Genomic DNA, 115,343 nt, shown 5'->3' with positions numbered 1-115,343 from the left:
ACTTCTGTAGGCCATCGAAAACACGTGTGCGAGTGCTTGATATGGAAAACAACACGATCCGCTTTGCCTGCAACGGCTGCGGCATCTGCTGCAAGGGGCGGCTGATTCCACTGACGTTGGATGAGGCAAGGCAGTGGCTACACCGCGGACATGAGGTGGCGGTCATACTGGAGGCGTTCGATGAGTCAACCTGGCCTTCCGAGCCTAGGCAATTCGCCCACAGCGCCCAACGGGCCGTGGCCGTCACCAGTGGCGATGCCCAGATTCGAGTCGTTGCGGTACTGGCGGGCAATGCGCTGACGCAGTGCCGCAATCTCGGCGACGATGGTCGTTGCGGCATCTATGAAGAGCGGCCGCTGGTCTGTCGAATCTATCCGATGGAAATCAATCCGCTCATTGCCTTGCGTCCTGCCGACAAGGTCTGTCCGCCTGAGGTCTGGGAGACGGGCGAGGTCTTGTTCAGCGACCGCATTGTCGATCCGATCCTGGCCGATCAGATCGAACGCTCCCGCCAGGCGGACAGGGACGATGCCCAGGCCAAGATTGCGCTGTGTGAAGCGATGGGCATGAACGTCGCCGCCTGGAAGGGCAACGCGTTGGCGGTGTACTTGCCTGATCGGGCGCAGTTGACTGAAGCGATCATTCGCTACGATCGCGCCCCCGTGGCACCGACAGGCCTGGATTGGAAAGTGCGGGTCGAAACGCCGGCCCTGGCCCAACGCCTGCTGCAAGTGGGTGTCGCGCTGGATGATCAACGGTCAACCGGCTACATCTTCCAGAATCTTTAGGCACCCAGCCCAACCATCACTTTGTGCCCCCCAAAACTCCTGAATCATATTGTCATTTCTGGCCCGAGGTGACTGATGCGAGCTAGGGATCGTTAAATCGAGTAAGAAATTGCGTCAATCAGGCAAGCGACTCGAACCGCCGACCCAGCATACTGCGTCCATATTGATCAACGACTTACGGTGATGGCGAACAGTGTTCGCATCACCAAGCCGTGGGTCCGATGTTTCCAAGGAGTGAAATGTGCACACCGACTTCAACTGCGACCAGGGCGTCAGCGACATCAGTCGCCTGGCCGGTTCGGTCAGCCAGCTTGTGCCCAGCGAGGGCGACCAGATCACCGCCATTGCCGGCTTGAGCCTGCATCGGCGCAACGCGATCACCGCGCCGACGCACTGCATCTATGGCCTGGGTCTCGGCGTGACCTTGCAGGGCCGCAAGCAAGCCATGCTCGGGGACGAGATACTGACTTACGCGCCGGGCCAGTCGATGGTGACCTGCGTGGATCTGCCGGTCATTTCCCACATCTCCCAAGCCAGCGTCGCCAAGCCGTTCCTGGGCATGATGCTGAGATTCGACAGCACGATGGTGATGCAAGTGGCCGAGCGCATGCAGTTGTCACAACGCATGAGGGACGACGCGTTTCGACCGGTTACCGTACAAGCGCTGGATACCAGGGTGCTGGACGCCCTGCGACGCTTGATAGACCTGCTGGAGGAACCGTCGCTGCTTGAGACAGTCGCTCCGCTGATCAAGGAAGAGATCATCGCGCGCCTGTTGAGCGGTGCCCACGCGCCACAGTTGCTGCATGTGATCGCTGCCGGGTCACCCAGCCAGCACATCGCCAAGACGGTTGCCTGGCTGAAACTGAATTTTCGCCAGGCGTTGCGTATGGACGATCTGGCGGCACAAGCGCACATGAGTCCATCCACGTTTCGCCAGCATTTTCGCACCGTGACCGGAATGAGTCCGTTGCAATACCAGAAGCAGCTGCGGCTACAAGCCGCTCGGCAGTTGATGTTGAGCCAGAATGTCGATGCGAGCAGTGCAGGGGGCTTGGTTGGCTATGAAAGTGCCTCGCAGTTCAGCCGTGAATACAGCCGCCTGTTCGGCGCGCCACCGCAGCGGGATATCAAGCGCATTCGCTTGTGATCGTGAGGCTTGTCTGGCGTTGCGGCCAGACAGCCTCACAGCCTGTCACGCCAATTTGAAAGGTAACTCACGCAACGGTTTACCCGTGAGGCTCGCCACCGCGTTGGCAAAAGCGGGGGCCAGTGCCGGCAGGCCGGGTTCACCCATCCCCGTAGGAGGCTCGGCGCTGGGCACGATGTGGACGGCAAATGTCGGCATGTCGGTAATGCGCGGCACGCTGAAGTCAGCAAAATTGCTTTGTTGCACCACGCCATCTTTCAGCGTGATCGCGCCACCTGGCAGGCACATCGACAATCCCATCAGCGCCGCGCCTTGGACCTGGGCCTCGACACTGCGAGGGTTGACCGCCAGGTTGCAGTGCACACCGGCCGTCACGTTATGCAGCACCGGACGACCGTCCTGCACCGAGGCTTCGACGACGTAGGCCACCACCGAGCTGAACGACTCGTGGACCGCCACGCCCCAGGCATGGCCCGCCGGCAACTGGCGCTTGCCATACTCACTCTTGTCCACGGCCAATTGCAGCGCCTCGCGATGGCGTGGGCTCTGGTCGCCAAACAGCTTCATCCGGTAGGCCACTGGATCCTGCTTGGTCGTGCGGGCGATCTCGTCGATCAGCGTTTCCATCACAAACGCCGTATGGGTGGAGCCCACGCTGCGCCACCACAGCACGGGAACGTTGAGCTTGGGGTGATGAACCGTCAGCCGCATGGGCAGCGGATACGGATCACGCAGGCCTTCCGTGGCGGTCGGGTCGATGCCGTTTTTCACTCGCCCGCCAAACACGGTGCCGGTGATGATCGATTGGCCCACCAGGGCGTGGTCCCAGGCGAGCACCTTGCCGCTGTCGTCAAAACCGATGCGCGCATGGTGCAGGTGCATGGGCCGATAGTAACCGCCCTTGATGTCGTCCTCCCGGCTCCAAAGGGTGCGGATAGGGGCGTTGACCCCGGCGGTGCGCGCGGCCTTGGCGACCTCGCAAGCCAGTACGACGAAATCGTTGGTGGGCACGCCGCGCCGGCCAAAACCACCGCCGGCGGTCTGCACGTTCACCTGGATCTGCTCTGGCTTGAGACCAAGCACCTTGGCGGCCGCGGCACCGTCACCGCCGGGGAACTGCGTACCGACCCACAGTTGAGCGCCATCCCCGGCGAGCTGCACGGTGCAATTGAGGGGCTCCATCGGAGCATGGGCGAGGTAGGGAAACACGAACTCGGCGTCCAGTTGATGCGGCGCGCCAGCAAGTGGCGTCATGTCGGCATCAAAGTGCAGTGGGCCGGGCTGGTTGGCCAGTTCCCGGTATTGAGCCAATTGTTTCTCACTGTCCACTTTTTCTACAGCGCTCGCATCCCACTCCACCTTCAGCGCATCGCGTGCCAGCTTTGCCTGCCAGTAACTGTCGGCGACCACCGCAACACCTTCGGCACCGCCGTCCAGTGGTACGCGCAACACGGCTTTTACCCCTTTCGTGGCACGTGCCGCGCTGTCATCCAGGGAGGCGATTTTGGCGCCGAACACCGGAGGGCGGGCGACAACAGCGGTGAGCTGCCCCGGCAGATGCATGTCGATGCCAAAATCCTGCTGGCCGCTGCTCTTGGCCTTGGCGTCGATGCGTGTCGTGGCCTGGCCGATGATGCGGAAATCCTTGGGATCCTTGAGCGTGATCTGCTCGGGCACCGGCATCGCCATCGCGGCTTCGGCCAGTTCGCCGTAGCTGGCTTTACGGCCTGCCGGGCCGAGGACCGTGCCGGCCTGGGTGCTCAGGCTCGCCACGTCCACGTTCCAGCGCGCGGCGGCGGCACTCAGCAACATGGCGCGGGCACGGGCGCCGAGTTCGCGGTACTGGGTGTAGCTGTTCTTGATCGAGTTGGAACCGCCGGTCAGGTGAATGCCGAAATTCGGGTCCATGTAGGCGGCGTCACTGTTGCCGTTGCGACTGCGTACCAGGCTCCAGTCGGCATCGAGTTCTTCGGCAAGAATCATCGGCAAGCCGGTCTGCACGCCTTGGCCGAACTCCAGGCGGTTGATGGTCACCGTCACTTCGCCGCTGGGCGCGATTTGCACGAATGCCGTGGGTTGCTGGCTCGGTTTGAGTGGCACAGCGGCGCCACTGGTCTCTTGCGCCAGGGCCAGGTGTGGAAACGCCCCCAAGGCCAGCCCGCCGATGCCGACGATCTTGAGAAAACTGCGGCGCGGCAGCGTAGCGGGGCTGTCAGCCTCGTCGCGTTCAAGCAGGAGTTGCAAGGCGCGAGGGCGCTCGTTCGGGAAGATCTCGTTCAACATGGTCTGCTCCGATCAGGCAAGGGCTTTGGCGGCATCAGCCACCGCGGCGCGGATACGGGCGTAGGTGCCACAGCGGCAGATGTTGCCGGCCATGGCCGAGTCGATCTCGGCGGCCGTGGGCTGCTTGCCCTTGGGTTGGGCCTTGAGGAAAGCGGTCGCGCTCATGATCTGGCCGCTCTGGCAGTAGCCACATTGCGCCACATCATGCTTGACCCATGCATCGTGCACGGCGCTACCGACCGGATCGCTGCCGTTGGTTGCCGCTTCGATGGTGGTGATTTTCTTGCCTTCGGCGGCGGCAATGGGCGTCACGCAGGAACGAATGGCCTGGCCATCCAGGTGCACGGTGCAAGCGCCACACAACGCCGCGCCGCAGCCGAACTTGGTGCCGGTCATGCCCAGCGTGTCGCGCAAGGTCCAAAGAATCGGGGTGCTTGGGTCTACGTCGACCGTGTATTCACGGCCATTGATGTTGAGGGCGCTCATAGGGGTACCAGCTCCGGATGGTTTGGCTCTGGTTAACTATAGAAAGCTATGTTTGGGAGCGATTGCACGATCCGGGCGGATGATTGCCTAATCTTGCAAATTGACTGGAGCGCCATGAAAGAGCTACCAATGGCCTTCGGTAGCATTTCTCATGCAACGGCCAGCAAGCCGCTCTTCATCGCGCAATTCTTGATGCTGTTGTACAGGAAGTCGACGATTTCCTGCGCTTCTTCGACGGTTTTGTCGAAGACTGCAATCAACATCTTCTCCACGTCCTCGGCCGCATAGCCCACAGCCTGGAGGAAGATGGCGGCCTGCTTCCACGCAAGTTTGAAGGTGTCTCTGAGGATCTTGCCGATTTGCTCGATCCCTTCAATGCCCTTCAGGATGCCCTGATAGACGTATTCCAACCATTTCTTCGCGTCTTGGAACAATCCGACAAAGAACTGTTTGATCTTCTCCAGCAGGATGCCTGGGAGATTTTCCAGAGGACCGATGTCGACATCCAGGTCGAAGCTGGCGATGTCATGCGTGCTGCTGGCCAAGGTGAAGCTGAACGAGGCGTTGGCAAATATTCCCTGGCCTGTGGTGCCGAAGGCCAGGTCGGCATTGATGGTGTCGTCGATGCTCAGCGTGCCGAGTGGCCCAAGATCGATGGACTCGTTAATGCCGACGCTGGCCGAACCTTGTGCGTTGATTGAATCGATACCGTCGATATCGGCCTGTAGGTTGAAGGTCGAACCACCGAGGGTGGTGTCCTTGAGTTCAAAGTGACAATGGTCAGCTCGAATATCGATATCGATTTGCGGGCCGATACCCAGTAGATAAGCTTCACCGGAGATCATGAATGCGGGCGTTCGATAGGACGGTTGCGGGTTAGTGGCGTCCGAGAAGGTGCACAGCAGCACACTAGGGCCGCTCGAGCCCTGGGCACCCGTGAGCTTGAACAGCTTGTCATTGCCGATGACGATTGGCGCCATTTCGACATTGAAGGCGATGCCTTTTTGCGGCATGACCTCGACCTTGATCTGTTCTCGGATCCACAGAAACTGGATATCGGCAAAAATGTGGAAGCCCTGTGGGAACGTCAATGTGGCGATGCTGACTGGCTGAGGCACGACGTACAGTTGGGCTTCCAGGGACACCGAGATCTGCCCCCCGTTACGCTGCATTTCGTAGTGGTACATCGTGGAAAGATCGAGCAGGTACCAAATCTGGTCCGGTGTGTTCACAATCAACTGGATCTGGCCACTATCGGCGGGCAGGTCAACGCCACCGGCGGCGAACATCTCACGAATTTTAGCCAGGTCGTAATGGTTCAGGGCATCGTGGTAGGTCTGCCAGTCGCTGTCGAAGCTGTGCAATCGACCCACCGCTATCTGGGTGAGTACATCGCGCAGGAAACCGGGCAAGTCCGAGGCAGTAGCACCGGTCAACTCGTCAAAGACCTTGGCCAGGCTGAGGTCGCTGACAGCGCCGGCAACCATTGACTGGCTAGGTTGCACGGTGTCGATGAACACCGCCAAGGCGCTATCGATGTCGGCTATATCCAGTTCGGCGGCAAATCCGATCGAAGGTTCGCCTTCGAAGGAAATGCCAAGCTCGAACGCCAAGCTCTTGAGCTTGAATACCGAGAAGTCGAGGGTGCCGTTATCGTTTTCAACCACCATGTCGCCCGATACGAATGCGCCGTTTTCCACGACTGCCAAGCTGACATCGAAGCGCACCGGTTGCGACTCGAGGGTGGCGCGAGCGGTGGCGGTCAGATAGAACTCAACCTGTTCGGCCTGTATCTGAACGCCCAAGGCCCCGCTGAGCGTTACCGAACGATTGATCACCGTGCTGATATTTGCGAAAAGCCGTGCCTGGGTGCCGGCATCGGTGCCAATGAATATCCCCGCATTCAGGTTAGTGTCTGGCGAAATGGACAGCATCCTGGCCAGGTTTTGCAGGATCCTGTTTTGCTTCAATTGGGTCTGCGCGTAAAAGTAGAAGCCTTCCTGCAGTCCACCTGACCAGGCCGGAATAGTGATCTGTTTTGACTTGATCTGCGGATTTTGAAATAGGTCCAAAGCCGGAAAGGTGAAATCCGACTTCTTCAGCGTGGAAACGATCACCACCTGCTCGCCGGCAATGGGAAAGATATCCAGGAACGCCTGGATGGAAGCAAGTCCTGGCAGCGCCGACAGCTTGCACAGGGACAAGTCCAGGCCCAGAGCAAAGCCCCAGGTGCCTTGTTGGTCCAGGAGTTCGAAGGCCAGCGAGCCGGCGTTGGCAACCTGGGTTCCGAACGAAAGCTTGAATTGATCCTGGTTCTTGGTGATCAATAACGTCGAGTCGGTAAACGTCAAGTCGCCAAGCCCACTGGGCAGTACATCCTTGGCGTTGCATAACCAGCCGATCAGCCCGTTCAACGTGACTTGGGGCAGGGCACCCCGCAACGCTAGCCCCTGAGTGGGATCGTAAGACATGGCCAGCGTCAGGTTGTCGTCGAAGACCAGCCCGCCGGCAAACTGAGCCGAGGTCTTAGCGTTCGCCCCGAGCCCTTTTGACAAGCCGAATTGAATGTCCTCGATGGCCAGGTTGTGCGGGCCCAGTGGAATGACCCACCCTGGGGAGTCGGCCATTTCGGTGTAAAAGTTGTAGCCGGCCTGGGTATCGATGTTGACCGACAGCATGTCGATCGTCAGATCGGCCGGTGGCTGGATCGAAGGCAGGTATCGCGTGACCAGCGCCTGCAGCGGTAGCGTAACCGCGTCCTCCAGTTCGCCGGCAATGAAGAAATCAGGATAGCCGGCGCTAACGTTTACTTGGGCGGCATTACCGATCAGGAACAACGCATTTATCGAAGCACCCGGTGCAGGCTTGATAAAAGGCAGGGTGACATGGAACTCAACGGATATGGATTCGAGCAGAAACTCATCGCCCAGCAGTTTCCATTGAGCGTCCGGGATACCAACGGTCAGGTAGACATAGTCGACGCTAAGGCCGGTGCCCGACCCCGTCAGCGCGATCGCCGCGTCCAGCAACTGCAGCTTGCCGGCATCATGCAGGGCGTCTTGCAGTGGCCCCGGCAGGTAGTCGATTAGCGTCGAGGTGCCTGCCAGGTCCAGCAGGTCCGCCAGATTGCTCAGGGTGAAACCGCTGAATTCTCCGGTGATCACCAGCTTGCGAGTGCCCTTGGGAATCTTCGATGACAGCTCAACGGTCAGGCCGGCACTGGGTATCGTCAGCGCACCACTGATCGCCATGAATGGCTCATAGCTGGGGTTGGCCATCCACCATTTCGCACTCAAAGGACTGTAGACCGAGAAGATCGTCTGGGTAAGCGCAAGCTTTTCGGAAATGGAAACGTCGAGTCCCAGGTCCACGAACAGACTGATGCCCGGCGGCGAGTTTTGCTCTTTCCATGGGAAATTGTTAACGATCTCGCGCAACGGCGACACCTGCACGGACGGTTCGACGATGTTTCCGCCGATCGCGAAACGGTCGTTGACGTCCAGCAGATGTTCCAGCGCCAGCAGTACGCCTCTAAGCTCAACGATGCCGGCGAAACCGAGCCCTGCGTCCAGCGACACTGGCGTCTTGGTGGAGCCCAAGTCGATATCAACGACGGTGGCATCGGTCAGTGCATAGAACCATGCCGAGGTCAGCGTGAGATCGTCCAGCGCCGACGTCTGGGGAGCGGTGACACTGGAACTGAAGTCGAAGCTGACGGGCAGATCCGGGAAACTGTCGGAAAATTTCCAGTTTCGTCCTGTGCCAATCAAAGTGAACATCAACTGGACAGTGACGTCGCCGCTTTGCGGGTCGAGCACAAACGTGGCTGTTACGGGAGCGTTAGCCACTTGGCGAAAAAGCGAGGCGGTGCCGACGCGCTGCACTGTATTGCCGGCGTCGTCGGGACCGATGCTCGCATTGGAAATGGTCAACGGTTGATGGTCGAAAATGCGCCCGTAAAAGTCGGCGAATTTTGCGGTGGTCACCGTACTGGCAACGATGGTTGTCGTCCCGTCCAGCCCAATCTTGAGGTTCTCGCGAAGCGTTTGGATATCCATGGCCATTTCTTCATCAGAGAGCGAAGTTCGCTGGGGTTATTCTTCGAGAGTCATGACGATAGGCATGTGGTCGCTGATGATCTTGGCATTCTTCATTGCCAGTTGCAGCTGCATGCGGGTGACGATCATGAAGGTGAAGCTGTCCATGATTTCCTGGAGGACGACGTTGGGAACGCAGACCTTGAGTTCCCAATTGGAGGTGATGCCACGGATGAATATGTTGTCGTAGGCGCTTGCCAAAAAGGCGTCGTCAACATCGCCTTTCTGGATCATTTTCTGGCGATTGGCGATGTCATTGACGAACGATTTCAACGAGGTAAGGGTAGTTTTTTCGCCGTCGAATATACCGGAGAACTTCAGGCTGGTCAGAGGCGCATAGGTAGCGGCATTGGCTGTGTTGTAGTTGAAGTCGCCAGAGATCAAAAAGGCCGTGTTGCCCGTGTTGATCTCGATCTCTTCGCTGAGATTTGCCAGCAACTGGATGGTCGCATCTTTCTTGTGATACTTGGGTTGGGGGGCATGCCAGAGCAGGCAGTTGAGTTCCTTGGGCTTGCCTGCGGTTCTGGCCTGCATGTTCCAGAACAATGGATTACGGTCAGCGAAAATCACCTTGGTGCTGGTGGCGACGGCCATGTTGCTGACGCTGACGTTTGCATCGTCCCAAAGCAACGCGTACTTGTCGGCGCGCCGGGCGAACGTATGGGCGACTTCAATATTTCGCTGCGACACCTCGTATTTCCACTTGCTGCCTGAGCCTACAAGCTTCTTGCGATCATTGATGGCCTGGACCAGCACTTGCACCGCTTGCTCACCCGTGCCGAGCGTCACTTCCATGACGCCGATGACGTTGGCCTGCATCTCGTCGATCAGCACGGCGATCCAGGCCGCGACGTTGACGTTGCGAAAGACGTCCTTGGCGCATTTCTTCGAGGACAGGCTTTCAATATTCCATGACATGTAATCGGCAATTTCCGGCATGGACGTTCACTCCATGTGAAGGCGATTTCGGTATCCCGGCGGTGTCAATGCTGGTTCCGCCGGGATATCGTTCAGCTGGCGGTGACGCTGGCGGTACCTGTCAGCAGGACCTGATTGCCCACGCCTGTGATGTTCAGGTTCTCAGGCGTCACCTGCAGAGTGAAACCTTCGAAATTGCCGCTCAGATCCGGAATTTGCAGCAGGGTCTGGGCCAACTGGCCTTGGATCGTTTCCTGGATCTGACCTCCTACCACATCGTTGAGGATCGCCAGGGTAATGGAGGAGATCACACCACCGCCCAACGTTGCCATCCACGCCCAGAAATTGGAGGGCGTGATGTTGACCGATGGGCGAGAAACACTGCCGCCGTTTATACGGATGTTACGTTGCGCATCCACCATCACCTGCAGCGTCGCGGTGACTGGGCTGATTGATATATCCCAGTCTGCCGGGCCCAAGCTGTAGCTACCGCTCAAGTTGAGCGTCAGCGTCAGGTTACCGTTGTTGACCGAAGCGCTGTAACTGTTGAGATGCACGACGGCACCGCTGGCCGAATAGGTCTTCTGTACTGTGCTCCACCACAGATTGGCGACGACCTGTTGGATCAGCGGCTCGGTGAGTACCAGGTTGAAGCCGCCATTGGATGGCGGTTGCTTTTGGCTGATCGCCACCGGCGAGAACAATCCGCCGGCCGCATAGGCGTTGCCGCCATCGATCAACAGGGCGTATCCGGCAAAGGTGATACCGTTGACGGGCCCCAGCGGTATGGCGATGGCGGATATCAGGCTGTTCACCCGGCTGGCGATATCACTCTTCAAGGCGTCCAGGATTTCGTTCACAAACGGATCATCGGTGACAAAGTTGATATCGGTCACTGATAGACGCACCACACCGTTGCCATCTACTGTGGCCCGTGCACTGGCATTGGCACCGACTGTGCTGCTGGTGGGGTCCCCGCCGGCCACGGTCACGGACAGCTCCACCGGCATGCTGACCATGAAAGTTTGACCGCTACCGCTGGCGGCCAAACTGAATGTCGGTGGTGCAGATACGCTCCAGGTCAAACTCGCGTTCGCGTCGGGGATGTTTGCGGTGTCGCTCAGCTTGGGCGCGATGGTGGGAAAAATGGATTCACTGGCGTTGTTCAATAACGATTGCGAAAGGCCCGCGATGAAATCGGTGGACATGGTCGAAACTCCTTTTTCAATCAGATAGTGGCCAAGGCCTTGCGGGCTTCCGTGGTGGCGACCTGCGACAGGCTGGCGAGCAGATTGGGGTTGGAGAGCTGGCCGTTGAGCGCGGCGATGAGCTTCGTCTGGTTGGCGTCCTCATTGAGCAGTTGGTTGATGGTGGCTTTAAAGACGGTCGCCAGATCGATATCGATCGTTATGTTGCCATTGCCGACGACCGGATTGACCGACAACGCGCTGAAGTTGACGACTGCGGTATCGAGCTGTCCATCCACCGCCTCGGTAGCACTGAAGACCCCGGTCAGGTCATCGACGTGGTTGATGGTCAGGCTGAAAGTACCCGGTGGCATGTCGACGTGGTTCAGGTTGACGTGCAATTCGCCATTGGCCTGGATCTGGTTGGGTACGGCGGGGGGGCGTTGGTACCCATCCTGTGTATTGGGCTGTTTGCCATGGAAGGTCACGGTGCTGCCGTCGACGACGATCTCGGGGTCGGTTCCATTGTCGAGCTTCACCTGGCTGTTGCTCAGTCCGAGGATATGCAGTTTCTTGATAACGATGTCGATCGGAATCTTTTCGATCGTGAATGAGCCCAGGTCCACTTCGGCGATGGTCAGTGGGTCCAGGGCGCTACCGTCTGGGTTGTAGAGAATCGAGGACAGGTAGAAGTCGGAGGTGGGCGTCAATAGCATGTTTTCCAGCAATTGGACGAGTTGACTGTCGGACATGATGTTCTCCTAACTGTTGAGTTGGTTGAGGATGGCTTTACGCGCGATCTGGCTGAACTCTTCCGATAGCTGCGGCGCCTGGGCGCTGAGCGCATTGTTCAGCGCTTTGGCGATCTGTGACTGGACTTCGGGTTTCTGGAACAAGCGGCCGATGATCTGCTCCAGTGAGACATCGTGAGGCGTCAGCGTCACCGACACATCTATCTGGGCACTGTCCAGGCTTGCGCTGATATCGCTGATCGTGAGCGTCAAGGCATTCACATCGGCGCCTGATGGGGTGATCGTCAGCGAGCTTTGCAGGTTGACCACAGTCGCGGTCAGGGTGCCCTGCAGTAGGACTGGCTTGAGGCCCTGCTGGGTCAGCGAGAACCCGGCGTTCACGGTGAGCGGCGGTGCCGGTGGAACGGGCAGGCTGACCGTCGGGCCCGGGCGGTCGAGCTGCCGTACCGGCCCCTCTGCCAGAGCGCCGAAATTGAGCGTGGCGGCAATCCGCGGAGTGCTGAGCTTAACCGCCGACAGCGGTGCCTGAGCGTTGGAACCGCCCGAAAGCGTCAGTTTGGTCAACTGGATGTTGGTGTACTTCAGCCCCCCATACGTCTGATCGGGTATGTCGATCTGAGGATTGGAATAAGGCTCCAGCACCGGATCCGACGAGCACGCGAGTTGCCACGGGAGATACCAGTTACTGTTCGCTTCGTTCAGCGCCACGCGTGTGCGATCGAACAGGAACAGGTCCACGGGCGAGGCCGCGTCCTGGCCACTGTCGTCATTGGGCAGGCCTTGGGCAGGGAGGGGGCCGAACACACTGGACATGAGGTTCTCGGCCTGTGTGCCGAGCATGTCGTTGACGCTTTGCAGGTTGGAGGGCAAATTCAACATGCTGCTTAACGCGCCGACCATGGCTGCCTGGCCTTGGGAAGCGCTGAGCGCCTGCCTGATCAACTCAATCAGCTCATCTTTGCCCGTCAGGTCGCCATCCAGCGTGAGTTGCGTGAAGTTCAGCGTGATGGAACCGCCCTTGACGTTGGTGATTTTCAGGTCGCTCACCCCGATGGCCAGGGAACGGGTTGCGGCGCTGCCTTCGATGGTCACGCTGACCTGCGCGTTCAACATGCATTCACTGAACGCGACAGTGAACGCACCGGTGCCGATGATGTCAGTGGTCGAGGTGTCGGGAGCGTCCCCGATCAGGAGCGACTGGTCGATGCGATAGTTGCCAGACATCGTCAGCGGCGGCAAATGTGTCTGCCCCGAGGGGCCGTTATAGTAATTGAACAGCAATGGCAGGGTGATGGAGTAGCCTTGGCCCGTGAGTGTGGAGGACGACGGATTAACGAAGATGTTTTGCAAACCGTCCACCAGGACTGCAGACAGACTCAGGTACGGATACGGTTTTTGGGGATCGGGCACGGCGTCTTCGTCGTTCATCAGTGACCATACGTTGGCGAACCGCTGGGCGATATAGTTGCCATTGTCGCCGGTCAGATAGCCCAGATCCTGCTCGTCGGCATGCACCGGCAGCACCGGATTTCCATCCCCCCCTTGCATCTCCGCCAGTTGCTTGGGCAGCCATAGCTTTGCATTGTCCGGGTCGTTGAGGCACGGTTGCAGCGTGTCGAGAAAAAAACTCATCAAGGTGCTCATGGGTGCTCCGTCAGGTGCAGGGTCAGCCGTTCAATGGGCGGTCAACGACGTGTAGTGCCAGTTCCTCCAGTGCGTCGCGATAGCGGCCTGGAGGAAATGGCTCGAGATAGAACAGCGCCTGCAAGGCTTCGCGCCGGGCAGCCGCGTAGGCCTTGTCGATACAGCCACAATCACGCAAGTCGTCCAATGCATCGCCCAAACGATGCCCCGTCAATGGCGTGCCTTCGCGCAGCGATTGGCTGATTGCATGTGTCGGGCCGAGCGTCTCCATCGCATAGATCAGCGGCAGCGACAGTCGACCCAGTAACAGGTCGATACCTGACTGCTTGCCCGCCGAACTTTCGTACTCCACCACATCGAGCACGTCGTCCATGATCTGGAACGCACGACCCAAGGCGCGCCCGAAGAAGCCACCGCGGCGGGCATCACGGCTACGCCCACCGGCCAGATCGATACCCCCCTGGCAGGCCAACCGAAACAAGACTGCGGTCTTGCGGTCGATGGTCTGGTAATAGCGCGCCAGGCGTGCATCGTGATCCTCGGGCAAGGTCCGGTCCAATTCGTCCAACTCGCCTCGGCAGATATCGAACGCGGTATCCAACACCAACCGCACCAAGGTCATGTCGCGCTCGGTATCCACGGCGGTGGCGAACCCGCGAAGCGCCTGTACGAATTGCAGATCGCCGATCAGCAGCGCGGTCTTGCTGCCGCGAGCCGCCGACACCGATGGCAGTCCGCGTCGCAGCTGAGCCTCATCGACGATGTCGTCGTGGATCAAGGTGGCCACATGCAGCATCTCCAGCGATGCCGCGCCTTTGTAGACCTTGTCGGGCAGAGGCCCATTCTGCGCGATGAGCCGCGCCGACAGGAGCATGACCAAGGGGCGTATCTTTTTACCGCCGGCAAACATCTGCCGTTCCACGTCGGTGAGGTAGGGCGCCTGCGGTTCCAACGCCAGCTCCACTTCCTGCCGGAAACGCACGAGGTCTTCGGCCAGCAGTTCTTCACTGATGCGCGCGTACACTGATGCCGACGATGCTGTCGGCTGTTGCGCGATGACTACAGCAATGGAGTCGCTTGCCGACATCATGCCTCCTGGCTGGCGAGCATTCGCAGTACGCGAGTCAGTTGGCTGGCAATGCGGTCTTCGAGGATGCCTCGGATGAAGTTGGCGCTGCCCAGGCGCGAGCGACCGACCTCACCGGCCTGGCCCTGCCACTGCGCGCTGTCAAGGTCTAGAGCCGGCACGCTCAAATTGCTGCGTTGCAGTTTGAGCGTCAGCGCGCCATCGGGCTGCTCGCTGAGGGCGAAGACGAAGCGGCTTTGCGCGAGCGAACTGGAGAAGGGTCCGCTATGCAGGGGCAAGCGGCGCTTGGGGTCGTGCAGACGCAATGATTCGGCATAGATGGACTGCACACGCGCCTGAGTCTCGGCGTCCATGATGAAACCGTGCTGGGCGCATAGATCCAGGTCGGTATCGTCATGGCTATTTTCGAGGATCCGTGACAACGCGCTTTCCAGGCCCTGGGTCTGCAACAGGAAGTTTGCCTGATTCGCAGGCGAGGCTTTATCGACAGCGCTATAGACAGCCTGGGCGGTCATAGGCACCACATTCTGCTGGGTGTTTTGGGTGGCGTTGGCAACTTGCGTCTGAAAAGTCAGCGCGGCCGTCGCGGCCTCGGGGTAGGGGTGATAACAGGCGCCGTAGAGATTGAGTTGTTGCGCTAACGCGTTCTCATTGTAGGACTGCGACGTCGTACCAAAGGACTTGTCCGTGATCGCTGGATTGACCGGCATGCCCGGTGTATCCAACGCCTGGGACGTATAGTCGGACATCTGCTCGGTGGCGCCATCGCCTATCCAGAGCTTGCGCAAACGTGCATTGGTAGTGAAGACAGCGTTGTAGGCGTCGTTGTGTTGGTTGAACATATCCAGCAGGGAGCGGCCGTTTGCAGTCTGATTCAACTGGGTACGCTGATCGTTGGCTTGCTGCAGCTGGTCATACTGTTTCTCGGTGATAGTCGGTGGATCGGTATCATCAACAGTACTCGCACCCACGGCAAAGCTTGCCAGCGGCGCCATCAATCCACCGGTATCCAATTGCACCTTCGCACTTTCCAGGCCGAACAAGTCATAGGTTCCGCTTAGTTGCATCGGCGCGAGATTCACCACGATCCGACTGGCGTCACGGTCGGGAACGATGGACAGCAACTTCACCGGCGACACCGAGATGTCGTTCAATGCCAGCAGTAATTCGCCACCGTTGGAATTGCTGGGAATGTCCACGTGGCTGGCCAACGGATAGGGGCCACAAGCCGATACCGAAAATTGTTGGGGCAGGGTAGCGGCCAAGGAAGCTGTGCCGGAGGCAGCCGTCAATTTCGGCAGGAAGTCGTCGATAGTAGGCATGCGATGCGCTCTCGTAGGCAGATCAGACGCTGGTAGAGGGGAGATTGGTGATCGCCAGCGTCGCGACGATTTTCAACATCGGGCTATCGCCGATGTTGACGCTACCCAAGGTCAGAGCGCTGGGGGCGATGCGGATACCATTGGTATCGTAGTTGGGCACTGAGCCGATGGACTCGACTTTGCCTTGCAACGCGTCCTTGGGTTTGTCCTTGACCTCTGCGGCGATGAGGGTCGCAATGGGATAGGCAACCGCGGACAGAATCTTCTGGACCAGGTTTCCTGTCGGCGTCAATTTAAACGTCAGCGACGGTACCGACGTTATCGTCGCGCTGATAGCGACGCCATCGACTGCCACGGTCAGATCGATTTCGGCGGGCGAAGGACTGATGGAAACATCGTAATCAAACATGCTCGACATGGGCGTTGCTCCGGCAAGGAATTTGAGGGTTACAGCAGGGCCGCACCGAGGGCACAACCTGCCGCCGCCAGGGCCATGCCTGCCGCAGTGAGGGTGGCCTGCGCGTTGAGCGAAGCGCTCAACTGGGCATTGATGGTCAAGGGGGCCACCTGCTTGACTGTGGCCGAGAGCGAGGAGATCGAGCCGTTGTAGCTCCAATCGGCCAGTTTCTTGAAGTCGCCGCTGTCGGAGAACGGATACCCCTGGTAAGGCTTCAAGAAAACAGCCATTGCCGTGTTGATCAGCGTATTGCTGGCGATCACGAATACCGGATCGGTGGGCCAGGTTACTCCGTCGATATCCAGCGCATTGGTGTTGGTGGTCAGCGTCGTCGCACCGAGCAAATAGCTTGCAGTGAGTTGCAGCTGTACAGGGTTGAGTGTCACCCCGTTCCAATCGAGGTTGGGCAGGTGCACGAGGGCCAGCATCTGATTAGCAGAGGTGAATATCTGCGGCAACAGCATCAGGTTGAATATGGCTATGTCCCACGCGGAGAATTTGCTCTCGTCCAATGACACTGCCACCAAGTCGAGTGCCAGTGTTCCCGGCGTAAAGGTGAGCGTGGCGTAGACCACTACGCTCGGGGCGGTACCGCCTACCGCGGGCGCAGTACCCAGCGTGTAGCTGGCCGTCAGCATCGGCAAGGTGAGTTGGACCATTGGCAAACTGGGCAAAGGGATGCTCTGGGAACCATTGGTTTCGCCGTTCGGCGCAAGCGCGGCATTCCAGATAGCCGGGGAGGGAGGACCGAAAGCAAGGCTAGGCGCAGCACCGACATCCCAAGTCAGCGTCACTGCTCCGAGGTCTGGCAGGGTTTTGGGCAGGCTGCCCTTGAATGGGTCATTAGTGCTGGGGGCGTTCTGGTAATACTCGCCCAACAAGGTGTTGAGCTCCGTCACGCTGATGCCTGCGGCAGCGTCGAAATTGGTCATCCCTGTACCTTCCTGATGTCTGTGAGAATCCATCTCACACTCGAATGTAGCAGGTTTTTAAAAGTCCACCTTTTTTCTTAAAATTTGTTTAAGAGGCGTCGGTTCGGCCAGATATAAGAAATGCCAGCGCTTATCGATACCTCTGGCACCCGCCCATTTCGCAAGAAACCGTAGCGGGACACTCCGGCTTCTTGCGCGACGATTCACCTCCCGGTCTACATAAGCATATTGCGCGAATGCCGTGCGCTCGCCGGCCTGGATGAACGTCTGGATAGTGCGGTCGGTGTGCAGGCGGGCACCGATGGGGCGGTTGCTACTTGCGAATCAGGGCTATGACGTATTCGCACACTTGCGCTGTGGCGTTTTCGAACGTGCAGGCTTCTTCAGGCAGCCCCAATTGCAAGCAGTCGCCTTGCTCCAGGATGTAGGTGGTGGTGCCCTTGGTAAACGTCAGCGTGCCTTGCGTGGCCCACACCTGCTGATGAAGAAACGCATAGGCCGTGGCCGGGTAGCTGATACGCACGCCCGGAGGCAGTTGCACACTGATGAGCTCCAGTGGCCAGCCCTCCCGCGGGGAGACTTGCTGGCGCGCGTAGCCAGTTTCCGGGTCTACCCAACGCGGTTGCTCCGCCGCCCTTGACAGAAGTCCCGAGCGTCCCTCGGCTCGATGCAACAGGGTGGAGAGGGGCAAGCCGAAAGCTCCCGACAACCGGCCCAGGATCGTCGACGTCGGGCTGACCTGTGCGTTTTCAATTTTGCTGATCATTGCCTTCGATACGCCGGATAGCTGGGCGAGCTCGCCGATGGACCATTCCCGGGCGGCTCGCTCGGCTTTGATGGTGAATGCGATGTCAATGGGTTGATTGTTCACTATAGAAGACTTCCAAATCGGGGTGATTTAATTTGAGCTTAGCGCCCGACATGCATCTTGCTGGTGCAAAAAAAAGATAATGCTCTATTTTTGTGCGATAAAATATTACAAACCCATAATCAATTGATTCTAAATGGAGTTAATATCACGATTTTCATGTTTAAAAATAAATCTATTGTTCGGAACGCCTTCGATTAAAAGTATCAATTTGTTTGCGTGAATTGCTTGTTTACTATCTGAAACGCGCAGCGACATTCCGTCGCGGCCATCCAAGCTACCTTATCGTATTTGGGGGGATCTATGCCGGCTCAGCAAATGGAACAAGGCTGTCTCACGGGTGAGCAAATCATTCATTCGATTAAAGGAATGATCACGGCTTCGGGGATCAACACCAATGCGTTCTATAAAACCTTTCGACAGGCACCGCTGCCCAAGGCAACGCTGAAGAAAGTGTTCCAGCAGTACTTTTATTACATTCGTACGTTCCCCCAGATCCTGGCGGGTACCTCGCACCGCACCGACAGCGAAGTGATTCGGATGAAGCTGGCGCGCACGGTCGTGTCCGAGCTGGGCGATGGGGTAGGCGAGGCACACTTCATCATGTTCGAGCGTGTACTTGCCGGCGTTGGCATCACGTTGGATGACTGGAAGAAGGTTGAATATATTCCCGAAGCCAGTGAGTTGGTCGATGGCCTGCGTCGAATTTTCCTCGAGGGTTCGACAGAGCATGCCATTGGTGCTCATTACGTTATCGAAGAGTTCGGCTTTCCGATGATCGCCAACCTGTACGAAGGCTTCCGCCTCTACAGCGGGTGGAAACACGAAGACTTCACCTATTTCTATCTGCACATGCTGGTAGAAACCGATCATGTGCAATGGATCAGTGACGCGGTCATGGAGGCGGCCCGGGACACTGACAACGGCAACAATATTCTGGAGGGCGCTGCCGATGTACTGAACTTGTTGACCCGTTTCTGGCAAGGACTCAACCGAATAGCCACTCACGCCTGACCAATCAATACAAGGGGGCGGGAAGTCATGGATGATTTGACATTGATTGGTCGAGTGGCGCCCTTCAGGGAGGCCAGTGCACATGCAGCATCCTCAGGAGCGTTGAACCTTTCGCAAGGGCTTCCTGAACCCCTGTTTGACAATGCCATGAATGCGGCGTTGGCCCGCCAGGTCAGGGCGGGCTGGCAGTACGCCGACCCACGCGGCGAAATGATTTTGCGCGAAAGCATTGCGGCCCACAGTGCCGGCTATGCGCCCGACAGCGAAGTGCTGGTGACCAGTGGCTGTACCGAGGCCTTGTACTTGGCCCTGTACGCAGCGTCCACACAGTACGGCAGCCGGGTCGCGTTCTTTGAGCCTTTTTATCCCTATTACCCAGGAATGGCCACGTTGCTGGGATTGGAGTTTGTTGCAGTGCCGTTGTCGGTAGGGGAGTCGATCGGCCCCGATTGGGCACTGCTCGAACAGCAGTTGCGCGCGGGTGTTCGCATACTGCTGCTCAATACGCCCCATAACCCGACAGGGTGGTGCATGTCCGCTGATGATTGGCAGCACCTGGTGGCGCTGGCAAAAAACCATGATTTCATGGTGATTATCGACGAAGCCTATCGTCACTATCAGTACGACGCTGACACACCGGCGCGCTACCCCAGCCAGCAGATTCCCATGATGGTGGCAGGCAGCGCTTCAAAGTTGTTGTCCATGACGGGCGTGCGAATCGGCTGGTTATGCGCGCAGGCAACCTTCATGGAGCGAGCCTATGCCCACCACCTCTACCTGAGCTATTGCCAACCCACCCCCATACAGGCGGCCGTTGCTGTTTTGCTCGATGAGTTGACCGTCGGGCGACTGGATAGCTTGCGTGAGCACTACAAGCACAAACGCGATCGCCTGGCAGGTGCGCTGAGGGCTGCCAGGCTGGATGTCCGGTTACCGGCGGGCGGCCATTACATCATGGCCGACTATTCACGGCGGGCGCCTTTATTGTCCCCCGTTGAATTCAGTCAACACCTGGCCGCTCGTTGCGGTGTCATGCCATTGCCCGCGACGCCTTTCTACCAGGGGCCATGCCCCACCTATGTCCGGTTTTCTTTCTCGGTAGCCAAACCCATTGTTGATCAAGCCTGTGTCCGCCTGGAGGGTTTTTGAAATGGAGCAGCATGTGTTCGACGTCATTGTCGTAGGTGGCGGTCCCGCAGGGCTTGGCGAGTGTATCCGGCTGATTGATCTGGGCCTGAAAGTCGCTGTCATCAGCGATGTATTCGGGGGGTGCATGGGCATGATGGGCGATCATCCATTGCAGTCCTACTGCAATGAACTGGAGATCGAAGGCGCGCCCTATCCCTTGCAAAGGTTCATGCGCAAGTTGTGCGTCAGCCCCACCGGTGAGGAATACGCAGCCTACATCCGTAGTAACTTCGAAGCCTTGCAATTGACCAAGATCCAGCAACGGGTGGTCACCGTCAGCAAGGTCCAGGGGCTGTTCGAGGTGAGCCTGGCCCCGGGTTCCCAGCATCGTTCCTTGCGTGCACAGCAGATTATCCTGGCAACCGGGATTCGCCCGAAGGCGCCGCCCTTCGAAATGCCCAGTGCCCATTGGTTCAATTGCTTTGACGTCTATCAAATGGTTGCGCGGGGCCAGGCCCATCGTTTCCTGCAGCAAGATGTGGTCATCTTCGGCAGTGGTAACAGTGCGTTCCAGATCGCACTGCTCCTGGCGCCGTTCGCCCGCAATGTGTCGATCCTGATCAAATCCTATCTGGGGCTATATCCCCAAGAGACCGATGATCGCTTTGCCCTCAGGTCCCTGAGCCAGCGCACGCTGGAAATGATTGCCAAGACTTCGTCCAGTTCCTTTCAAGGGCCGCTCAACAGCGCCAGCAGCACGGGCCGGGCCAATATCTGGCTACATGCCTACAACAGCATTCGCCAGGATGGCGACAAGGTCGTCATGGACCTTCCGGCGTCACTCAACGGCCATCCGCTGCTCCAGGCTTCCTGTCGCAAGGCTCAAGAGGCGGGCCGATTGGTCGTCGCCCAGGCATTAGACGGGCATGAGTTGCATTTGGATGTGTCGGCGAAGGAGCAATGCCTTGTTTCGGCCATCGGCGTCACCGCACAACTGCCCGCCACCGACTGGCCGCAACTGCTCAACCAGCAAACCGGCTTTACCTGTCACCAGGATGGGAAAAGCCCTGTCGCAGGCCTGTATTTCGCGGGTGCTGCCTCAGGTTATGCGTCGATCAACACGATGGTGCCGGCAGCTGCAGAAATGAGTGCCGCCATATCGCTGCGAGAAGGACTGCGGTCATGGGCGTGAGGATGTTCCAGCCGCTACGCCTGGACATTGGCGACGTGCTCGGGCAGTCGGCAGCGGCGCTCAAGCAGGCCATCGCCCAGGCCAAGGTACTGGTCATCGCCAACCAGGACGTCAGCGTCGCCCCTTATGTGCAGTTGATGCGCAGGCTGGGCTCGCCTGTCCATCATGTGTTGGCCAAGTACTGCCTCGAGGATTATCGGGAAGTGCTGACTGTGACCAATCTGCATCGGGACGGCCAGGCCTTGGGCGTGCATGAAGGAGGAGGGTATTGGCACACCGACATGTCGTACAAATCGGCGAACACGGTGTTCACGTCACTGCTGTCGGTACGTGTACCCGACCAACACGGCGAGACCCAATTCATCGATTGTGCCGCAGGCCTGCAGCAGGTTCGCCAGTGGCTGGAAAGCCCAGGTTGCCCGCCGTACCTGAAAGGTCTCGACCTGGAAAACCTGCGGGTTCACCACCGTTTCGGCAATCGCGACGCGCTGCGCAATGCCGACGCCGCGGTGCAACAGCTCAATTCCCAGGAGGCTGGCGCACTGGAAAACACCGTGGTCCACCCCCTGGTGTACAAACACCCGCTCGCTTGCACGGCGTCACTGTATGCACCGGCTGCAACGGCCATGCAAATAGAAGGGTTAACGCCTGCACTGTCCCATCGCATTCTCGACAGCCTGGTCGACTTCCTTGTCCAGCACGCACCGCGCTATCGGCATGCCTACCGCCCAGGCGACATCGTCATCTGGGACAACCTCTCAACGCTGCATAAAGGTCCGCCAATACCCAAAAGTGAAGGGGGCGCCGATGTGCGCCTTCTCTATCGCATGAACGTCGACTTCCAGTGAGGCACTACTATGATCCAGACCATCGTTTTCCTGACGCCCCATTACCTTAACTTTGCCTCCGAGAAGGCGTTGCAGACGCTGGGTCGAGATTGCCGGACAGTGCTGATCGCCTATCATGCCGACGTCCTGCCGCCCGCGCTCGAGCGTAATGTCTCACAGGTTGTGCGCGTCGATGCCGACCTGCAGCGCAACATCCGTCCGCTGCTGGACCATGACCAATGTCGCAGCATCATCAGCGATGAGCTGCGAGCCGTGCAGGGCAATACTTCGTCATTGCGTATTTTCTGCCAGGAAGAGTGCCACGTTGAGCTGGCGGCTCAGTTGCGCGAGGAGTTCGGATTAGAGGGTGATACACAGGCGATCGTGGCGAACTTTCGCGACAAAGTGCTGATGAAACACGCGGTCAGCCAGAAGGGGATACGCATTCCCGAGTTTGTGCCACTGGATCACGTACGGCTATCGGCTGAGCCGCAGGCTTACTACGCCGAGCTGACGGCGCGATTGGGTTTGCCCCTGGTGCTGAAGCCGGTGAATGCGGCGGGCAGTTTCGAGGTGTCGATCATTCGCAACGAGGCCGAATTCATCAAGGCCCGCGAACAAGTGCTGGCCTCACCGTATCATTTTGATTACGAGGTGGACGAGTTCATTGACGGCGACATGTTCCAATGCGACTCGTTTGTGGTCGACGGTCAAATCCGCTACTGCGGTGTGCTGGAACTGGGTTGCACCAACTTTGACTTTGTCCAGGGCAAGCCCTTGAGCGTGATTCCCGTGGCCGACCCCACGCTCAAGGCGACCCTGGAGGCATTCAATCGGGACGTGATTGCGGCCCTGAACTTTCGCAACGGTTCGACGCACCACGAGGTCTTCGTGGACCGCAAGCGCGGTTATCCGGTGTTCCTGGAAATTGCCGCGCGCGTACCTGGCGGCATCGGGGTGCCGTACCACGAGAAAAACAGCGACATCAACCTGATCGACGCCAATCTCTACCTCACAGCCGGCGTCGCAGCTCTCGATGACATCAAGCCCAACGAGAAGAACAACGTGGTGTCCGCCTTGTTGCCCTTGCGCAAAGGCCGGATCAGCCAGCTCAACGAGCCCCCCATTTCCAGTATCTACAACATCGACTGGCGGGTCGCCCCCGGAATGGTGGTGGACTCCCGGTCCCTGGCCGATACCGCGGGCATCCTGACTTTGTATAACGCAGACCCAAAGGTACTTCGCGCCGACTTCGAGGCTTTGCAGCACTACGTACCGACCCAGGTGGAAGTGCTGGAGCCGGGAACCGCTTGATCGATCAGGTAGGGCGCCAAGCACAGGTTTTTCTCAAGGAGCAGGCATGAAGACAGGAATACTCGGTGCCGTCAGCATGGCGGTCTACTGCATCTCGACGGCGCTCTCGGCCGTCTGGGTCATGGTGGCGTTCACCCGTATCAGTGGGGCGGCGTTGACATTCATTACCTTCCTGATGGCCTGGGCGGTATTTTTCCTGGTGCATACCTTGCGGGGTCATGACCCGTTTCGCCTGCTGCGCGAGGAGTGGCGAGGCGTGCTGCTGCTCAATGTGCTGACGTTGTTCAGTTGGTGGTTGATGTTCATGGCATTGCAGCGCATCGAGGCGTCGGTGGAGTCGGCCATCTATCAGGGCTGGATGCCGCTGGTGGTGGTGGTCTGTGAAATGCTGGTGGCGCGCTCCTCGGTCAGTCGTTCCCGCTGGCTGGGCGCGCTGCTGATCCTGCTGTCGCTGATGGCGTTGGTCCTTATGCGTCTCGCGCTTGGGGTCACGGCCCAGGTAAGCCTGGTCAACTTGCATGAGGGCATCGCCCTGGCGAGTGTTGCCGGGATCACTGGCGGGATCTATGTGTTCTGCTCGGCTCGACTGAACCGCGACAGCAAGTACAGCGCCATGGATATCCTGTGCGTCAGGTTCTTCCTGCTATTGATCGTCACAGGGTGGGTCGGCCGGGAAAATCTGCACCAACTGCTCACGCTGGATACCGCCATGCTCGGCCAGTTGATCAAGCTGGCGTTTGTCAGCGTGCTGATTCCGGTGTTTACCCTGCAATTTGCCATTCAGCACCTGGGAGGTGGGCGGGTGTCCATTCTCACGCCTTGCGTGCCGGTCATTGCCTTGGCCGCCGAGTTCGTGCTCTCCACCTGGCATAGTCCTTGGGTTCCCGTCCTGGTTACGGTGGTGTGCGTGGCGGTGTTGTTGTCCAACGTCTGGTTTTCGCGAGACAGGCGCGTTGTTCATTCAGGGCCTATGCCTGTTGCCCTTCAAAAATAGACTTCTGTTTGCTGGAGCATCCCATGACTCTTTCCTTGGCCTTTGCGCAGGGGGCGGCAGACGCTTGCTCGAATGACGACCGCAGCGTACTGGCACGCACATTGGAAATCGCACGAACCTTGATCGGTTTCCCTTCGGTCAGCGACCGCTCCAATCTGGACCTTATCGAATGGGTGAGCGGGTACCTGCACGGTTTCGGGGTACAGGCCCAGATTCTACCGGACGCCTCCGGGCGCAAGGCGAACCTGTTTGCCAGCCTTGGACCGCCACGCCCCGGGGGCATCATCCTGTCCGGACATACTGACGTGGTGCCGGTAGCGGGCCAGGCTTGGGCGCAGGATCCGTTCAGCGCTTATCTGGATCAGGATCGGCTCTACGGTCGTGGCAGTTCGGACATGAAGGGGTTCATCGCCGTGGTGCTGGCGATGGTTCCCGAGCTGATGGCCTCTGCACGACAAAGCTTTCACCTGGCCTTGTCCTATGACGAAGAAGTGGGTGCGATGGGGGCGAAACATCTGGCCCCGTTCATCACCCAGGCGCAGCTGGAGCCCGCCGGTTGCATTGTCGGCGAGCCGACTTCAATGGCGTTGGTGATCGGCCACAAGGGGCGTCACGAAATCAATTGCTGTGTCCATGGCAAGGTGGCGCACTCCTCGTTGCCGAACGAGGGGGTCAACGCTATCGACTATGCCGCGCGGGTACAGATGCAGCTTCAGCACGTGGCCAGGCGGCTTTCACAGGGGCCGTTGGACAGCGGGTTTGATGTCCCGTACACCACTGTCCAGGTCTGCCGGGTCAATGGCGGTGTCGCTGGTAATGTCATTCCCGGTCAATGCAGCTTTGACTTCGAGATTCGCTACCTGCCCGGATGTGATGCCGAGCAACTGCTGGTACAGATCAAGGACGACGCCAAGCAGGCCATGCACAGTGAGACGGATGATCGCGCTTGGGCGGCGTCCGTCGAGTTTTCCCACACGCTGCATACTCCGGGGTTGGATGAGAAGGGCAACCAGGCATTCGCGCAGTGGGTCCGCGAGGCTAGCTCAATGGCCCATGGCCGACAGCGAGTGGCGTACAGCACCGAGGCCGGACTGTTTCAGGCCGCAGGGATCCCCACGATCGTCTGCGGCCCAGGGAGCATCAAGCAAGCGCACAAAGTGAACGAGTATGTGGACTTGGCCCAGCTCAAGGCCTGTGAACAGTTCCTGCGCCGCCTGGCACGTTGTGAGCCATTGCCGCCAATTCCCGCAGGGGCTGCGCAATGAGCGCCACAGCCGTGGATAGCCAGGGGCGCGAACGCAGGAAACTGGTGCTGGCGGTGAGCGTGGGCGCCGCACTGGAATGGTTCGACTTCACCCTGTTTGCGATCTTCTCCTTGCAGATTGCCGCAGCGTTCTTTCCGGCTTCCGACCCACTGATGTCGTTGCTCGCGTCCTACCTGGCGCTCGCCGTCGGCTTCGTGGCCCGACCGTTGGGCGCGCTGCTGATGGGGCGCTATGCCGATCGCCAGGGGCGCAAGGCCGCGCTGACGCTGTCCATCATGCTGATGGGCGCCGGGACCCTGATCATCGCCGTATGCCCGACCTACCAAACCATCGGTTGGTGGGCACCGCTGAGCGTTGTCGTCGCGCGCATATTGCAGGGGGTTGCAGCAGGAGGAGAGATCGGTGGCGCGCTGGCCTATCTTGTCGAGACAGCACCGGCGGACCGTCGCGCGCTATTTGCGTCCAGCCAACAAGTGGCGCAAGCCGGATCATTCCTGCTATGCGGTTTAAGTGCGAGTCTGTTGTCGAGCGCGCTGACGCCCGCCCAGTTGGATGAATGGGGTTGGCGCGTGCCCTATGTCTTCGGACTGCTGGTCGTGGTCGCAGGCTTGAAAATTCGCCGCAGTCTCGAGGAAAGCGAGCCGCTGCGCCGCTTTCTCGATAATCAAGATAAGCACGCGATGGCCGGGAAGGGGCCTAGCCTTCGCCCCTATCTGCCCAACCTCGTGATGGGGGTGTTGATCGTCGTGCTCTGGACGGTCGCGACACAATTGATCAATTTCATCCCGACCTATGCATCGATGGTGCTTGAGCTTCCGCGCAACAAGGCCTACCTGGGGTTGGTGCTGGTCGGCCTCATCACGCTGTTGTGTCCGTTAACGGCACTGCTGTCGGACCGTTTCGGGCGCTACACCGTGATGCTCATCGGTGCCGTGGGGGTCGCGCTCTGTGCCTACCCAGGGTTCGTATGGCTGAACAACAGTCCCAGTCTCCAGACACTGATCATCTTCCAATGCGCGCTGGCAGTGTTGATGGTGCTTTACACCGGGCCGGCTGCGGCGGCCTTGGCAGAGCTGTTTCCGGTGCAGGTCAGGGCCTTGGGTGTCTCGCTGGCCTACGCCTTATCGGTGACCCTCTTCGGCAGTGCCACGCCTGCGCTGATTACCCTGATCTACCGCCAGAGCGGAGATGCCCTGGCGGCGGCCCACTGGTTGTTTGCGGCGGCCTGCCTGAGTGCGATACCGCTGGCCTGGGTAAGCCTGTCGAAATACCGGGCAAGCGCCACCCCGGCGCTGACGGCAGAGCATGAGACTTGAGTGACGTTGATTCACCCTGTTCATTGAACGCGCTTCGCAAACCCGTACTGCCTGGCAGACCCCACCACCGCCAACGTCAGCAGCAGGAGAACGACCAGGACCGGCGCAAACGCCACCACCCCCAGATGATCGAGCAGAATGCCGCCGACGATCCCGCCGCCGGCAATGGCGAGGTTCCAGGCCGTGACCAGCATTGACTGGGCGAGATCCGCCGCGTCTCCGGCAGTCTTGGCGATGGCCGTCTGGAACAGCGTCCCAGCCCCTCCGAAAGCGATTCCCCAGGCGGCCACGGCGATATACACCGCCGCAGGCCTGTCGCTCATTGCCCCGAGCATCATGGCCGAAAGGGCGAACAGCACCGTACCTGCGAGCGTCAACGCCCGCAGATGGCGATCGATCAGCACGCCGACGACCCAGATCCCCAGCAACGATGCGACGCCAAAGACCAACAGGACCAGATCCGTTCGCTCGCCCAGGCCCGCTGCCGTCAAAAACGGAGCGATATAGGTAAAGAGAATGTTGTGCGCCAGGACAAAAGCCAGTACCACGAACAACACCGAACGAACACCCGGCAGGGTGAAGACCTGGCCCAGGGCAAGACGTTTGCTGGAGGCCTGCCCGGGAAAGTCAGGCACCTTGAGTCGTACCCAGACCATCAAGGCCACGGCGAACAGGCTCATGAGGGCGAAGCTCATTCGCCAGCCGACCAGATTGCCGAGCAGCGTGCCAGCCGGGACGCCCAGGGATAACGCCAAGGGCGCGCCCACCATGGCGATTGCAATCGCTCGACCTTTCTGGCTTTCGGGCACCATGCGGGCGGCATAACCGGCCAACAAGGCCCACAGCAGCCCGGCCGATACGCCCCCCAGCAAGCGCGCGACAATGGTCAAGCCATAATGGGTAGAAAACGTCGTGACGGTATTGGCAACGGCGAAACCGGCGATGGCCATCAGCAACAGCGATCTGCGTCGCATGCCTTGGGTCGCGGCGGTCAATGGAATGGCCGCCAGCAAGGAACCGAGCGCGTAGACCGTGACCAACTGGCCGGCGAGGGCTTCGGAGATCGCCAGCCCTTCGCTGATCTGTGAAAGAAGACCAGCGGGCAAGGCTTCGGTGAGGATGGTCACGAATGCCGCCAGCGCGAGGGCAAACAGTGATCCGATGGGGAGCGGCGCGGTGTCCGGGACAACCTCGGCATCGGCGTCGATATGGGTATTGGCAATCGTCATGTGTCACCTGCCTGGAACGCTTCTGACCCGCCGGATAGCGGCGTCAATCGCAGATTGATAAGTGCCGACTACGGTAAGTGCCCCTCCTTGGAGAGACAAGAATGCTAGAGTGCGCAACACATCGGAAAAAATGTCCGCAATTGGAGCCTGGCGTGGAATCACTGAGCGGGATTGATTTTTTTGTTCGCGCGGCCGAAACCCGCAGTTTTTCAGAGGCGGGCAGGGCGCTGGGCATTTCGTCTTCGGCAGTGGGCAAAAGCGTCGCCCGGCTCGAGGCACGGCTGGGTGTGCGGCTGTTTCATCGCAGCACGCGCAGTATCACGCTGACGGCGGAAGGGACGCTTTTCCTCGAGCGTTGCCGGCGTATTCTCTGCGAAGTCGAAGCGGCCGAACTGGAACTGTCGCAAACCCGCCAAGCGCCACGGGGCAAACTGCGCGTGAGTTTGCCGCTGGTTGCAGATTTGGTCATGCCGACGCTGATGGCCTTCATGCGCCGCTACCCCAGTATCGAACTGGACCTGGATTTCTCCGACAGGCTGGTGGACATCATCGAGGAAGGTTTCGATGTCGTCGTTCGGACTGGAGAACCGAACGACTCCCGGCTGATGTCCCGTCCGTTGGGCACGTTCAAGCTCGTCGTGGTCGGTTCGCCCCGGTACCTCGCCGAACACGGCACGCCGCAGGTGCCGGCGGATCTGCTGCGCCATGCCTGCCTGCTCTACAAGTTTCCCAGTACTGGCAGGATGCAGGTCTGGCCGATAAACGGGGAGGGGCAGCCGGATCTCAACCTGCCGGCCACCCTGGTCTGCAACACCACCGAGGCGTTGCTGTACGTCGTGCGCGATGCATTGGGGATTGCCTGCGTGCCGGACTTCACCGTGCGCGATGCCATCGCCGCCGGTGAACTGGTCACCGTCCTCGACGACTTCAATCGGCATCAAAGCACCTTCCGCATGCTCTGGCCTTCAAGCAAGCACCTGGCGCCGAAACTGCGGGTGTTCATTGATTTCATGAGCAGTGAGTTGTTCAAGTGACCGGACCACCGCAATCGCGAGCAAGCTCGCTCCCTCATCCATGGGAAAGGTGCTGGCCACGGATTCAGATCAAGGGGCCTTGTTCTCCACCAGGCAGTTTCCGCCATCCACCACGATAACTTCCCCCGTGATGTAGCTCGCCTCTGAAGACGCCAAGAAAGCCACCAGTGCCGCCACTTCTTCGGGACGTCCCGCCCGGCCCATCGGCGTGTAACCGGCCGCTTTGGCTTCCTCTGTCGTGGTCGACCCTGTAGTGATCCAGCCGGGAGCGACACTGTTCACCGTGATCCCTTGCTGGGCGACTTCCAGCGCCAGGCTCATGCTCATTCCAACCATCGCGGCCTTCGCGGCGCTGTAGGCCGCTTCACCGGGGTTACTGCAGCGGGTGCCGGTCGTGGAACTGATGTTGACGATGCGCCCATAACGACGCGCCCGCATGCCGGGCAGAACTGCCCGTGTAAGAAGAAAGGCCGTGGTCAGGTTTCGCGCCAACGTCAGGTTCCAGGTGTGCAGATCCATGCTTGCCACGTCGGAAAAAAACTCCGGGCTGCCTTGCATCGCCATGCCCGCGTTGTTGACCAGAATATCGATCTGCCCCCAGACGGACTCCGCCCATGCCATAAACTCACGTACCTGGTTTTCATCGGTAAGATCGAGGGCCCGTCCTTCGACTTCGAACCCTTCGGCGCGCAGTTCTGCGACTCGATCGTTGATGCGTGCACTGCTGGCGGTGACGATCAGTCTGGCGCCTGCAGTACCCAGTCTGCGCGCGATCGCCATGCCGATTCCGATCTCACTTCCAACCCCACTGATGAGTGCCACAGGGTTCTGTCCAGTTGCGTTTGGCATGGCGTCTCCAGAGGTTTAGCGATTGCTTGGTGGTCCGAGTCCTATATATAACCTGATCAATCCTTGAATGCCGCCGTCACTCCAACAAACTTTGCCACCTACCTCCGCCCCTTATAGCGCCTTACCCGAATCACGCAAATTGCGGAAGCCAAAGCGCGATCTGCGGAAACAGGATCAACAGCGCGATCAACACAAGTAATACGAAACAGAAGGGCAAGGCGCCGTAGATCACATCCAGGAACTTGCCTTTGTTGCGAATACTTTGCACCACGAACAGATTCATCCCGAATGGCGGGGTAATTTGTCCCATTTCGCACAGGATGATGAGTATCACGCCGAACCACAGCGGATCGAAACCCAAGGCGACAATGACCGGCACCACCAGCGGTGCGGTGGTGATCAACATGGCCAGCGTGTCCATGAAGCAGCCGAGGATGATATAGAACACGATGATGGCCAGTAGCGTACCCATCGGCGACATGTCGAGACCCGTCACGAAACTGACCAGGGTTGCTGTCAACCCGATGGATGACAGCACGAAGTTGAGGAAGAACGCCGACAGGGTGATGAAAATGATCATCCCGGTCGTGCGCATGGTGGACTCGAAGGCCTGCCCCAGGTTTTGCCAGGTGAAGGCGCGCCGCCACAGGCCCAGGGCGAACGCGGCGATGACCCCCAGGGCCGCCGACTCACTGGCGGTCGCGAAACCGCTGTAGATGGCACCGACCACCAGGGCGAAGATGGCCAGCGGCGGCAGCAGGTCTGGGATGCTGTCCAGTCGTTCGGCCCAGGTCGAGTGCTCCTTTTTGCCGCCCAAATCGGGACGGATAAGGCAAGCGAACACGATGATCGCCACGAACATGAAGCTGAGCAGGATGCCCGGGATCGTAGCTGCCAAGTACAGCTTGGGCACCGAAAGATTGGCGATCAGCGCGAAGAGAATCATGTTGATCGAGGGCGGAATCAAAATGCCGAGTGTACCGCCGGCGGCGATCGAGCCAAGGAACAGCGGGGCAGGGTAGCCTTTTCGTTCCTGCTCCGGCAGGGCTAGGGTCGAGATGGTGGCGGCGGTCGCCACGCTGGAGCCGCTGGTTGCCGAGAACAGCGCCGAGGCGCCTATGTTCGAATTCATCAAGCCACCGGGCAACCACGAAAGCCACTTGGCAACGGCACCGTACATGCGCCCGGCGACGCCTGAACACACCAGTAACTCGCCCATGAGTATGTAGAGCGGAATAGCGACCAGCAAGAATTCGGCGCTGGTGCTCCAGGCAATTTCGCCTATGGCGTTGCTGAGCGGCAGTGTCGAGAACAACTCTGACAGCGAAAGGCCCAGCAGGCCGACGCTGACCGCCGCAGCCACGCTCAAGCCAAGTAGGGCCAGTAGGGTGAATAGGGTAAAGGCGAGCATTTAGTGCGCTCCATTCGACGGAATCGTTGTGTGCCCTGGCGCGGGACGATGGGTTTCTTCTTGAATGTCCTCCTCGACGGAATTGATGCCGATCAGCGCAGTAATCGAGGCCCATCGTTGCTGACGCAGCTGGATAACGCTGGCGCAGCCCAGCACAACGATGGTCAGGGCAAAGAACAGGTAACCGGCGAACCAGGCAGCTTGAGGCACCCACTGCTGGATTTGCAGCGGTGTGGTGGAAGTCGAGCGGTACTGGATGGAATCCCACAGCACGTCCCACGCGTGGAACAGCACGGTGCCGACGAAAAGTGCCATACAGCTCAACGCCAGCAGATCCAGGGAGGTCCTGAATTTGAGGGGCAGGCGCGAATAGACAATGTCCACCCGGATATGGGAGCGTTTTAACAATGCGATGGGAAAGGCCCAGGTGCTGACAATGGCCAGGACATAGCCGGCTATTTCATCGGCACCGCCCATGGACAGGCCGATGGTCTTGCGCAGGATCAGGTCAATGCCGATCATCAGTGCGGTGCCCATCAGGGCAATACCGCCCAGCCAGGCGCTCAGCCTGGCAATGCTGTTCACGAGCCGGATAGCAGAAGATTCAGTGCGTTTCATGGATGGGGTTCTCCGCAAACGTGGGGGCGTTCAGAACGCGCGACAAGCTTTGTCGCGCATGCTCCACAGGTGTTCAACGCATGGGCGCGGGTCAGGGGTTGTGCAGGCTCACGCCAAGGGACGCGCCTGCCGTGGCATTCCAACGCTCGACACACGGCGCACCACAACGCTTGCCCCAGTCGTTGGCAATCTTGAGAACGGCGCTCTGCAGAACCTGCTTCTCGGCATTTGTCGGTGTGCTGACCTGCATATGAGCCGGGTGGTGAATCTGGCAATCAGGTGCACCGATGTTGCAGGCCAATGCAGAGTGATTTTCTTTGGCGGTTTCTTCCCACAACCGGTCTTCCAAGACTTGGGATTGTGCCTGGAGCAGGCGTTGTACAGGCTCGGGCAACGCCTGCCAGCGTTTCAGGCCAATGGCATAGAAACCAACCGACCAGTCCACTGGCAGGTTGTAGAGGTGGTTGGCCACGTCATACCACCTGGCCGCGTTGCCTGAGCCGATGCCTGTCACCGCACAGTCAATGACGCCGGTCTGCATGGCCGTCACCACCTCGGCGAACGGCAAGGTCATGGGCGATCCGCCGAGTGCTTTGATCAACTCGGACATATTGCGCCCGCGTACGCGAATCTTGCGTCCCTTGAGGTCTGCGATGGAATTGACGGGGTCGCGACAGAAGAACACCTGCGCCGTATAGGGCACCGTCGCCAACAGCTTGACCCCATGTCGTTCGGCCATGCGTTCTGCCAACACTGGTTTGAACGCCGTCGAAACCCGATGAGAGGTTTCAATATCAGCGGCCATGCCGGGCAGGTCGATCCCTTCGAAAAAGGCGTCGTCGCCGGCCACGAAAGCAAAGACGCCCATGCCGATTTCAACCGCGCCAGAGCGGATCAAACGCACCATCTCAGCGCCTTTGAGGCCACTTTCCGATAACCCTCTGAGGCGCGCCGTGACGGCGCCACCGGAACTGTCGGGCAGCGTTTTGTTCCAGAACGGCTTCTCCACCGCACGGAAGGTGTAATTGTGGCTGCCACCGCCAATCACATTGAAGTGGGTGGTCGCCTGGGTGTCCGCCAAGGCTGCTGGCCCGATCAGGCCGTAGAGCATGGCGAAGATCAGAAGGGAAGTCTGGTACGGTTTCATGGTAGTCCTGTTGTTTTTTTGAGGGAGCTACATGGCAGAAACGAAATGGCAACGTGCGTCTGTGTTTTCTTGTTCAGGATCGGCCCAGCGTGGCGGCGTCGATGATGGATCTGGAACCGGTGACATCCGGGAATTTCTCGCCGTTTGCCAGTCTCGCCAAGGTGATTTTTTCGTTCTCCTGAAACGCGATTGCGCGCCGGGCCAGTGGGAACACCTGGCCGGGGGTGATGACGACGATGCCGTTCTCGTCGGCTACCACCGCATCACCGGGATGGACCACGACACCGCCACATTGGACCGGGGTACAAAACTCACCTTCTTCACCCTTGACCCGAGTGGTAATGGCACTGGCGCCCCAAGACCATATGGGAACCCCATGCTGGCGTAACTCGCTCAGGTCGGTGACGAATCCGTCAATGACGATGCCGGCGATTCCGGCCTGTTTGGCTGCATACGCCATGGCGCCGCCCATGGCTGCCGTGACCCGCTCACCGCAACGATCCACGATCAGGAAGTCACCTGGCCTGGCGCAACCCATCGCGTAATGCAAAATGCCCCCATCGGCTCCAGGCATTCTCACTGTGACGGCGGTTCCAACCGCTCTAATGTCTTGGAAATGGGCTTTTATACGGGCACTTAGAATACCTTTAGTGACGAAGTGGCCGATGGTTGCCGGCTCGGCCGCGAGAAGAATCGAAAGTTCTTCCGCGGCGATCTGTTGCGGTAGTTCTTTAATAATATACATGCTGGTATTTACTTGTTTTTGATGAATGTCTGATACAGTCAGTGCAGCCTAACAAGCATGAATCCAATGCGATAATAAAAAACAACGAGTCAACGCCAGGACGATTTTTATCATGAGAATTACCCTGATGCAGATCGAGGCCTTCTATTGGACTGCTCGATTAGGCGGCGTCCATGCTGCCTCGCGACATCTTCATTTAACACAACCGGCCATTTCCTCTCGAATTCGCGAGATGGAGTCGTTGCTGAGCGTGAAACTTTTTGACCGCAGCAAGCAACGCATGATCATCACCCCCGATGGCCTGATCGCCCTGCAGCATGCCGAGATGGTGCTTAACAACAGCGTCAAGCTCGAGCAGTTCGCGGCCAAGCAAAAGAACAATCGCAGATTGCGCGTCGGCGCTGACGAGTGTTCGGCAATGGTTGGGCTGACCGCGGTCATCGCCGAGATCAAGGCGCATTTTCCAGAAATCACCCTTGAAATCACTATTGATGTGGGGGCGGTGCTTAACCGAAAGCTGAACGATCACGAGCTTGACCTGGCGCTTCTGACCAATCCGATGACACGAGACGATGTCACTGACATCTTTTTGGGCTGGATGACCTTCCAGTGGGTCGCCGCCGCCCAGTTGGAAATTGAAGGCGGGGCATTCCTACCCGAACATGCTGGCGCCTATCCCATCGTGACGCATTCCGCGCCCTCGACTTTGTACTCGGTCGTTGAGCGCTGGCTGAAAGAAGGGGGGAATGTGTCCGAGGCTTTTCACTCCAGTAATTCTCTGGCGTTCATCGCGAAGATGATCTCTGCCGGACATGCTATTGGTATTCTTCCTGTTCCGTTAATTCGAGATATGTTGGCAGTGGACATGTTGAAAGTATTGCCCTGTCATCCGCCCATCGCGCCGGCCAGGTTCTGCTTGTCTTATTTAACGGAGAGGCCCGATGTTCAACTCGATGAATTGGTCGCGCTGACGCGGGCGACGCTGTTGCGTCAGAACTTTCTGGTCAACTAGTCGTTTGCGCATGCAGTTCAAGGCCGAAGCAAGTTTATTGATTCGGCCTTGAACTATGGGGAGGCTTATAAGTTGCGTGGTTTCAGGCGCCAGCGTATTGGGTCCCCCGGAGCGTTTTTTGGATCGCGGCGATGTGTTGTCCCGCCTGATTCAGCCATGAAAGATCACTGCCCATCAGTAACATGTCACAGCCCATATCCAACAGGCGCCTGGCTGTTTCCGTGTCTGCTGGAAAGCAAGGCACCATGACTTGGACCGAGCGCCTGTGGCATTTCTCGATCAGTAACGCCAGGCGCGCCTGGACTTCAGGGTTGCCGAGGCGATAGTCGACCGACAATTGACGGGACAACGAGTAATCCGCCGGGCCGAAATGCACCGCATCGATGCCTTCGACATCGAGGATTTCATCGATGTTGTCGAAGAACTCGTAGCTCTCGGCCATGGGTACGATCACGCTACGGGCGTTTTCCTCTTGCGTGTAGCGGGCCCAGTCAAATCCCGGGCCGGCGTAATTCGCCGAGCGAACCGAGCTGTCACCGCCGCGCCGGCCGAACGGTGGGAATTTGCTGCAGCGGATGATTTCCCGCATCTGGCCAGCGTTGTGGACCTGGGGAACGATGACCCCTGCAGCGCCCATTTCCAGGGCTTTACGGATGTCCCATTCGAGGGTGCCACGAACGCGAACCAGGCTGTGGATAGCAGCGTGGTTGGCCGCCAGAATCAGTTTTTCCATGTCTTTATCGACGCCCAGAGCGGTGTGCTCGGCATCGATGAAGACAAAGTCCAGCCCCCAGTTGCCAGCCACTTCGATGGGCATGCAGGCCGTACTGTAGATGTTCATCCCGAACGTTGGGCCGTCCGCCATTCGATCTTTCAGCGAGGTGATCTTCTTGTGCATTGCAATTACCTGAGAATACGTTTTCTGTGGCGGTCGTGTCAGAGGCGATAGGTTTCTGGCAGACGGTCGCGGAAGGGGTGTATCTCGAACACACCAGGGTCGCGGATCAATGACTTGTTGCGCGCTTTGTCCAGGTCGATGTCGACGCTGAAGATGCCGTCCTCTTGTCCGGCGCGGATCAAGGTCTGCCCCGACGGTTCGATGATGTGACTCATGCCGATGAACTGCATGCCGCCGTCCATGTCGTTACGGTTCGAAGCGACGAAATAGACGATGTTCTCGGCGGCGCGCACGTTGCTGAAAATGTCCGGCAGCAAGCGCGCCTGCTCGGGCCAGGCCGCGGGCAGGACAACAATGTCGGCCCCTTCCAACGCCAGGGTGCGTACGACTTCCGGGAAGCGGATTTCGTAGCAGATCGCCAGGCCGATACGGCCGATTTCAGTATCGAATACCGGCGGTGTCCATTCGGCTGGGCGATCAGTGAAGCGATCACCAATCATGAAGGGCAGATGGCGTTTGCGATGCAGGCCGATGATCCCTTTGGGTCCCACCAGTGCGGCGGTATTGAAGATCGACTCGGCGTATTGCTCATAGAAGCCGACGACAATGTGGATGCCGGTTTCAGCGGCAACCGCCAGCAAAGGCTTAAGGGCATCGATGCTGATGGCGCCTTTTTCCAGGTCTTCGCGGCTGTCGAACGAGCCTCCGGTCAGCAGGCATTCGGCAAAGGCGATCAGGCGCGAGCCTTCTTTTGCGGCTTGCCGTGACAGCTCAGCGACGTTGTCGATGGTTTGAGCCGGATTGCCCACAACAGGGTGGATCTGTGCGACCGAAATCTTCATGGTTTGGTTTCCTTGTGATGGATGCTGGGCGTGCGCTGAGTGGGGTGCTCAGCGCAACTGTGGGCGGCGCCGTTATTGCGGGTGGTAATCCACGGCCGTGTAGACTTTCTTAACCAGTTCGGGGTTGATCTGCGCGGCGTATTTATCGAGCACCGGGCGGATTTTTTGCTGGATGCGCGCGATCTCTTCGGGAGCCAGTTCGTTGACTTGCATGCCGGCGCTGCGCAATTCGGAAATCGTCCTGCTGTCGGCCTGGCGGGAAATCTCCCGTTGCTCAAGGCGCACTTCCATGGCGACCTCCGTCAGCAGCGCCTTCTCATCGGCATTCAAGCTGTCCCAGAAGGGCTTGCCGATCAGGACGATCTGCGGGTTGTAGTTGTGATGGGTCAGGCTGAGGTATTTCTGCACTTCATTGAACCTTGAGGCGAGGATCAGGGCCGCCGGGTTTTCCTGACCGTCCACGGTGTGGGTTTCGAGCGCGGTGTGCACTTCGGTGAAGGGCAAAGGCGTGGGGTTCGCCCCGAGCGCCGTCCACACATCCAGGAACAATGGCGATTGTTGCGCACGAATCTTCATGCCGGCGATGTCTTCCATCTTCTGCACCGGCCGCACGTTATTGGTCAGGTTACGCACGCCCAGCTCCCAGAACGCCAGGCCCACCAGGTTCTTCGCGGGCAACTGGTCGATCAGCATCTTGCCGACTTCGCCATCGAGCATGGCGTCGACCTTGGCGGTATCGGTGTAGATAAAGGGGAAATCGAGAATGCCGAAGTCGGTCACATGATTGAGCATCAGGCCGGCGTTCCAGGTCATCATTTCCACCACGCCGCCCTGTAACGAGGACAGCACTTGTACGTCGCCGCCCAGCACGCCATTGGGGAAGGTCCGCACTTTAATCTTGCCGCCGCTGCGTTCATTGACCTTCTTGGCAAACAGCTCCATGCCAATGGCCGGCGGCGTTCCCTTCGGGCTGGTTGCGGCAAACTTGATCGTGCGAGCGTTGTACTCGGCGGCGAAGCTCAAGCTGCTGGCCAGCAGCAGGGCGGCCAGGACGGTTAGATGCTTGATCATGTTTTTTCCTTTTTCTTGTCGGTTGTTTTAGTGGGCGAACCATTGCGCTGGAACAGTGACCAGGTCAGGGAACATCACCAGGAGGAAAAGGACGATAATTTCGGCGATCAGGAACGGGACGGTGCCCTTGAGCAGCGCTTCGTAGCGCATGTTGCCGATGCCACAGACGACGTTGAGCACCGTGCCCACGGGCGGGGTAATCAGGCCGATGGAGCAATTGATCATGAACAGCACGCCGAAGTAGATCGGGTCGATGTTCGCGGCGGTTACGACAGGGACAAGGATCGGCGCCAGCAGCAAAATCGTCGGTGTCAGGTCCATGACCATGGAAATCAACAGAATCAGCAGCATGAGCACCACGATCAACAGCTTCGGGTTGTCCATGACCGGTTGAATGAGGTCGATGATCTGCCCCGGGATGTCCGCGATGGTGATCATCCAGGCCGGGATCGAGGCGGCGGCGACCAGGAACATGACGGCCGCGGTTGTTTTTCCTGCACGCAGTAGCAATTCGCTGAGTGACTTCAGGCTCAGTTCCCGGTAGATCAGCGAGGACACCAGCAGCGCATAGACACTCGCCACCGCACCCGCCTCGGTAGGCGTCACGATGCCGAAGCGCAGACCGACTACGATGATCACCGGCAACAGCAGCGCCCAGGTGCTGTCGGCCAGGGCCTTGATGCGTTCCTTGCCAGACGCCTTGGGGCTCAGTTCGATGTCGTTGTCGCGACGAGACACTAGCCACCAGGTGATGACCAGCGCAGTGGCGATCATCAGCCCCGGGGCGATACCCGCCAGGAACAATTTGGTGATCGACAAGCCGGAGGCGACCCCCAGGACCACGAAACCAATGCTGGGTGGAATAATCGAGCCAAGTACCGAGACCGAGGCAATCAGGCCGCCGGATCGATTGCGGTTATAGCCTGCGATGACCATCATCGGCAGCAGCAGTGCGGTCAGTGACGCCGCATCGGCCAGTGCCGAGCCCGACAGGCTGGAGAGCAGTACCCCGGCGAAGATGGTAACGTAGCCAAGGCCGCCGCGCAGATGGCCGACCAGGGAAATGGCCAGGTTGATAATGCGCTTGGACAGGCCGCCGCTGTTCATCACCTCGCCAGCGATGATAAACAGAGGAATGGCCAGCAATGGGAAGCTGCCCGCTGAGTTGATAATGTTCTGCGCGATGATCTGTCCATCGAACAACCCGAGCAGCCACATCAGGGCAACGCCGCAGAGGATCAGTGCATAGGCGATTGGCGCGCCTATGAATAAGGCGGCCATCAGCACGCCAACAAAAACGCCCAGGGCCATTATTCGAGCACCCCGTGTGCGGCTGAAGACAAGGGCACGCCAGCCGGTGTGGCCAGATGCTTCACCAATTGAGCGCAGAGCAGCAGGGTGCTCAAGATGCAAAAGACCAACCCGGCGCCATAAAACAAGCCCATGGATACTCCGGTGGAAGGGGCACCCACATCCAAGTTGATCAAGGTCTGCTTCCAACTGCCCTGGAGAAACAGCGACGTGGCGAACAGCATCAACAGATAGGTCAACGTCAACAGGTGTTTGGCTATCTTGGGCGAGACACGGCTGGTCAGGATATCGACGCCGATATGACCCTTTTCATGAAGCATGAGTTGGGAGCCGGCGAAGACCAGCCAGACGAATGCCAACCTGGAAATTTCTTCAGTGAAAAACAAGCCGGAATTAAAACCGTAGCGCAACACGACATTGGCGAAAATCAGCGCCGTGATAGAAACCAGGCACGCAATGATCAATACCTTAAGCGCTAGAAAATAGAGTTTCAGGATGTCGTTCATGGCACTTGCACCAGGTTGAGGGTATGGAGGCTGCGCAACGGCGGTGTTGCAAGGAGAACCGCGCCGCTGAGCCGATTGGAGCGAGCTGCAAGAAGATGCGAACGAAGCATGAGTAAGGTCACCTTTTTATTATTTGTTATAAGTCGTCGTACGACATGAGTGAGTCTTTCCTTTCATCGAAGTTGTGTCAATGCCAATGACAATGTTGGATAAGTCAATGTTCTTATTAGTTAGATAAGGAATATTAATCAGCTTGGAAGAGGGGGCGAAAGTTGTGACTACTTGTTTTAAGTGTTGTTTTATTTGTTGTTGTATGATGACGTATGACGTCAACAGCTTTTCCAATGACAATCAAAAACAGGTGATAAACAATGACTCCATCTGAGCTTAAATCCGTGCTTTCCTCGGGGCTGCTTTCGTTCCCGCTGACTGATTTCGACAGCCGCGGCGAATTCAATGCCGCCGGGTATGCGCGACGCTTGGAATGGTTGGCGCCGTATGGCACGAGCGCGCTGTTTGCCGCAGGGGGAACCGGGGAGTTCTTTTCCCTGGCGGCCGATGAATACAGCGCAGTCATCAAGACCGCAGTCGATACTTGCGCCAGCAGTATGCCGATCCTGGCGGGGGTGGGCGGTTCCACGCGTCAGGCGATTCAATATGCCCAAGAGGCCGAGCGATTGGGGGCCAAAGGGTTGTTGTTGCTCCCTCATTATTTGACCGAGGCGAGCCAGGAAGGTGTGGCCACCCATGTCGAGGCCGTGTGCAAATCGGTCAAGATCGGCGTGGTGGTTTACAACCGCAATGTGTGCCGCCTGACCGCTGCGCTTCTGGAACGGTTAGCCGAGCGCTGCCCGAATCTGATCGGCTACAAGGACGGCTTGGGCGATGTTGAATTGATGGTGTCGATCCGTCGTCGCCTGGGCGATCGACTCTCGTATCTGGGCGGTCTGCCTACGGCTGAAGTCTACGCCGCGGCCTACAAGGCGCTGGGGGTTGCGGTGTACTCGTCGGCGGTATTCAACTTCGTCCCTAAGCTGGCGATGGATTTCTATCACGCGATTTCCAGGGAAGATCACGTGGCCGTTGGCAAAATGATCGACGACTTCTTCTTGCCCTATCTGGACATACGTAACCGCAAGGCGGGCTATGCAGTCAGTATCGTCAAGGCTGGTGCGAGAATTGTCGGCCATGACGCAGGCCCTGTACGTACGCCGCTCACCGACCTGTCTTCGGAAGAATATAAGCTGCTCGCTGCGCTGATCGAAAAACAGGGCGCGCAATAACCCCACCATGATTCAAAACCACTGAAGACACAGTGGTCGGCGAGACACCCTGCAAGAGCAAAGCTCTCGCGGGGTGTTTTGATTTCTGAGAGGGGCGTCGGATTGCGTGATATATCGCCTGCTTATCGCCCGAACAACAACCGCTTTTGCCGCCAGACCGGCGCGCTCGTGGGGAAAAGCACTTCGGTTGGTCGATAGCGGGCGAGACCGCAGGCGGCGGCGATGCGCTGGCGTTGCTGGCCGTGGACAAGGGCTTGCTGAAAGCTGTGTTCACTATGGGCCAATCCCAACATATAACGAGTACCCTCCTGGAAGTGTCCGCTATTGGCTTGCCACCATCTTTCGATTGCCTGTGAATCGGGCCAGGGCAGGTTTTCATCGGGGTCCATGGCGACATTGGGATCTTCAGGGTTGTCGTTCGGGCCCGCATCGAAATTCGGCAGGGCCTGCAATTCCAGATCAAGCAACGCCAGGTCCGCGCCGGTGATCATGCTGAAGGCCTCGCCGGCGACGCGGGCATAGGGCAGGTCGCTCATCTGCTGGATCAACCAGGGCACGCAGACCGGATCGCCCAGCAGTCCGAGGGCCTGGAGGCCGATGCGCCGATCCCGGGGATCCTGTACCCATTGCCGTATCCAGGCGATGCTGGGTTCGCGCTCTTGCCAGGCCAGCAGTACGCAGAGCGCGCGGTACTGGAACTCGCCCGGTTGCTCGGCGAATGAGCGCAGAGCCTCCAAGGCTTGCTGGTCGCCCATTTGGCTGGTGGCCCAGTTGGCCCAGAAGCGCGTAGCGGCGTCTTCATGCTGGCGGTGGGCACGAATCGCCGGCAGCAGGTCACGCCGGCGCAGCTCGCCAGCCGTGCGGGCGGCACGTGCCAGCACGCTGGGGTCGGCGTGGGACAGTTCGGTCAGCAGGATAGGGCCGGGATTCTGGCGATGCATGCCGCAGGCCGCCAGGCCGAGGCGGTGAAACAAAGGCTCGGGGGAGGCGAGCATGCGCTCGATCCAGGGCGATATCCGCTCCCAGTCGAGCCACCCCAGGGCCATCAGGTAACCTCGTTCAGTTTCCGTGGCACTTCTCAAGTGCTCGCTGAGCCGCGACAGCACCTTCGCATTGGCCGTCTCGAAGGCCAGCAGCACACAGGCGAACATCTCTCCGACGCTGTGCGGGCCCAACTGGGTCAGCAGAATCTCCAGGCTTGTTGAGCCGGCAATACGCAGGCCATCGAGATGAGCGTCGATGCGTTCGTCCAGTTTGCCGAGGTCATCAAGGTCATAGTGGGGCGCGCGCACGGCATGATCGTGCAGGAGGATGAGGAAGCAAGCTTCTTCGGCATGTTGCTCGATCATTGATGAGATGGGGACCATGACGTCTCTGTCTTGTTACGGCACCAGGTTTCCAAAGAAGTAACGTTTACCGACTTCGAAGTGCAGGGGATAGGCCATGTATCGGTCCAGGATAGCGGCCGCATTCAGCGGTTGAAACTCGCCGTTTTTTCCGTAGAAGCTGGAACAGTCGACGCCGGAATACACTTCGAATTTACGCCTCCAGATGAGAAAGTTGCTCCAATCGATCCATTCGTCAGTGCCTGAAGGAACCAGGGACTTTCTCATGACCCAGACTTGTTTGTTCATGTCGACGGGCATCCCCCCGGAAATTGAGCAGCGATCGCTGCCATAAGCGTCCTGCAGTTGGCTAAGTCGTGAATCGACAGCCGCTTTGTAGTCGACTTCGTTCAGGCCACTGTCAAAGAACTCGGGCTCGTTTTCTATGGGGTCAAGAAGATTGGTTAAATTGGCTTCCACGGCGGCACGGTCGGCCCGACGCGCAAACATGCGCCATGCCTCAACCATGAAAGGTATCAGCCACAGCACACCAGACCACTGGGCTGCCAGGCACGCCTCGATGCGAAGGTAAGTGGGGCCTTCGAGTATGAGTTCGGCCAGGAAATCCAGGTCAGTGTCGAGCCCTGCATCAGCGGTCAGACCGAGGCAGGCCGATACCAGCGTTGGATCGCAATCGGGGTCCACTATCCATTTGCGCAGTTGGGATACATGGCTGTAATTTCCACGCTTGGCATGCTCCAGAATCGCAGCAAGTGCAATCCACGGGTCATGGCTCATCCATCCGTCAGGTGACAATACTTCTGCCGGAGCGCTACCGCTGTAGTGATATCCGCGTCCTTTCCAATAGAAGCTGTCTTGAAGGAAAGCGGGTCTTTGGGTGTGCTTGTAAATAGAGGCTTTCATCATTCGGGCCTTGGAAAACTATTGATGCGTGTCTCTTGAAGTGCGCTCAGCTCTCCTTCGAGCTTCTCACACTTCTTGCCAGTAGGGGCGAGATTCCCTTGCCCGGACGGACAACCTCCGGCCGCCTTGGGGACTCTATGCGCCACCGGCTCTCCTTGGCCCACTTCTTTCCAACGCATATAGCCTGGCCGGTTAATCGCCCAATCATTTTCAATGTTGGCTTTCTCTCGTTTGCTCGTTACGTAGTACTTATTACAGCCGCTCGGTTGCTTTCCGGCGGGTGGCAACAGGTGCCTGCACTTGGGATTGGCCCGGACTTTGGCGAGGACGGCTGCATTCTTGGGATTTTCTGCGGTGCCGTAGAACTGGTCTTCCGTCATGTACTCCCCGTTCGCTTGAGCCTTGGAGTGCGCCGCGCCGCCGCAACATTCACATTTGTGTTTGCCCGGTACCTTGGCGTCTTGTTGCACCGGACTGTATTTGGCGGTGTTGACCATGGGCACGGCCGCATTCGCTGCGGGGCTGGCATGATTCGATGTGGTGAGATCGGTATGTCGGTCTACGTTCTGGCCTTCGAAAAGAACATCCATTGACCATGAAACAAAATAGGTCTTGCCGGTGATGACGTGAGTGATGACACCGGCACCCTGGCTTCTTGTGGCGGCTTCATCGCCCAGCGGGGAGGTTTTATAGAAGGAGCGATTTTTTAACATGATCTCCTTGTTTTCGATCTTGACGGTCTTGCTGCCTTTCTTCATGTCCTTGGAAAACGAGGTGTCCGGATAGGGCACCGGGATGGGTCCCCCCGGAGGTGGCGGTGGTGTCAGGCAGACATCCGGGAACGCCGCGATGACCTTGCCGCCACCCGCTTTGCAGGCAATCTCATCGCCGTTTGCGTAAACGTCGCAGCTCATAGGTCCCCCTCTGGCTGGCTAAGGTCGCGCACGACAGCCGCCGCGCGTGCACCGGCCAGGGCACTGCTCAGACAGATCGCGGTGGTTCCTGGTGCATAGCCTTTGCGAAAGGCCTGGTCGGCGAGTATCAATTGGACGATTCCAGCAATGGCCCCGGTGTCACCCATGGCCTCTGCCCAATGCCACAGTGGCTGATCCTCTTTTCGCACTGTCCGAAAAAGCCGGGCCTCCATCAGCGGAAGTTCCTTGAACCCGTATTGCTCTCCCGTGACATCGGACAGGCGCAGATCAATTTCATGCAGACCCAGCTTGGCCTGTGCGAGTGCCGTACGAGCAGCGTCGGTCAGCCCGCCTGCTCGCAGGGGTTTGCTCGACAAAAGAGGCGCCTCTTCTTGCCCAAAGCCCAGGCCTGAGATTTTCAAACAGGTGCCAGGCTGCCGATAGGCCTGAATCAGGATGGCCGCAGCCCCTTCACCAGGAAACAAGCCGTCATTGTGAGTGGCCGTTTTCAGCCGGCGATGCTCGTCCAGCCACTGCAGCGTCAAGGCGCTGAGCAGTGAGTCAACACCCGCCACCACACAGGCGGGGACCCGTGTTTCCTGCATTAATCGACTGGCTTCATGAAGGGCATGCATGCCGGCAACATGGCCGGAGGGGATGACCCTGGAATGCGTTGGATGGAACCGTATGCCCAACTTGGAAGATACGTCCTGTATGACGGCCTGGGCTATTTCCCTGATATTGATTCCGGGGCGCTCCGGTTCAGCCAGGCACAGGAGAAATGGCACTTCTGTCCAATCCAGCTTCGGCGCACCCTGTATCAACTCGACCAGTGCATGCTGCATGAGCTCGGACATGCGCGCTGCTGCCGGCAAAGCCAGGTCAAGGCTGGGCACCGCCGCGCCGATGATCGGTTCGCACGCGTTGTCAAAAAACGGCAGTTCCTGGAGTGCTGACAGCCCGGCGCGCTTGGCAGCACAGGCGCTGGCGACGCATAAGCCCACGGGACACGCCATGCCCATGCTGGTAATGAAGAGGGCGTGCCCCTGCATGGAGGTCATGTTTCCTCTTCCGCGGGAGGATAGGCTTCCTTTGTCCACGCGATGAGTTGAGCCAATGACTTGAAGTGTTGTTTCGCGCGCATGCGTTCTTCGTTGGCCTTGGCCTGCTCGAACTGAGTGGCGGTTTGCCCGACGATGACCTTGGCCACCTCCCTGATGTTGCGCCCGAGGGGTGAAGAAGCTCGCCATGTCAGCGTCAGGCGATTCGCGTCTGGTTCAAGAATGATGGTGTCGACCACGGCGGCGGCTTCCCGTGTGCTGTCGTCGTGGAAAACGACAAGCATCGCGAGTTTCAGATTTGCCGGAAGCCTGAATGCCGAGCGGCCTTTATCACTCAGGTTAAGCAGCGCGACTTCTTCGCCCCCACGGGGAAAATCGATTTGCTGGTCCTCGGGTGCGCATTGGAAGTAGCGCACGTCAAAATCTTCGGGAAGAAATGGAAATTGATGATCAAGCCACGCCTGATCATAAGTGCCGGCCCATTGGATACGCTGCCGCCATGCCCGACCAATCGGGCCAAATGCCATTGGCTTGTAATGTTCGTGGGGAGCGGTGACCGGCCTGTCCAGTTCTTCGGTATTTGGGAGCGGCAAGCCATTGGTCTGGGCACTGCTCGCTGCGGGGTAAAATCCGGCTCCAACCGGGTTCCATGGGTACCATTTGTGTTTGGCCGGGTCTGCATGCGTGCGATCCACGCCGCCGAAAGCCTGCGCGTAGGTAATCGGCATTGTGGTGAATGGAACAGGTCTGCTTATTGAGTGGGAGAGGGCGCTATCCTCATAGTTTCGTGCCCCAATCACTTTGAATGCCTTGACGAGAGCCCCCACTTTCAGCGCTACGTTCACCTCTGTTGCCGGCTCACCGTTGGGGGCGTGGCAGTGGCCATTAAGCAGAACATCGCAGCGGGGCTTGTGCAGCGCAAAATCGTTTTCGTATAACGCGGCTGATTCGCAGGGCTCCCCTGGGAATACATCGGCCATGATCAGCGGAACCTGTTGTTCAAGCAGGCGCGGCGGATGTCCAGGGTGATCTGGAATGCCGTAGGTCCCTTTCGCCACCACGACCAGCCATTCACGGCCCGTTTTATCGGTTGAAGTCGTATAGCCGCCGACCAGGCGGGTCTTGTTTACCAATTCCATGGCGTCACTGCCTCAGTTGATCTGTACCGAGCCGCCCTTGATGCGGTTCACACCAGACGATCGGCTCGAGAGGTAGGCCCCTCGGATCAACACCTTGCCTTCGCGCGTGAGGGTAATGCTCGCCTTGCCGCAGCGCAGGACGATTTCCCGTTCTGCGGTGAATTCCAAGCGCTCGCCGTCCAGCTGGGCGACGGCAGGCGCGGCGGTTTGCGGCAGGCGCTGGATGCGGCCGATCACCAGCGGTCGGGCCACGTCGCCGGCCTCGAACATCAGCGCGACCTGGGCGCCGATGTCCTCGCGAGTGAGCGGTGTGGTCGTGCGCGCAGCGAGGCCTGTATCAGCGGGGCAACCGGGGAAGGCCACCACTGGGGCGTCCGCCTTGGGCACATCCAGAAGCACGCCAATCACGACGCCCTCCACGCGCGCTGGCGTGGAGGAGGAGGCGGGGAGGTGGTATTCAACGGTCATAGCGCCTACTCCATGGCTAGTTCTGCAGAATCTTCTGGCCTTTGACGACCACGTTTTTGCTGGCCTTGATCTTGATGGCACCGGAGCCGTCGATGGTGATGTTCTTGCCGCTGATCATGATCGTGCCGTCCTTCTTCATGGTGATGCTGGCGTCGCCCGTCGTCAGGCTGATGGAGTCGCCGGCGGTCAGGGAGAAGTGCTTGCCAACGTCCAGGCTGTCGTTCTGCTTGATGTTGGTGGTGCGGTTCTGGGCGACGTCGCGGGATTCGTTCTGGCCAATCTGGGTGCTCTGGTTGCCGCTGATCTCGATGCCTTCGTTGCCCTGGACCGTTTCGTTACGGTTGCCGCTGATGCCGATGGTCTCGTTACCGCCCACGTCCTCGGTGCGGTTGCTGGCGATGCTGATTTTTTCGTTGGCGCCGACTTTTTCGGTGCGGTCCGCACCGATGGTGATGGTCTCGTTACTGCCCACGTTCTCGGTGCGATTGGCGCCAATGGTGATTTTCTCGTCGCTGCCCACCTTCTCGGTACGGTTCACGCCAATGGAAATGGTTTCGTTATTGCCGACCTTTTCCGTGCGATCCACACCGATGGTGATGGTTTCGTTGTTATCGACGGTTTCGGTGCGGTCGTGTTTGACGTGCACGGTTTCGTCGTTGTCGATGGTCTTGCGGCGGTCATGGCCAACCCAGTGGGTCTCGTCGTTCTCGACCTCGATGTCCTGGTTTTTCTCGGCGTGGATAAACAGCTGCTCGGCGCCTTTCTTGTCCTCCATGCGGATTTCATTGAAGTTGGCCGGTGAGCCGCCCTTGCTTGAACGGCTTTTCACCCCGCTCTGGGTGGCATTGGCCGGCAACCCGTAGGGCACGGTCTGTTCGGCGTTGTAGACGCGGCCGGTGATGATCGGCCGATCCGGATCGCCCTCGAGGAAACTGACGATCACTTCCTGGCCGATCCGCGGGAGCTGCACGGATCCCCAGTTCTTGCCGGCCCAGGCCTGGGAAACACGAATCCAGCAGGAGCTGTTTTCATTGGACTGGTCATGGCGATCCCAATGGAAATGCACTTTGACCCGGCCATATTGGTCGGTCCAGATTTCCTCGCCACTGGGCCCCACCACCACGGCGGTCTGCGGTCCACGGACGATGGGAATCGGCGTGAGGGGCAGAGTTCGGAAGGCCTGGTTGGCATCCATGCAGTCCAGTTCGCTGACGAACTGTTCGGCGACGTCCGACTGTCCGCTTTCATAGGCGTCCTGACGAATCTGATAACGGGCGGCCACCACGAGATACTCGCGGTTCTGGTCTGCACGGTCATATCCCGTCAGCGTGAACACATGACCGCAACCGATGCCGCGGGCGCGTCCGCGCAACTGCACACGCTCGAACTGACTGTGGATGGCTTCGATGCGAGTACGCGCATAATGATCGCCATCGTTGCTCTGGACGTATTCACCGGGGTAGTCGTAGAGCGGGTAGTCGGCGTTGGTGTGGGTGCGCGGCACACTGGAGCGCACCTCGAGGCTGGCGCGTGGGCGCAGGAAGTCATAGTCGTTCAGCGCCAGCGAGCCGGGTTGGACTTCCCGTGCCAGTTGCCAGTCGTAGAAATGATCGCGCTCGCGCATTTGCCGATCGGGCGGATAGAAGGGCACCGATTCATAGTCTGCCGCCGTGGAGTGAGCGCCATAGGCGTCGGCCAGTACCAGGACATGCCGTGACTTGTCATGGCGAAAGTAATAATAGATGCCTTCCTGCTCCATCAACCGGCTGACGAAGTCGAAGCTGGTTTCGCGGTACTGCACGCAATATTCCCATTCGCGGTAGCTACCGCTTAGGCTGTCCTCGAAATCGGAGAAGCCGAGGTCGCGGAACACCTGCTTGATGATGTCCGGCACCGTCTTGTTCTGGAAAATCCGGCAGTCGGAGGTGCGCGTGAGCAGCCAGAACCACGGGCGCAAGCTGACGCGGTAACCGGCGAACTGACCGTGGCCGGTCAATTGCCGGCAACTGCAGACAATGCCGTGGAAATAGCGCTTGCCGCCGTCATACAGCTCCAGGGTCAGGCCCATCGGCTTGCCCAGCAATTGGTCGAACGTGATTGTCCGGTCTTCGGAGGTCAGGTCCAATTCGTAGTGAAACAATCGCCCCAGCTCTTCGCTGCCCTCCATGCTTTGCAGCAACAAGACATCGCCGCCGAGGGGGCTGTCGACCTGCACCAAACGGTTGTTTTGGGTGATTGCCATGAACGGCTTCCTTTGGCTCGTGTTCGGGCGTCAGTCGGCCGTGGTAAAGAAGGTGGCGTCGCACGCATAGTCGTCGCCATAGGGGATGCCAGGGGAATTCGAGTCCAACACTTGCTGCACATCCACCACAGGGGGATCTCCTTATCGGTATTGCGGTCTTCAATCGAACTGAACGTACGAGCAGATCCTCATCCTGCGGATTGACGTGTGTCTGGAGCCCGTTAGATAACGTTCCGAGCATCGCCCGGAATGGGACGGATACCTGACGTCAAGATAGGTGACGGAAGGTCGTCTACGTAGTTTCGTTAGCTATAACTGTCATTCCAAAATCGAATAACACTATGAGAGTGACGGACTCGGCCTTTGCAACCTTTCTGACAAGAATGTCAGGAAGCGGTCAGCCTGCGGACACCTTCGCAGCCTAGACTGGGGAAAATGTACATCCAGGCGATCTTGCAGGGGGCTTGAAGCATCAGCACCCAGCCAAACATCGGGATCGGCTATTGGGTCTCCTAATTTGTGGCACCGTTTTAAGAGAGGCGTTACCCGATGCGTTTGCTCATTGTCGAGGACGAAGAAAAAACCTCCTCCTACGTCCATCGTGGCTTGACCGAGCTTGGCTACATTGTCGACGTTGCCACGAATGGTATCGATGGCCTGCATTACGCACTGGAATGGGACTACGACGTGGTGATCCTGGATGTGATGTTGCCGGGCAAAGACGGCTACGACGTATTGCAAGGCCTGCGCCTGCACAAGAAAACCCCGGTCATCATGTTGTCGGCCAGGGGGACGGTGGATGATCGCATTCGCGGGCTGCGCGAAGGCGCCGATGATTACCTGGGCAAACCTTTTTCATTTGCCGAACTCGTCGCACGTGTCCAGGCCTTGATCCGTCGTCACGCAGGTGACTCGGCCGACCTGACGCATTTGCGCATCGACGACCTGGAGGTCGACCTGCAAGCGCGCAAGGTGACCCGGGGCGGGCTGCGGCTGGACCTGACGGCCAAGGAGTTCTGTCTGTTGAGCCTGTTGGCGCGGCATCAAGGCGAGATCCTTTCCAAGTTGATGATTGCCGAGCAGGTCTGGGACATGAATTTCGACAGTGACGCCAACGTGGTCGAGGTTGCGATCAAGCGCGTCCGCGCCAAGGTAGATGCCCCGTATCCGCGCAAGCTGCTGCATACCGTCCGCGGCATGGGGTATGTACTGGAAAGCCGAGAGGCAGATGGCAGGCAAACGGGTACGCCTTGATGAAACGATCGATCGCCAAGCGGCTCGCCCTGATGTTCGCCCTCGCTGTCCTGCTGATCATGTCGATCAGTGCGACGCTGTTGCGCTGTTCCTTGAAGCAATCGCTCGATGAGCAGATGCAAAACGAGCTGGTGCTGCGCCATTCCGTGCTCGACCCGGTGCTAGCCAAATACGATTCGCCAGCATTCTGGGTCGGTTTGCGCCAGAAGCTCGACGGCCTGACGCCCGCGGATGAACGAGTGCGCTATTGGATCCTGGTAGACAACCCGGCCTTCAGTTACGGCGGGGCGATGCCGGATGGCCAGGATTGGTCGAAGCGCTCCGATGGGCTTTTTACCCTGGATCTACCTGACCGAGAGCGCCCCATGATGGTGCTGCTCAAGACCATTCCCGCCATGGGCAACCGTCCGGAACTGCGTTTTATCGTGGGGCTGGACTCGACGCCGTTCAGGAAGACCCTGGACCACTTCACCAAGATATTGATCCTGACCTCGGCGTTGGGCATCGGGCTGGTTGCGCTGCTCGGTTACTGGATCGCGCGTTTTGGCCTGGGACCGGTGAGGCGCTTGAGCCGTCAAGCCAACAGCCTGCCGCCGGGGGATTCGAAGCAGCGACTGGACACCGAAGCGCTACCTGGCGAATTGCAGGAACTGGCGGTGTCATTCAACGGCGCCTTGGCGCGCCAGGAAGCGGCCTGGTGCCAGCTCGAAGGGTTCAATGCCAATGTGGCCCATGAGCTGCGAACGCCCCTGACCAACCTGATCGGACAGACCCAGGTGGCATTGGCCCACGGGCGTGAGGTGAGCGAGCTTCAGGACTTGTTGCAGTCGAACCTCGAAGAGCTGGAGCGGATGGGCACCATCGTCAATGACATGCTGTTCCTGGCCGGGGCCGAGAGCGGGCAACGAGCAACCGAGCTCAGTGACGTCTCGCTTTATGAAGAGGCGGCGAAGACGGTGGAGTATCTGGAGCCGGTCTTGCATGACAAACAGCTGAGCGTGGTGATCCAAGGCGACATGCGCGTGTGCATCGACCGACGCCTCTTTCACCGCTCCCTGGCCAATTTGATACAGAACGCGGCGCGCTACGCGGTGCCGACAAGCACCATCACGGTGACGCTGGCCAGCCACGGCATGCAGGTCGAGGTGAGCGTTTCCAATGCCGGAGAGCCCATCGACAATTCGCACCTGGAGCGTCTGTTCGAGCGTTTCTATCGCGCCGACACCGCCAGGGCGCGAAGCGATGCGCACCATGGGCTGGGCCTTTCCATCGTGCGTGCGGTGGCGTCCATGCACGGTGGACGCGTGTTTGCCCACAGCGAAAACGGGCTCAACACCTTCGGATTTTCCTTGATGAACCAGACCGTGCGTTAGTCGTCGTCCCTGGGAGTAAAGTCCGTCCGCGTTTGACATCTTCCCGTCAGCCAGCAGTCACCTTGACGTCAGTCGCCCCCGCCTAAAGTGCCACGACCATCCCAACGAGGACAGTGTCGTGGAGCCCACTATGAACATTCGAAACCTGTCGATTGCCGGCCTGCTGGCAGTCATCTCCTTGAGCGGCTCGCCGCTGCTCGCCAAAGAGCAAGCGCAGTTCCCGGCCTACGAATATGGCATGCCGCTGGACATCGCCAGGGTCATTCATATCGAGGAGGCGACATCGCCGGTATGCGAGGTCGTGCAAGCCAAAATGACCTACTTGAACACCCAAGGGGTAAAGAAACACATCAGCTTTCTGCAGTTGGCTGAGGCGTGCTCGAAACAGTGACCGTCCGGCGATGCCGGTTCATTTCTTCAGACAGGGACCATCACCATGTGGAATAGAACACCCCCCGCCATTGGCCGCACGAGCACCATGAATCGGCTTGCGAGAATGGCGAGAACCCTCGCCGCGGGCGTCGCGCTGCTCAGTACGGTGAGTATCGAAGCTTCCGATCGCATTACACCGAAACCAGACTGGTCGACCAGCGACATACCGTCCCAGAAAGGCCGGATTGTCCTGATCACCGGTGGCACCAGCGGGATGGGCTACGAGGATGCGCTGGCCTTGGCGCGTGCCGGCGCCGAGGTCATCATCGCCGCGCGCAACCCGGAGCGTGGCGCACAGGCCATTGCGCGTATCCGCGAGTCCGTGCCCGACGCCAAGGTGCAGTTCGAGAACGTGGACCTGGCTGATCTTTCATCGGTGCGCGGCCTGGCCCAGCGGCTCAATCAGCGACTGCCGCGCCTCGACGTGTTGATCAACAATGCCGCCGTCATGGCGCCTCCCGAGCGAGGTACGTCTGCTGATGGCTTTGAACTCCAACTGGCCACCAATTACCTGGGGCACTTCGCGCTGACCGGCCTGCTGGTGCCGCTCTTGCGTCAAAGCGAGGATGCCCGTGTGGTGAGCCTGTCAAGCATTGCCGCGGCGCGCGGCGCGATGAATCTCGATGATCTGCAGAGCGAGCAGAAGTACGACCCCTACGCGGCTTACGCACAATCGAAACTGGCCATCCTGCATTGGGCCTTTGCCTTGCAGCGGCGCAGTGACGCCGAAAACTGGGGAATTCGCAGCATGGCGGCGCATCCCGGCGTTGCGGTCACCGAGTTGGTCGCGCGGGGTCCAGGCCTGGACAGCGAGTTCGGTCGGCGCTGGGCAAAGGACCGCGATGCGTACCACTCGGCAGCACAAGGGGCGTTGCCCACGTTATATGCCGCCACGGCTGCCCAAGCCGTAGGCGGGGCTTATTACGGCCCGACCGGTGACGATGAACGACGCGGTCCGTTGGGCTTCGCCAAGACGCCGCCCGCCGCCAACACGCAGGCGGATGCCGAGCGACTCTGGGCTGTCTCCGAGCGCCTGACCGGCGTGACCTATCGCTGATGCAACCCTGGGCGCGGGCGTCCGTCCCGCGCTTGACCTTTGCCTTTGCCGTCTCCCCGGAGTCCCTATGAGCACGCCTTCCTATTTGCACCGGCTGAGTCTCGCCCTGAACGCCCGCGACGGCGAGTTACGTCCAGCGTTGTGCGGATTCCTGCTGTTCCTTTGCCTCTTCACCGGTTACTTCATGCTGCGCCCGATCCGTGAGTCGATGGGTATCGCGGCAGGGGTGGAGAATCTGCAATGGCTGTTTACCTCGACCTTCCTGGTCATGCTGGCTGCCGTGCCGTTGTTCGCCTGGCTCAGTTCCCGAGTGCCGCGCCTGCGCCTGATCGACTGGGTGTACGGCTTCTTCGGTTTCAACCTGCTGATGTTCGTCGAGTTGTTCCAGTTCCAGCCAGACAGTGTCTGGCTGGCCCGGGTCTTTTACGTCTGGATCTCGGTTTATAACTTGTTCGTCGTGTCAGTGGCCTGGAGCCTGATGGCAGATGTATTCGACAGCGAGCAGGCCAAGCGTCTGTTCGCCTTCATCGCCGCGGGCGCCAGCGTCGGCGGTTTGTTGGGGCCGGCCCTGAGCGCGCTGCTCATCGACCCCCTCGGCGCCTCGGGATTGATGTTTCTGGCGGCCTTGTTGCTCGGTGCCACGCTGGTGTTGAAACGGGCGTTGATGGGGTGGCGCGAAACGGGCGGGGCTGGTCGTCCCGGTGCCGCGCCGACGCAAAGCCCCCAACAGCCATTGCACGGTAATCCGTTCAGCGGGTTGACGACGGTGCTCAGGTCACCTTACTTGCTGGGGATCGCCGGCTTCGTGGTGCTATTGGCGACGGTCAGCACCTTTCTCTATTTCGAGCAGGCGCGCCTGGTGGCCGAGCATTATCCGGATCGCCAGGCGCAGGTACGCATCTTCGGCACCATCGACATCATCGTGCAGGCGGGCGCGTTACTGTCCCAGCTGTTCATCACCGGCCGCATAGCGCCGAAGTTGGGGGTGCGTGCTTTGTTGGCCGTCGTGCCGCTGCTCATGTGCATCGGCTTCCTCGGCCTGGCGTTGGCGCCGGGGTTCGCTCTGCTGGCGGCGGTGATGATCGTGCGACGAATCGGTGAGTACGCGTTCGTTCGGCCGGGTAGGGAAATGCTGTTCGCGTCGCTGGATGCCGAGAGTAAATACAAGGCCAAGAACTTCATCGACACCGTGGTTTATCGCGCGGGTGACGCCATGAGCGGCTGGGCCAAGAGTCTGCTCGACCTGCTAGGGCAGGGGGCCGGTCTGGCCGCGATAATCGGCGCCTGTTGTGCACTGCTGTGGGGTTACCTGGGCTGGCAACTGGGGCGGAGGGCGGATAATGCCACGTTGCGGGAGTTACGTTTGGCGACCATCTCGGCCAGGGCATGAACACCGTACCGACCAGCATGAAACCCACTCTATTGTCTGCCGCGTCGTTGCGGCGAGGAAAGGTGAAGCGGATGAGTCTGAAAAACACGGTACTGGCGATCGTAGCGGTTGTTGCTTTCTCGGCGCTCTCCACAGCGTTTGCGGGCAAGGAAAACGCCTTGGTCGGGACATGGCGTATGGTCAGTGCAACCGTTGAGAGCCAGGGCAGTAGATCGGATGCTTATGGCCCCGATCCCCATGGTTGGCTCGTCTTCACGCCAGAGCTGACGTTTGTCGAAGTACTCACGGATCCACGCGTGCCGGCGTTTCGATCCAACGTTCGTGGCGAAGGCACGGATGAGGAAAACCGGGCAGCAATGGCGGGGAGCATCGGCTTTTTCGGGCGATATACCGTCGACCGGAACGGTGAGTTCACAGGCAACACTGTCGAAGGGTCTACGTTCCCGAACTGGGTGGGCGCTGTGCGCACCCGGGACGACCTGCAGTTGAAGGTCGATGGCAATCGGATGGTAGAAGATTTTCGCCGCCCGGATGGGGCGAAGGTTCACATTGTCTGGGAGCGTGTAAGGTAATTTCGAAGCGTCGCGTGCAATCAGATGATGGCCTTTTGCTTTTAAGCGTATCCCGCTAGAATTCGTTCCCCTCTCTGTGAGCGGTATTAGTCAAATTACGCAAGGAAGTCGATATGCAATTTGCAAAAGCCATAGGCCTCGCCTTGGCCTTGAGCCTGAGTGGCTGCGCCAGTTTCACCAAAGATGAAGTGGCCCCGGTGAATCTGCCTTCAATGGCCAGCTACTCGAACAAACCGAACGTCTATGTCGATTTCGATTTCTATCAGGGCGATCCCGACAATGCCAAGGCCACCGAGGTGCCGCAGGCTCGCGACATGCTCAAGCCCGATCTGAAGCGAACCTTCGATGAATCAGGGCTTTTTGGGCGCGTGGTCTTTGACGAATTCCAGAAGCAACCAGGCGATTACAGTCTCCGATTGAAGGTCTATAACCATGCGCCAGGCGGTGGGCAAATGGTCCTGGCGTTCCTCAGTGGCTTTACGTTCACGATCATTCCTGCGTTGGCAACCGACCAGTACACCATGAGTCTGGAAACCCTGGACGAGCAGGGCCAGCCGTTGGGCAAGGCCAGCAATCATGATGCGATCAACACCTGGATGGGCATCTGGTTCCTGCCCCTGGCAGGTAATACGCCCAAGGCTGCCATCACTGACACCTTCAACCGCCAGGTCAACGCGCTGTTGAAGAACTGGGTCGACAACAACCGCATAAAATACTCCGCTGTTGACACCCGCATTCCACGGGGCTGACACCGATAGAAAAAGAGCCGCAATCGCGGCTCTTTTTTTGATTTACTTCAACGCTTGAGTGAACTGCGGGTCGCTGTACAGGCTCTTGAGCAGGTCTTGCACCATAGGATTGTAGTTGTTCGCGGCCGCCGGGATGGCGATCGGGCCGAAGAAACTGCTGTCCCAATCACGCTGCACATCTTTAGTGGTTTCGTACAAAACCTGATCACCTTTACGCAGTGTGAAGCGCGCAGCCACTTCGCCATGGCCGCTGCTCATGCCTGCGGTGAGCTGGCTCTTGACCAATTGAACCTGTAGCTGCCGGTCAGCGCGAGGGTCCAACAGACCCGCCTGGCGGAGCTCATCATTGATCGCGGCCTGGATGTGCAGTGGAACGCTGCCCTCGGGCGACGAAATCGGGTTCAGGCGCACCATCAGCGACCCTTGACCTGAATCCGCATTCACCTGCGTTTCGCGCAAGGGCTGCATGGGTGCATTTTGCTTGAGCTGCTGAACGTTCTGAAAATTGGGTTCATAGCGGGTCATGGTCACACCACAGCCTTGTAGCACCAGCGCGCAGAACGGTAGAGCCAAGTAGAGCTTCTTCACAGCAAATCCTTATGTGCTTTTTTAGAAGGCGTGATTATCGACTGATAGCCCTAAGCCATCAAGGATCAGTTGAGGTTTACGGCGCACCCAAACATCAGCAATCTCTTCCAGATGTATCTAGAGATGGAGAGCCGCAGCAACGTCTCTTGGCACCTGACCCACGCGATTTGCAGAAAACTGGCGTACTTGGTGGTTGAACCAGACTCGCGGCTGATCCAGGTGATTTTGGCATTGGTGTTTTCCCTGTCCATCCTGGCTGCACGAGCAATCGCAGTGAATACGCCAAAATCCCGGATGAGTGGTAAGGCTGAATCGGCCCCCGAGCCTATGGCCGCGGGTATATCAGTTGCGTCTGAGGAAGTTGCTCTTTTTCAGATGCCTCAAAGTGCTTTCTAGTAAGCAGATCCAGATCGTGCGAGCGCCTGCAGCACTTCGATTGCTTTCTGGGCATCATCTTTGCCCACAAAAATGTGGTCGTGGTAGTAAGCCGCGATGACATTACAGCTGATGCCAGCATTTCCCAGTTCCATCGGCCATATCTTCCAGACCAAGCATTGCGAACCATGGGGCAGTCTCTGACGGATTGATCGATTCAGGCATGCTTGATCTTCCTTGATGAGTCTTACGGAATTCCGAGTAGTGTGCGGCTCTCCGCTCGACGCGAAAAAGCGCAGCGCACTGGCGCGAGGATATCAGCCGTAGGGTCAGGACGCCGAAGATGACTTGGTTTTAGACAGCCGTGCTCGAAGATCTGCACCCTGAGCACTCCAAGGCATAGCCTCCAACCTATATCACTCAGTGCGTTCATACCCATAGGTGTCCGAAAAAGCGTCTATCGTACTGCACAAATAGTCACTCACCAGAGACTTGAAGAATTTAGACTCCTCTTTGTAAGACAGGGCGACCCTGACGAGATGGGAGCTGGACACAGTGGTGCTCGCATTAGGATGTATAACTTTGATTCTTGGTTTGGCGAGTGACTCGGTTGTGCTTGCGCGGAAAGTATTGTATTTGCTCAATTGTTGTTCTAACTGCTGTAACTGGAATCCATAAAATTTAGAATGTCTATCTATTAGTGCTTGGATCTGATTGAGACTTCCACCTTCCTGTCTTAAAGCGTTGATCTCTATGTCGTTATTCAGGACTGTGAACATCAGGGTGCTAATACGGCCAAAGATTGCCGTCACAGGCATGTTGTGTCCTGGATTGTTTATGCTTGCGGGGTACTCATTGCTGTCGTCTCTGACTTTCCAGTAGAACGAACCGGCACCATAGGCATCTTTAGCCCAAGGGAATTTTTTCTGTAGCTTACGCATCACCCCAGGATAAACCGTACTCCAAACGCCACTTACCGCCGGGCCGCGATCTTCAGTAAACAGCGATGTGACATTGATCGTTTCGCATCGTCCCAGATTGACCATTTCGTCTATACGACGACGGAATTCCGGTTTGAGAGACTGGCCTTGCTTATCGACGATCAACAAAAAGAAGCATTTATCCAAGCCTTCACGTTCAAAGGCATCAAATATTTCGCAGATTGCCCGACCTGATACCACCGTGTCGACAAAGATGAATTTCTCACTCGGTGCGTTTCTTGGATTCACGTAGGACGGCCAATAGCCTTTTACTAACTGTTCAACAATGCACCTATATGTCTGAAGATAAGGGCTTGTATTATTCCGTCTAACAATTGCAGCTAGCACTTTTGTCCAGAAGAGCCTGATAGCAGATGAGGTCTGGCACGTCGTATCCGGATCTGCAGAAAACGGTAGAGTCAGTTCCCGATGTATAGGCGACGAAAGCTGTTCACTTTTCGCGGCCCACCGGGCATCAAAATCCTTATGGCTCCGGATCTCTAGCTCCCAGAGTGTCTGGGCTAGATCTAGGATTGGATACGCCCCCCTGCTAGGAACCACAATCGAGTCATACCCATCCAAAAAAAGCACCCGATAATGGGAATTGATTTCCCGTGCCGCCTCTGCGTAGCTCTTAAGGTTTTGGTGTGAAAACACGGTTTGCCAAGCTGACGCCATATCCCTGCCTATTCTGAGACCTAATCCATATTCGGCAAATATAGCGATTTGCTATCAGATTTTACAACTAATAAAGCAGCCCGATTCCAGAGCCAGTGACATCGCAGCAGCGAAAATCAGCAGTGAAACGCGTCATCAGGAATTCGGGACGCCGAGGCTGTTAAGCGAAGCAGAAGGCAATACGGAGCACGGCGTTATACTCTAGTCGTGCTCTGATCCCGGGAGGTCGGAGAGGCGGTAGCTATCAAGATTTTCTGTGTGTCACCGATATAGATGGCTTAGAACTCGCTTGCGCGAAAACCTGTGGCTTGGCCACTCAGAGTCCGGTCTATAAGGAACATTATCCCGTGCTTGATCTTATCTATATCGTCGAAGAGCCGTTCGCATCCTCCCCCAGCGAGGGAGCTGGTACAGACTACACGCCAAACTTTACTATCCCAGATCAAGACAAATCAGTATTTGCTACAAAACCAGCGTATGCAGGAGCGGCAATAACTGCGGCCGGTGTCGCAACATCGTTTCTCATCCCGTTCCTTCCACTTTCCTTAATCGCTGGCGCTGCCGCAGCGGCTGCCGGTGTTGCCACTGGTGCCGGTATACCAGGCGCAGGTGCATCGTTTGCCCCCAAAGATCGCAGCACTACACCAGAAGAATCCGCCTCGGCCGTATCACAAGTAACAGAAGAAACCCGGGTGGTCGCGGCCTACGTACAACACCACTCCCTGTCTCGGCGCCAAGCAAAAGATGCAGGCTATCGCTTCCAGCCCGGGCACCCAGTCGTTGGCAAGGCGTACCGCAGGCATCCGCTGTCTGACTATTCGACCCCGGATAACGGAAACCTCTACATCCCCAGCGATAGTTACGACGCAATCCTACTGGAGGAGCGCGAATCGGAATTGATCAAGCTATTGGTGCATTTAGGGGCGACTAAAATTAGCATCACCAAGAAAGCATCAGATAAAACCCGCAACACCGTCACTGCAGACGCATCAGTGCAAGTGGGCCCAGCCGGTGGTGGCGATATCAGTTATACGAGTAAATCTGAGCGCGACACAGATACGCTGGACACTCGTGAGTTTTCTCTATCCGGCCGGCCGTGGAATGCAAATAGCAAAGTTGATCGTGAGGATTTTTTCTGGCTCTCTTATGAACCTTCCTGGAAAGCGGTCGTGTTCGCCCGCGAAGTGGGTGGCTGCCTGACCGCGTCTCTTGAGATTAAAGAGAATACTTCATTCTCAACAGACAAAAATTTCGAGCTATCAGTTAAGGCGAAGCTAGTTGAGGCTGGTACGCAGGCTGGTCTTTCAAGCCTGAGTGGCGAAGAAAAAACATACTTCGTGAGAGCAGAGTTCACACCGGTCAACCGTAGCGCCTAACCGAAAATCAGCGCAAAGTGTCACTAAATAACTTCGTAAAGGAGCAGCCTCTATAGGCTTGCTCTTTATTTTCACCAACCCTCGTCCGTCCACCCCACTATTGCGATTAGTCTGTAATAGAACGGTGAACACACCTACCGACCTCCCAAATTAAGGGCGATGGTGTCCGCCTATTTTTAAGCGGACGCGATAGTCCTTAAATGCGCCAACGAAGATCTTACACCAAGTCGTTTACAGCCCAAGTTGTCCAGGAATGCCTGCAACCCAGCGCCTACATCTCCAGCGTTGCCATCTGTCATGGCATCAATGCCAACGTTATCCGCAAGTGGCTGCTACTTTTCCGAGATCAACCACCCGCAACGCTGCCGGCGTTCGTTCCGGTAAAGGTCGCTCCGAAAAGGGAGGCCGAGTCATTGGTGATCATCGTGCTGCCATTTGACGAGCAAACCATCACGGTGAAATGGCCGTCTTCCGATCCCGAAGGATGTGTCCGTTTTGTCCGTGGACTTGCTTCGTGATCCGCATCGACGCAATTTGGCTGGGCACCGAACCGATGGATATGCGCGCCGGCACCGAGGAAGCCCTCGCGCGTGTCGTGTCTGTCTTCGGTGCGGCGCAGCCACACTGCGCTTACCTCTTTGCCAATCGCCGAGGCAACCGCATGAAAGTGTTGGTGCACGACGGCTTGGGCGTTTGGCTGGCGGCACGCCGTCTACATCAAGGAAAATTCTCCTGGCCGAGTAATCGGCATGGCGATCAGATGGAGTTAAGTCCCGAGCAGTTACAGGCACTGGTGGTCGGTCTTCCCTGGCAACGGCTTGGGTCTGACGGAGCCATCCGTAACCATTAAGAGACATGGATGACATACATCGATCAGCAGATCGGGCAGAGTCATCGCCATGATTCCTACTACTCCTCTCGATCAGCTCGACACCGAACAACTGCGCAGCCTCGCTGCGCAGTTGCTCAAACGCGTTGAGCATCTAGATACGCAGCTGGCGAGCCTCGGCAAAGAGGTTCTGCCTCAGAAGCCCCGCAACCAGCAACTCATTCACGAAAACAAACCGTTTATGTTTGTATTTAGCCGGGACGGTAAATGCTTATGCTTGAGGCTCCTGATTTGACTAGCACTCTCTCTTTCAAGCGGGACTTCCTCTGCTGGCGGGGCCGGGAGTTCTATGATCGCTATGAATGCCGTGTTGCAGGTATCGATGGAGGGGGCGCGAGTATTGAGTTTGAATTCGAAGGGATCGATGTCGGCTCGGAGGTAGCGGCGGATATTGCCTTTTGCCTTTCCGAAGCTCTGGCCATGACTGAACAAACGGATGTAGAAAGCGCGACGGCAGCACTACGTTACGAGGGCATGCTCAAAAGAAAGTATCGATTATCGCATGGCGCATGGCAGTTCAGCGCTACAGGTTTTTTCCCGGTTGAGAATGCTAGCACTGAGCTTCTGGAGGGGACACTAGGCGCAGGCACCCTTGTCGCTGTGTGAACTATAGAGGAGGGAGGCTTCGAACTAGAACTTGAAGAGATGGGCTATTCGTTTTCTGCGCAGGATGCACTCTGGTTGCAAGAGAAGCTCCTTGAAGTAATCCAGCAGCCTCCAAAGCAGCACCCCCGAGTACGCTTGCTCGACGCAGGATACGGTGCATGGAAACCTTAGTATTCACCTGCATGGGCCTAGCGGAAGTTCAGTGGTGGCGCAGGTGCCCGGTATCGTAGAGGTCACCTTTTCAGTTTCTGCCTAACCTTTCTCGTTAGGTCAGCACGTATCTCGCGGCACGGGCCGGATTTTGCTACAGCGTAGGCAGGACATCCAGCATCACTACTTCTCAACCAAATCTTTGTACAGTTCTCGTGCGGCTAGGATCTGATCTCTGAGTTCTTCGGGGTCAATCCTCATGCCGCCTCGTGGTGTCACCTGCAATGTCTTCAGGCTGTTGGCTGCTTTGATGAAATCTCGTTCCTCCGCCTGTATCCAGGTAGGGCGTTTGTCCTTCCAAAATGACCATGCCATTTTTTGCGTAACCTCACTGCACGATGGTTGGAAGCTAGTATGTGGTAGGCGCAGGGAATGTCCAACCTAGGGCGTGACTCTGAAATCGCTGTAAGCGGAGCGCGCAGACCAGGATCACCGAAGGGCATGAGGATGAAGCCCGAAGGGCCAAGGCGCCAGCTGTTTGGTGGCTTGATGTACGACAGCCACCCGCAGACGGAACATGCGCTGAAACTGCCCTTTGCGAGCAGATCTACCAAACGTCAGGCGGATTGACTCGAGGAGACGGGCAGATATCAACATGAAACTGGTGAGATTTCGGGTCATCCCCAAGGGAAATTTCGTATGCGCAGTCGTGCAATACAGGGGTCGCGTATTCTTCAATGCCCAAGATATTGGATGCAATGATTTCTTTGACAATTCGCCAAAACGGGTATTTGCATCGACCGGAAAGCACTTCATGCTCGCAAAAAAAGTCCACCCACAGGTTACGATTAAGATCCAACCCCTTGATAGGTTCCCACAACGATTCAAGGGCAGGAAAGGTAGCGGCGGCAACGTCGTCACTCAGGAAGAGGCAAAGCTCATTTTTGTGCAAGGCGACCAGCTTCACCCCGGACATCGCGCCTTGGATGTACGCCTGCTCCAAGGTTTCCATAGCGAATCTTTTTTCAAAAGGCTGATATAAGACAGCGAAGCGCTGCTCAGTTGCCCTAGGCAGTGCTTGGAGGTTCGGGTCTTTCCACTGCGGGACGCTGAACACAGCGTAGTGGTGAACCGGATCCAGGGTTACAGGCTCGCACACGGGGCGGAACAGGGACAAAAAAGACATGGTGGTTTTTCTCCTCAGTGGTAACCACAAACTGAAGACCACGGAGTGGGAGGCGTCAAGGCGGTAGGGGACAGAATCTTGTAAAATTATCATTAAATATCAGTACCTTAATAGCATGCCGTTAACTTTTAGAGGGGCGGCTCGCAGTCTTTTCCCCGCAGGATAAGACTATCCGCTTAACAACCCGAAGCAGAGCAACTAATGAACCCTTGCTCCTTGCACGCAGCATGCTCCAAATCGAACCTTTAGGTCTGACACCGATGCTCGTTCAGCGTGAGTTGAGGGTGATGATTAGAGCCGAAAGCGAAGCCGTCAGTCTGATGACGGCTTGGTTTATGCCAGACGGCCCCGTAGAAATGCGACTGGGCCTACGCTAATTATCGCTACGACTGTCACGACTTATCGACTAGCGCCTTGCGATCAGAAACTCATCTGCCTTGGGCAGATAATGGTGAAGAATATCCATTGAAGAGTGGCCAGACAGCTGACTAGCGATCAAAGCGATATTAAGTTCGCGCTGAAACTCCCTGATCACGTTCATTCGATGACTTACAGCTCGGGGTGAAGTCATCATCCATGCCTCCCAAATTCTTCGGAACTCGCGCTGACGTATTGGCGCGCTGGGGCTGTGCGGGGATGCAAACAGATAATGTTCGGCCGGAAGCCCGCTGGCCGAGATGTAGCCTGCCAGGAGCTCATCAGTGTGGTGAGTCAACATGATGGGTTTTTGTGGGTTACGAGCTTTGTGTCGAACTACCCTCAAGCATTGGAAGCGGACATCGGAATGGTCGCCAACCTTCATTTTCCGGAGCTCTTGCGGACGAACACCTGCTTCTAGAAGTGCTTCAACGCATTGAGCCCGGATGCCGGACAGGGTACCGCTGCCGGTGATTGGAGCCTCCCCCGTAGTTGTCGGGCGCGTACTGTACGATGCGTCTGAGCGGTCATGGTCATCAACTGCATGCACTCGCCGGATTGCTTCCTCATGCAGCGCATATTTGAGCCGTTGTGGCGGGTATCAGGCTGACGACGTCGTGGTTTCCAGGGGTCACAACCAGAATGTTTTCGAGTCGGAGCAGCGATGAAGTGGTCATTTCGATTCCTCGGTCTGTGATGGAGGAAATAAAGACGACGAGCGGGGAAGCGGCAAGCTATAGGTGGGTTGCTGACAGGATTTCCGATGAAAAAGCGTAACCTCTGAGCATACCCTTAAAAATTAGTCGCACGTTGCGCACGCAGTTGATAGGTCGGCAGACTTGAGCACGACATAAGATGTGATAACTTCTCCCGCCTGAGCAGGCCACGTACACAAAGGATTTCGTGTGGATAGGGATTGGGTAAGAGATTTTATTGAGAACTTTTCGTCAGCCACTATTGGTGAGATGGACATCCCGAATCTTATAAGCGGAAAAACCCTGCACACGCCCAATCGGCTGTTTAAAATCCGGCCTTGCGGCAAGTATGCATTTAGGAATTTGGCTGAGAAAAGCCTCTGGCTGAGCGTAGCCAGTGAGTTCAATGACCCATACGACACGGCATTCTGGATTGACTATCGGAAGCTCGCTGCTTGGCAGAAGCTTGATGAGCTAGGTTTCCGCGATGACCAGATCGCTACTGCTCTCTCGTCAGACGACCCCGTTGCTGCGGTAGTGGCACTGGTGTCGGGTCAAGAACCGGGCCTCCTGAATGTTAATCAATGGGTTCATGAAGTTGGGATCTTGGCGCCGAATCACCAAGCGGGGCAGCTACCAAACCTCATTGATCAGCTCAAAAGCAGCTACAAAATCTGCTGCCTGAGCGAGCGCGTGGATTCAGTGTTGATGTGGAGCCACTATGGCGCCGACCATACCGGATTCGCCATGGAGTACGACTTCACACGGCTTCACCGAAATGAGCTTCCCACCCTCACACTCTGGCCGGTCGCCTACACCGATAAGCTGTTCGACATTACCCATATTCTCAGAGCTCACCGTCAGGGCAAGGACTTCAACAAGCTTTTTGGCATTGCCGCATCGTTGTGCAAGGCTGTCGATTGGAAATACGAACGCGAATGGCGCTGGGTAATTCCAGATGGCGATAGAAAGACCAAAGGCTTCAACCGTTCCGCGCCACTCAAGGCTGTTCATCTTGGGGCTAAGATCTCGGATGCTCATGCGCTTGAGATCCTGACCATCTGCAGCGAAATCGACATCCCGGTCTACAAGGTCACGCTCGCGCCCAACGAGTTCCGGATGATCTCGGTGCTTACTAGCCTCGATGACTGGTGTTCGATGTATGGGCGTCAGCAAGGCAACATGCCTCGAGAGTGGATGATGCAGGAGCACCCACTTCGGAGCGACCTGACAGAAGACGGCGCCGAAACGGCTTGAGTGCTGAGGTGGCATGCTGGTTCTAGGTGGTAGGCATAGCGAGATCATCACGAGCGGCTGCAGTGTACGACTCGCGTTCATCGGTCGAACTTAAGGTTCGAGCCCGAGCGACTGTCTCATCCGTATGATGGCCATGTCTGCTTCGCCATTGGGCAGCGTCTCAGCTCGATAGGGGACGTCCACACGTGAGCCCGGATGTACCTCATTCAAAGTGACCTCGATTCCCACCGTCCGAAGGGCATCTACAATGACCTCGACAATCGGGTCAAGGCTGGCAAGCCCACTCCAAGACGTTCTTGTTTCCCAAGCATTTCGGAGTTCACTTAACAGAGCGTCAAAATGCTGGGTTAGATCGCTTGCGACTTGGCAGCGTCCCTCAAGGTCGGCGGGCTCCCCAATGCCATCAAGATGGCCCATCAGGTAGGCCGCCATTTTCAATGGCATCGCGGTTTCGCGCCCTGTCTCTACCAACAGCCTGGCAACGTCGCCATGCATCCGGAATTCTTTGATCGTGGTGCGCGCCCTCTCTACAGCGCCTTCGAGAGATGTTTCGAGACCTTGAACGTAGCTATCAGTCACGAGCGCTCCCCGACTGATCAACGCGCTAAGCCGGCAGGCTGCATATTCTTCCCAGATCGTGTGAGCAGTGTCCCGCAGAGTGCTCGTAGCCCAGTCCCCCTGATGAGGTTCCAGCATTACTCCTGGGGAGTGATCCTCGAACCAGCAGGCAATTTGAACGTGGCCGAGTTCATGCGCGAGGATGTTGGCCGCAGCCCAGAATTCATCAGTCTCCATGTCTCGTAAAGCCACATCGAGAAGGACGTTTCCTTTCAGCACAACGTGCATTTTGATGGCGCCATCCCGGCGAACCCTCAACGATTTACCGACTCCTACGAGACCACCTTCATTGGTGTATCGCTTGGCTATCGTTGACTCATAGCCCAAGTGCACCGAATCCAGCGCTGCATCGTAATCGAAGCCAATCGTGATACCGTCCAGATTCGACAGATCCATGACTCGGCCACAGATGACGACTACTTCAGTGACAGCAGAGATAAATTTGTCTTTCCACTCAGTACCGTCAGGAATGTCTCGGAAACTAATCCTGCACGACGCGGGAATGGAGCAGGGGGGTAACGGCTGCTCTGGAGCTTGGGTGTCTTCAATCACGTTGATGCCTCCGTGTTCACTCCGAAAATTCCGCCGGAGCAGGTAGCCTTTTATGATGAAAGCGCCCGCGACTATGGGCGCTTATTCCAACGAGAGACGATAATTCAGAGAGCCAGCCTACGAGTCCATCCATGCACGGCGTAATCGAACGTCACGATGGCTGCCGCTTCCGAGGCTATCTTATGGAAAGCATTGTCTTTAGTGATGTCGCCGTAATCGCTGATGCCGCGCACAACCAAGACGGGGACTTCCTGCTTATCGCAGGCGTCGAATACCCCGTAAGCCTCCATTTCCGCAACAAGCGCTTTTTCGTGAATGCGCTGAAAATCTTCAAATACCTCAGGATCACGAATCAGCAATTCTCCGGATGCAATCGTCGCTGGCGAAACCATTAGCCTAGCCGCCACTTCACCCGCCTTGGATTCGGGCGGCATCGAGAAACCAAGCTGATCCGCACGTTCCAGAAGGCGAGTGGGCAGAGACTCGGTTGCGAAATAGGTGTTGAGATCTTGCTGAGTTGAGAGGCCCGGCCGTTGCATTTCAGGACGTCGGGCAATAGTGCCACCTGCGTGCGCTGCTCCACCTTCGTAGTACACGACACGCTCGGACAGAATGACTTCCCCGAGGCTGAGTTTTTTACGTCGACCGCCCGCGATGCCCATCATCAGCACTTTTTTAGGCTTGAGCTCAGACAGCAGGATGCTGGTGATGGAGCTTGCGTTGACGTTGCCCGGGTTACCCAAGGAGGCGACTACACAGGAAAGAGGGCCATCTGCTCGCTGGATCGTCACAGGCCAATACTGCACACCATGGGTGGTGTGGCGTGTTGGAATATCTTCAGTGATGCCGAAGACCTTCCTGGCAGCTGCAAGCTCGATGGCGATGGCCGTGATCACCAGGAGATCTGGAGAGCGCGCGGCTTCTCGGGCCTCGCTTTCAGCCTGGAACAGGCCAACAGAGAGATCTGCGATCTTATCCAGGCCGTATATGGGCTCCTGAAGAGACATGCTATCTAGGCGTCCTTTCACCTGCTCGCCAGTAAAGGGGAACATGGTGAGCGGTTCCCTGAAGAAATTCGCCCGCAGAGCTAGTGCACCTTCGCCATCTTCGCTGAAGCCGCCGAGCTGAAGGTCAAATGGCAGCACTGGGAGCTTACGTCTGCGCAGCTTTCGCGCTCGGTCGGAGACGCCTTTGCCACCGCCGACAGCAATCATAGCCGTGGCCACTTCGACCTGCTCATCACCGATATACCCGCCGGTGACCATGTCGTCCTCGATGTAGACGATCTGCGCGTAGTTCTCAGCGGAAAGGCGGCGGATCAACGTCCGCTGCTCGAGCGTCATTTTGTTCTGCATAGCCAGCTGCGAGGTGACGATCTTCAACTGGTGGGCTGGAGCATAATCAGCCAACAGCTTCTCAGCCTCGTAGGCCACCGTCCAATCGAAGGTCAGCGCATCGCCATTCTCATTGACTGGCAGGCCTGCCAGGTAGACGACTAGGCCTCCGTTTGCGGCCAATACGCTTTTTGTCACCGCGCGAGTGAAGTCGTGCGCTAGATCGATCGAGGCCTTCTCTGACTTTTTCGAGATACTGCCCGCAATCAGAATGAATTCATTTTCAAGGTTTGCCATCGTGACAATTCCGGTAGCTGAGGTGTTAAGTGTTGGCTAAATTTTTATGGGTTAATACTGGAGTAGTGCCCTGATCTCGTCCCTGTTTTTGAGGGCGAGCTGGATGACCTCGGGCTTCTGGCCGGCCTGATCGTCATTCAGGTTAAGCTGGAACAGCAGGTACAAAAGCAGAGCTCGACGGCATTCGATATGCATCTCACCCTGTTCCATCAGGAAGTCGGCCTCAATCAATTGGCGTTGCGCCGAGCTAAGGCCAGGGTGTGGGACTAGAACCACATCCACGATGGTATTCCAGGCGTAGTCTTCATCAGCCCGCTCCTGATCCTGCCCACCATATTTGCAATGCTTGATACGGGTCAGAGAAAAGTCCCGGAAGGCCTGACGTTTGTGGCAATAAGCCCGGACGTGCCAGCGGTTCCCGTCATGCACCAAAGCATGAGGAGAAAGTCGCCGCTCGCCACCTTCCGGGTCTGTCATTGACTGATAGAACACCTCTACGTAACCCTTTTCGCGAATCGCGCGAAGGATCTCCCCAACAACATCTGCGTTGAGTCGACGGCCCAGTTTGGGTACTGCGGATACAGGGGACTGCCAACCCAAGAAGTTCCCATATGGAATCTCTGGCTGCACGGCCACGCGAAGCAAATCATCCAGGTAGCGCTCGACCGAGGTAGATCGGAAAACCGCTTTGAATGTATCGGTCGCCCTATAAACCCTCGCCCGGGTGTCGTACTCCAGGTTGTTCTCGGCAAGCTTGCCGTACTCAGTGATATCCAATGATGCCTGTGGCACTGATATCCCGAAGAAGTCAGTGAGGCTGCTTCGGTTGATCTGGCCATCCCACCGCAGTCGGTAGTCGATAAATTCCAACCGGCGTTCCTGTCCCCAACGTGCTCCTTGCCGTCCCTTGCTGGAGGGTTGGTCGTCCGTGGGTATGGATTCGTTTGTCATGATCGAACCTTGATAGCGTATAAAAACTAGACTGCATATAAATACTATGCGTATAGTAATCATACGCTAGTGAGCTGGAGTTCGCAATTTTCCTGGCCGGATCTTTTGAGGGTGCAGGACGTTCAAGCCACAGGGAGCTGTAAGGGCAATTTCGGCATAGCGCTCGAGTTGGTGCGCCATCTCGTCCGTCGGCACGTGTTTGAGCCGCTGGTAGGGAGGCTTTGCGATTAACACATATCCATGAAGGGGGCGGCAGATGCCACTTACCAACACTCAGATCAAGTATTACGACAGTAACGTGCTGCGCCTGCCCAAGGACAAGCGGGAAACCTACAACGCTCAGGTCGACCGCCTGATCGCAGCGCTGAAGGACAGCCTGAAGAAGCAGGACAAAATCATCATCAAGAAAGTGGTGAAGGCGGGGTCTTTTGCCAAGCACACCATCCTGCGTCCCAACGCTCAGAATCCTGCCGACGTTGACGTGGTTTTCTATATCAGCGGCCAGAAGGTGGACGAAGAGACCTTCGCTACTCTGAGCCAGAAAATCTACGATGCCCTGATCAAGCTATACCCGAATAAGTCTGTTGAAGACTTTGAAATCCAGCGCAAGGCAGCAAAAGTCACCTTCGTGGGTACCGGGCTGGAGGTAGATATCGTTCCGGTCATCGAAAACCCGAATAAGGAAAACTACGGCTGGCAGTTCGACCGGATTGACGGGTCGAAGACTGAAACCTGCGCGCCGTGTCAGGTGAATTTCGTGAAGGTTCGGAAGAACGAAGATCCGGACTTCCGCACTCTGGTGCGACTGGCCAAGCGCTGGCGTACCTGGAAGGAGGTACCGCTCAAGTCCTTCCACATTGAACTCATCATGGCCCATGTGTTGGAAATAAAGGGCAAGACCGGCTTGCTGGAGAAGCGCTTCCGTGACTTCCTGCTCTACATAGCTGAATCGGGGCTCAAGGACGTCATCAAGTTTCCCGAGAACGGCAATGTGCCCGAATTTTCCGATACGGTCGTGATCATTGACCCGGTCTGTGACACCAACAATGTAGCCAGCCGTATCACCGAAGATGAGCGCAAAGAAATCGTCCAGCTCGCCGACGAGTCTTGGGAAACCGCCCACTTCGCATCGGTGGAAGACGACTTCGAAATCTGGAAGGAACTGTTCGGCAAGGGCTTCAAAGTGGAGGACGCGGCATGACCTACAGCGCCACCCAAACGACGACCTACACCACCACTGACATCGAAGCAGTCGTGCGCCGTATCACGGCCGACCTCTTGATGATCGCATCCAGCAGCGAGGCTGTGACCGAGGCAAAAGCAAAAGAGTGGGCTAACGACATTGAGGTGCTGGCCAAGAATGGTTACCTCAAATTCGCTGACCTTACCCTGCTGAGCAATGGGGTCGAACAGAAAGCTACCCGGTACTACGTGAACGAGTCCGGCTCCTTGGCCAATCAACGTCCTGGCGACGCGCGCTGGCCCAAAGTATCGAACCCGCACCTGCGGATCGTTCTGTCTTACAACGACAGCTATACCCAACAGGCTCGGGACAAAATGGCAGGCAAGTTAAAAATCAACTGGACGACCTCCTACGACGACATCAGTCACTCGCAGCTCACCCAAAGCGGTAGCCGCGAATACTCTAGCAACGGCTACGGCATGGAACGTAAGGACTACACCCGATGAGCACAACCTCCGTTTTTGACTCGGCCATCGAGCTGCCGGACATTCAGCTGACTGATCGCGAGAAAGTGTTACTCGGGTTTACTGGACGCTATGAACGTGTGCAGAACCAGCTTCAACTGCTGCTGAACCAGGGTCAGTTGTCCGAGTGGAGCAAGCAGCATCACAACAAGGTGCTGCCGATCTGCAACCTCGTAGCCGATCAGTATCCCCTAGTAATCTTCCATGGCGACGTTGGTACCGGGAAAACCGCAACAGCGGAGTGCATTGCTAACCGTATTGTCCTGGACTCGCGCGCTGAGGACTCGGTGCTGTTCAAGCTGAGCAACCGCGTTCGTGGTTCCGGTAAGGTCGGCGAGATGGGCACTCTCTTAACCCAGGCTTTCGCGGAAGTCGCCGAGGCAGCAGGTAAGAAGCGCCGGGCAATTTTGATCATTGACGAAGGTGACTCGATCGCGGCCTCCCGATCGCAAAGCCATAGCCACCACGAAGACAAGGTGGCAGTGAACACCTTGATCCAAGGCGTAGATGAATTGCGCAAGTACGGCGGCCGAATCGTGGTGATCTTGTGCACCAACCGGCTCTCCGTTCTTGACGCAGCGCTTCGTCGTCGTGCAGCTATCGTTGAAGAGTTTACTCGGCCCGATATCGCTGAGCGGAAGGAGCTATTCAGCATGGACTTGGCAGGCATGGGCCTTTCTGACAAGCAACTGTCTGAGCTGGCTACTGTCACTGGTGAGCGCAACGGTCAGCCCGTATGGACTTACTCAGATATCCGGACTCGTTTGTATCCTACTGCGATGGCAAAGGCTTTCCCGAACAGGCCGCTGACCTTTCAAGATCTGACCGACTCGATTCTGTCGATGCGGCCGTCTCCGGTGATGGAAGACAAGTAATCGACCAAGACCGTGGTCGGTGAAAGGGTTTGATGGGGCTAGGGCGGGGCGACTTGCCTTCTCTCCCATCGAATTTGCCTGCCGATCATTTCCAGCATTTTGGTGTCTGGTAATGGACGCTGTGGTTGTCAGCCTGGCAACTGCTCAAACGGGGTAACTATGAACGCCGACAAAGAAATTTTCGTTTCCGTAGATATTGAGGCTTCAGGCCCAATTCCCGGGAAGTACAGCATGCTGTCAATCGGGGCGTGCTTGACCTCAAACCCGGAGGAGCAGTTTTCTTGCTACCTGAAACCGATCTCTGAAGAGTTCGTTCCTGCAGCTCTGGAGGTGACGGGCTTGTCCTTGGATAAGCTGCGTAAAGAGGGCTTGGAGCCAACTGAGGCAATGTCACAGTTCAAGGCTTGGGTTGAGTCTCTTGCCGGTGCAGACCAGTCGGTAGTGTTCGTGGGCTTCAATGCATCCTTCGATTGGAGCTTCGTGAATTACTACTTCCACCAGTACCTCGGTGAGAACCCATTTGGCATCGCAGCGTTGGACATCAAATCGATGTTCTTCGGTACCGCCCAGTGCACCTGGAAATCGACTCGGTCGAGCGAGATTGAGAAGGTCGTAAGCCCTGAAACGTCTGGCAATCACGATGCGTTGGACGATGCCGTGTATCAGGCAGAGCTGTTCAATTTGATTCGACAGAAGCTGGTTGCTAGCAAGCGCTCGTAAATTTTTGTGGGTGGATTGCCAAGCACTTTACTGTTACCACCTTGGCTTGAGGGCTTAGCCGGTGATCAGAATGGGCCATGGTGGTTGCTGAAGCTGGGATTGACACTGAAATCGTGTATCTCAGGAAAATCAATGGACAATCGAAAATAGCAGTGGGTGTGATTGATCCGTTAGACGGTGCGCGCTTGTGGGCCGCTTACCGTTGAATAGGAGGTATCACTCCAAAAGAGGGCTCCATGTACACAACCGACAGCACCAATATTGCGGTATACAACCACCTCATGAAGGTCGCTAAGGAGATTGCGCTGACCAATCCAAAAGGTCTTCCTGATTTGATCCGCGCAATCCTCAGGCCGCTTCAGTCCGAACATCTGCTAGCGGTAGCTGAACGTGGTCAAGACGCGCTGCCAAACCTTGATGGTGCTTGGTTCTTTGGATCAGCCGTGCGCGACAGATTATTCTCCACCTCTGGATCTCGCTGGCTTGGCCGACCACTTCCCCAAAACCAGTACGTCCTCAAGCTTTCCCGGGATATCGTGCTTCCATGGCCATGGAGTCTCCGAGGTTACGTTTCAGCTCTGGCGACTATTGGCTCCGTGTACGGACCGGACACATGGTTGACACCTGTGCGGAGACATAGTGGACACATTATGCGCCGTAGTCAGGGTTATTCACGTCGAAGGTCCGTAAGAAGTGATGGCAGAAATAGACGTCAAACAAGCCATCGCTTTCAGCGTTAGGGCGTATTGCGATGTGCTGTCCTACCAGTCCTTTGGCGATGCTGAAGTAGCGTTTCTGGAAGCGAAATCGACTGTGATACACCTTGGCCAACACATCATCCGGGCCATATTCAAACTCTGACAGTTGCTGCGGATACGCCCAGGGGCTGCTCCGATAGCGGTCCATAGGCACCTTGTAGCCCAGCGCCTGATGGGGGCGCTGCAGGTTATAAACCTCACGCCATCGATCAAAAGCCGATTGAGCGTCCATTAGCGTGGAAAAATGACGCCCATCCAGCACTTCTGCTTTGAGCGAGCGGTGGAAACGTTCGATCTTTCCATTGGTTTGAGGATGGCGAGGACGGCTGAAACTGATCCGGATCCCCAGGCGAATCAGCCAGATACTCAGCTCTGTCACTTCACCCGGATTGCGTGGCGAGCCCCAGGGTGGGCCGTTATCGACGTTGATACGCGCCGGCAAGCCATAGCGTTGGAAAACCTCGATCATCCTCTCCTTCACCGTGGCTCCCCGTTCGTTGTCACAAGCCTCAATGGCTAGGCTGAACCGAGAATGATCGTCCAGCAGGGTCAGGGGATGGCACCGACCTTGTTGCAGCGCAAAATGCCCTTTGAAATCCATCTGCCAAAGATCATTAGGCGCGTCGTGTTCAAATCTCAGCGTTGCCGATTGCTCTCTCTGAGAGGGCTGGATCAGGCCGTGCCGGTGCAAGACATTGGTGACGGTGCTGGGGGCGATACGTTTTTCCAACAGGCTGCTAATCGTGCGTCCGCCCCATGCCGGATGGGCCAGCCTAAGGGCCACGACTTGCGCCTCCATGGCGACCTGCGTCAGTTTGGGGCTGGTCGCGGGTCTGCGAGATTTCTCTTGCAGACCAGGCTGACCATGCGCCTTGTAGCGATCTAGCCACTTGTAGGCTGTTTGCGGGCTGATACCGAATCTTCGACACAGCTCACGTTTATTGCTGCCGGGTTGCCGTGCTAAGGCAACGAACTCTTCTTTCAGGCTCATGGCATCTCTCGTAGTCCAGGGCATGATGGCTTTCCGGCGAAATTGGCTCGCTGGAAAGTGTCAACCATGTCCCCGCACACCCGTCAACCATGTGTCCGGTCCGTACAGCTCCGCCAAAGCACCCGTCGCCATGAGCCAGACATCTACAAGGCCCTACAGCCGTAACTATCAAGGGCCGTGGGTTCAGGACGATAATCATAGTGTGCATCTTTGGTTACCTTGGGGTATCGGTTTTGTATATGGAGGGAATCACTCGATCGCTGCAGGGATTCTGGCTGGAGAGGGTGAGGTCATCCCTGAAAAGGTGTACGACATGAGTCACCTCTTGGACAGCCTTCACTGCGACGGGGCGTATTTCTACGAAGCGGACAATGGAGAGAAGGTCGAGGCTGTTATCGACGTAAGGCGCGCTGCAGTTTTTGAGATTGGTAGGCTTATGGGTGCACAACACTCGTGAAGGCTGCATTGAAACCATCGAGAATCGCTGTGGGAGCTTGATCGTCTGCCGCTGTAGACATCGCGATGAGGTATTTAAAAGGTGCTCTATCTAGATTCTGCTTAGCATTCCAATGGGGTAGGATTGCTGAAATACGCAGTGCTAGAGCCAATGGCCCGGAAGCACCAATCCATGGAGGAAATTGATGTCCGACCAAACCCGTCACCTGTCGTTGTTTGAGGAGGACTATCTTCTCCGCGAGTTGGGCCCCGTCGCGCATGTGCCACAGGTGGCTCTTACTGAGCTAGTGGCTAACGCGTGGGATGCCGGCGCAAGCAAAGTTGACTTGTTTCTACCCTCTGAGCCTGGCGGAACGCTGACGGTGGTCGACGACGGTCACGGAATGTCGGCCCAGCAGTTCAGCAAGCGATGGATGACGCTTCGGTACAATCGCCTCAAGCATCAAAGTTTCAAGGTCGAATTTCCTAAGGGCAAGAGCGCCAGATTCAGGAAAGCCTATGGCCGCAATGGAGTTGGCCGGCATGGGCTTCTTTGCTTCGGTGATGAATACCAGGTGGAAACTTGGCGTGACGGCAAACTGAGTACGTTCACTGTAGGAACGGAGTCAGGGCCTAGTCCTTTCGTGGTGCGCTCCGAGGAGTTTGGCCAACGTGAAGGCTCCGGTACACGCTTGTCGGTGTCAGTCACCCGAAAGCTGCCGGACGCGAATGAAATCATTACAGTCCTTGCAGCAAGATTCATCCATGACCCGGGCTTTCAGATTCGAGTTAATGGCACACCTCTAACCTTGGCAAAGCTTGAGCAGCATGCTCGTACGCATAACCTCGAACTGAGTGATGGCCGGACAGCAAAAGTCATTGTCATCGACTCCACACAGCAGAACCACTCGTCCATCCACCAAGGCGTGGCCTTTTGGGTTGAGCACCGACTCGTAGGCAACCCCTCGTGGGTCATCGGCCAGGTCGCAAACTTTGATGGCCGCACACGATTCGCTAAGCGCTATAAGGTCATCGTCGACACCCAGGGGTTTGAAGACCAAGTGATCCAGGATTGGACAGGATTTCAATCGACGCCTGTCGTTGAGGAGCTGTTCAAGGCCGCTGCGGATTGCATCGGCAAGGTAGCAGACGAATTGGCGACCGAGGTGGTTGAAGCCACTTCAGAAGACGCCTTGGTACAGAACCGGTCAGAGCTCAAATCATTAGGGCACGGCGCTCAACTTGAGGTCACAGCCTTCACAAAGGCTGTGGCACAAGCGCACCCGATGGTCTCTCCGGAGTTTCTCGCCACGGCCGTAAAAGCAGTGATCAACCTGGAGAAATCCAAGAGCGGGGCATCCTTGCTTCAAAAATTGGCCAATCTGCCTGCGACGGATATTGAGGGCTTGGATTCCCTTTTGGCAGACTGGTCGGTCAAGGACGCTTTGCGTGTGCTCGATGAGATTGATGGCCGGCTCAGCGTCATCGAAGCCATCACCAGGTTGGCCGAAGATCCAGAGACAGACGAGCTCCATACACTGCATCCGTTGATCCTACGATCGCGCTGGTTGTTCGGGCCAGAGTTCGAGTCCATGGAGTATTGCTCGAACATGACATTGAAAAGCGTGGCGAAGCAGCTCTGGGGGGAGGGCGACGCCTCGTTCATTAACGAACGCAAACGGCCTGACATCGTAGTGCTGCCAGACCGATCTACTGCCCAACTGGTGGGTATTGAACAGTTTGATCCCCAGGACGCCTCAGTCGCCCAAATGCAGAACATCCTACTTATCGAGCTCAAGAAAGGGGGCTTCAAACTGAATCGAAAAGAGGTTAACCAGGCCGATGGGTATGTGCAGGACATTGCCGCATCCGGATACGTCAACGGTTCTCCGTTCATCACGGCTTGGGTCGTTGGCCAGTCGATCGCCGCCGGAGTGAGTACGTCCAAAACAGTGGGTGATGAATCTCGTAACTATGGCCAAGTGAGAGCCACCACTTATGGCGCTTTGGTGAGCACCGCCAACCTTCGCCTGATGCGTTTACGGAAAACTCTGGAGGATAGGTACGACAATCTCACCACGGACGCGCTCCTGTCTAAGGTGTTGTCGACGCAGGAGCAGGTCAACCTCGACTTGGTCGCATGCAGTTCTGACGACGCAAAGGATGGGGCAATCAAGGAAGCTGTTTGATTTCAAGCCGAGACCATTTATGGCAGTGGGTCTCGGCGCAGCCAGAAAAGTTGAGACGCTGTGAAGCCAAGGAATGTCGGTTCATTCAGAAAGGAGTTTCCATGCTACAAGCTGCAACCGGGAAGCTGCTCTTGAAGTACGAGCTGGGCACAGATCATGTTCTTGTTCTGCACGGCAACATGTACAGTGCTCAGGGAGGGAGTTCGTGCGCACCTTAGAATACGCTCAGCCTACCGAACAGATGAAGCTGACAGATGTAATGGATCTGGACAGCGCAACGCCCATCGAAATCAGCAGTTTCCTAAGCCGTGAATTGTCCTTGGTCATACAGGATAGGGCGGAGCTAGCTTCTCGGTTCATTCTGGATCGAGACAAGCCTTGGTTGGTTTGCCAACTGTGCGGGGCCGCTCTGTTGCTGGTTCGTACACAACATCGTTTTTTTCACTTCCGCCATCACCCAGTCATTGAAGGGCTCATTCAATGCGACATTTCAACAAAGGGTGAGCTCAGCTCCGCTCAGATTACAGCGATCAAGTACAACGCGCAGAAGGAAAGCCAGGCCCACATCCGACTCAAAGGGATCATTCGCGACAGTCTGATTGCTGATCGATCGTGCGGCGAGCCCCTGGTGGAGAAGGTCTGGAAAGGCCAACCAGTCGCCGACCGTGCCACTTGGCGCAAGCCGGATGTCCAGGTCGTAAGGGGGAATGAGCGCATCGCGTTCGAAGTCCAGCTGTCGACCACTTTTTTAACTGAGATCGTCGGACGCCGGGAGTTTTACAGAGCTAATGGCGGGGCAATGATCTGGGTATTCCAGAGTTTTGATCCCAGCTCAACCAAGACAGCTGAAGAAGACATTTTCTTCCTGAACAACCTAAACGTTTTCATCGTGAACGATCAGACGCTGGCGCGTTCCAGAGCCACTGGGCGAATGGCGTTTGAATGCTGGTACGCGGTGCCGGAATTGACCGGTCGTACAATCGTAAACGAATGGAGGAGGGCTGAAGTATTTCTGGATGACCTGACGTTCAGTCCGGAAAAGCAACTCGTGTTCTATAACGATTACCTGTCACAGAGAGAGGTATTGGAAAGCTCCGTAAATGCTGATGTGCTGCGCCGTGACTTCCATTCTTTCTGGATGGAGTTGGGCAGGGAGGACACACCACAATCCCGGGAACGCTGGGTCGATCTGCGCGAGCGGATGGCAGTTACGTACCCAGATATAAAGCTTCCGAACTCTCATTGGACAGATCCATTCCAAGGGGCCGTCTCCATAGTGCTGAGCGCCCGCTATGGTCGACCGATAGGGTATCGATTCGAGCGATTACTCAATGTCAGCAACCAAGCCTTCGACTCCTACAAGCCTTTTCTGCTGCAATTCGGCTGGACGCTGGAAATCTTTGAACAGAACGAGCTATTGGCCGAACAAGACAAGAAGGGGACTTGGGCTAAGCGGCGCCAGATCATCCGCACTGCGCTGCAAGCTCGGGATGATGCTTATCGGCCCGATCGGCAATACAACCGTCTATTCGCATTCTTGGTACCGGAGCTTAAGGAACGTCTGATCAACATGCGTGAGTGGTGACGGCGGGGCACCGATAACCTCCAACGCCGGCGATGAAAAAACAGCCGTAACCTTATGATCAACCTTTCGTAATCTCAGGATGATCCATGAGCTCCTGAGCTTCACGCCAAGCTTTGTCGAAGAGCTGCGAACGGGTTTGCGAATACAGACTGGGTGAATGGAAGCCCACCGCTGACTCAAGCTTTCCAGTCTTTCCAAAATCGCTACTGGAGATCCAAACGGTATCAGGGGCAACCAGAACGGCTTTAGCCCCAATGTCGCGATGCACCGCGATCCTGAGCCAGGGTCTGGCCGCCTTCAGGGCTTGGGCAGCTTTGATGCAGTCAGTGTGTGCCACTATCCAGATATTATGAGGACGCTTATCCAGAATCTTTGTTATGTATCCAATATCGGCTAGGTCTCGGGTCAAGATCAGGATTTCTCCGGTGGCGCTGCTAAGTTGACTCAATCGAGTGCCCCAAGTGGATGCGCCAATTGACATTTTCGCGTCCGAGCACGCGAAGTCGAAACCGCCGTTGTCATTGCTGAAAGCCATCACGTTTCCTCACAGCTGTTTAGTGCCCGATCGTTACACGAAAGACGCGTGTGGTCGACATAGCTGCTGGTGTTTCTTGGAACGAAATCAATCGCGCTCCCTCATACCCAGGCGCTTGATAGAATGCATACGCTCTTGATCATGAGAGTGGTAATAGGTGTCTTGGGTGGTGCTGAGGTTGCTATGACGAAGATCTAACTGCAGGTCTTTCGCCTTGCGAAAAGGCGCGTCAAATGTTGCCGATGTATGTCTGAGCCAGTGGGCTGATGCTGACCGTAGACTGTTCATTTCGTACGCCTCGCGTCCCTCAGCCTTCATCTTAGCTAGAGCGTTGTCGAAAACGGACTGGAGGAGGGTGCGCACTTGTCGTCCAGACAAGCCCGCTCGGCCTTCCAGCGTCGTGAGTAGAGGAGTTCGTTCTTTTTCCGCCGGTAAGTTCGGCAAGCCGAGAAAAGTGCGATAGCGTCTGAGGTACCGATCAACATACTCGTCCCGCACCGCAATTTTTCCTGGTTTGTTGCCTTTTCCGATCACGTGATACCACCAGTTGCCTTCAGGGTCTTGGCGGAAATCTCCCATGCAAGGCTCCCAGTTCGACCGGCCAACCAGATCGGAGATCCGAAGATACATGGCGAAAAGTGTAGCCAGGATGAAGAGGGTACGTTCATGTCGAAGCGGCTCAGCCGAAGCCATTGACTCCGCAGTCTCCAGTACGTAGTCCCATTGCAATGGCGTTAAGGCCCGATTTTGAGCTTCGGCAGTAAGATTCCCGGTGAAATCCCGCTTATTTTTTACAAGTCTGAACGGGTTTAGGCTCACCAAGTTATCTTCGGCGAGAAACTCATAAAAACTGCTACATACCGAGAAGATTTGATTCATCGTTCCTTTGGAAGCCGCATACACCTGTACAGCATCAGCCTGGGCGTTTAAGGCACTAAGCTTTTGGCTGAAGGGTTTCCATTTTGGATTTGGGACTACGGGATAAACCACAGCGGTTTCAGCATCTTTATTAGCGATGAAGCGACCCCGTGTAACTGACCCAATCCAATTTGTCGGTGGATTCCTACAAAACTGCAAGTAGGCTTCAGCGTCTTGACGCTTTAAGGTGAAGATTGATTTATGCCTAACAATAAGGGCCCAAAGAAGTAATCGTTCAACGTGGGTTCTATAAGAGTTGAAAGTCTGCTCGCTACCTTCGTATGCGCGCAAGAACGAGCGCACGGCTCTGTAGCCTGCAGATGCACACAGTGCAACGGGGAAACTTTCGATATAGTCACTCACAAAATTGATAGATGAACTTTCACTCGAAAAATCCTGATCTAAAAAAGCTTCAAACGTTTCAAATAGTGGATTTGGATCAAAAGCCATTTTCAATCACCGACGCCAGGAATTGAGACTTCCAGTTCTGATAGTTACTGGAAGTTTGAGCCCTGCTCAAGGATAAAGTGATAGGGAGGTCAACGATGGTATAGCTGGAAAGCAGCTGTGGCAACACCCAAGCAAGTACGAATTATAATGCGAAAAACATTGACTTATACTGCGCAGAGTTATAAGCAACACCAATAAAAATAAATAAGATAATATTGCCAGTCATTAACCGAATATTGCCAAACTTTAATTTAATGGTAATTGATAGAGTGCCAACCCTTTCTGATACTGTATTAATATCTTGATATTGACGGAGCGATCAGCCTTTGTGACGCAGCCTCGTTTTAATTGAAAAGTATACTTGGTGTGACAAAGTCTCTGAATTTTTATAAACGCACGACCTCCCCGAAATTCGGGGGGATGGACACACCAGCGATTTCCGACATCTCACACTTTTTGCAAACCCAGACAATTTCTTGAAATTATTTAGACGATTTTCGTGATTTTTTCGTAGGAGAACCGTGAATGATCAGCACCAAGTCTCTCCAATTGCGCAAAATCCGAGATGCTTACCAAGTCGCACAAATGCTGCAAATGCCTCTGCAGCCCCCGCTGTGAGTGCTCTTGACCAGAATGCAGACCAGGAAGCGGAACCAGGAAGTCTCAAAGTTTCGCTAGCACTCCCGACGACGCCACCTGACAAAAAACACAATTAAATCATATGGATAGGCGAACTGGCTTAAAATTCCAGGCTCATCATTTCGTCAAAAATCGGCCCATGCCCGAATAGGATCAGCTTCCAAGACCCAGTGTTTACGGGGGTGAAGAGCTCTTCGGATGGGAAAGTCTCATCAAATCGCGACCGTCACACTTGTTGAGATAGATCGCGCGATCGCAGGAGACAGGCGTAGGAGTAAACATTTACCCATACTCTGTTTAACATAATATACATTATGTGTACTCTCAGGTATTCCCACGGCCCCCATTGATGGCTGGATTTGAAGCCAATCTCATCCTCTCAATTCAATGCTGTACCGTGACGCCATCGATATCCCTCAACCCACTGTCGCCAAATTCTCCGTGTTCCCAAAAAGGCAAATAACGTACTAAGGTTTAAATCGCCTGCTGAATGGGTGCGATTTCCTACACACGACCTTAGTGCGACATACAAGGATAGACAGTATGAATGCCAGATCGGACCCTGGCGGTGACGGCATCGTCCTGGCATTGGGAGCCGCCGAAAGCGTCGACAGCGTGGCCTACGCTTATGGACACGCGCGCTCGACACTCTGGGATCACCCACGCAATGCCAACCTGCGCCAGCAACACCCGGACGGGACGACGCTCGCGTCGGGGGATTTATTGTTCGTTCCCCCGCGCACGAAAGCGACCTTCGAACAGAACGCCACCGGGCGAAGGCACACTTTCCGCGTGCTGAACACGCCTGCCTTGCTTCGGTTTCGTCCTTATGCGCTCGCCGGACAAGGCCTGGCGCGCCACTTTGAAGTACTGCGTGGTGACACGCTGCTGGGGCGTGGCACGGCTGAAGCGAACGGCGATATTGTCTGGCCGCTCGAGCCAACCGCCGATGACATCACTGTACGCGTAACCTTTGACGGCTTCTCCCGCGACTATCCATTGAGGCTTCGCGCGCTCGACCCGATCAGCACCCTCAAGGGCGTGCAACAACGCTTGCGTGGTCTCGGCTACTTCAGCGGCGAATGCGATGGCCAGATGAATGACGCGACCCGGGTGGCCATCGGTGCTTTCAAGATGCAGGCCGGGTTGCCTGACGACGATGAGTTGCTGAGCAATGCCGTACGCGCGACGCTCCACGGCTACCATGGAGAGGCCTCCCTATGATCCAGGTTCACAAAACGCCAACGGCCCCTCCCGCGCTACAGCGCTCGCATGCTGAGATGCAAAAAGGCATCCAGCAAGCTGTCCAGGCTGGCGCCATGGTGGTCCTCTGCACCAAAGGCACCAACACCGCCAAAACAAAAAGTGTTCCAAAAGGCGCGGTGAAGATCGTCATCGACGACGATCAGTACAAGCCGCCTCACGCCAAGGCGCTGCTGAAGGTGGACCAATATGGCAAGTGTGCCTTTTGCGAGGCGCGCTTCATGAGCACCGCAGGCGGGGATGTCGAGCACTTTCGACCGAAAAAACGCCACGACGGTTTCGTCCCTGTGGGCGGCCAGGCACTCGATAACCTCGGCTATTTTCAATACGTTTATGACTGGAGCAATCACTTGTGGTCATGCAAGGAGTGCAATGAGACCTACAAGAAAAACTACTTCGACGTGATACCGGACAACCTGACGACCCCACCGCCGCGCCTGGAAGACTTCGACACCGAGGACGAGTTCTGGGCAGCCATTAACGAATGGGGTCGTTTGGGTCCACCGCGACACGACGCATGGAACAACCCGAGCAATGCCGAAAGGCCGGTGTTGATCAATCCTGTCACCGAGAATCCGCGCGAACACATCAGCTTCGATTCAGAGACGGGAGAAGCCGTCCCCGCTCCTCTCGACGACCTTAACCAACAAATGCAGCCCACGAGCGACAGGGGTGGCAAGAACATTCTTGTCCTCGGCCTGAACCGCAAGGAGCTTGTGTTCGCCCGCATGCGGCACCTGGCAATGTTGCGAGGCGTGTTTCTGGAGATGACCCACAGCCTCGACCTAACGATCGAGTTCCTGAAATGGCAGCGTGGAGACGAGTGGTTCAAGACCCTGACGGTGCCAACATTGCGCGACAAAGTGAAACGCTACACCGCTTACCCCGTGTCGGAGAATCAAACCCGCTCGGCCATCGAGTTCTTGTATTACTCCACGACGCCCCAGGCGCCGTTTTCGGCGTTGGCGATGGATGCCTTTGCCTGCTGGAGCCTGGAGCTGACCAGACACGTGCTGCAGTCACGCGAGCACATCACTCAGCTGCAGGCCGCACAAAGCGGGAATGCCCCGGCCACCCGCAGCGTCCACGAACTTCCCCGGCTCGGCGTGCATGCGGTCATCCTGGCTACTTACCAAGCGGACATGGAGGCGCTGAAAGCGTCGCGTGACACCCTTGGTGCGTATGCCCCGTTATGGAATGCCGGATTTGAGCAAACGCACATCGAATACGTCTGCCGGGACCGCCTGGCAAAGGTCATGGCTCTGCACGCCAAATTTTACAAGGACCAAAAAGGCTATCCCCGTCACGACCCGGCTTTTGTCACTGCTTTTCTGAGCCACGAGCGCGATGTCCTTGATGTCTGGAATGCCCTGGAAACCTATGAGTGCGACAAGGATACATGGAGCAGCGCGATGGACACGATGAACCAGAACCTGACGGAATATGGGCCGGATCTCGCAGAAGACCTCACTGTCCATTGCAACCAGATCGTCGTCAGACTCAACCATGCGACACAAGCGTTCAACCTGAATCGAAGCTTGAATCAGACAGCGCCCTGGTGCGACGAAGTGGTCAGGATCGGTCAGGCTGGTGAGCAACTTACCGCTGAGCTCGACCGTCGGTGCCAGGCTTGCGCAAACGAAGATGTGAGCAACAGCACCAGCAGCATGCGCGTCACACTGAAGGAAATTGCCGAGGCCGTCGCTAAACTGAAAATAGGCAATATTCCCGAAACAGTGATGCCATTTCCGTTGCCAGCCCCACCAAAACCCTGGATCACGCCCAAGGCCACCGGGCTGCGCAAACGCGCCGGCATGCCCCAGAATTTGGACGCCGCGTGGCAGCATATCCGTCTCAAGTCCAATTCATGAGCCCTTCCAGCGCTCCACCGCACGCTGATCCAATTCCGGAAACGTCACCTGACAGTTGCCCGGATCAAGGCCATCCACCCTCGCCCGTCCGAACGCGTCAAGCACACCGCTGTGCTGGGTCCCGTTTGGTAATGCAATGACATAGGATTCCCCGGCAACGGGCTGCCCCTGCATATCCAACAACTCGATCTCCACGAATGTCAGTACCACCGGCTCAGGTCGACTGGCAGATTCGGAAGAGGCTTTTACTGGCAGACGCCTGCGGGCTGCGGCGGACACCGGCGCAACGACCTCTTCTACAGCGACCGAGGCCGGTACGCGAACCGGCATCGGCCGTTGGTATGGAAAAACGTAAGCACACAGCTCCCCGCGCCATAATTTGCTGGCTACCTGGCGGTGAACTTCGCGATCATCCAGCAGATGGACCAGAGACTCCTGGGCGGATAACAGCACGCGCAAACGGTGTATCTGATCGGCTCCGGCAAAATGTCGGTGAATAAAACTGTCGGCCTGCCACGGTTCACGCATTTCGATCCTGGTCGCCCCGCTCCCCCCTTGCTGCATGGACGGACCGTCAGCAAAGCTGGATCGAGAGCCCAGTTCGATGCGATCAGCCCCGTCAAAAAAACATATCCGCATAGGCTGCCAGTCCCGGGCAGGAGGATGAAGGAGCAGTCTAGATGATTATCATGGAGACCCTGCTACAGGCCATTGATAAGTCCGGTGCTCAGTGACTCAATCCTGTAAATGACATCGCACACGCTGCAGCTCATCGCCCAGCAAGGCCTGAGGCTTCTCGCAGCCAGTGGTGCATAGACTGCACCGTTCGCGGAAGAAGCAGCCGCTCGGTAGTCGACGGTTCCCTGGTAATTCGGTCGGCGCCGCGACTTGCTCGTCGTGCAGTGGCACGCCCAGTCGTGGTACCGCCTCGAGCAACAAACGGGTATAGGGGTGACGTGGCTGATCGAGCACTTGAGCCACGCTACCCAGTTCAACGATTTGCCCCAAGTACATCACCGCTACCCGATTAGCCATATGACGCACCACGGATACGTTGTGAGAAATCAGGATGTAAGTCAGATTGCGGGCACTTTGCAGCTCTGCCAGCAGATTGAGAATCTGCGCCTGAACAGAGATATCCAGCGCCGATGTAGGCTCGTCCAGGACAATGATATCCGGGTCTGACGAAAGGGCTCGGGCGATGGCGATGCGTTGACGCTGCCCACCGGAAAACTGATGCGCGAAGCGGTCCAGATATTCCGGGCGGATGCCGACTTGGGCCGCGACCCTGGCGGCTACATCGCGCATCTGCGCATGGCTGACATGGCCTCGGGCGTATAACGGCTCGGTGATGATTCTCCAGATAGGCAGGCGCGGATCAAGGGACGACTGTGGATCCTGGAAAACAATCTGAACGTTGCTGCGACCTTCGCCGCTGCGATTGGCCCAATTCATCTCCCCGCTGCTGGGCGGCAGCAGGCCCATCAACAGCTGGGCCAAGGTGCTCTTGCCGCAACCTGACTCGCCGACAACCCCCAGGGTCTCGCCTGCCCGCACCTGAAGATCAATGCCGTTCAAGGCGTGGGCATATCCACGCGGTCGCCCCAACCAGTCATTGCTCACGGGGAAACGAACGTGAACATCGTCAAGTTGAAGAATCGTGGGAGCCATTTGGGTGATGGGTTGAAAGACGGCACTGTTCATCACGAAAGCTCCTTGACCGGTAACCAGCACGCGCTTTTACGTTGGTCATTACCGTTGATAGTGTTGAGATTCGGGCGCTTGCTACAAACCGGCATGGCGTATGTACACCGCTCCTGAAAAGTACAGCCCACGGGCAAAGAGGCCAGGTTCGGCACCTGACCGGGAATGGTCAGCAGCGGCTGGCCCGGCTCGACCATTTCCGGCAGACCACTGAGTAAACCTTGCGTATAGGGATGTTGCGGATTTCCCATGACATCGGCCGTGCGGCCCTCCTCGACCACAGCTCCTGTGTACATGACGTAGACCCGGTCGCAGAACTGCGAAACCAATGCCATGTCATGGGTGATGAGCAAGATGGCCGTGCCCCGCTGCCTGGCTTTTTCTCGCAACAGCAACAGCACCTGGCGTTGCACGGTCACGTCGAGGGCCGTTGTCGGCTCGTCGGCAATCAGCAATTGGGGTTCGCAGGAGAACGCCAGCGCGATCATCACCCGCTGGCGCATGCCGCCAGACAGCTCGAAAGGATAGCTCTCCAATACCTGTTCCGGACTGGCGATGTGCATGTCGCGCAACAGTGCGATCGCCTTGAGACGGGCTTGGGCGACGCTGATCCTCTGGTGATGAATGATCACATCGAGCATTTGCCTACCGATGCGCCGGGTCGGGTTCAAGGCGGTCATCGGCTCCTGGAAAATCATCGCGGCATCGCGCCCACGAATCGTCAGTAACTCTTTTTCAGGCGCTGCCAGCATGTCACGACCGAGCATGCTCAAGCTGCCGGCGGTGATGCGATAGCTGCGCTCGGGCAACAACCGCATGCTGAGCATGGCCGTGACCGACTTGCCCGATCCGGACTCGCCGACGACGCCGACGATTTCCCCGGGATTGACATGCAGCGACACGCCGTTCAGCGCTTTGACGTTGTTTTTGTAAGCCGGGAATTCCAGGCTCAGGTTGTCGATGGACAATACTGGACTCGACGTCTGCATGGTCACTTCCCCTGTTGCCGTGGATCGAGCAGATCGCGTACGCCATCGCCCAGCAAGTTGAACCCGGTGGCCGTGATCAGAATCGCCAGGCCTGGAAAGGTCGAATACCACCAGTTATCGAGGATGTAGTTGCGCCCGGTGGCGACCATCGCACCCCACTCGGCCGTAGGTTGCTGCGCTCCCAGGCCGATAAAGCCCAGGGCCGAAGCCATGAGGATCGCGCTGCCGATATCCAGGCTCAGTTGCACCAGCAATGGCGGCATTGCGTTGCGCGCCACGTGCCAGTGCACCAGGTGCCAGCGCCCTGCCCCGAAGGTTTGGGCGGCCTTGACATAACCCATCTCGCGGATGCTCAAGGCTTGGCCGCGGGCTAGCCGGACATAGGACGGAATTCGTACAAGCGTAATCGCCAGCATCGCGTTGAACAGGCTCGCCCCCAACGCAGCCGCCAAGGCCATGATCAGCACCAGCGAGGGCACCGACAGCATGATGTCCATCAGGCGCATGATCAATGCGTCGAAACGACCACCGATGACCCCGGAAAAGCACCCCAGCAACCCGCCGATAAAACAGGATGCAAAAGCCACGAACAGACCGACACCCACCGACTGCTGGCTACCGAACAGCACGCGGCTGAACAGGTCGCGGCCGACTTCGTCGGTGCCGAACCAATGGGTGCTGGATGGCGGCGTCAGGCGTTCGGCCAAGTTCAGCGCGTTGGGGTCGTGACTGGCGAGCCAAGGGGCGAAGATCATGCACAGCAAGACGACACAGGTGATCGCCAGGCCCGCCATGGTCAGCGGACTGCGGCGGACGCGGTAGGTCAGATAGGCGATTTTTTCGTTCCAGCGCGGGCGGCGCGTGGCCATCAGGGTAGCGGACATTTCAACTTACCTCGCCGATGCGTGGGTCGATCACGCGGTACACAATGTCGATGGCCATGTTCAGCAGCACATAGATGAACGAAACCAGAATGGCGAAGCCCATCACCGCCGGGAAGTCCAGCGACTGGATCGACTTGACGACATAGGCGCCCATGCCGGGCCAGGCGAAGACCGTTTCGGTCAGCACCGCGCCATACAGCAAATCTCCGAGGGTCAGCCCCAGGACTGTCACCGAAGGGATGAGCGCGTTAGGCAGTGCGTGGCGCAGGATCACAGTCCATCGCGACAAGCCGTAGGCGCGGGCGGTGCGGATATAGTCTTCGCCGAGTTGATCAAGCATGGCTGAACGAATCTGCCGGGCGACGACGCCCAAGGTCACGAATCCCAGGGTCGCCGCCGGCAGAATCAGATGCTCGACGGCATCGAGAAACAGCGCGCCCTCACCGGCGAGCAGCGAGTCGAGCAGATAAAAACCACTGATTGTCGGCGGCGGAGCAAGCCCTTCGGACAGCCGCCCTCCTCCCGGCAACCAGCCCAGATGCCCGTAGAACAGAACGATTGCGCCCAGGCCGAGCCAAAAGGCCGGCGTTGAAATTCCGGTGACTGCAAGCGTGCGGGCGATCTGGTCAATCGCCCGATTGTGATAAACCGCTGACAGCACGCCAAGCGGCACGCCGGCCAGGATCGCAAGCACCAGCGCTACCAGCGCCAGCTCCAGTGTCGCCGGGAAGAACGTCTGCAGGTCTTCCAGAACGGGACGGCTGGTGCGTATCGAGGTTCCCAGGTCTCCCTGCACCAGGTCCATCAGGTAACGACCGTATTGTTGATACAGCGGCAGATCCAATCCCAGTTGATGACGTATACCGGCCACCAATGCATCACTGGCCCGGTCGCCAGCGATCAATCGAGCAGGATCACCCGGGATCAGATGCGAAATTGCAAAGGTAATCAGCGAAACGCCGAACACGACCAGCAACAGGCCGAGCAGGCGCTTGCGCAACAAAGTCAGGAAGGCCATTTTGGCACCTCGGTAACACCCGCGACGAAAATCAGAAGCCGCGCCAGCCACGAATGGCCAGCGCGAGGGAGTCGGTTTACTTGCTCATACTGCCCAAGTTGAACACCTGTTCGAGCATGGGGTTGAACACGTAACCCTTGACCGAATCACGCATCGGCAAGGTGTAGCTCTTCTGGTAGAGGTAGGCGTAGACGCTGTCCTTGAGCACCATTTTCTGCGCGCTCTGGTACAGCTCGACGCGCTTCGTGGTGTCGCTATTAGCGGCGGCTTCTCGAATCAATTTGTCGACTTGCGGGTTGCTATAGAACGAGCGGTTGCCCTGCAGGCCCTGCATCTTGGAGTCGAACCAGAAGTTCATGAACATGTACGGGTCGGCAAAGTCCGGGCTCCAGGCACCGACCGCGATGTCGTAGTCCGCCTGGCCGACGCGCTCACGCAGCGTGGCGTTGGCTAGCTTTTCCAGCTTGAGGTTGATGCCCAGTGGCGCCAATGCAGCTTGCAGGGTCAGGCCGATCGGTTCCCAGTTAGGATCCTTGTCCGAATACATATAGCTGAGGTTGGTGATTTTCTGCGACGTTTTCGCGAGGCTTTCCTTGGCGGCTGCCATGTCCTGCTTCATCGGCGGCAAGGAGCTGTCATACGCCCACATGCCGTCCGGGATTGGCCCGTTCAGGAGCTTGGCCTTGTCCCTGAGAATGCCTTTGACGATGCCGTTGTAGTCCACCGCTTCGGTGATCGCGCGACGTGCATCGACGCTGGTCAGTGGGCCTTTTTTGTTGTTCAGGTAGAGATAGGTGACCCGTAGCGACGGGAACTCCTTCACCGCCACGCCGGGCTTGCTGGCAAGAACGCCGAGCTGGTCTTCGGGCATGTCTTCGATGATGTCCAGGTCACCCCGCTCCAATTGCAGACGACGCACGGAGGGCTCACCGATGATTTTGATGACCACGGTTTTCAGCGCAGGTTTGGGGCCGGCGAAGTAGGTGTTGGGCTCCATGGTCAACGACTGGCCTTTTTGCCAGTTGCTCAAGCGGAAGGGACCGGAGCCTGCGGTGTGGCTCGACAGCCAGGCATTGACGTCCGCACTTTTATTGACCACAGCGGGGTTGATGATCGAAGCGCCATTGTGGGCCAGGGTAAACAGGAACGGCGAGAAAGGCGTCTTCAGGGTGAACCGGATAGTCTGCGGGTCGACGACCGCGACCACCATGTCCTCCGGAAATGCGCCGGAAGGTCCCTGCTTGAGCGTCATCAAGCGATCAAAGGAAAACTTCACCGCGGCGGCATCTACAGGGGCACCGTCGTCAAATTTGTTACCAGGTTTGATTTTGAATTCCCAGACCAGATTGTCCGGAGAAACGGTCCAACTCTCGGCCAGGTCACCCTGAACTTCGGTGCTGCTTTTGTCGCCTTCGACCTTGTAGCCAACCAGGCGCTGGTACGACGGGTAGGTAATGGTCCAGTCGTTGTTATCGAAGGTCACGGCCGGGTCGAGGGTCTGGGGATCAGCGGGTTTGCCGATGACCAGGGTGTCTTGTGGTACAGCCGCTGTCGCGGCCTGCCAGGCACCAAGGCTCAATGCACTGCACAAAACGCTCAGCAATAGCTTGCCGGCGCCGGGAAAGGTTTTGCTGGTCACGGTGTTCATTGGGTTCATGCCGGTTTCCTTGATCATTCGATAGAGGGAAGTACGTCAGGTTTTTTATAAAAGCTATAACCGGGCAGTTGCAGGTGAAACGTAAGTAACGCTGTCTTGTTATTGTGATCAGCCGCACCGAGCGTGGGCTGCGCGGTGCTATCTGTTGGTGAATCAGTGGCTTAAACGTCTTCCAGCAAGGGGTAATCGTCGGCATTCGGAAGTTCGTAATGCCACCACTCGGTAGCAATCGCCTGGAAGCCGGCGGCGAGCATGATCCCCACCAGCAGCAGTCGATTGCGTTGCACGTCTACTGGCAAGCCGGGATGGAACTGGTGGGATTTCTCTTCCATTGCGTCGAATTCAGTGCCCATATCCAGCGGCTCGCCATCAGTACCGACCAGTGTCAGATCCACCGCCACACCACGGCTGTGATGGGAGCCCAAATGTGGGTCACGCACGTAGTCGTTGTCTGGCAGTGCGTCCCACAACAGGTACTGAGCGTAAGGCGGCCGATAGGCGTCATAGATGCGAAGGGTAAGGCCGGCCTGACGCGCGAGCTGACTGGCCTTGGACAAACACTCGGCAGCCTGGTGATGTAACAGGCAACGCGCATCTGGATAAATCACTCTTCCTGCCAGGTTGTCTGCACCGGCGTAGATCAAATCGATTTGCAGCTGGTAGCGCTGGGCATCGATCTCTACAAGGGGGCTGTTGTTCACGCCAATACTCCAGTTGGGATTCGGTGGGACGATGAGGATCAGCCTTCGAACTGACCGAAAGCTTTTTGCAATTGACGGTTCTTGGCCAAGCGCTCATCGAGCCGATCCCCGTATTTCTCAGCGACGGCCGACACGATGAGATTTAACAGGCAGGCCAATGGCGCAGGCGAATCCCAGAACTGCCCGACATCGGTTTTCAGTTGCAAGAGGTCAAGTGGGTAGTCCCTGGCCCAGGGGCATTGCAGGTCGGTGATCAGGGCCAATGGGAGGTTGTTATCTATGGCCGCGTCGCAGAAAGTCTGAGTCACGCTGGAATAAGCGCGGAAATCCGCAATGATTGCGTAGGGATTGGCAAAGCCGGAGTTCAGGGTTTCTGCGTAGATGCCGGACAGACCATCGACGTAGTAGACCTTGGGCCGGATGTACTCAAGATGGCTATGGAACGCTGTGAGAATCCCTCGAGTGGACTGAATGCCGAGAATGAACACTGCATCGGCTTCGTAGATACGTTGCACGATATCGGCGAAGGCGTCGCTGCGCGCTAGACCGTAGACATACCGAATGGCCTCGATCTCACGACTCAGGGAACGATCAAGAGCATCTTGCTGATTGCTTTCGGCACGAAAGGCGCCGATGCGATCAGTGATAAGCCACGACGTGGGTGTTTCAACGCGCAGGCTCTGTTTGATTTCATCGATGTTCTGGTAACCAAGGGATCGAAAAAAACGCCCTACGGAAATCCCAGTGGTGGAGGTCTGCTGCGCGATGCTATCGGCCGACTCGAACGGAAGCTGTTCTGGGTTACCCAACAGATAACTGGCGATCCGCTTGCCAGTCGGGGTCAGGTTGGAGAACTCTCGCTCCAGCAACTGCAGGAAGCTGTTCTTTTCCATGGTTTCAGAGCTCCCGAACGCAAAATGTTACCGCGATGACATTAATTTCTATCGTGTTAAAACAATAACATTCGATTTCGAAGCAATACAATGACTATTTTCAGCAGACGTCCTGCGGTGATTGTGTTGGGTCTCGATGAATAAGCTGGGTACAGGTGGAGGCAAGTGCGGTTTCGGTGCGTCCTAACGGAGGCTGCGTTCACTGCTTCAAATACACCCCCAGCCCCTCCTGCGAATCCGGCCCAGCGTTGTTCCCAATGACCGCGAAGCCTTTCACCAATTGAATGTGATACGGAGCGTTTTTCTCGGAGACTTGCGGCTCGCGCACGATGATCAGGTTTTCGCTTTCCATCGGTACGATGTGATGCTCGGTCACGCCGCCCTTCAAGGTCACGCTCAATTCCGCGATTTCTTTTCCGTTGGCGTCGCGGTCCGGCAGGATCTTCAAGTCCAGGTCGGCGTCGCGCCCCAGGGCGTCCTGGCGCATCTGGTAATGGCCGCTGCGCTGGTCAGCGTCGACGTCGTCGATTTTGTCGCCATCCAATTCCCGTTCTTCATCGTGCAGCAGGATCGCCAACTTGCTGTCGTCGCCCTGAATGCCGCTGACCCAGGTGCCGGTGTGATTGTAGGGTTCGACTGTTTCCCGGGAGATCCGCCAGGTACCGGTTTGACGACCGTCATCGGCGTATTCGTGGAGGCTGATGAGATCGTCGTCGGCGTCTTCCCGGGTTCCCAGCAGCTTGATCGCTTCGCCTGTGCCAGCCTGGGTGTAGCGCACCTCGCCAATGATCACGGTTCCCTGTACCTGGTACCAGAGCTCTACCGGGGTCCTGGCGTCGAGGGTTCCGGCAAGAATCACTGGATCCTCCTTTTCCGGACCTTCCAGGCTCGATTGTTCGAGCCACTGGCCATCTTTCAATTCACCGGTGGTGCGTCGCGTGTAGCCGCTGGGCATGCTGGTATTTTCGCCCTCCTCGGTCGGCTGGATTTGCTCCTCGGTGTCTGAGTGAAGCAGGACCAACTCATCGCCGCGCATTTTCCAGTGGGTGGCGCGAGTCCAGCAGCAGTCGCGGTCGGTTTGCGAAAGCAGGACGCCGTCCAGCGGGCTGACGGAGAACATGCCTTTGCTGTCCTCCTTTGCCAGGCCCGTCAGCGCAGGATTGAGGACCCATTGGGTTTTCTGCGGGTCTTGCAGGTAGACGTCGAACGCCGGTTTGTAACTCGCGTCGGGATCGTTACCGTTACGAATCGCCAAGTCCAGGCGGCCATCGAAGTTGAAGTCGTCGAAGTACAACAGGCTCTGGGGGCCGAGTAACCAATTATCGACCTTGCCGTTGCGGTCCACGGGCACATTGCCGGCGGGCGTCTGCAATTGCTGCAGGGCTTGGTGGGTGGTGTTGTCGCGAATGGTGATAAAGGCACGCGCCAGTTGATGCGGGTCTTCCGGCGGCTCCGGGAACAACACGTCGACCAGATATTGGTCGCTGCGATCATTCACCGAAAACGCCCTTGGCTCGGCCATGACCGGGGATACCAGCGTCATGGAAAGAAGCACACTGCTGACGAGCGAACGCATCCACCCACTTCCTTGCTGAAATTCGGGCCAGCAGTTTAGCGATTGCCTTGATGCATCGCGAGAAACGACTGTTGCTATCAGATTGGCCCGGACTGTAACTGACGCCCTCCTCGTCATTCGCTTACTGTCGTGGCTCACCCCACGGAGTGATCCCCATGCCGGATACCGCCAATCTCTACCTGTTCGTGGTTGCTGTTGTGCTTCTGCTGATCGTCCCAGGGCCCAACATGGCCTTTGTCACCAGTCATGCGCTGGCCCACGGTTGGCGTGCCGGTATTGCCGCCGCCCTTGGCATTTCCTTTTCGGACGTGCTGATGACGATGATGGTCAGCGCGGGCATTGGTGCGCTGGTGATGAGCTGGGCGCCGGCGTTCGACATCCTGCGCCTGGCCGGGGCTGGTTATCTGCTTTGGCTTGCCTGGCAAGCACTGAGAACGCCAGCAGCGACTCAGGATAGCCAGCTCCAGGTGGCTTCGCTGTGGAGAATTTTCTGCCGAGGCGCCCTCAACAGCCTCTTGAATCCCAAGGCGCTGCTGTTCTTCATGGTGTTCCTGCCCCAGTTCGTCAACGTCAAGGCTGGAGGCGTCAGTGTGCAGTTGATCTTCCTGGGCGCGTTGCTGGCGCTGATTGCACTCGTCTTTCATACGCTGTTGGGTGTTTGCGCCGCTCAGCTCAGGGCGAAGCTGGCAAGCGGCGGGATTTCAAGGCGCCTGGGCACGTATGGTTTTGCCGGGGTCATGGCAGCGCTGGCCGCACGCCTGTTGTTTCTTGACCGCCCGCTTTGACCACTGGCTTCGCTGCGCCAGCGATTGGCCTATGCTTACCCAATCCATTGCGGAGCTGGATCAATGTCGTCCTCGGAAACCACCCTCCTTCAAAGCTGGCACCACAATGCCCAATCCTGGATCGAAGCCATCCGCACGGGGGCCATCGAAAGCCGGCTGACGGTCACGGACCAGGCCATGCTACTGGTGGTGCAGAGCCGCCAGCCCGAGCGCGTGCTCGATCTGGGCTGCGGCGAAGGCTGGCTGTTGCGGGCGCTGGCTGACAGGGGCATCGAAGCGGTCGGTGTGGATGGCGACGCGACGCTGGTCGAAGCGGCCCGGGCGGCGGGTTCCTCGCCGGTGCATCTGGCAAGCTATGACGCACTGGTGCAGGAGAAGGTGGACGTTGGCAGCGGCTACGACCTGATCTGCGCCAACTTCGCCCTGCTGCACCAGGACATCATCCCATTGCTCGCTGCGATGAATGCCCTGCTCAGCCCAGGTGGCGCGCTGGTGGTTCAGACGCTGCATCCATGGACCGTGGCGGCGGGCGATTATCAGGACGGTTGGCGAGAAGAAACCTTCGATGGGTTCAAAGGCCAATGGCAACGTATGCCGTGGTACTTCCGCACCTTGTCCAGTTGGCTCAATGCCCTGGACATGGCCGGTTTCCGATTGGTGCTCCTGCAGGAACCTCAGCATCCACAAAGCCCGGTGCCGCAGTCGTTACTGCTGGTGGCCGAGCAATCCTCGTCATGGCGTTAGCGACTCGACGGTAAAACACCCCGAGCGATACACCCTGCGCGCCTGCAATCCGCGCTTTTGCAGGGTTTTCCTGACGGTTCTGAGAAACATGCCGTGAGACACCACGATCGTGGTCTTCCCCGGTTCGCCGCAACTGTTGTAAAGCTCATCGGCGACACCGAGCGCCCGCTGGTGTTCGGCTTTCCAGCTGGCGGCCCCCAGTGAAATCCCCAGCAACCACAGGATCCTGTGCAAGGCGAACCAATGCCTCACGCCCATTTTCAAGACAGGAATGCTGCTTAACCGCAGGTCGTATTCACGTAGTCGAGCATCCTGTTGGATACGTGTGGCTTCGAATAGCCGGCATGCCGTCGCGTAGGCTCTGTTGACGGGCGAGGAAATGATGTTGGCTTCGGTCGCCAAAAGCGCTTGGGACAAATCCGGTTGGCTCAGGAATGCGGCAATTTCACCCTCATCGATGGACGAGGTCTTATTGTATTCATCCAGCAGCAACTTGGCTGAATGCGCATTGCAGGGCTTGTAATCGATCAGCGGCGTGGCATGGCGTATCAGGTAAATCACAGCGACAGCTCCCTTGTTTTGCCTTGAAAATCCCTTTCGAAGCGCACCTGTATACAGGCAACGACGCCATTGATCGAGTGCAATGCTCCTTTTATCCAAGGAGTGATGACCCTGTGGCGAGGGAGCCAGTTCTTGTGCCACAGGATCGGTTTTACCAGCGATCTCTTTACCAAAGCGCCATCGTGTAGCTGACGATCAACCGGTTCTCATCCAGGTCGTTGCCAAAATTCGAGCGCACCGTTGCGTTGCGCCATTTCAAGCCGAGGCCCTTCAAGGTTCCATCCTGTACCACATAGGCGATATCCGTGTTGCGCTCCCATTCCTTGCCTTCGCCCGGTGCGCTGCGCTGGACGTTGTCGCCGGTGATGTAGCGAGTCATGAAGGTCAACCCGGGTACGCCAATAGCCGCGAAGTTGTAGTCATAGCGCGCTTGCCAGGAACGCTCGTCGATGTTGGCGAAGTCACCGATCTGCACAAAGTTGACCAGGTAGGGATCGCTGCGTCCGATGTACGGGAACGGATCGTCGCCGCTCATGCGCTGGTAGCCCAGGCCCAGCGCATGGCCCGCCAGGCTGTAGGTGAACATGGCGCCGAAAGCCTGGTTGTCGAGTTCGCGAAAACTGCCGTCTTCGGTGCTGCGCGAATAGCGCACGTCGCTCTTGAACGACTGGCCTGCGCCCAGGTCCAGGGTGTGGACGAAGCCGAGGTAGTTCTGCTGGTAGATGTCTTCCAACAGGCTATAGCGGTATTGCGCCGTGAGGTTCGGCAGGAACTGATAGTCGGCTCCGGCGAACTGGAACTTGTCGCTGCTGCCGCCGATGCGGTTGGCGGTCATGTCCTGGTAATCGGTGGAGTCGACAAAATTGATCTGGGTGAGTTGCCCGGCGGTCAGCTTCAAACGATCGATTTCCTGCACGCTCAACAAGCCGCCCTTGAAGGTTCCCGGCAACAGGCGCGTGTCGTTGGAACTTACCGCAGGGTCCTTGATCTGCAACGTTCCCAACTTCAAGGTGCTGTTGGACACTCGGACTTTGGCGGTCAGGCCCAGTTCGCCATAGCGGTCTTGCGAGCCGCCGGACCGATCCGCTGGCAGCAGGTTGGTGCCCGCCGTACCGCCCCCGGAATCCAGTTTGAAACCGGCCATGCCCAAGGCATCGAGGCCGAAACCCACGGTCCCGGCGGTGTATCCCGACTCCATCCGCAGCAGAAAGCCCTGCGCCCATTCTTCAGCCTTGTCCCGTGCCCCTTCGTGGCGGAAGTCGCGGTTGAAGTAGAAGTTGCGGGCCTCCAGGCTGCCTTTGCTGTCGGCGATGAAGTCGGCCTGGGCGTTCGGCACGCCGATCAGGCTCAGGCCCAGCAACGTACCGGCGGGGGTATAAAACCAGGTGGATGTGAAATGCCCCATGGCATGCTCCTTTTTTATGGACGCGAGCGAACCCTCTCGGGGGCGTTGCAATCGCGTCCGATGGTTGTTGTTTTAAGGGGTGTAGCGGCGTCCGCGCTGTGCGCGGACGTCACGGGTGGTCAGGACTCGAGCTGCCTGCCGCGGGTTTCCGGCAGGCTCAACGCCGCCAGGATCACCACACCATAGGCGCCGGCCGCAAACACGCCGATCCCGGTGCCGATGGGCAAGGTGTTGCTCAACGCGCCGATGAACAATGGGAATAGCGCCGCGATGGAACGCCCGGCGTTGTAGCAAAAGCCCTGCCCCGACCCGCGCATGCGGGTGGGAAACAGCTCGGTCAGGAATGCGCCCATGCCGGCGAAGATGCCCGAGGCGAAGAAACCCAGTGGAAAGCCCAACCAGAGCATCCAGGTGTTATCGATTGGCAATTGGGTGTAGGCCAGGACGATGGCCATGGACCCGACGGCGAACAGGATGAAATTCTTCTTGCGGCCGATGGCATCGGTCAGCAGCGCACTGGTCACGTAGCCGATGTAGGAACCGACGATGACCATCGCCAGGTAGCCGCCCGTACCGAGCACACTCAGGCCGCGCTCGGTTTTCAGGTACGTCGGCAACCACGTGGTGATGGCGTAGTAGCCGCCCAGCGCACCGGTGGTCAACAGCGAGGCGCGCAACGTCGTGCTGAGCATCCGGGGGGAAAAGATCTCGAAGAAGGCCCAGCGAGAGCCCAGTTCCGGCTTGGCCTGGCGCTCCCGCACCGCATGTTCGAAAGTCTCCGACTCCTTGACCAGTCGACGGATCACCAGCACAAACAGCGCCGGCACCAGGCCAATCAGGAACAACGCCCGCCAGGCGTCTTCCGGCGGCAGGAAACTGAACAGCCCGGCATACAACAGCGCCGTCAACCCCCAGCCCAGCGCCCATCCGGCCTGCACCATGCCCACCGCTTTGCCACGGTCCTTGGAGCGGATCACCTCGCCGATCAATACCGCCCCTGCGGTCCATTCACCGCCGAAGCCAAAGCCCATCAAGGTCCGGGCCACCAGTAATTGCTCGTAGTTCTGCGCCAGCCCACACAGGAAGGTGAAGAATGCGAACCACAGGACCGTCAATTGCAGGGTCCGTACCCGGCCGATTCGGTCGGACAGGATCCCGGCGATCCAACCGCCGGCCGCCGAGGCCAGCAGCGTGCAGGTGCCAATCAAGCCGGCGTCGCCCTTGGAAATCCCCCAGGTCGCGATCAGGGTCGGGATGACGAAGCTCAGCATCTGTGTATCCATGCCGTCCAGGGCATAGCCGATCTTGCAGCTCCAGAATGTACGTTTTTCATTTTTCGACAGGGGGCCGTACCAACTGAACGGGCCCGTGCGCCCTGTCCCGGTGGTTACGCAGTCAGTCATGGTCTTTTCCATGGGAGGTTCCTGCGGCAGCAAGCGAAGATGACGGACACGCCTCGTTATTTTTTTGTGAAGGCGTTGTCGTTGGGGATGCGGACGCAGTGGCTGCGTCGTGGAGCGGATTCTTGGTGGCGGATCGGCACAGCGTCAAACGGGAAAAACACCAGATGGGACATAAGAAAATTTGATGCCCCAACGGCCCGATCTGGAGTGACAATTGCAAAACAATTGCAACATAAGAACCACCCGCACCCAGAGAGCCCTCATGAACCTCAAATTCCTCGAAACCTTTGTCTGGGTCGCCCGGCTACAGAGTTTCAGCCTCACCGCCGAGAAGATGTTCAGCACCCAGGCGGCGATCTCCAGCCGAATCGCTTCGCTGGAAGAGGAGTTGGGCCTGCGCCTGTTCGTACGGGATTCGCGCGGGGTTTCGCTGACCCCCGAAGGCCTCAAGGTGCTCGACTACGCCGAGCAGATGCTCGAAGTGCAGCGGGCGTTGAAGCAGTCACTGGACACCACCATTGCGCAGCAAGGCCTGGTGCGCATCGGCGTGATGGATACGGTGATCCACACCTGGCTCAGCCCGTTGATGTCGATGCTGATGCAAGCCTTCCCCGCCGTGGAAATCGAAATCACCGCCGATGCCGCGCGCAATCTCTGTGACCAATTGCAAAAAGGCTACCTGGACATCGTGTTCCAGACCGATCTGGTCCGCCACGAAAGCGTGCGCAACCTGGAATTGGGGCACTACCCCATGCACTGGATCGCCGCCAGCCAGTCGATCTATGCCCGCCCCTACGCGTCGCTGGTGGAGATGGCCGGCGAGCGCATCATCACCTTCGTCAAGCATTCGCGACCGCATCAGGATGTACTCAACCTGTTGTACGCCCATGGCGTGAGTGCGCCACGGGTCAGTTGCGTCAACTCAGTGTCGGCCATGACCCGATTGATTCGCGACGGATTCGGCATCGGCGCCCTGCCCGCCGCCCTGGTGGCCAAGCCCCTGGCCAGCGGCGAATTGATCCAGCTCGAACCCGGCACCGCCCTGCCCCAACTCGACGTCGTCGCCTCGTGGCGCGCGGGTGTCGGCCTGGAACTGGTCGAGAACATCGTCCAGATGAGTCGCCAGGTGGTCAGCCAATACGCCGTTGATGTCGGGCCGCAACGCATGGTGGCCGCTCCCGGGCTGAACGGCCAACCACCTCTTGAATAACTTTTAGTTGTCACGGGGTAGCAATATTCCTTGTTGGACGTCATCCCCACGCTGTTCTCAAAGTAGCGAACGAACGCTTGGAGAGCCCCGTAATGATGTCCTTCGAACAACTGCAGCAATGCACACCCCTGGCCCTGCGCCAAAACATCGCCGCCGGTCAGTACCAGGGCCATACCAGCGGCCTGGGCCAGGGCCGCGTGCAAGCCAATATCGTGATCCTGCCCGGCGACTGGGCCAATGAATTCCTGCGCTACTGCACCCTCAATCGCCAGGCTTGCCCGGTACTTGACGTGACCGAGCCAGGCGATCCGTTCTTCCGTAACCTGGGCGCCGCCATTGATATCCGCCACGAGGTACCTCAATACCGGGTCTACCGCCACGGCGAGTTGAGCGAAGCGCCGCTGGACATCGAACACCTGTGGCAGGACGACCTGGTGGCCTTCGCCCTCGGTTGCTCGTTCTCGTTCGAACAACCCCTGCTGGAGGCCGGCATCCGTTTGCGGCACATTGAGTTGGGGCGCAATGTCGCGATGTTCCAGACCAACATCGACACACGCCCCACCGCCCGCCTGTCTGGCAAGATGGTGGTGACCATGCGGCCGATGAAAGCCGCCGCGGCGATCCAGGCGATCCAGATTACCGGGCGCATGCCCAACGTTCACGGCGCCCCGGTACACATCGGCGATCCGTCACTGATCGGCATTCAATCCCTGGACTCGCCGGATTACGGCGATGCCGTGCCGGTGGAAGCGGACGAGATCCCGGTATTCTGGGCCTGCGGCGTAACGCCTCAATCGGTGGTCCAGGCCTCACGTCCACCGTTGTGCATCACCCACGCCCCTGGCTGCATGCTGGTGACGGACTTATGGAACAGTGATTTGTAAACCTCGGACGAGGCCGCTTTCAACTTGAAGGGACACACGATGAACACCGCTCAGCAATCGATTCAACAATACATCAGCGCCAAGGACGGCAATCGCCCGCACCTGCTGGATCAGGCTTTTACGCCGACTGCTACGCTGCACATGAACGTGCGCACCGGTTCCATCACGTTTCCCGACCACGTCGAAGGCCGTACCGCCATTGGCGATGTGTTGGTCAGTCGCTTTGGCCAGACCTTCGAAAACGTCTACACGTTCTGCCTGGCCGCCCCGCCGCCGGCAAACGCCGAGGCGTTCCAGTGCAAGTGGCTGGTGGCGATGTCCGACAAGAACAGTGGCGAGGCACGCGTCGGTTGTGGCCTGTATGACTGGCAGTTCGATCCGGCGTCGAGCCTGGCCGAGCGACTGACCATCACCATCGAACACATGAAGACCCTGCCGGCAACCGATCTGCCGATGATCATGGCTTGGGCATCGCGGCTGGAGTACCCATGGTGCCAGCCTGAAGCGGTTCTCGATAACGTCCCGGATTCAGGCGCGCTCCAGGATGTTATCCGCTACCTGGAAGATCTTTGATCAGGCCGCCCGTGCGCTTTCAGGAGTCTTGCATGACTGTTTCAAGGAATCGCCCCAAGTGAACATCAAGTTTCTCGAAACCTTCGTCTGGGTCGCCCGCCTGAAGAGCTTTCGCCTCACCGCGGAAAAGCTGTTCACCACCCAGGCGTCCATTTCCAGTCGGATCGCCGCCCTGGAGGACGAAATGGGCGTGCGCCTGTTCGTGCGCGATTCCAAAGGTGTGTCGCTGACCTCCGAAGGCCAGCGCGTGCTGGAATACGCCGAGCGCATCATGGACACCATGCAAAGCATGAAAGCGGTGATCAAGGATCCGCGCCAGGTGCGCGGCCGAATCCGCATCGGTGCGATGGATACGGTGATCCACACCTGGCTCAGCCCCTTGGTGACGCGCCTGATGGAATGTTACCCGGCCCTGGAAATCGAACTGTCGGCCGACACCGCGAGCAACCTGTGCTCGCAACTGGAAAAAGGCTACCAGGACATCATTTTCCAGACCGACATCCTGCGCCTGGACAGTGTACGCAACGCGCTGCTGACCCGTTACCCGATGCACTGGGTGGTGCGCACCGGCTCCGCCTATGACCGGTCCTATGCGTCGCTGGAGGACTTGTCCCAGGAACGCATAGTGACCTTCTCGCGCAACTCTCGCCCCCACCAGGACATTCTCAACCTGCTGCATTCGGCCAACATCGTCTCGCCCCGCATCAACTGCGTGAACTCGGCCTCGGCCATTACCCGCCTGGTTCGCGACGGCTTTGGCATTGGCGCCATGCCCGCGGCGCTGGTCGTCGGCGAACTGGCCCAAGGCACATTGACCTTGGTGGACGGCGTGCCGCTGCCATCGGTCATGGACATCGTCGCCAGTTGGCGGACCGGCGCGGGAATGGAACGGGTAGAAGACATCGTCAGCCTGACCCGGGAAGTGGTCGGCGAATTCGTCGCACAGTTACCGCCCGGGTATCGACTCGATATGAATTGAGCCGCCCATTCATTTCGTCATCAGATATTCACACCGGTGACATACCGTGGGCACCGATTGATCCCGTCCCTCGATCGGTGAGCTATCTGCCTGATGCAAGCATTCCTGAAAAACAGAACGCCCGAAGCGCCGGCTACAACGCCAAATCATAGGGAACACAGGCATGACACGCAGAACAGCGACAGGTCCCGTGAAGGTGAGATCTGTGTCCGGTTCCTGTCGTGTGCAGACATCCCCTCGCTGCTTGAGCTCGAACAACGGAAATGGACGGACGACCAGCGGGCCGATGCCGCCATGCTGGCCTCCCGAATCGCCGCATTCCCGGCCCTGAGTGTCGGTGCGTTTTGCACACGCAGCGGCACCGCGCGGGCATCGCTGTTCATGAAACCGACCCGGCACGACCATATTCGCCAGTGTCCGACCTGGGCAGATTGCGCGAGGAAGCAGCACGGTGACGAATCGGCCAGAACGGATGCGTTGTTTGGCATTAGCCTGAGCAGCGTCGACCCGAAAGCGGCCAATGCGATTTTCGAGTTCTTCTGGCCCTACGCGCTGAAACAAGGCTGGTCGGTCATCTACCTGGGATCTCCTGTCCCGGGCCTAAGGGATTGGCGCTCGAAAAACCCCGGCTTCACAGAGGCGCACTACATCCTGAGTAAACGCCAGGGAGTGCCGTTGGACCCACAGCTGCGGTACTACTTCAAGAAAGGCTTTCGCAAGATTGTCGCCATCAAAGACAACTACTTCCCCCATGAGCCTTCGCTGGATGTCGGCGTGCTGCTCCAAGGCAAAGTGCCGCTGTCGGGCCTTTCGTTCATCTGGAAGAGAGTTCCGTTGCCCTGGTTGCAACGCATGAAAAAACTGGTCTTCGTGTGCCTGTGAGTACCTCCCGGGCTCTAGCCGTTGCCCGTGCAGTGGCTTTTCCTTCATCGAGCAGCAATCTTCCCAGCTACCTATTCATGCTGCTGTGCGTCCTCAATACCGCCGCGATCGGCTGGCTGGCGACGCAGGAGGCATTCACATGGCTGGCTGTCGCACCGCTGATCGTGCTGCAGGCGATCCTGATGATCGGTGTCCAGGAGATCAAGCATCAAGGCGTGCATCGCCAGTTCCTTGTGGGCACACCTCTCAATGAGGCGGTGGGTGTGTTCGCGGCGGGCATTTTTGCGGCAAACTTCGTGGGCTACCGCTACTTCCACCTCGAACACCACCGCAAGACCTGCCAGGCCGATGATCCCGAAGGCTTGATGTACGAACAGACCTGGCCGACCCGCTGGATCAGCCTGCTGGGCGCCGCGGAGCAACTCTGGGTGGCGATTTCCACCAACAGGATCTCCCGCCGCTACCTGCCGCCGAACGCGGTCTGGCGCTGGCGCTGGAACAACGCCGTGATCGGCGTTTTTGCGGCTGCGCTGGCGTTCGGTCTCTATGAGGCGCCTCGACTGGTCGTCTGCGTCTATCTGCTCCCTTATTGCCTGTTTGCCTGGATGGATTTCTGGCTGACGCAGGCCGAGCACTATGGCGTACGGATCTCGGCCCAAGGCCCGCGACGCCCGCCCTGTGAGATCACCACGGACGTGCGCCTGCCAAAGATCCTCTCCTGGCTGATCCTGCATCGTTCGCTGCATCGCACCCACCATCATGCGCCGGCAACCCGTTGGTTCCACGCGTACGCGCAATCGAGGGTGCTCGCCAAAGACAATCCCGGTGGCACGACAGGGCTGCCCACGTTCGTTGCGACATGGATGCGACTCGGTCCCCGACTCTGGAAATAAGCCATGAAAAACAACTGCGAGCCCTTCTGGAACGACACACCGATCAGGACCTACCTGTTCGATGCCTTTTCGGTGCTGCTCCCTGCCGGCGAACAATTTGTGATTTCAGTGGTGCAATCATCCGCTTTGCAGTTGCCGCCAAACTCGCCACTGGCTAACCAGTCGCGCGACTTCGTGGCCGAGGAACGCGCTCACCAGCGAGCCCATCGTCTCTACAACCAACAACTGGAAAAGCAGGGTTTTGAAGTCAAGAAATACGAACGCGAGATCGAAAAGGACCTCGATGCCCTGCGTGCCAAGCTGTCACTCCATGCGCAGCTGTCCCTGGCCGCGGCGTTCGAGCATGTGACAGCCGTCACCTCGCGGATCGCCTTGCGCAGTGGCGGGCTGCTGTCGACCAGCACCTCCTCGCAAACACGCCTGTGGCGCTGGCACTGCGCCGAAGAAGTGGCTCATCAGCACGTCACCACCGATCTGCTCCAGGCGTTGGGTGTCCCCTATTGGCAGCGGATTGTCTATTTTTTGGCCGCATCGGCGCTGATGAGCTTCGATGTCCTGCGGCATCTGCATGGTTTTGCTCGCTGGGACATTGCCCGCGGCCGCGTCAGCGCCAGGCAGCTGGGATGGGCCACGGGGCGCCTGCTACTGCGCGATGGTGCGAACCTGGTGCTGCTGGCAAGCGGATGGGGTGCCTACTTTCTTCCGCTGAAAACGACTGCGGTGGCAGGCTGTAAGTGAACTGCAATATCCCCGACTTATTCTGGACCAAGCGCACTGCGGCGAACGCTGGTTGTGCATGTCGCCCGCTCGGAAAGTTCCAGGGAGTTCGCCATGAAAATCAGCGTATTCGGAAGTGGTTACGTAGGCTTGGTGCAAGCTGCCGTGTTGGCCGAAGTGGGCCATGACGTGGTGTGCATGGACATCGACGAGCGCAAGGTCGACAGCTTGCGCCAAGGCCAGGTGAGCATTTACGAACCTGGCCTGGCCGCGCTGGTGCGTGAAGGCCTGGAAGCTGGCCGCTTGCATTTCACCTGCGACGAACAGCTCGCCGTGCAGCACGGCCAGGTGCTGTTTATCGCCGTGGGCACGCCGTCCCGGGAAGATGGCAGTGCCGATCTGAGCCAGGTCCTGGCCGTCGGCGAGGCCGTCGCCCGCTACCGCGAGCAACCGCTCATTGTGGTGGAGAAGTCCACCGTGCCGGTGGGCACCGGCGACGTTCTGCGGGGGCACATCGACAAATGCCTGCTCAAGGCCAGTCGCCTGCTGCAGTTCGATATTGTTTCCAACCCCGAATTCCTCAAGGAAGGCTCGGCGGTCGCCGATTGCCGTCGTCCGGATCGCATCGTGATCGGCTGCGAGCGCGATGAAGTGCGCGAAACCATGCGCGACCTGTACGCCCCGTTCAACCGCAACCACGATCGGGTCTTGTTCATGGACCTGCGCAGCGCCGAGCTGACCAAATATGCCGCCAACGGCATGCTGGCGACCAAGATCAGTTTTATCAACCAGATCGCCGAACTGGCCGAACACCTGGGGGCCGACATCGAGTCCGTGCGCCTGGGCATCGGCGCCGACTCGCGCATCGGCTATCACTTCATCTACCCGGGATGCGGCTACGGCGGTTCGTGCTTTCCCAAGGACATGCGTGCCCTGATCCACACGGCCGAGCAGGCTCATTGCTCCAGCGACCTGCTGCAAGCGGTGGAAGCCATCAACGGGCGGCAGAAACACAAGCTGTTCGAGCGGATCAACGCGTTCTACCAGGGCGACCTGCGCGGCAAGACCTTCGCCCTCTGGGGCCTGGCCTTCAAGCCCAACACCGACGACATGCGCGATGCTCCGAGCCGTACCCTGCTGGAGTCGCTCTGGGCAGCGGGTGCCAGCGTCCGCGCGTTCGACCCGGAGGCGATGCAGCAGACGCAACTGCTCTATCCCGACGAAACCCGACTCATGCTGATGGGCACGCCGGAATCGGTGTTGCCGGGGGCCGACGCATTGGTCATCTGTACCGAATGGCAACCCTTCAAGGCGCCGGACTTCGACCTGATCCAACAACGGCTCAAGGCCCCGGTGATTTTTGACGGTCGTAACCTTTTCGATCCGGAGCGCATGGCCGACAAGGGTTTCACCTATTTCCCGATGGGTCGCGGGCAGTCGCGCAACCTGCCTATCGCCCAGCAAACGTGGTTCCCGGCTTCGAGAAGCGCGTGACCTGTGAGCCTTACCTCAAAATTAATGCACTCAACCAGCATTAATATGAATTTGTAAGCAAGAGTTGTGAGCGGCACACTGTGCACCGTTCCTCCCCCAACTGTTGGAACACTTAAAGGGCTTTCTGGGACTATCCCGTAAGCCCCTTTTTTTGTTCGTTTTTTGGATTTTCGCTTAATGCTTTCTCGCTGGTTCCCCGCCGCTATCAATACCCGTCCCACCGAGTGGAGCCGCGCCGCCATCGGCATGGCGCTGGGGACGATGTTCAGTGTCTGGCTTTGTGGCCAGGTATTCGGCCTCGAGGTGGCGCAACACCTGATCGGCCCCCTCGGCGCCTCGGCGGTGCTGTTGTTTGCGGTGTCATCGGGCGCCCTCGCCCAGCCCTGGTCGATTGTCGGCGGTTACCTGTGTGCGTCGGTCGTCGCGCTGCTGGTGGCCCATGTACTGGGCCGTACGCTGGGTAGCGCCTGCCTGGCGGCGGGCATGGCGCTGGTGTTGATGTGCTGGCTGCGTTGCTTGCATCCGCCGGCAGGCGCCCTGGCGGCGACGCTGGTGCTGGCCGCCCCGTCTATCATTGCCTTGGACTGGCAAGCCGTTGGTGCGGCGATGCTGGCCGGTTCCGGGTTGCTGGCCTTTGCGCTGGCCTATAACAACCTGACGCGGGTGCGCTATCCCAAGCGTGCCAGCGAACCGCTGGCCGTCATACCGGCTGACCACCCTCCCGTCGACCGCCAGGCGATCACAGCCGAAGACCTGAAACTGGCCTTGGCGGAAATGGAAGCATTCTTTGACGTCACGCCGGAAGATCTTGAGCAGTTGATCCACGCCAGCGAGCGAAATGCCAAGCGCCGCAGCATCGCGGAGGTTCTCTCTAGTCGCGGCTGAGCCTGCGGCTGCTATAAATATGCAGAAAGGACCTGCACGTATCCCGGTTGTGCAATGCAAATTTGCACTGTTACGATCCTGAATAGGTACGCGCGACACAATTCATAAAGAAGAATAAAAGCAGGGAGTTAGCGATGACAGCTCAGGTTTCATCACACGCTGCGGGAACCCTCGACACCGCGGCCTATGAGGTGCTGGTCGACGTTCGCAATCACATTGGCCATTTGACCCTGAACCGCCCCGCCGGCCTCAATGCCCTCACCCTGGGCATGGTGCGCAGCTTGCAGCAACAACTCGATACCTGGGCCCTGGACCCACAGATCCGCGCCGTGGTGCTGCGGGGCGCGGGCGAGAAGGCGTTTTGCGCCGGCGGCGATATCCGTTCGTTGTACGACAGCCACAAGCAGGGTGACACCCTGCATGAAGATTTCTTCGTCGAGGAATACGCCCTCGACCTGACGATTCATCACTACCGTAAACCAATCGTCGCCTTGATGGATGGCTTCGTGCTGGGCGGCGGCATGGGGCTGGCACAAGGTGCCGACCTGCGGGTGGTGACCGAGCGCAGCCGCCTGGGCATGCCGGAAGTCGGCATCGGGTATTTCCCGGACGTAGGCGGCAGCTACTTCCTGCCGCGCATTCCTGGCGAACTGGGGATCTACCTGGGCGTCAGCGGCGCGCAGATCCGCGCGGCCGACGCCTTGTATTGCGGGCTGGCCGACTGGTATCTGGACAGTCGCAAGCTTGAACAGCTCGATGCGCGCCTCGATCGCCTGGAGTGGGGAGATACGCCACTCAAGGACCTGCAGAGCCTGCTGGCCAAACTCGGTGTGCAACAACTGCCTGCCCCGCCCCTGGCCGATCTGCGGCCAGCCATCGATCATTTCTTCGGCCTGCCCGACGTGCCGAGCATGGGCGAGCAGTTGCGCCAGGTCACCGTCGCCAACAGCCATGAATGGGCAATAAAGACCGCCGACCTGCTGGACAGCCGCTCTCCCCTGGCCATGGCCGTGACCCTGGAAATGCTGCGGCGCGGTCGGCATTTGAGCCTGGAAGACTGTTTTGCCCTGGAACTGCATCTGGACCAGCAATGGTTCGAACGCGGTGACCTGATCGAAGGTGTACGCGCCTTGCTGATCGACAAAGACAAGAACCCGCGTTGGAACCCGCCGACCCTGGAGGCGCTGGACGCCGACCATGTGGCGAGTTTCTTCGAGGGCTTCGACGACCACGGGAACTGAGCCATGCATGACCTCGAACTGACCGAAGAACAAGTGATGATCCGCGACATGGCCCGGGACTTCGCCCGTGGTGAAATCGCCCCCCATGCCCAGGCGTGGGAAAAGGCCGGCTGGATTGACGACGGTCTGGTGGCGAAGATGGGTGAGCTGGGCCTGCTGGGAATGGTAGTGCCGGAAGAATGGGGCGGTACCTACGTCGATTACGTCGCCTATGCCCTGGCCGTGGAGGAAATCTCCGCAGGCGACGGTGCTACCGGCGCACTGATGAGCATCCACAATTCGGTGGGTTGTGGGCCGGTGCTGAATTTCGGCACCGACGAACAAAAACAGACATGGTTGGCCGACCTCGCCAGTGGCCAGGCCATTGGCTGCTTCTGCCTGACCGAGCCCCAGGCCGGCTCCGAAGCCCACAACCTGCGCACCCGGGCCGAACTGCGCGATGGCCAATGGGTCATCAACGGCGCCAAGCAGTTCGTCAGCAACGGCAAGCGAGCGAAACTGGCGATCGTGTTTGCCGTGACGGACCCGGAACTGGGCAAGAAAGGCATTTCAGCGTTCCTGGTGCCCACCGATACGCCGGGCTTCATCGTTGATCGCACCGAACACAAAATGGGCATCCGCGCCTCGGACACCTGCGCGGTCACCTTGAGCAATTGCACCATCCCCGAAGCCAACCTGCTGGGGGCTCGCGGTAAAGGCCTGGCCATCGCCCTGTCCAACCTGGAAGGCGGCCGCATCGGCATCGCGGCGCAAGCCTTGGGCATCGCCCGCGCGGCGTTCGAAGCGGCGCTGGCTTACGCGCGTGATCGCGTCCAGTTCGACAAGCCGATCATCGAGCACCAGAGCATCGCCAACCTGCTGGCCGACATGCACACCCGCATCAACGCCACCCGCCTGCTCATCCTCCACGCCGCCCGCCTGCGCAGCGCGGGCCAACCTTGCCTGTCAGAAGCCTCCCAGGCCAAGCTGTTTGCCTCGGAAATGGCCGAGAAAGTCTGCTCCTCGGCCATACAGATTCATGGTGGTTATGGGTATCTCGAGGATTATCCGGTGGAACGCTACTACCGCGATGCGCGGATTACCCAGATTTATGAAGGGTCGAGCGAGATACAGCGGATGGTCATCGCTCGGGAGTTGAAACACTACCTGGTGTGATGGCTGGGAAAGCATCGCGAGCAGGCTCGCTCCCACAGGGACTTTGGTCGAGCTCCAATTTCGGCTCCACACAAACCCAATGTGGCGAGGGAGCTTGCTCCCGCTGGTCTGCGAAGCAGGCCTCTGCATTTTTTCAGCCGAACCACATGATCCGGTTTGCGACTGCTGCGCAGCCGAGCGGGAGCAAGCTCCCTCGCCACGGGTTATGGGGTGTCTGGGCTGACGCCATCGCGAGCAGCCCGGCTCCCACAGGGACTTTGGTCGAGCTCCAATTTCGGCTCTACACAAACCCAATGTGGCGAGGGAGCTTGCTCCCGCTGGTCTGCGAAGCAGGCCTCTGCATTTTTTCAGCCGAACCACATGATCCGGTTTGCGACTGCTGCGCAGCCGAGCGGGAGCAAGCTCCCTCGCCACGGGTTATGGGGTGGCCGCCTTACTTGTCCTGGAACTCCGCCGCGCGCTTGGCCACGAATGCCGCCATGCCTTCTTTCTGATCTTGCGTCGCAAACGCGGCGTGGAATACACGCCGCTCAAAACGCACGCCTTCGGACAGGCTGACTTCAAACGCACGGTTGACGCTTTCCTTGACCATCATGCTGATGGGCACCGACTTGGAGGCGATCAACGCGGCGGTTTTCAGTGCGTCATCCAGCAGCTCATCGGCCGGTACGATCCGCGCCACGATACCGCAACGCTCTGCCTCCACGGCATCGATGAAGCGCCCGGTCAGGCACATTTCCATGGCCTTGGCCTTGCCCACCGCCCGGGTCAGGCGCTGGGTGCCGCCCATGCCTGGCAGCACGCCGAGGTTGACTTCCGGCTGGCCGAACTTGGCGTTGTCGCCGGCCAGGATGAAGTCGCACATCAACGCCAGCTCACAGCCACCGCCCAAGGCAAAACCGTTCACCGCCGCGATGATCGGCTTGCGACGGTTGGCCACGCGGTCGCTGTCGCTGAACAGGTCGTCCAGGTAGATCTGCGGGTAGGTCAGCTCGGCCATTTCCTTGATATCGGCACCGGCGGCAAAGGCTTTTTTCGAGCCGGTCAGCACGATGCAGCCAATCTTCGGATCAGCCTCCAGGCTATCCAGCGCCTGGTTCAGTTCGCTGACGATCTGCGCGTTCAAGGCGTTCAAGGCCTGGGGACGGTTGAGGGTGATCAGGCCGACGCGGTCCTTGATCTCCAATAAAATCGTTTCGTAGCTCATGCAGGACTCCTGTTCAAAGATTGCGCGAAATGACCATGCGCTGAATGTCGCTGGTGCCTTCGTAGATCTGGCAGACCCGCACGTCGCGGTAGATGCGCTCCAGCGGGAAGTCGTTCAGGTAACCGTAGCCGCCCAGGGTTTGCAATGCCATGGAGCAGACTTTTTCAGCCATTTCCGAGGCGAACAGCTTGGCCATGGAGGCCTCCACCAGCGCTGGCTGGCCGCTGTCTCGCAGGGCAGCGGCGTAGTGCACCATTTGCCGGGCCACGGCGATCTGGGTCGCCATGTCGGCCAGGCGGAACGCCACGGCCTGGTGTTCGATGATCGGCTTGCCGAAACTGGAGCGTTCCCGGGCATAGTCCCGGGCCGCTTCGAACGCCGCGCGGGCCATGCCCACCGCTTGCGCCGCGATGCCCACGCGCCCGCCTTCCAGGTTCGCCAAGGCGATCTTGTAGCCCTCGCCCTCCTCCCCCAGGCGATTGCCCACCGGCACCTTCAAATCCTCGAAGAGGATCTGGCAAGTGTCGGAGGCATGCTGGCCGAGTTTGTCTTCGACCCGCGCGACGCTGTAGCCCGGCGAATCGGTCGGCACGATGAACGCACTGATGCCACGCTTGCCTGCGCTCGGATCGGTCACCGCAAACACAATCACCACCCCGGCGTTCTGCCCGGACGTGATGAACTGCTTGCAACCGTTGAGCACGTAATGATCCCCCTCCAGCCGCGCCCGCGTCTTGAGGCTGCTGGCGTCCGAACCGGCCTGGGGCTCGGTCAGGGCGAAGGCACCAAGCATCGCGCCACTGGCCAGGGGCGTGAGGAATTTCGCCTTCTGCTCATCGTTGCCGAACTTGAGGATCGGCACGCAGCCCACCGAATTGTGCACACTCATGATGGTCGAGCACGCGCCGTCGCCGGCGGCGATTTCTTCCAGGGTCATGGCATACGCCAGGTAACCGGTGTCGCAGCCGCCCCACTGCTCCGGCACCAGCATGCCGAAGAAGCCCAGCTCGGCCATTTCATCGATGGCTTCCCGGGGAAAACGGTGCTCGCGGTCCCATTCGGCGGCGAACGGTTTCAAGCGTTCCTCGGCGAACTGCCGGGCCATGTCGCGGATTTGAGTCTGTTCTTCAGTCGCAAGCATGGTAATTCCTTAATACAGGCATTCGACGGCCATGGCCGTGGCTTCGCCGCCACCAATGCAGATCGCCGCGACGCCGCGCTTGAGACCCTTCTGGCGCAGGGCTGACAGCAGGGTCACCAGGATCCGTGCGCCAGACGCGCCAATCGGGTGGCCCAGCGCACAGGCGCCGCCGTGGACGTTGACCTTGTCATGGGCAATCTCCAGCTTGTCCATGGTCACCAGCCCGACCACGGCAAAGGCTTCGTTGACTTCGAACAGGTCGACTTGATCCAGCGACCAACCGGTTTTCTGCATCAGCTTCTTCACGGCGCCAATCGGTGCGGTGGGAAACAGGCTCGGAGTATCGGCAAACGCCGCGTGACCGTGGATCACCGCCAGGGGCTTGAGGCCACGCTGGGCAGCCTGGCTCTGACGCATCAGCACCAGGGCTGCGGCACCATCGGAAATGGAACTGGCGTTGGCCGCCGTCACCGTGCCGCCCTCGCGAAACGCCGGTTTGAGCGAGGCGATCTTGTCGATCCGCGCTTTCGGCGGCTGCTCGTCGTGGCGAATGGTCACTTGTTCCTTGCCGACCATGACCTGCAACGGCACGATCTCGGCATCGAAACTGCCGTCCTTGATCGCCTGCTGGGCGCGGGTGGTGGACGCAATGGCGAAGGCATCCTGGGCCTCGCGACTCAAACCATTGGCCTCGGCGCAATCTTCGGCGAAAGTGCCCATCAGCCGACCTTTGTCGTAGGCGTCTTCCAGGCCATCGAGGAACATGTGGTCAAGCACCCGGCCATGGCCCATGCGATAACCGCCGCGGGCGCGATCGAGCAGGTACGGCGCGTTGGACATGCTCTCCATGCCGCCGGCCACCACCACCTCGGCGCTGCCGGCGATGAGCATGTCGTGGGCCAGGATCGTCGCTTCCATGCCCGAACCGCACATCTTGTTGAGCGTGGTGCAGCGGGTCGACTTGTCGAGCCCGGCGCCCAGTGCGGCCTGACGTGCCGGTGCCTGGCCCTGGCCGGCGGCGAGCACGCAACCGAACAGCACTTCTTCAACCGCACCCGGCGCGATACCGGCCCGCTCCACGGCGGCCTTGATGGCGGCGGCACCGAGTTGCGGGGCGGTGAGGCTTTTCAGTTCGCCCTGGAAACCGCCCATGGGGGTACGGACGGCACTGACGATGACAATAGGATCGTTGGACATCATGAATCCTCCTTACTTATTTGGCTGCCATACGCAAGGCACCGTCGAGACGGATCACCTCGCCGTTGAGCATGCTGTTCTCAATGATATGCCTGGCCAGCGCCGCGTACTCGGACGGTTTCCCAAGGCGTGGCGGAAACGGCACGCCAGCGGCCAGGGAATCCCGCACCTCGGGTGTCATGCCGGCCATCATCGGGGTTTCGAAAATCCCCGGGGCAATGGTCATCACCCGGATACCGAAGCGCGCCAGTTCACGGGCGGCTGGCAACGTCAGGCTGGCGATGGCGCCTTTGGAGGCCGCGTAGGCGGCCTGGCCGATCTGGCCGTCGAAGGCCGCTACCGAAGCGGTGTTGATGATCACGCCACGTTCGCCATCGGCGTCTGCCTCGGTTTCGGCAATGGCCGCAGCCGCCAGGCGCAGCAAGTTGAAGCTGCCGATCAGGTTGACGTTGATCACCTGGCTGAAGCTGTCCAGCCCGTGGGGGCCGTTCTTGCCGAGGATCTTCTCGCCGCGCACGATACCGGCGCAATTCACCAGGCCATTCAGACCACCGAACGCATCGACCGTGGCCTGGACCGCCGCTTCAGCCGCCGCTTCGTTGCTGATATCGGCCACCACGCTCTGGCAGCCCAGTTTTTGCGCCTGGGCGGCCACGGCGTCGGCGTTGAGGTCCACCAGCATCACCTTGGCGCCGGCCTTGACCAGCATTTCAGCGGTGGCCGCGCCGAGGCCGGACGCGCCGCCGCTGACGAGGAAAATCTTGTTGTCGATCTGCATCATGGTTTCCTTGGGTTCAAGCTGAAACGTTCTGCGCCGCGGCCTCTTGAGCCTTGGCGATTTCCTGGTTGCGCAAGATAAAGCGCTGCAACTTGCCGCTTGGGGTTTTCGGCAAGTCGCTGACAAATTCGATTTCACGGGGATACGCATGGGCCGCCAGGCGCTTGCGCACATGCAGGCGCAATTCCTCGGCCAGCTCCGGTGAGGCGCGATATTGGGTGCTGAGCACCACGAAGGCCTTCACCAGCTCGGTGCGTTCCGGATCGGGCTTGCCGATCACCGCCGCTTCCACCACGGCCGGGTGTTCGATCAGCGCACTTTCCACGTCGAACGGACCGACCCGGTAGCCGGAGGTAGTGATCACGTCATCGCTACGGCCGACGAAGCTGATGCTGCCGTCGGGGTTAAGCTCCACGGTGTCGCCGCTCAAGTAGTAGTCGCCAACGAAGGCCTTGGTCGGCGCACCTTCGTAACCGGCGAACCAGCACATGGGCGACTGGCTGCGGTCCACCGCGAGAATGCCCGGCTGGCCCACGCCCAGCTCGCGCTGGTTTTCATCCAGCACCACGATCCGATGGCCCGGCGAGGCAAAACCGGCCGCCCCCAGATGTACCGGATGTTCCAGCCCATGGTGGTTGCACAGCACCATGCCTAGTTCGGTCTGGCCATAATGGTCGTGGATCACCACGTTCAGATTATCGGCGAACCAACGGATCACCTCCGGGTTCAACGGCTCACCAGCGCTGCTGACGATGCGCAGCTTGCCCTTGATCGAGCGGGCAAACTGCTCGCCCCCGGCGATCAACAGCCGATAGGCAGTGGGCGAGCCGGTCAGGTTGGTGATGCCGTATTTGTTGATGACCCGGCAGGTGCTTTCCAGGGTGAACGGGCCATCGTAGAAAGTAATCGGATGTCCCATGGCCAGCGGCCCGGTCACGCCGAAATAAATGCCGTAGGCCCAACCGGGGTCGGCGACGTTCCAGAAGGCGTCTTCAGGTCGCAGGTCCACCGCGTCACGGGTGTAGCTCTGGAACGCAACGATGGCCTTGAGTGGCACCGACAGCGCCTTGGCAGGCCCTGTGGTGCCGGAGGTGAACATCAGCAGGAACGGGTCTTCGCCGGTGAGCATCAGCGGTTCGCACTGGCTGGAGTGGTTCGCCACTTCGGCCCAGAAACTGTAGTCGCCGCGCACGATGCCCTGGCCCTTTTCACCACCGACCGTGACGATGGTGGGGCAACCGGCGACTTCATTGAGCTTGGGACGGTTGACGGCGTCGGTCACGACGATCCGTGCGCCCGAGCTGCCGACGCGGTGCTCGATGGCCTTTGGCCCGAATGCGGTGAACAGCGGTTGATACACCGCTCCGATACGCCAGGTGGCGAGTACAACGATCAAGAGTTCCGCGGTGCGCGGCAGCAGGCCGGCCACTTTGTCGCCCTTGCCGACGCCTTGGGCGCGGAGGAAATTGGCGAACCGCGCGGCGTTGTCCTGCAGGTCACGGTAAGTCCAAGTCGCATCGCTGCCGTCACGGCCCTCCCAGAACAAGGCGATGCGCCCCGGCAACGCATGCCGGTCGCAACACTCGACACAGGCATTGAGCGCCTCGAGCGAGCCGTGCAGCGCGGCGTTGACGGTTTGCAGGTAATCGAATTGCGAAGTGGCGGACGAATAATCGCGCATGACCAGCATCCCTCTGTGTTTTTTATTGGTTGGGGGAACCGTGGATAGCAGGCAAATACTCGCGCCGAAGGGCTGTGGCGGCAATGGTCAAAGCTTTCAAGTTGCTTGACTGGTTTGGCCATGGTTCAGGGGTGTGTTGCCTGTCGCCCCCCCTGTGGCGAGGGAGCTTGCTCCCGCTGGGCTGCGCAGCAGCCCCAAAGCAGTCAACTCAATTAGCCTGACACACCCGGTTGTCCGTTTTTGGGGCCGCTTCGCGCCCCAGCGGGAGCAAGCTCCCTCGCCACAGGGCAGTTTTCAGCCTCTACAAAGGATGCGTCCATGTGAATGAGTAAACCTTTTCCGGC

106 protein-coding genes and 1 pseudogene are annotated in these 115,343 nt (G+C 58.1%); 49 read left to right on the top strand and 58 right to left on the bottom strand.

Annotated elements, in window-relative coordinates:
- Positions 1-41: 41 nt before the first annotated feature.
- Both BLU76_RS22640 and BLU76_RS22635 read left to right on the top strand, forming a co-directional pair.
- Positions 42-788: a YkgJ family cysteine cluster protein gene (locus BLU76_RS22640; protein ID WP_092224559.1), complete on the top strand. Its 747-nt coding sequence runs from the start codon at positions 42-44 to the stop codon at positions 786-788.
- A 241-nt stretch (positions 789-1,029) separates the two neighbouring features.
- Positions 1,030-1,938, top strand: coding sequence for an AraC family transcriptional regulator (locus BLU76_RS22635; protein WP_072345184.1), 909 nt, complete (start codon positions 1,030-1,032; stop codon positions 1,936-1,938).
- 45 nt (positions 1,939-1,983) lie between these two features.
- On the opposite strand, the gene BLU76_RS22630 is transcribed toward BLU76_RS22635, so the two are convergent.
- From BLU76_RS22630 to BLU76_RS22575, 12 genes are all read right to left on the bottom strand, one after another.
- Complete coding sequence (locus tag BLU76_RS22630; RefSeq protein WP_072345186.1) at positions 1,984-4,221, bottom strand: xanthine dehydrogenase family protein molybdopterin-binding subunit; 2,238 nt, start codon at positions 4,219-4,221, stop codon at positions 1,984-1,986.
- A gap of 12 nt (positions 4,222-4,233) precedes the next feature.
- A complete protein-coding gene (locus BLU76_RS22625) occupies positions 4,234-4,707 on the bottom strand; it encodes a (2Fe-2S)-binding protein (RefSeq protein ID WP_072345188.1) in 474 nt (157 codons plus the stop codon).
- Between the two features lie 149 nt (positions 4,708-4,856).
- On the bottom strand, positions 4,857-8,765 hold the full coding sequence (locus BLU76_RS22620; RefSeq protein ID WP_092143536.1) for a hypothetical protein: 3,909 nt from the start codon (positions 8,763-8,765) through the stop codon (positions 4,857-4,859).
- Between the two features lie 36 nt (positions 8,766-8,801).
- Positions 8,802-9,743, bottom strand: coding sequence for an exonuclease/endonuclease/phosphatase family protein (locus BLU76_RS22615; protein ID WP_092143533.1), 942 nt, complete (start codon positions 9,741-9,743; stop codon positions 8,802-8,804).
- Positions 9,744-9,814: 71 nt separating this feature from the next.
- A complete protein-coding gene (locus tag BLU76_RS22610) occupies positions 9,815-10,930 on the bottom strand; it encodes a hypothetical protein (protein WP_092143530.1) in 1,116 nt (371 codons plus the stop codon).
- Between the two features lie 20 nt (positions 10,931-10,950).
- A complete protein-coding gene (locus BLU76_RS22605) occupies positions 10,951-11,661 on the bottom strand; it encodes a hypothetical protein (RefSeq protein WP_092143527.1) in 711 nt (236 codons plus the stop codon).
- Between the two features lie 9 nt (positions 11,662-11,670).
- Positions 11,671-13,305, bottom strand: a complete 1,635-nt coding sequence (locus BLU76_RS22600; RefSeq protein WP_092143524.1) for a hypothetical protein — start codon at positions 13,303-13,305, stop codon at positions 11,671-11,673.
- Between the two features lie 22 nt (positions 13,306-13,327).
- Positions 13,328-14,392: a polyprenyl synthetase family protein gene (locus BLU76_RS22595; protein WP_106215856.1), complete on the bottom strand. Its 1,065-nt coding sequence runs from the start codon at positions 14,390-14,392 to the stop codon at positions 13,328-13,330.
- Complete coding sequence (locus tag BLU76_RS22590; RefSeq protein WP_092224557.1) at positions 14,392-15,714, bottom strand: hypothetical protein; 1,323 nt, start codon at positions 15,712-15,714, stop codon at positions 14,392-14,394. The genes BLU76_RS22595 and BLU76_RS22590 overlap by 1 nt, the downstream gene beginning before the upstream one ends.
- A 22-nt stretch (positions 15,715-15,736) precedes the next feature.
- Complete coding sequence (locus BLU76_RS22585; protein ID WP_092143518.1) at positions 15,737-16,132, bottom strand: hypothetical protein; 396 nt, start codon at positions 16,130-16,132, stop codon at positions 15,737-15,739.
- A gap of 29 nt (positions 16,133-16,161) precedes the next feature.
- A complete protein-coding gene (locus tag BLU76_RS22580; protein WP_092224555.1) occupies positions 16,162-17,103 on the bottom strand; it encodes a hypothetical protein in 942 nt (313 codons plus the stop codon).
- Between the two features lie 313 nt (positions 17,104-17,416).
- Complete coding sequence (locus BLU76_RS22575) at positions 17,417-17,974, bottom strand: helix-turn-helix domain-containing protein (protein ID WP_092224554.1); 558 nt, start codon at positions 17,972-17,974, stop codon at positions 17,417-17,419.
- Positions 17,975-18,340: 366 nt separating this feature from the next.
- Here BLU76_RS22575 and BLU76_RS22570 point away from each other — a divergent pair, with 366 nt between their 5' ends.
- The 8 genes from BLU76_RS22570 to BLU76_RS22535 are packed head-to-tail and all read left to right on the top strand — an operon-like array spanning position 18,341 to position 27,021.
- Positions 18,341-18,985 (top strand): iron-containing redox enzyme family protein, encoded by a 645-nt coding sequence (locus BLU76_RS22570; protein WP_238992595.1) that lies wholly within the window; start codon positions 18,341-18,343, stop codon positions 18,983-18,985.
- A gap of 27 nt (positions 18,986-19,012) precedes the next feature.
- Complete coding sequence (locus BLU76_RS22565) at positions 19,013-20,134, top strand: pyridoxal phosphate-dependent aminotransferase (RefSeq protein WP_092224552.1); 1,122 nt, start codon at positions 19,013-19,015, stop codon at positions 20,132-20,134.
- 13 nt (positions 20,135-20,147) lie between these two features.
- Complete coding sequence (locus BLU76_RS22560) at positions 20,148-21,305, top strand: NAD(P)/FAD-dependent oxidoreductase (protein ID WP_170867319.1); 1,158 nt, start codon at positions 20,148-20,150, stop codon at positions 21,303-21,305.
- Positions 21,296-22,153 carry a TauD/TfdA dioxygenase family protein gene (locus tag BLU76_RS22555; RefSeq protein WP_092224548.1) on the top strand — a complete coding sequence of 286 codons (858 nt, stop codon included), beginning with the start codon at positions 21,296-21,298 and terminating at the stop codon, positions 22,151-22,153. Before BLU76_RS22560 ends, BLU76_RS22555 begins: the two co-directional genes overlap by 10 nt.
- A gap of 9 nt (positions 22,154-22,162) precedes the next feature.
- On the top strand, positions 22,163-23,446 hold the full coding sequence (locus BLU76_RS22550) for an ATP-grasp domain-containing protein (protein WP_092224546.1): 1,284 nt from the start codon (positions 22,163-22,165) through the stop codon (positions 23,444-23,446).
- A 46-nt stretch (positions 23,447-23,492) separates the two neighbouring features.
- Entirely contained in the window at positions 23,493-24,440 is a 948-nt protein-coding gene (locus tag BLU76_RS22545) for an EamA family transporter (RefSeq protein ID WP_092143497.1), read from the top strand.
- A 23-nt stretch (positions 24,441-24,463) separates the two neighbouring features.
- Positions 24,464-25,705, top strand: coding sequence for an acetylornithine deacetylase (gene argE, locus BLU76_RS22540; RefSeq protein ID WP_092224544.1), 1,242 nt, complete (start codon positions 24,464-24,466; stop codon positions 25,703-25,705).
- Positions 25,702-27,021 carry an MFS transporter gene (locus BLU76_RS22535; protein WP_092224542.1) on the top strand — a complete coding sequence of 440 codons (1,320 nt, stop codon included), beginning with the start codon at positions 25,702-25,704 and terminating at the stop codon, positions 27,019-27,021. Before argE ends, BLU76_RS22535 begins: the two co-directional genes overlap by 4 nt.
- A gap of 20 nt (positions 27,022-27,041) precedes the next feature.
- On the opposite strand, the gene BLU76_RS22530 is transcribed toward BLU76_RS22535, so the two are convergent.
- On the bottom strand, positions 27,042-28,250 hold the full coding sequence (locus BLU76_RS22530) for an MFS transporter (RefSeq protein ID WP_092224540.1): 1,209 nt from the start codon (positions 28,248-28,250) through the stop codon (positions 27,042-27,044).
- 152 nt (positions 28,251-28,402) lie between these two features.
- Here BLU76_RS22530 and BLU76_RS22525 point away from each other — a divergent pair, with 152 nt between their 5' ends.
- Positions 28,403-29,284, top strand: a complete 882-nt coding sequence (locus BLU76_RS22525; RefSeq protein WP_092224538.1) for a LysR family transcriptional regulator — start codon at positions 28,403-28,405, stop codon at positions 29,282-29,284.
- Between the two features lie 69 nt (positions 29,285-29,353).
- On the opposite strand, the gene BLU76_RS22520 is transcribed toward BLU76_RS22525, so the two are convergent.
- From BLU76_RS22520 to BLU76_RS22500, 5 genes are all read right to left on the bottom strand, one after another.
- Positions 29,354-30,133, bottom strand: coding sequence for an SDR family NAD(P)-dependent oxidoreductase (locus BLU76_RS22520; protein ID WP_092224536.1), 780 nt, complete (start codon positions 30,131-30,133; stop codon positions 29,354-29,356).
- Positions 30,134-30,263: 130 nt separating this feature from the next.
- Positions 30,264-31,544, bottom strand: coding sequence for a TRAP transporter large permease (locus BLU76_RS22515; RefSeq protein ID WP_092143479.1), 1,281 nt, complete (start codon positions 31,542-31,544; stop codon positions 30,264-30,266).
- On the bottom strand, positions 31,545-32,162 hold the full coding sequence (locus BLU76_RS22510) for a TRAP transporter small permease subunit (protein WP_092143476.1): 618 nt from the start codon (positions 32,160-32,162) through the stop codon (positions 31,545-31,547). It lies immediately after the preceding gene.
- A 91-nt stretch (positions 32,163-32,253) separates the two neighbouring features.
- Positions 32,254-33,309, bottom strand: coding sequence for a TRAP transporter substrate-binding protein (locus BLU76_RS22505; protein WP_092143473.1), 1,056 nt, complete (start codon positions 33,307-33,309; stop codon positions 32,254-32,256).
- A gap of 73 nt (positions 33,310-33,382) precedes the next feature.
- Entirely contained in the window at positions 33,383-34,054 is a 672-nt protein-coding gene (locus BLU76_RS22500) for an RraA family protein (protein ID WP_092143470.1), read from the bottom strand.
- Between the two features lie 112 nt (positions 34,055-34,166).
- On the opposite strand from BLU76_RS22500, the gene BLU76_RS22495 reads away from it, so the two are divergent.
- Complete coding sequence (locus tag BLU76_RS22495; RefSeq protein ID WP_092143467.1) at positions 34,167-35,066, top strand: LysR family transcriptional regulator; 900 nt, start codon at positions 34,167-34,169, stop codon at positions 35,064-35,066.
- Positions 35,067-35,148: 82 nt separating this feature from the next.
- Here BLU76_RS22495 and BLU76_RS22490 read toward each other — a convergent pair whose 3' ends face one another.
- The 5 genes from BLU76_RS22490 to BLU76_RS22470 all read right to left on the bottom strand — a co-directional run bounded on the left by BLU76_RS22490 (position 35,149) and on the right by BLU76_RS22470 (position 39,694).
- Complete coding sequence (locus tag BLU76_RS22490) at positions 35,149-35,964, bottom strand: HpcH/HpaI aldolase family protein (RefSeq protein ID WP_092224533.1); 816 nt, start codon at positions 35,962-35,964, stop codon at positions 35,149-35,151.
- 38 nt (positions 35,965-36,002) lie between these two features.
- Positions 36,003-36,806 (bottom strand): carbon-nitrogen hydrolase family protein, encoded by an 804-nt coding sequence (locus BLU76_RS22485; RefSeq protein ID WP_092143461.1) that lies wholly within the window; start codon positions 36,804-36,806, stop codon positions 36,003-36,005.
- Positions 36,807-36,878: 72 nt separating this feature from the next.
- A complete protein-coding gene (locus tag BLU76_RS22480) occupies positions 36,879-37,877 on the bottom strand; it encodes a TRAP transporter substrate-binding protein (RefSeq protein WP_092224531.1) in 999 nt (332 codons plus the stop codon).
- Between the two features lie 27 nt (positions 37,878-37,904).
- The gene (locus BLU76_RS22475; RefSeq protein ID WP_092143455.1) at positions 37,905-39,188 is read right to left on the bottom strand and encodes a TRAP transporter large permease subunit; all 1,284 of its coding nucleotides are present in this window, start codon (positions 39,186-39,188) and stop codon (positions 37,905-37,907) included.
- Entirely contained in the window at positions 39,188-39,694 is a 507-nt protein-coding gene (locus BLU76_RS22470) for a TRAP transporter small permease (RefSeq protein WP_092143452.1), read from the bottom strand. Before BLU76_RS22470 ends, BLU76_RS22475 begins: the two co-directional genes overlap by 1 nt.
- Before the next feature lie 371 nt (positions 39,695-40,065).
- On the opposite strand from BLU76_RS22470, the gene kdgD reads away from it, so the two are divergent.
- Positions 40,066-40,977: a 5-dehydro-4-deoxyglucarate dehydratase gene (gene kdgD, locus BLU76_RS22465; RefSeq protein ID WP_092143449.1), complete on the top strand. Its 912-nt coding sequence runs from the start codon at positions 40,066-40,068 to the stop codon at positions 40,975-40,977.
- 122 nt (positions 40,978-41,099) lie between these two features.
- Here kdgD and BLU76_RS22460 read toward each other — a convergent pair whose 3' ends face one another.
- The 7 genes from BLU76_RS22460 to BLU76_RS22430 are packed head-to-tail and all read right to left on the bottom strand — an operon-like array spanning position 41,100 to position 49,050.
- Entirely contained in the window at positions 41,100-42,344 is a 1,245-nt protein-coding gene (locus tag BLU76_RS22460) for a TIGR02270 family protein (protein WP_092224529.1), read from the bottom strand.
- A 15-nt stretch (positions 42,345-42,359) separates the two neighbouring features.
- Positions 42,360-43,226 carry a hypothetical protein gene (locus tag BLU76_RS22455; protein ID WP_170867318.1) on the bottom strand — a complete coding sequence of 289 codons (867 nt, stop codon included), beginning with the start codon at positions 43,224-43,226 and terminating at the stop codon, positions 42,360-42,362.
- The gene (locus tag BLU76_RS32100) at positions 43,226-44,140 is read right to left on the bottom strand and encodes a DUF4150 domain-containing protein (RefSeq protein WP_072345251.1); all 915 of its coding nucleotides are present in this window, start codon (positions 44,138-44,140) and stop codon (positions 43,226-43,228) included. The genes BLU76_RS22455 and BLU76_RS32100 overlap by 1 nt, the downstream gene beginning before the upstream one ends.
- Complete coding sequence (locus tag BLU76_RS22445) at positions 44,137-45,201, bottom strand: 3-oxoacyl-ACP synthase (RefSeq protein WP_256571885.1); 1,065 nt, start codon at positions 45,199-45,201, stop codon at positions 44,137-44,139. Before BLU76_RS22445 ends, BLU76_RS32100 begins: the two co-directional genes overlap by 4 nt.
- On the bottom strand, positions 45,198-46,340 hold the full coding sequence (locus BLU76_RS22440) for a DUF2169 family type VI secretion system accessory protein (RefSeq protein WP_092224525.1): 1,143 nt from the start codon (positions 46,338-46,340) through the stop codon (positions 45,198-45,200). The genes BLU76_RS22445 and BLU76_RS22440 overlap by 4 nt, the downstream gene beginning before the upstream one ends.
- Before the next feature lie 12 nt (positions 46,341-46,352).
- Positions 46,353-46,808: a DUF6484 domain-containing protein gene (locus BLU76_RS22435; RefSeq protein ID WP_092224523.1), complete on the bottom strand. Its 456-nt coding sequence runs from the start codon at positions 46,806-46,808 to the stop codon at positions 46,353-46,355.
- Positions 46,809-46,824: 16 nt separating this feature from the next.
- On the bottom strand, positions 46,825-49,050 hold the full coding sequence (locus tag BLU76_RS22430; protein ID WP_092143436.1) for a type VI secretion system Vgr family protein: 2,226 nt from the start codon (positions 49,048-49,050) through the stop codon (positions 46,825-46,827).
- Positions 49,051-49,599: 549 nt separating this feature from the next.
- On the opposite strand from BLU76_RS22430, the gene BLU76_RS22425 reads away from it, so the two are divergent.
- From BLU76_RS22425 to BLU76_RS22395, 7 genes are all read left to right on the top strand, one after another.
- Complete coding sequence (locus BLU76_RS22425; RefSeq protein ID WP_092143433.1) at positions 49,600-50,304, top strand: heavy metal response regulator transcription factor; 705 nt, start codon at positions 49,600-49,602, stop codon at positions 50,302-50,304.
- Positions 50,304-51,677: a heavy metal sensor histidine kinase gene (locus BLU76_RS22420; protein WP_092224521.1), complete on the top strand. Its 1,374-nt coding sequence runs from the start codon at positions 50,304-50,306 to the stop codon at positions 51,675-51,677. Before BLU76_RS22425 ends, BLU76_RS22420 begins: the two co-directional genes overlap by 1 nt.
- 130 nt (positions 51,678-51,807) lie before the next feature.
- Positions 51,808-52,068, top strand: coding sequence for a DUF2790 domain-containing protein (locus BLU76_RS22415; RefSeq protein WP_092224519.1), 261 nt, complete (start codon positions 51,808-51,810; stop codon positions 52,066-52,068).
- A 105-nt stretch (positions 52,069-52,173) separates the two neighbouring features.
- Entirely contained in the window at positions 52,174-53,166 is a 993-nt protein-coding gene (locus tag BLU76_RS22410) for an oxidoreductase (RefSeq protein ID WP_256571887.1), read from the top strand.
- 67 nt (positions 53,167-53,233) lie between these two features.
- Complete coding sequence (locus BLU76_RS22405; RefSeq protein WP_092224515.1) at positions 53,234-54,556, top strand: NTP/NDP exchange transporter; 1,323 nt, start codon at positions 53,234-53,236, stop codon at positions 54,554-54,556.
- 71 nt (positions 54,557-54,627) lie between these two features.
- Positions 54,628-55,128, top strand: a complete 501-nt coding sequence (locus BLU76_RS22400) for a lipocalin-like domain-containing protein (protein ID WP_092224513.1) — start codon at positions 54,628-54,630, stop codon at positions 55,126-55,128.
- 113 nt (positions 55,129-55,241) lie between these two features.
- A complete protein-coding gene (locus BLU76_RS22395; protein WP_092224511.1) occupies positions 55,242-55,877 on the top strand; it encodes a hypothetical protein in 636 nt (211 codons plus the stop codon).
- A gap of 42 nt (positions 55,878-55,919) precedes the next feature.
- Here BLU76_RS22395 and BLU76_RS22390 read toward each other — a convergent pair whose 3' ends face one another.
- From BLU76_RS22390 to BLU76_RS22375, 3 genes and pseudogenes are all read right to left on the bottom strand, one after another.
- Positions 55,920-56,465, bottom strand: coding sequence for a hypothetical protein (locus BLU76_RS22390; protein ID WP_092224509.1), 546 nt, complete (start codon positions 56,463-56,465; stop codon positions 55,920-55,922).
- Between the two features lie 392 nt (positions 56,466-56,857).
- Positions 56,858-56,989 (bottom strand): annotated as a pseudogene (locus tag BLU76_RS22380) (ACT domain-containing protein); the annotation flags it as partial.
- A 267-nt stretch (positions 56,990-57,256) separates the two neighbouring features.
- The gene (locus BLU76_RS22375) at positions 57,257-58,069 is read right to left on the bottom strand and encodes a hypothetical protein (RefSeq protein WP_139211657.1); all 813 of its coding nucleotides are present in this window, start codon (positions 58,067-58,069) and stop codon (positions 57,257-57,259) included.
- 776 nt (positions 58,070-58,845) lie between these two features.
- On the opposite strand from BLU76_RS22375, the gene BLU76_RS22370 reads away from it, so the two are divergent.
- The 5 genes from BLU76_RS22370 to BLU76_RS22350 all read left to right on the top strand — a co-directional run bounded on the left by BLU76_RS22370 (position 58,846) and on the right by BLU76_RS22350 (position 61,369).
- On the top strand, positions 58,846-59,874 hold the full coding sequence (locus tag BLU76_RS22370) for a hypothetical protein (RefSeq protein ID WP_092224505.1): 1,029 nt from the start codon (positions 58,846-58,848) through the stop codon (positions 59,872-59,874).
- A gap of 200 nt (positions 59,875-60,074) precedes the next feature.
- Positions 60,075-60,392 (top strand): IS66-like element accessory protein TnpA, encoded by a 318-nt coding sequence (locus BLU76_RS22365; RefSeq protein ID WP_078833744.1) that lies wholly within the window; start codon positions 60,075-60,077, stop codon positions 60,390-60,392.
- On the top strand, positions 60,389-60,724 hold the full coding sequence (gene tnpB, locus BLU76_RS22360) for an IS66 family insertion sequence element accessory protein TnpB (protein ID WP_256572700.1): 336 nt from the start codon (positions 60,389-60,391) through the stop codon (positions 60,722-60,724). The genes BLU76_RS22365 and tnpB overlap by 4 nt, the downstream gene beginning before the upstream one ends.
- A gap of 49 nt (positions 60,725-60,773) precedes the next feature.
- Positions 60,774-60,998, top strand: coding sequence for a hypothetical protein (locus BLU76_RS22355; RefSeq protein WP_078833745.1), 225 nt, complete (start codon positions 60,774-60,776; stop codon positions 60,996-60,998).
- A complete protein-coding gene (locus BLU76_RS22350; RefSeq protein ID WP_256572699.1) occupies positions 60,977-61,369 on the top strand; it encodes a hypothetical protein in 393 nt (130 codons plus the stop codon). Before BLU76_RS22355 ends, BLU76_RS22350 begins: the two co-directional genes overlap by 22 nt.
- 757 nt (positions 61,370-62,126) lie before the next feature.
- Here BLU76_RS22350 and BLU76_RS22340 read toward each other — a convergent pair.
- Both BLU76_RS22340 and BLU76_RS22335 read right to left on the bottom strand, forming a co-directional pair.
- Positions 62,127-62,705, bottom strand: a complete 579-nt coding sequence (locus tag BLU76_RS22340) for a hypothetical protein (RefSeq protein ID WP_092224501.1) — start codon at positions 62,703-62,705, stop codon at positions 62,127-62,129.
- A 406-nt stretch (positions 62,706-63,111) separates the two neighbouring features.
- Positions 63,112-63,672, bottom strand: a complete 561-nt coding sequence (locus BLU76_RS22335; protein ID WP_170867317.1) for a tyrosine-type recombinase/integrase — start codon at positions 63,670-63,672, stop codon at positions 63,112-63,114.
- Positions 63,673-64,027: 355 nt separating this feature from the next.
- On the opposite strand from BLU76_RS22335, the gene BLU76_RS22330 reads away from it, so the two are divergent.
- Positions 64,028-65,074: a DUF2971 domain-containing protein gene (locus BLU76_RS22330; protein ID WP_078833749.1), complete on the top strand. Its 1,047-nt coding sequence runs from the start codon at positions 64,028-64,030 to the stop codon at positions 65,072-65,074.
- Positions 65,075-65,164: 90 nt separating this feature from the next.
- On the opposite strand, the gene BLU76_RS31600 is transcribed toward BLU76_RS22330, so the two are convergent.
- The 3 genes from BLU76_RS31600 to BLU76_RS22315 all read right to left on the bottom strand — a co-directional run bounded on the left by BLU76_RS31600 (position 65,165) and on the right by BLU76_RS22315 (position 68,745).
- Positions 65,165-66,244 (bottom strand): hypothetical protein, encoded by a 1,080-nt coding sequence (locus tag BLU76_RS31600; protein ID WP_170867316.1) that lies wholly within the window; start codon positions 66,242-66,244, stop codon positions 65,165-65,167.
- A 104-nt stretch (positions 66,245-66,348) separates the two neighbouring features.
- Complete coding sequence (locus BLU76_RS22320) at positions 66,349-67,875, bottom strand: phosphorylase family protein (protein WP_092224497.1); 1,527 nt, start codon at positions 67,873-67,875, stop codon at positions 66,349-66,351.
- Positions 67,876-67,926: 51 nt separating this feature from the next.
- Positions 67,927-68,745, bottom strand: coding sequence for a WYL domain-containing protein (locus BLU76_RS22315; protein WP_078833751.1), 819 nt, complete (start codon positions 68,743-68,745; stop codon positions 67,927-67,929).
- Between the two features lie 337 nt (positions 68,746-69,082).
- On the opposite strand from BLU76_RS22315, the gene BLU76_RS22310 reads away from it, so the two are divergent.
- The 5 genes from BLU76_RS22310 to BLU76_RS32395 all read left to right on the top strand — a co-directional run bounded on the left by BLU76_RS22310 (position 69,083) and on the right by BLU76_RS32395 (position 72,868).
- Entirely contained in the window at positions 69,083-70,027 is a 945-nt protein-coding gene (locus BLU76_RS22310) for a CBASS oligonucleotide cyclase (protein ID WP_078833752.1), read from the top strand.
- The gene (locus BLU76_RS22305) at positions 70,024-70,515 is read left to right on the top strand and encodes an HORMA-1 domain-containing protein (RefSeq protein ID WP_078833753.1); all 492 of its coding nucleotides are present in this window, start codon (positions 70,024-70,026) and stop codon (positions 70,513-70,515) included. Before BLU76_RS22310 ends, BLU76_RS22305 begins: the two co-directional genes overlap by 4 nt.
- Positions 70,512-71,408 (top strand): AAA family ATPase, encoded by an 897-nt coding sequence (locus tag BLU76_RS22300; RefSeq protein ID WP_078833754.1) that lies wholly within the window; start codon positions 70,512-70,514, stop codon positions 71,406-71,408. The genes BLU76_RS22305 and BLU76_RS22300 overlap by 4 nt, the downstream gene beginning before the upstream one ends.
- Positions 71,409-71,567: 159 nt before the next feature.
- A complete protein-coding gene (locus tag BLU76_RS22295) occupies positions 71,568-72,128 on the top strand; it encodes a 3'-5' exonuclease (protein ID WP_078833755.1) in 561 nt (186 codons plus the stop codon).
- 236 nt (positions 72,129-72,364) lie between these two features.
- A complete protein-coding gene (locus BLU76_RS32395) occupies positions 72,365-72,868 on the top strand; it encodes a DUF6710 family protein (protein ID WP_371915045.1) in 504 nt (167 codons plus the stop codon).
- Here the strand turns inward: BLU76_RS32395 and BLU76_RS22290 are convergent.
- A complete protein-coding gene (locus BLU76_RS22290; protein ID WP_092146064.1) occupies positions 72,777-73,901 on the bottom strand; it encodes an IS481 family transposase in 1,125 nt (374 codons plus the stop codon). The two genes, BLU76_RS32395 and BLU76_RS22290, sit on opposite strands and share 92 nt — an antisense overlap.
- On the opposite strand from BLU76_RS22290, the gene BLU76_RS32390 reads away from it, so the two are divergent.
- The 3 genes from BLU76_RS32390 to BLU76_RS22275 all read left to right on the top strand — a co-directional run bounded on the left by BLU76_RS32390 (position 73,876) and on the right by BLU76_RS22275 (position 78,086).
- Positions 73,876-74,334, top strand: a complete 459-nt coding sequence (locus BLU76_RS32390) for a DUF6710 family protein (protein WP_371915044.1) — start codon at positions 73,876-73,878, stop codon at positions 74,332-74,334. The two genes, BLU76_RS22290 and BLU76_RS32390, sit on opposite strands and share 26 nt — an antisense overlap.
- Before the next feature lie 184 nt (positions 74,335-74,518).
- Positions 74,519-76,501, top strand: coding sequence for an ATP-binding protein (locus BLU76_RS22280; RefSeq protein ID WP_078833757.1), 1,983 nt, complete (start codon positions 74,519-74,521; stop codon positions 76,499-76,501).
- A 205-nt stretch (positions 76,502-76,706) separates the two neighbouring features.
- On the top strand, positions 76,707-78,086 hold the full coding sequence (locus BLU76_RS22275; protein ID WP_092224494.1) for a DUF6035 family protein: 1,380 nt from the start codon (positions 76,707-76,709) through the stop codon (positions 78,084-78,086).
- A 58-nt stretch (positions 78,087-78,144) separates the two neighbouring features.
- Here BLU76_RS22275 and BLU76_RS22270 read toward each other — a convergent pair whose 3' ends face one another.
- On the bottom strand, positions 78,145-78,621 hold the full coding sequence (locus BLU76_RS22270) for a hypothetical protein (protein WP_078833758.1): 477 nt from the start codon (positions 78,619-78,621) through the stop codon (positions 78,145-78,147).
- Positions 78,622-78,708: 87 nt separating this feature from the next.
- On the bottom strand, positions 78,709-79,989 hold the full coding sequence (locus BLU76_RS22265; protein WP_078833759.1) for a tyrosine-type recombinase/integrase: 1,281 nt from the start codon (positions 79,987-79,989) through the stop codon (positions 78,709-78,711).
- Between the two features lie 1,182 nt (positions 79,990-81,171).
- Here BLU76_RS22265 and BLU76_RS22260 point away from each other — a divergent pair.
- Positions 81,172-81,852, top strand: a complete 681-nt coding sequence (locus BLU76_RS22260) for a peptidoglycan-binding domain-containing protein (protein ID WP_092143374.1) — start codon at positions 81,172-81,174, stop codon at positions 81,850-81,852.
- On the top strand, positions 81,849-83,762 hold the full coding sequence (locus BLU76_RS22255) for an HNH endonuclease family protein (RefSeq protein WP_092224491.1): 1,914 nt from the start codon (positions 81,849-81,851) through the stop codon (positions 83,760-83,762). The genes BLU76_RS22260 and BLU76_RS22255 overlap by 4 nt, the downstream gene beginning before the upstream one ends.
- Here BLU76_RS22255 and BLU76_RS22250 read toward each other — a convergent pair.
- The 9 genes from BLU76_RS22250 to BLU76_RS22210 all read right to left on the bottom strand — a co-directional run bounded on the left by BLU76_RS22250 (position 83,757) and on the right by BLU76_RS22210 (position 93,184).
- Complete coding sequence (locus BLU76_RS22250) at positions 83,757-84,290, bottom strand: carboxypeptidase-like regulatory domain-containing protein (RefSeq protein WP_139211654.1); 534 nt, start codon at positions 84,288-84,290, stop codon at positions 83,757-83,759. The genes BLU76_RS22255 and BLU76_RS22250 overlap by 6 nt on opposite strands.
- A gap of 207 nt (positions 84,291-84,497) precedes the next feature.
- A complete protein-coding gene (locus BLU76_RS22245; protein ID WP_092224486.1) occupies positions 84,498-85,466 on the bottom strand; it encodes an ABC transporter ATP-binding protein in 969 nt (322 codons plus the stop codon).
- Positions 85,466-86,455 (bottom strand): ABC transporter ATP-binding protein, encoded by a 990-nt coding sequence (locus BLU76_RS22240; protein WP_092224484.1) that lies wholly within the window; start codon positions 86,453-86,455, stop codon positions 85,466-85,468. Before BLU76_RS22240 ends, BLU76_RS22245 begins: the two co-directional genes overlap by 1 nt.
- A gap of 2 nt (positions 86,456-86,457) precedes the next feature.
- A complete protein-coding gene (gene ddpC, locus BLU76_RS22235) occupies positions 86,458-87,339 on the bottom strand; it encodes a D,D-dipeptide ABC transporter permease (protein ID WP_092143359.1) in 882 nt (293 codons plus the stop codon).
- A gap of 1 nt (position 87,340) precedes the next feature.
- Positions 87,341-88,357, bottom strand: a complete 1,017-nt coding sequence (locus BLU76_RS22230; RefSeq protein WP_003201952.1) for an ABC transporter permease — start codon at positions 88,355-88,357, stop codon at positions 87,341-87,343.
- Positions 88,358-88,433: 76 nt separating this feature from the next.
- Positions 88,434-90,014, bottom strand: a complete 1,581-nt coding sequence (locus tag BLU76_RS22225) for an ABC transporter substrate-binding protein (protein WP_092224482.1) — start codon at positions 90,012-90,014, stop codon at positions 88,434-88,436.
- 161 nt (positions 90,015-90,175) lie between these two features.
- Positions 90,176-90,715: a D-alanyl-D-alanine dipeptidase gene (gene ddpX / locus BLU76_RS22220; protein WP_092224480.1), complete on the bottom strand. Its 540-nt coding sequence runs from the start codon at positions 90,713-90,715 to the stop codon at positions 90,176-90,178.
- A gap of 38 nt (positions 90,716-90,753) precedes the next feature.
- A complete protein-coding gene (locus tag BLU76_RS22215) occupies positions 90,754-91,608 on the bottom strand; it encodes a MurR/RpiR family transcriptional regulator (RefSeq protein WP_092143349.1) in 855 nt (284 codons plus the stop codon).
- A 199-nt stretch (positions 91,609-91,807) separates the two neighbouring features.
- The gene (locus BLU76_RS22210; protein ID WP_092143344.1) at positions 91,808-93,184 is read right to left on the bottom strand and encodes an XAC2610-related protein; all 1,377 of its coding nucleotides are present in this window, start codon (positions 93,182-93,184) and stop codon (positions 91,808-91,810) included.
- 155 nt (positions 93,185-93,339) lie between these two features.
- Between BLU76_RS22210 and BLU76_RS22205 the strand changes: the two genes are divergently transcribed.
- Both BLU76_RS22205 and BLU76_RS22200 read left to right on the top strand, forming a co-directional pair.
- On the top strand, positions 93,340-93,969 hold the full coding sequence (locus BLU76_RS22205) for a LysE family translocator (RefSeq protein WP_063321240.1): 630 nt from the start codon (positions 93,340-93,342) through the stop codon (positions 93,967-93,969).
- Between the two features lie 63 nt (positions 93,970-94,032).
- Positions 94,033-94,713 carry a class I SAM-dependent methyltransferase gene (locus BLU76_RS22200; RefSeq protein WP_092224478.1) on the top strand — a complete coding sequence of 227 codons (681 nt, stop codon included), beginning with the start codon at positions 94,033-94,035 and terminating at the stop codon, positions 94,711-94,713.
- On the opposite strand, the gene BLU76_RS22195 is transcribed toward BLU76_RS22200, so the two are convergent.
- The 3 genes from BLU76_RS22195 to BLU76_RS22185 form a co-directional block, all read right to left on the bottom strand.
- A complete protein-coding gene (locus tag BLU76_RS22195) occupies positions 94,702-95,415 on the bottom strand; it encodes a phosphoglycerate mutase family protein (protein ID WP_170867315.1) in 714 nt (237 codons plus the stop codon). The two genes, BLU76_RS22200 and BLU76_RS22195, sit on opposite strands and share 12 nt — an antisense overlap.
- A 25-nt stretch (positions 95,416-95,440) precedes the next feature.
- Entirely contained in the window at positions 95,441-96,679 is a 1,239-nt protein-coding gene (locus BLU76_RS22190) for an OprD family porin (protein WP_092224474.1), read from the bottom strand.
- 119 nt (positions 96,680-96,798) lie between these two features.
- Entirely contained in the window at positions 96,799-98,082 is a 1,284-nt protein-coding gene (locus BLU76_RS22185; RefSeq protein WP_170867314.1) for an MFS transporter, read from the bottom strand.
- Between the two features lie 262 nt (positions 98,083-98,344).
- Between BLU76_RS22185 and BLU76_RS22180 the strand changes: the two genes are divergently transcribed.
- From BLU76_RS22180 to BLU76_RS22130, 11 genes are all read left to right on the top strand, one after another.
- Entirely contained in the window at positions 98,345-99,292 is a 948-nt protein-coding gene (locus BLU76_RS22180) for a LysR family transcriptional regulator (RefSeq protein WP_092143328.1), read from the top strand.
- A 92-nt stretch (positions 99,293-99,384) separates the two neighbouring features.
- On the top strand, positions 99,385-100,176 hold the full coding sequence (locus tag BLU76_RS22175) for a putative hydro-lyase (protein ID WP_063321235.1): 792 nt from the start codon (positions 99,385-99,387) through the stop codon (positions 100,174-100,176).
- A gap of 39 nt (positions 100,177-100,215) precedes the next feature.
- A complete protein-coding gene (locus BLU76_RS22170; protein WP_072345300.1) occupies positions 100,216-100,749 on the top strand; it encodes a hypothetical protein in 534 nt (177 codons plus the stop codon).
- Between the two features lie 58 nt (positions 100,750-100,807).
- Positions 100,808-101,728: a LysR family transcriptional regulator gene (locus tag BLU76_RS22165; protein ID WP_092143729.1), complete on the top strand. Its 921-nt coding sequence runs from the start codon at positions 100,808-100,810 to the stop codon at positions 101,726-101,728.
- 93 nt (positions 101,729-101,821) lie between these two features.
- Positions 101,822-102,610: a hypothetical protein gene (locus BLU76_RS22160; RefSeq protein WP_092224470.1), complete on the top strand. Its 789-nt coding sequence runs from the start codon at positions 101,822-101,824 to the stop codon at positions 102,608-102,610.
- Between the two features lie 77 nt (positions 102,611-102,687).
- Entirely contained in the window at positions 102,688-103,503 is an 816-nt protein-coding gene (locus tag BLU76_RS22155) for a fatty acid desaturase family protein (RefSeq protein ID WP_256572698.1), read from the top strand.
- Positions 103,504-103,506: 3 nt separating this feature from the next.
- A complete protein-coding gene (locus BLU76_RS22150) occupies positions 103,507-104,241 on the top strand; it encodes a metal-dependent hydrolase (RefSeq protein ID WP_092224465.1) in 735 nt (244 codons plus the stop codon).
- 93 nt (positions 104,242-104,334) lie between these two features.
- The gene (locus BLU76_RS22145) at positions 104,335-105,714 is read left to right on the top strand and encodes a UDP-glucose dehydrogenase family protein (RefSeq protein WP_092224463.1); all 1,380 of its coding nucleotides are present in this window, start codon (positions 104,335-104,337) and stop codon (positions 105,712-105,714) included.
- 177 nt (positions 105,715-105,891) lie between these two features.
- The gene (locus BLU76_RS22140; protein WP_057450721.1) at positions 105,892-106,599 is read left to right on the top strand and encodes an HPP family protein; all 708 of its coding nucleotides are present in this window, start codon (positions 105,892-105,894) and stop codon (positions 106,597-106,599) included.
- 134 nt (positions 106,600-106,733) lie between these two features.
- Complete coding sequence (locus tag BLU76_RS22135; RefSeq protein WP_092224461.1) at positions 106,734-107,840, top strand: enoyl-CoA hydratase/isomerase family protein; 1,107 nt, start codon at positions 106,734-106,736, stop codon at positions 107,838-107,840.
- 3 nt (positions 107,841-107,843) lie between these two features.
- Positions 107,844-108,995, top strand: a complete 1,152-nt coding sequence (locus BLU76_RS22130) for an acyl-CoA dehydrogenase family protein (protein ID WP_092224459.1) — start codon at positions 107,844-107,846, stop codon at positions 108,993-108,995.
- Between the two features lie 433 nt (positions 108,996-109,428).
- Here BLU76_RS22130 and BLU76_RS22125 read toward each other — a convergent pair whose 3' ends face one another.
- Genes BLU76_RS22125 through BLU76_RS22105 form a run of 5 tightly spaced genes read right to left on the bottom strand, consistent with a single transcriptional unit; the run spans position 109,429 to position 114,999 of the window.
- Positions 109,429-110,202 (bottom strand): enoyl-CoA hydratase, encoded by a 774-nt coding sequence (locus tag BLU76_RS22125; protein ID WP_063321225.1) that lies wholly within the window; start codon positions 110,200-110,202, stop codon positions 109,429-109,431.
- A 13-nt stretch (positions 110,203-110,215) separates the two neighbouring features.
- Entirely contained in the window at positions 110,216-111,343 is a 1,128-nt protein-coding gene (locus tag BLU76_RS22120; RefSeq protein WP_063321224.1) for an acyl-CoA dehydrogenase, read from the bottom strand.
- Between the two features lie 9 nt (positions 111,344-111,352).
- Positions 111,353-112,540 carry an acetyl-CoA C-acyltransferase gene (locus BLU76_RS22115; protein ID WP_092224629.1) on the bottom strand — a complete coding sequence of 396 codons (1,188 nt, stop codon included), beginning with the start codon at positions 112,538-112,540 and terminating at the stop codon, positions 111,353-111,355.
- Positions 112,541-112,556: 16 nt separating this feature from the next.
- Complete coding sequence (locus tag BLU76_RS22110) at positions 112,557-113,318, bottom strand: SDR family NAD(P)-dependent oxidoreductase (RefSeq protein WP_092224457.1); 762 nt, start codon at positions 113,316-113,318, stop codon at positions 112,557-112,559.
- Between the two features lie 16 nt (positions 113,319-113,334).
- Positions 113,335-114,999 carry an AMP-binding protein gene (locus BLU76_RS22105; protein WP_092224627.1) on the bottom strand — a complete coding sequence of 555 codons (1,665 nt, stop codon included), beginning with the start codon at positions 114,997-114,999 and terminating at the stop codon, positions 113,335-113,337.
- Between the last annotated feature and the right edge of the window lie 344 nt (positions 115,000-115,343).

The sequence above is a fragment of the Pseudomonas sp. NFACC08-1 genome (assembly GCF_900106735.1).
Classification (GTDB): Bacteria; Pseudomonadota; Gammaproteobacteria; order Pseudomonadales; family Pseudomonadaceae; genus Aquipseudomonas; species Aquipseudomonas fluorescens_Q.
This window is presented reverse-complemented; position numbering and strand designations above follow the sequence as displayed.

Bases quoted from the DNA above. Each gene is read 5' to 3' on its own strand.
- BLU76_RS22355 (WP_078833745.1), top strand. From the start codon at position 60,774: ATGATTCCTACTACTCCTCTCGATCAGCTCGACACCGAACAACTGCGC.
- BLU76_RS22600 (WP_092143524.1), bottom strand. From the start codon at position 13,305: ATGAGCACCTTGATGAGTTTTTTTCTCGACACGCTGCAACCGTGCCTC.
- BLU76_RS22500 (WP_092143470.1), bottom strand. From the start codon at position 34,054: ATGTATATTATTAAAGAACTACCGCAACAGATCGCCGCGGAAGAACTT.
- BLU76_RS22430 (WP_092143436.1), bottom strand. From the start codon at position 49,050: ATGGCAATCACCCAAAACAACCGTTTGGTGCAGGTCGACAGCCCCCTC.
- BLU76_RS22340 (WP_092224501.1), bottom strand. From the start codon at position 62,705: ATGTCTTTTTTGTCCCTGTTCCGCCCCGTGTGCGAGCCTGTAACCCTG.
- BLU76_RS22615 (WP_092143533.1), bottom strand. From the start codon at position 9,743: ATGCCGGAAATTGCCGATTACATGTCATGGAATATTGAAAGCCTGTCC.
- BLU76_RS22245 (WP_092224486.1), bottom strand. From the start codon at position 85,466: ATGAACAGTGCCGTCTTTCAACCCATCACCCAAATGGCTCCCACGATT.
- BLU76_RS22435 (WP_092224523.1), bottom strand. From the start codon at position 46,808: ATGACCGTTGAATACCACCTCCCCGCCTCCTCCTCCACGCCAGCGCGC.
- BLU76_RS22610 (WP_092143530.1), bottom strand. From the start codon at position 10,930: ATGTCCACCGATTTCATCGCGGGCCTTTCGCAATCGTTATTGAACAAC.
- BLU76_RS22265 (WP_078833759.1), bottom strand. From the start codon at position 79,989: ATGGCTTTTGATCCAAATCCACTATTTGAAACGTTTGAAGCTTTTTTA.
- BLU76_RS22160 (WP_092224470.1), top strand. From the start codon at position 101,822: ATGCAAGCATTCCTGAAAAACAGAACGCCCGAAGCGCCGGCTACAACG.
- BLU76_RS22130 (WP_092224459.1), top strand. From the start codon at position 107,844: ATGCATGACCTCGAACTGACCGAAGAACAAGTGATGATCCGCGACATG.
- BLU76_RS22185 (WP_170867314.1), bottom strand. From the start codon at position 98,082: ATGACTGACTGCGTAACCACCGGGACAGGGCGCACGGGCCCGTTCAGT.
- BLU76_RS22215 (WP_092143349.1), bottom strand. From the start codon at position 91,608: ATGGAAAAGAACAGCTTCCTGCAGTTGCTGGAGCGAGAGTTCTCCAAC.
- BLU76_RS22400 (WP_092224513.1), top strand. From the start codon at position 54,628: ATGAGTCTGAAAAACACGGTACTGGCGATCGTAGCGGTTGTTGCTTTC.
- BLU76_RS22240 (WP_092224484.1), bottom strand. From the start codon at position 86,455: ATGCAGACGTCGAGTCCAGTATTGTCCATCGACAACCTGAGCCTGGAA.
- BLU76_RS22250 (WP_139211654.1), bottom strand. From the start codon at position 84,290: ATGCGTGAACCGTGGCAGGCCGACAGTTTTATTCACCGACATTTTGCC.
- BLU76_RS22475 (WP_092143455.1), bottom strand. From the start codon at position 39,188: ATGGCCCTGGGCGTTTTTGTTGGCGTGCTGATGGCCGCCTTATTCATA.
- BLU76_RS22605 (WP_092143527.1), bottom strand. From the start codon at position 11,661: ATGTCCGACAGTCAACTCGTCCAATTGCTGGAAAACATGCTATTGACG.
- BLU76_RS22625 (WP_072345188.1), bottom strand. From the start codon at position 4,707: ATGAGCGCCCTCAACATCAATGGCCGTGAATACACGGTCGACGTAGAC.
- BLU76_RS22590 (WP_092224557.1), bottom strand. From the start codon at position 15,714: ATGCCTACTATCGACGACTTCCTGCCGAAATTGACGGCTGCCTCCGGC.
- BLU76_RS22490 (WP_092224533.1), bottom strand. From the start codon at position 35,964: ATGCACAAGAAGATCACCTCGCTGAAAGATCGAATGGCGGACGGCCCA.
- BLU76_RS22115 (WP_092224629.1), bottom strand. From the start codon at position 112,540: ATGTCCAACGATCCTATTGTCATCGTCAGTGCCGTCCGTACCCCCATG.
- BLU76_RS22630 (WP_072345186.1), bottom strand. From the start codon at position 4,221: ATGTTGAACGAGATCTTCCCGAACGAGCGCCCTCGCGCCTTGCAACTC.
- BLU76_RS22395 (WP_092224511.1), top strand. From the start codon at position 55,242: ATGCAATTTGCAAAAGCCATAGGCCTCGCCTTGGCCTTGAGCCTGAGT.
- BLU76_RS22470 (WP_092143452.1), bottom strand. From the start codon at position 39,694: ATGAACGACATCCTGAAACTCTATTTTCTAGCGCTTAAGGTATTGATC.
- BLU76_RS22405 (WP_092224515.1), top strand. From the start codon at position 53,234: ATGAGCACGCCTTCCTATTTGCACCGGCTGAGTCTCGCCCTGAACGCC.
- BLU76_RS22300 (WP_078833754.1), top strand. From the start codon at position 70,512: ATGAGCACAACCTCCGTTTTTGACTCGGCCATCGAGCTGCCGGACATT.
- BLU76_RS22440 (WP_092224525.1), bottom strand. From the start codon at position 46,340: ATGGAATTGGTAAACAAGACCCGCCTGGTCGGCGGCTATACGACTTCA.
- BLU76_RS22585 (WP_092143518.1), bottom strand. From the start codon at position 16,132: ATGTCGAGCATGTTTGATTACGATGTTTCCATCAGTCCTTCGCCCGCC.
- BLU76_RS22280 (WP_078833757.1), top strand. From the start codon at position 74,519: ATGTCCGACCAAACCCGTCACCTGTCGTTGTTTGAGGAGGACTATCTT.
- BLU76_RS22155 (WP_256572698.1), top strand. From the start codon at position 102,688: ATGCTGCTGTGCGTCCTCAATACCGCCGCGATCGGCTGGCTGGCGACG.
- BLU76_RS22120 (WP_063321224.1), bottom strand. From the start codon at position 111,343: ATGCTTGCGACTGAAGAACAGACTCAAATCCGCGACATGGCCCGGCAG.
- BLU76_RS22305 (WP_078833753.1), top strand. From the start codon at position 70,024: ATGACCTACAGCGCCACCCAAACGACGACCTACACCACCACTGACATC.
- BLU76_RS22515 (WP_092143479.1), bottom strand. From the start codon at position 31,544: ATGCTCGCCTTTACCCTATTCACCCTACTGGCCCTACTTGGCTTGAGC.
- BLU76_RS22545 (WP_092143497.1), top strand. From the start codon at position 23,493: ATGAAGACAGGAATACTCGGTGCCGTCAGCATGGCGGTCTACTGCATC.
- BLU76_RS22365 (WP_078833744.1), top strand. From the start codon at position 60,075: ATGCGCCAACGAAGATCTTACACCAAGTCGTTTACAGCCCAAGTTGTC.
- BLU76_RS22480 (WP_092224531.1), bottom strand. From the start codon at position 37,877: ATGATCAAGCATCTAACCGTCCTGGCCGCCCTGCTGCTGGCCAGCAGC.
- BLU76_RS22175 (WP_063321235.1), top strand. From the start codon at position 99,385: ATGATGTCCTTCGAACAACTGCAGCAATGCACACCCCTGGCCCTGCGC.
- BLU76_RS22210 (WP_092143344.1), bottom strand. From the start codon at position 93,184: ATGCGTTCGCTCGTCAGCAGTGTGCTTCTTTCCATGACGCTGGTATCC.
- BLU76_RS22510 (WP_092143476.1), bottom strand. From the start codon at position 32,162: ATGAAACGCACTGAATCTTCTGCTATCCGGCTCGTGAACAGCATTGCC.
- BLU76_RS22535 (WP_092224542.1), top strand. From the start codon at position 25,702: ATGAGCGCCACAGCCGTGGATAGCCAGGGGCGCGAACGCAGGAAACTG.
- BLU76_RS22530 (WP_092224540.1), bottom strand. From the start codon at position 28,250: ATGACGATTGCCAATACCCATATCGACGCCGATGCCGAGGTTGTCCCG.
- BLU76_RS22180 (WP_092143328.1), top strand. From the start codon at position 98,345: ATGAACCTCAAATTCCTCGAAACCTTTGTCTGGGTCGCCCGGCTACAG.
- argE (WP_092224544.1), top strand. From the start codon at position 24,464: ATGACTCTTTCCTTGGCCTTTGCGCAGGGGGCGGCAGACGCTTGCTCG.
- ddpC (WP_092143359.1), bottom strand. From the start codon at position 87,339: ATGTCCGCTACCCTGATGGCCACGCGCCGCCCGCGCTGGAACGAAAAA.
- BLU76_RS22495 (WP_092143467.1), top strand. From the start codon at position 34,167: ATGAGAATTACCCTGATGCAGATCGAGGCCTTCTATTGGACTGCTCGA.
- BLU76_RS22290 (WP_092146064.1), bottom strand. From the start codon at position 73,901: ATGCCCTGGACTACGAGAGATGCCATGAGCCTGAAAGAAGAGTTCGTT.
- BLU76_RS22445 (WP_256571885.1), bottom strand. From the start codon at position 45,201: ATGACCTCCATGCAGGGGCACGCCCTCTTCATTACCAGCATGGGCATG.
- BLU76_RS22505 (WP_092143473.1), bottom strand. From the start codon at position 33,309: ATGAAACCGTACCAGACTTCCCTTCTGATCTTCGCCATGCTCTACGGC.
- BLU76_RS22640 (WP_092224559.1), top strand. From the start codon at position 42: ATGGAAAACAACACGATCCGCTTTGCCTGCAACGGCTGCGGCATCTGC.
- BLU76_RS22310 (WP_078833752.1), top strand. From the start codon at position 69,083: ATGCCACTTACCAACACTCAGATCAAGTATTACGACAGTAACGTGCTG.
- BLU76_RS22520 (WP_092224536.1), bottom strand. From the start codon at position 30,133: ATGCCAAACGCAACTGGACAGAACCCTGTGGCACTCATCAGTGGGGTT.
- BLU76_RS22455 (WP_170867318.1), bottom strand. From the start codon at position 43,226: ATGAAAGCCTCTATTTACAAGCACACCCAAAGACCCGCTTTCCTTCAA.
- BLU76_RS22260 (WP_092143374.1), top strand. From the start codon at position 81,172: ATGAATGCCAGATCGGACCCTGGCGGTGACGGCATCGTCCTGGCATTG.
- BLU76_RS22350 (WP_256572699.1), top strand. From the start codon at position 60,977: ATGCTTGAGGCTCCTGATTTGACTAGCACTCTCTCTTTCAAGCGGGAC.
- BLU76_RS22145 (WP_092224463.1), top strand. From the start codon at position 104,335: ATGAAAATCAGCGTATTCGGAAGTGGTTACGTAGGCTTGGTGCAAGCT.
- BLU76_RS22205 (WP_063321240.1), top strand. From the start codon at position 93,340: ATGCCGGATACCGCCAATCTCTACCTGTTCGTGGTTGCTGTTGTGCTT.
- kdgD (WP_092143449.1), top strand. From the start codon at position 40,066: ATGACTCCATCTGAGCTTAAATCCGTGCTTTCCTCGGGGCTGCTTTCG.
- BLU76_RS22295 (WP_078833755.1), top strand. From the start codon at position 71,568: ATGAACGCCGACAAAGAAATTTTCGTTTCCGTAGATATTGAGGCTTCA.
- BLU76_RS32395 (WP_371915045.1), top strand. From the start codon at position 72,365: ATGTACACAACCGACAGCACCAATATTGCGGTATACAACCACCTCATG.
- BLU76_RS22225 (WP_092224482.1), bottom strand. From the start codon at position 90,014: ATGAACCCAATGAACACCGTGACCAGCAAAACCTTTCCCGGCGCCGGC.
- BLU76_RS22460 (WP_092224529.1), bottom strand. From the start codon at position 42,344: ATGGTCCCCATCTCATCAATGATCGAGCAACATGCCGAAGAAGCTTGC.
- BLU76_RS22570 (WP_238992595.1), top strand. From the start codon at position 18,341: ATGATCACGGCTTCGGGGATCAACACCAATGCGTTCTATAAAACCTTT.
- BLU76_RS22270 (WP_078833758.1), bottom strand. From the start codon at position 78,621: ATGGCTTTCAGCAATGACAACGGCGGTTTCGACTTCGCGTGCTCGGAC.
- BLU76_RS22550 (WP_092224546.1), top strand. From the start codon at position 22,163: ATGATCCAGACCATCGTTTTCCTGACGCCCCATTACCTTAACTTTGCC.
- BLU76_RS22110 (WP_092224457.1), bottom strand. From the start codon at position 113,318: ATGCAGATCGACAACAAGATTTTCCTCGTCAGCGGCGGCGCGTCCGGC.
- BLU76_RS22230 (WP_003201952.1), bottom strand. From the start codon at position 88,357: ATGGCCTTCCTGACTTTGTTGCGCAAGCGCCTGCTCGGCCTGTTGCTG.
- BLU76_RS22595 (WP_106215856.1), bottom strand. From the start codon at position 14,392: ATGTCGGCAAGCGACTCCATTGCTGTAGTCATCGCGCAACAGCCGACA.
- BLU76_RS32100 (WP_072345251.1), bottom strand. From the start codon at position 44,140: ATGAGCTGCGACGTTTACGCAAACGGCGATGAGATTGCCTGCAAAGCG.
- BLU76_RS22105 (WP_092224627.1), bottom strand. From the start codon at position 114,999: ATGCGCGATTATTCGTCCGCCACTTCGCAATTCGATTACCTGCAAACC.
- BLU76_RS22415 (WP_092224519.1), top strand. From the start codon at position 51,808: ATGAACATTCGAAACCTGTCGATTGCCGGCCTGCTGGCAGTCATCTCC.
- BLU76_RS22555 (WP_092224548.1), top strand. From the start codon at position 21,296: ATGGGCGTGAGGATGTTCCAGCCGCTACGCCTGGACATTGGCGACGTG.
- BLU76_RS22190 (WP_092224474.1), bottom strand. From the start codon at position 96,679: ATGGGGCATTTCACATCCACCTGGTTTTATACCCCCGCCGGTACGTTG.
- BLU76_RS22135 (WP_092224461.1), top strand. From the start codon at position 106,734: ATGACAGCTCAGGTTTCATCACACGCTGCGGGAACCCTCGACACCGCG.
- BLU76_RS22200 (WP_092224478.1), top strand. From the start codon at position 94,033: ATGTCGTCCTCGGAAACCACCCTCCTTCAAAGCTGGCACCACAATGCC.
- BLU76_RS22170 (WP_072345300.1), top strand. From the start codon at position 100,216: ATGAACACCGCTCAGCAATCGATTCAACAATACATCAGCGCCAAGGAC.
- BLU76_RS22140 (WP_057450721.1), top strand. From the start codon at position 105,892: ATGCTTTCTCGCTGGTTCCCCGCCGCTATCAATACCCGTCCCACCGAG.
- BLU76_RS22485 (WP_092143461.1), bottom strand. From the start codon at position 36,806: ATGAAGATTTCGGTCGCACAGATCCACCCTGTTGTGGGCAATCCGGCT.
- BLU76_RS22420 (WP_092224521.1), top strand. From the start codon at position 50,304: ATGAAACGATCGATCGCCAAGCGGCTCGCCCTGATGTTCGCCCTCGCT.
- BLU76_RS22580 (WP_092224555.1), bottom strand. From the start codon at position 17,103: ATGACCAATTTCGACGCTGCCGCAGGCATCAGCGTGACGGAGCTCAAC.
- BLU76_RS22150 (WP_092224465.1), top strand. From the start codon at position 103,507: ATGAAAAACAACTGCGAGCCCTTCTGGAACGACACACCGATCAGGACC.
- BLU76_RS22565 (WP_092224552.1), top strand. From the start codon at position 19,013: ATGGATGATTTGACATTGATTGGTCGAGTGGCGCCCTTCAGGGAGGCC.
- BLU76_RS22425 (WP_092143433.1), top strand. From the start codon at position 49,600: ATGCGTTTGCTCATTGTCGAGGACGAAGAAAAAACCTCCTCCTACGTC.
- BLU76_RS22410 (WP_256571887.1), top strand. From the start codon at position 52,174: ATGGCGAGAACCCTCGCCGCGGGCGTCGCGCTGCTCAGTACGGTGAGT.
- BLU76_RS32390 (WP_371915044.1), top strand. From the start codon at position 73,876: ATGGCATCTCTCGTAGTCCAGGGCATGATGGCTTTCCGGCGAAATTGG.
- BLU76_RS22255 (WP_092224491.1), top strand. From the start codon at position 81,849: ATGATCCAGGTTCACAAAACGCCAACGGCCCCTCCCGCGCTACAGCGC.
- BLU76_RS22125 (WP_063321225.1), bottom strand. From the start codon at position 110,202: ATGAGCTACGAAACGATTTTATTGGAGATCAAGGACCGCGTCGGCCTG.
- BLU76_RS22620 (WP_092143536.1), bottom strand. From the start codon at position 8,765: ATGGATATCCAAACGCTTCGCGAGAACCTCAAGATTGGGCTGGACGGG.
- BLU76_RS22320 (WP_092224497.1), bottom strand. From the start codon at position 67,875: ATGGCAAACCTTGAAAATGAATTCATTCTGATTGCGGGCAGTATCTCG.